Genomic DNA, 81,313 nt, shown 5'->3' with positions numbered 1-81,313 from the left:
TTAAGTAATTTACTATTTTTTAATTGTTTATTTTGAAATTAAAGAAAAATTAGAACGAATTTTCATCGAAGTGAAATTTCAAGTGTAAAAAAATAAAATTTGAAAGAAGCCTATGAAATTTTACAGACTCAAAAAAAAGAAGATGTAAAATTGAAATTTAAACGTCAATTTTACTGTTGATCAATGAGTCATCACCGGCTGAAATGATTTCGCCATCCAAAACTTCGATAACTCTATCTGCAAGTTTAGCTACATCCATATCATGAGTTACAATAATCAATGTTACATTTTTATCTTCGTGCAAATCGATTAGTTGCTTAAGGATTTTACTACTTGTCTTGGAATCTAGTGATCCTGTTGGTTCATCTGCCAATATTATTGATGGATCATTTGCAAGGGCTCGGGCAATTGCAACCCTTTGACGTTCACCACCTGACAGCTTGTTCGGCAATATGTCCGCCTTGTCCTTGAGACCAACATCATCAAGCAGCTTCAATGCCTTTGCCCTCATATCCTTTGATGACATCTTTTGAGTGTACATCGGAATCTCTATGTTTTCGGCAACGGAAATATTTGGAATCAGGTTGTGAAGCTGAAAAATGAAGCCAATCTTTTGAGCCCTGAACTCATTCAGCCTTTTTGAGGAAGCCAAGTCCTCATCTGCAACACTAATTCTTCCTGAATCCGGAACATCCAATGCACCAAGCATGTTCAACAATGTTGACTTACCGGACCCTGACGGTCCGATGATGGATACGAATTCCCCATCTGCAATTGTGAGGTTCACGCCGTTCAGCGCCTTGATTTTCCCGTCCTCATAGCTCTTATACAAATCTTTAATTTCTACAATATTCATAGTAAAACCTCACTCGTACCTCAATGCCTCTGTTGGAGGAAGCCTGACCGCCTTAAGAGCAGGATATATTCCACCCACAATACCTACAACTATTGCAATTAGGAATGCCTGGATGAATATCTTAGGAGTGAACAGTGGAGTGAAACCTATTTGAGGGCCAAGAACCATACAAAGCGCAACACCGACAATTGCCCCAATAATTGCTGAAACTATAGTGATAACTAATGATTCGCCCACTATCATTGTAATGATTTTCCTATTTGACCATCCAACAGCCTTCAAGACTCCAATTTCACGGGTTCTTTCAAACACGCTCATCAGCATGGTATTGATAATGCCCAATCCACCAACCACAATGGCCAGAAGTGAAATCGCCCATGTTGATGCCTGAAGCATGTTGAGCATGTCCGCCATCTGCTCCATCTCCATGACAGAAGTGATTGTTGTGATGTTGTCTCCGTATTTTGCATCAATCCTGTCGGCAACTTCCTGAGCGTCGACACCCTTCTCGACCTTGACGTAGATGTTTGAAATGGAATCCTCATCATCCATAAGCTCCCCAACTCTGGAAATGGATGTGAACACTCCTCCGGCCATGCTTGAGTCTCCTGTTTCGTATATTCCGACTATCTCAAAGTCTTCACGGTTGACCTCGATGGTGTCGCCAACTGAATAGTTGTTGTCGTCTGCGTAAATCTCTCCCATGATGACCTCATCGGCATTGTCCTCGAATATCCTTCCTTCCTTGATGGAAATGTCTGCCATGGTTGTTCCTGCAGGATCAATTCCTATCAGCGTATTCATGTAGTCGTCGCCAACCGATGTCAGAACGACATAAATCGGATAGGCCTCCTGGACCCCTGTGACATTAGCTATCTTATCCGTCCATGATGCGTCGATTGTATTTGTTCCATATGCAGAATCCCCGGTTTCCTTTCCTGAAATCTGGAAATCGGCACCTCCCGCATGGATTGTATCTTCGAAGGTATCGACCAGACCCTCTGTGATTCCACCAAGAGCCACGATTACAACAATGCCGATTGCAATCCCTACAATGGACAGTATTGCACTGGTCTTTCTCCTGAATGGATTTTTAATAATGAACTTTAAAAATGACATATTAATTAATAGGGTACTAACATATAAATAACTGATTATTGCATTGATTGAGATGCAAAAAAGAGGCATTAAGATGCATAAAAAAACACTTTTAGAAAACATTGACAAGATCCACACAACTGAAATGGGCATTGGAAGGATACAAAAAAATCTTGGAATTACTGAAGAACCGGTCAGTTACTGCATTTCCAAATTACAAAAGAAAGATTCAACAGTTTCAAAAGAAGGTAAAAATTACTATGTTGAAGTTGACAACTGCAGAATAACAATCAATTCAAGCAGTTTTACAATAATAACTGCTCATAAAATCTAATTTTAAAAAAAAAGTAAAAAAAAAAAGAAGAGATTGATTAATCTCTTTAAATTTAATCATCCATATCTTCGAATCTGGATTCTAATTTTTCCATTACACCAGGTAATGAAGTGTATTCCATTTCTTCAGCAGGTAATCTGTGAGGTTCGAATGGACCGTGTCTTCTGATGTAAGTTGCGATTTTAGCAGCTTGTTCACGGGTAGGGTCGAATGCAGGGTCGTCAAATAAGTCGACTGGTCCGATTAATTCACCGTTAGCTACTTGGAAACCTAATCCTACTACTCTAGGTGGTCCGTCGAATCTGATTGGGTTTGCTTCCATTTCAGATACTGGCATCATTGGACCGTTGTGGGATCCTCTCATCCATCCACTTACCATGTGTGGGAATGCAAATGGATCTACACATTCACCGTTAGCAGGGAAACCAGATTGTGCTCTTACGATACATACTGGGTCGTCTTTACCAACGTATTCTCCAGCCATTAAGTTTAATCTTTCGGTACTTATTGCAGCTGCGATTTCACCGTTTTTCTTCCATACTCTTTTGATTACGTATCTTCCGGTGGAACCGATTAATGCGAGTAAGTCGTACATTTCTTCAGGACAGTTTAAGATAACTTTTCTGTGTTCGATTACATCGAATACTTCAAATTTGAATCCATCGTGTAATGATGGGTCGATAACTAATCCTGCAGTGTTGAATGGGTCTGCAAACATTCTGAATACTGGTAAGTTGAATGCACCAGGTTCAGTTTTGTCACAGCAGAATACGAGCACTGGGTCGGATGGTCTTTCTTCGAATTCCATTTCTGCTACACCAGGACCCATACCTTTGATGTTTCCTGAGAAAGTGTCAGACAATAAGTCTTGACCTGCACCGTATAATTTTAATTCACGTGCTCTTTCGGTAGCTTTCATGAATGCATCGTATGCAGTTTTGTGTACTTCTTCGTTTTCTACCCCTTTGTCGTGGGTCATGATTAAATCTATGTCGTCTCCACAACGGGAAACATAGTAATCTTTGATGATGCCTGCTTCTAAAGCGTCAGCTAAAACTTCATCACAAATTTCCATTAAATCTGGGTGTGCGACACAGTGTCCAGACACACTTCCGATATCAGCTTTAATTACACTAACTGTAGTTTTCATTTTAAATACCTCGATTAGTAAATTAATTATTTACTAGACATTTATTATTTTTGACAAGAATAGTATTTAATTATTGTTATCATGGAGCCCGTAAGAAGTTAAGTTTCCATTTCCAATCAAATAATTAGTTTGAAAAATAAGTTAATTTAGTAGTCCCGAGCGGAGTCGAACCGCTGTCTTTGGGTCCAGGGCCCAAAAGGATTGCCGCTACCCTACGGGACTAAAAGATTATTTTTATCGAACATAATATATAAAATTAAATTCTAAAAAAAAGTTAAATAGAAAACTTATTCAAGTTTTCTAATATTTTCAAATGCCTTTTCGATTTCGGCATCCTGATCCATTTCCTCACAAGCCTCTTTCACGCGTTGCAAGTCCGCATGTGTTTCAGGATATCTTGGAACTGCACTGCATCCGCCATCATCGATTTTAGATATGTCAAAAGTTCCAATGTCCTTTGCAATGGCAGTGATTTCCTCCTTGTCAAGACCAATCAATGGAGACAAAATCGGCATGTCCACACCGTAACGGGTCGCCAGGATGTTTGACAATGTCTGTGAAGCCACCTGACCGACACTGCTTCCGTCAACGATTGCATCAGCACCCAATTTGACAGCCAACTTTTCAGCTATGCGATACATTCCAGATTTACACAATACACAAGTCATCCTTTCTGGAGCCTTGGTTTTTGCAGTCTGCAGGTATTCACCATAGTCAATCACGCGCCTTTGGATAGGATTTCCACTTGCATAGATATTAAGCTGGTCAACCAACTTATTGAAGTTTTCAGTGACTTTAGGACCTGAAAACGGATCGTTATTACAGTGAAGCGCAACAACTTCACATCCCCTTTTCATCATCAGGTATGCTGCAACAGGGGAGTCTATACCACTTGATAAAAGAACAATGACTTTTCCTTGTGTTCCTAAAGGCAATCCTCCAGGACCTTTTATCTTTTCATGGAAAATGAATGTCTTTTCCTCACGGACCTCAACGAAAATTGTCAGGTCAGGGTTTGTCAAGTCAACAGGCGCCAACACCACATTCCTTACGACACCACCACAATGTGCTGCCATTTCCTGTGAAGTGAAATCATGTTTTCCAACACGACGGCACTTGATTGCAAACTTAGTGTTCTCATCAATCAAACCTTCCTTAATCAATTCTTCAACATACTCAGTCAAGGTACTGTCAATGTCCTCATAGCTTGTATCTGTTGAGGTTGCAGGAGAGTATGACACTACACCAAACACCCTGTTCAATTTCTCTATTCCTTCGTCGAAATCCTTAGGATGAATGTATATTCTTCCCTGATTTCTGTCCACATCGCATTCAAAAGTAGCCTTAATATTTTTAACTAGCTTTCTTTCAAAACGTGCCCTTATCTTAGGGCTTTTAACCCCTATTTCGCCATATCTGGCAATAATTAAATCATAATTCATTTAAACAACTCTCTAAATTTTAGTACACGCTGAAAAAAATAGCAATCCCTTCTATACTAGTTTTTTAAAATATAACAGCAACTATAATCTTTAAAATTCATCACTAATAAAATTAATCAATTTTAAAATATACAAAATAACACCGCAAAAATCACATAATCTTTCTAGATTATTCAAAACCATAAAATAACACTAACTACAAAACTCTTAATATGACTAAATTCTGTCCCGAATGTGGAAAAAAACTTAACGACGATGTAGCATTCTGCCCAAATTGTGGCGAAAAAGTAGATGTCCCATCTGTAAAATCCAATGATAATTTAAAAAGGACCAAACTTATAACAATAGCAGTAATAGCAATAATAGTCATTATTGGTGCTCTATTTATAAGTGGACATATTGATCCTAAAGGAACACCTCATATTACCATCAGCGGAGACTCAGGATTGACTACAGAAGATAGCATTAAAATATCCTTAAAATCCACAACAGATGAAGGCTTATCAGATAAAACAATACATGTCACATTTAAAAACGATGACGGCAAATATGAATTTGAAGAAAAAACCAATTCAAACGGGAACATAAAAATTAACACGGATTTCTTACCGGGAACATACGAAGTCACTTGTGAATTTGATGGAGATTTAGAATATCATGAAACAAGCCTTACAAAAGAAGTTACAATTTCAGAACCTGAACCGGATTACGAGTCCTATCAATATTCCAATAGTTTTGAATACACTGACAAGAATGGGGATGGTTATGTGTATTTAAGTGATATGAATATAGCTCATACTCCTCAAGATATACAAAATAGGATGTTTGCGGATTCCGACGATAACCATGACGGCAAATTGAACAGCCACGAATACTATAAATTCATGTATAAATTGAATTATGACAGATCAAGCTATGGCATTGCCTAAAATCAAGTTGAGGATGTGACGCAAAATTTTTAATTGAATTTTGTGTTTTTGATTTTTTTATAGTTTTTCTTATTTTTAGTTGTTTTTTCTGTTTATTTCGTTGTATATTCTTTTTAGATTGTGTCCGATTGTGTATAGTTTGAATTCTGTGTTTGTGTTTTTTATTCCTGTTGTGGTGAATTCATGGAGTTTCATATTTTGTTTTATGTGTGCAAATGGTAGTTCTGCTGTTTTTGATCGTTTTTTGTAGATTTTTTGTGCCCAGTCTGTTTCCATTTTCCGTTGCATTCTAATCTTTGAAGATTTTCCACAGTCTTGAATTGTTCTGTAGTTCTTTTTCTTGCAGCAGATTTCTTTCATAATGCAGTTTTTACATTCATTAGTCCAATAACTTATTCTTTGTTTGTTTTTGTATTCGTATGTTTTTCTTCGATATAAAATTTCGCCCAAAGGGCAGATATAGATTTCAATTTCAGCATCGTAAGTGAAATTGTCTTTTTTAAATGGTTTATCCCATAGATTATACTTTTTTTCTTTTCTTGAGAGTTTTCTTGTGGATATGTATCCATCGAGTCCTTTTTCTTCGAGATAGGTTGTGTTTTCATCTGTGGAATATCCATTATCAGCACTGAATTGGAAATTAGAAGGCATTTCATCGTAAATTCCTTCTAAATTGCTTTCTAATTGTTCTATTGATGGAATTAGTTCGAAATGGTCCGTTGGATTTTGTGTTACGTATGATGAAAGTATTATTCCTTTGTATTCGTCTACAATGATTTGTGCATTGTAATCCCATTCCGATTTGCCTTTTTTATTCATCATCAAGCGAGCATCAGGGTCATTAATACCAATTACATCTTTTGGTGACTTTTTTACTTTTTCTTCGAGTTCATTGAGTTTTTTTAAAACTTTTTCAGGATTTTTTCAGCCTGTTTTAAAAGATTTAAACTTGAAGAACGAAGTTTATCTTTGTTTCTATCATTTTTAGAAGATTTTTCTATTTCTTTTACTATTTCTTTGAATTTTTCTTTGTCAGTTAAGGATTCTGGAACACTATTTTCAGATACATCTCCAAGTTCTTCATCTTCTTGTTGATCTCTTTCAATACTTTTTTTGGAGGTGTTCTTTCATGATTTTGATTTGATTTTCATCTGTTAATTTGTTAATAGATGTTTTTGCTTTGATTTTAGTTCCGTCCAAGCTCAAATGATGGATTTTTATTAAATCATTATCTTTTGCAATTTTAATGGTTGTTTTGAATGCTTCGTCGATTAAATCGGAATATTCGACTTTAAATCTTGCTATTGTCCTATATGACGGTTTTTCCATTGCTGCAAGATACATATATGCAATGTCCGTACGTGTTTTTCTCTCAATTTCCCTTGAAGATAATCCCCCATCGAAAACACTCATTAAAATGAGTCTAAGCAATAATTCGCGAGGATAAGCAAATTCACCAGGAGTTCCACGAAACTCCTGGTTCGCTTTCGAACAATCAATTAAATCAACCACATTTTTAATAAAATAACACGGATGATCTTTAGGAATCAAATTCCGCAAGTCCAACGGACTAACATACTCTGATTAATATTATCATCTTTCAAAACCATGAATAAAACAACCATAAATATTAATATCTATAATAAAAGATTGTACTTCATAGTATATAAAATTAAAGAAAAAATAAGCAAAATAAAATTAAAAAAATAGTGACTTCGTGTCACATCCTCAAGTTTTAAAAAAAAGAATAGTTTAAGGATAACGATTATTATCCTTAAATTAAATCGACTGCAGTTTGGATGGCTTCATCCATTTTGTCTGTGTTTTTACCTGCACCTTGTGCTAAAGTTAGACGGCCGCCACCGCCACCACCAAGCACTCCAGCAGCGGTTTTGATAATCTCATTAATTTTAATTCCATTATCAATTGCATCTTGTGAAGCTGCACCGACAATCTTACCATCATTGTTTCCCATGATGACAACATCAGCCTTGCCGTTGTCTGTAAAGTCTGTAGCCATCTTTTGAAGCTCCTTGAAGTCAGCCTCAATCAGTTGGTGAACGACTTTCAAGCCGTTGATTTCATCGTATTCATCAGCCAATGAGTTCATTTTAAGGCTTGCGATTTCTGATTTCAAGCGGTCAATCTCATTTTTCTGAGCTTTCCATTCAGAGAAGAACCTGTCACAGGTTTTAGGCAATTGGTCGTTTTCAACCTTGAATATTGATGAACTTTCCCTTAGGATTTCACCGTCATGCTGCATTGAGTCGATTGCAGCAAGACCTGCTGAAAAGTCAATCCTTTCAACACCATCTTGAACCCTTTCGGTCTTGTTGATCTTGATTGGTCCGACTACACCAGTCCTCAATACATGTGTACCTGCACAAGCCTGCACGTCAACTCCAGGGATTTTTACGACACGAATCATTTTACCCGGAACGATACCCCCTTGGTAAAGCACGAATCCGTACAGTTCCTGTGCCTCGTCACGGGTGTGGAACTTTATGTCGAGCTCAATGTTTTGCATCACGTATTCGTTTGCAAGTTTCTCGATTTCATTGAGTTCCTCTTGGGTGATACGTTTGTAGTGTGAAACGTCTATACGTGCACGGGTGAGCTCGTTTTGTGATCCTGCCTGCCAGATGTGCTGACCGAGCACTTTCCTTGCAGCCGCAATGACCAGGTGTGTTCCTGTGTGGTGGCGCGCAAGGGTTATCCTTCTGTCCCAATCGATTTTACCAGTGACTTTTTTGCCAACAACATCTCCTGGGATGTCTCCATCCACATGATGCAATACAACATTGTTGACCTTTTCGGCATATGGTATTTTAAAGACATTTCCGTCAATGGAAACCTCACCTATATCGGAAGGTTGACCTCCTCCTTCAGGGTAGAATGTGGTTTTGTCAAAGATTAAAGATTGCTTGCCGTCCTTTTCGACTAATCCTAAAACTTCAGCTTCAAATTCTTGTTGGTAGAAATCTTTATAGAACAGTAAGTCTGTTTCAGGGAAGTCTACTTTAAATGAGGACTTCTTGTTTGATGTGTCCTTTTCGTGTGCTCCTGCAACCTGTGTGAAGAAGTTATCCGGAACATTAACGGTAAAGTCATCTCCGGCCATTTCAACAACAGTTTCAGGAGGCATACCGTGAGCGTCATACAGGTCAATCAGCATGTCAAGAGGCATTTCTGATTTTCCTTCTTTTTTAAGTCTTTTGATTGCTCTTTTAACAATGCTTTTACCTTTCTTGACTGTTGCAGCGTACCTTTCCTCTTCAAGAGTGATGATGTTCATGATGTGCTCTTCTGAGTCACGGATTTCAGGATAGAATTTTGATAGGAAATCCAATTGTATCGCCATAACGTCCGCAAGGGATTCCTTCATGTCCAATTCCTTCATGAACCTTATTGTTCTTCTTAAAACCAGTCTTGCAAGATATCCTTCCTTAACGTTGGATGGAATGATTCCATCTGCAATCATGAAAGCGAGACATCTGGTATGGTCTGCGATAATGTAGATTGCTTCCATCGGTTCAGCAGCCTTCAGGTACTCTTCCAGTGATAAACCTAAACTGTCTGCCACCTGTTGCCTGAGTTCTTTCAAGTCACCAATGTCCTCAATATCCATCATTCCGGCGATTTGAGCATTTCTTCCCTGGATGTCCTCATTGATTTCAACACCTGTCAATTCTTTTAGCTTGTCAACCACAGGTGCGAAACATGCATCATATGCTGTTGGAGTTCCCTGTGAAATCCATGCTATTCTTTCAAGTCCGTAACCAGTGTCCACTACCTTGATTGGAATTTCCTTCTTGTCCCCGTTTTCAAGGGTTTCATATTGGATGAAAACAAGTGTTGCAAGTTCCACTCCACGGCAGCACACCTCGTAACATGGTCCTTCGTTACCTCCACCGCTCCACCATGACTTGATGAAGGTAATCTCTTCAGTGTTGATTCCAATGTGGTCAAAGAATTTGTGACAAAGCTCAATGGTTCTGTCTTCCCAGTAGATGAAGTCATCTTCCTTGTTGATAACAGTGTGAGTACCCATAGTGAAACAAGTCATGTGACGACCTGTTCTTCCTACATTGTCAACGTCGTTGAGTCTGATTGAAGGCTGTGCCATTTCAATAGGGTTTGCAGGTGGCTTCACAAGCCCTGAAGTGATCCATGGCTGGAAACAGAAAATGGATGCACCTACTAAAAATACGTCATCTCTCCATCTTTTTGCAAGCACTGGATATCTGTGGACATGTGTGTGTCCTTCACTTTCTAAAAATTCTCTAAAAACCTGTTGGATCTCATATAAGTTGTATGGCTTGTCAGTTGCAGGATTTGCAATGAACTCATACTCATCACATGGAGCGTCCCCACAAGTGTCTCTGTCGACCTGTGAGTAGAACTCTTGTCCGCAAGTTTTACATGTTTGCTTTTTATAACCAAGTTCATCAAAAATTTCTACCATAATAATCATTTAAATTATTTATTAGTTTATAATATGTTTTTAATTTAATAAATAATTAGTGAAAAATGTGATGAAAATAACAGTTTGAAAAATAGTTCTTAAAAAAATAGTCTAAAAATCGGATCAAAAAAAGAAATAAAAAAAGAAAGTGATAGATTTAAAAAATCTATCCGAAGAGAGCACCTAATCCAGCTGCTGCTTCTTCTTCAACAGCTTCAGCTGCTGCAGGAGCTGCTGCAGGTGCTGCTGCTGCCATAGCAGTAGTTTCCATAGCTTCGTCGATGTCAACATCTTCTAAAGCTGCGATTAAAGCTTTGATTCTTGCGTCATCAGCTTCAATTCCTGCTGCTTCAATAATACTTTTAACATTTTCTTCGTTAATATCTTTTTCTGCACTGTGCAAAATCATTGCCGCATATATATATTCCATGTTATCACCATTAATTTATTTCAAAGTGTTAGTTTTTTATAATAATAAAAATTTTAAATTAATTTAACCGAAGAGAGCTCCTAACCCAGCTGCTGCTTCTTCTTCACTACTTTCTTCTTCTTCCTCTTCTTCTGGTTCTTCTTCAACAACTTCTTCTACTACTGGAGCAGCTGCTACAGCAACGCTGGAAAGTTTTTCAGCTAATTCGTCGTCAATAGCACCTGGTGCGTCAGCAACTTCGGATGCTAATGCTAACATTTTAGCTTGTGCTAAACCAATGATTGGTTCTGAAGTTTCAGAAGTCATTATTGCTGCTTCTACACCGACATTGATTGCTCTGGTGTAAGCAAGAGTAATGATAGTGGAAATAGTTTCATCAGTAGGGATAGCTGCGTTTACAGATAAGTTGAATGCATTTCTGAATGCATTTTGTACGTCAGCTAATGTTTGTTCTTCATCGATTGCAAGTACATCGGAAGTGTAAATTGCACCTTCTTCATATACTGCTTTTAAATCAATTCCTACTTCCATTGGATTAATATCCATTCTTGATAAGGTTGCTGCAACTTGTTTAGATACTTCTTCACCAGCTGCTACTACGACAGTTTCTTTTTGTACGCAGATTTTTCCTTTATCAATTTTTGCAGGAATACCTACTTGTTGTAATTCTCCTAAGAATGGACCTGGTTCAAATCCTGTGTCCCCTTCAGGTACAATAATATCATCAACTGCAATAGATCCTGGTTTTGCAGGAGCTGAAGTTTTGCTGTCTTCCAATATTTTGTATAATTTGAAAGGGTTCATTTCAGTTGCGATAAGTGCAACTTGACCATCCATATGTTCGGATAAATCAACAACGTTGGTTTTATCAGCATTACAATCTTCGAGAGCTAAATCGATAAGATTTTTCTTAGCCATTCTGATAACAGCTTTTCCTTTGAGAGATTTTCTCATTTCTTGGAGCTGTTTTGCAGGAATGTTCATTAAATCGACAATACCGACAACGTCGTATTCGTCAATAATACCTTTTAGCTCGTTAACTTCTTCCTTTTTCCATTCAGCAACATGAGCCATTAGATCACCCTCACTACTGGTCCCATAGTTGTTTTAATAAACATGGACTTAATTTGACTTCTTCCTTTTTCTAAATTGCGGTCTAAGACTGTAAGAACAGTTTCCACATTTTCAGCTATATCCTCGTCTGACATGTCTTGGCTTCCAACAACAATTTGAATAGAAGGTTGTTGTTTTACACCAACTTTGACAGTACTTTGTAATCTTTCTAAAAGAGGATCTAATTTGATACTTGCAGGCACTGGTTTAGGCATTTTTCCACGTGGACCTAAAACTGGACCAAGGAATCTACCTACGAGTGGCATCATATCAGCTTGAGCTACTAAGAAATCAACAGAGTTAGCCATTTTTTTAGCGGATTTTCTGTCTTTTCCGAACTCTTCTAAATCCTGTTTGTTGATTACAGTGTCAAGACCAGCATCTTTAGCTTGAACAATGAGTTCCCCATCAGCAATGACTCCGATTTTAACATCTTTGCCACGGCCGTTAGGAAGAGTAACTTCCTCATTAAACCTATTTTCTGGCTTTTTGACATCTAAGTCTCTGATATTAATGATAATATCAATAGACTCAGTGAAGTTTCTCGGCTTAGATTGTTCTTTTGCCTCCTTCACCGCGTTAATTACATCTTGTGTCATTATTCATCCCCCATGAACATTCTCTGTTCATTGGATATTTTTTTTTGGTTTCATGAGTATCGATTACAAGAAAAAAATTCTTCAACGATTGCATGAATTAAAAACAGTATATCAATTATAATCTTAAATTATAACATCATATACACTGTATTATTAACTTAATTTAAATTTAAACTGGACAATATCTATTCTAATAAGATATCGTCATATACTCCAGCATCAACATCTTTTTGTGCTTCTCTTGGGTCTTTACCGTCAACGGATAATCCCATACTTACACAGGTTCCCATAACTTCTTTGACACCTGCTTTGTAATCATTAGCTAATAATGAATCGAATTTCATTCTAGCGATTTTTAAAGCGGTTTCAATAGGTAAGTCATTTACAATGTCTAAACCTGGTTCATGAGAAGCTTTGTCAATGCCTAATTCTTCCATGATTAATGCAGTTGTTGGTGGAGTACCGATTTCGATTTCGAATTCTTTGGTATCTCTATCAATAGATACTTTTACAGGCACTTTCATTCCTGCAAAGTCAGCACTTTTTTTATTGATTTCTTCAACTACTTGCATCATGTTAATACCGAAAGGTCCTAAAGCTGGGCCTAATGGTGGTCCTGGAGTTGCAGTTCCACCTTCGATAAGAACTTCGACTGTATCTTTAGCCATCAGTCAGCCTCCTTTTGAATTATTCTAATTTGATCAGCTTTAACAGTAACCGGAATTGGTACTGCAGCTTCTATTAACTCAAGAACGACTTCTTCACGTGATTCGTCAATACGAACCACTTTTGCTCTTTCTCCTTTGAAAGGACCAGAAATAAGCTCCACAATACTTCCTTTTTGAATAGAGGAAATAATAGGTTCTGGTTTTAAGAATCTTTTCACTTCTTCAAAGGTAATACCAACACTACCCTCTACAACACCTCTTAAATGTTGTACTTTTAAATCAGGATTCCTAAGATCTATTTTTGTTGATGATTCAACTAAAATATAACCTTTTAAAGACTCTGGGACAAGGATTGATGAAATGCCTATGCCATCAATGGTTCTAGCCTTACGAGCTAAAAGCCTAGCCACATTTCTTTCTTGACCTGCAGATGTTTTAAGAGCATATATGGAACTGTTAGTATCTTCCATGAAAAATTCACCTATTTTTTAAGTTTTTAGTTGTTAATAAAATCATACATTAAGTTAAAAATATTATAAAAGCCTTTAGTTTTAAGAAAAATTTTCCTAAAAAATAAGATTTCTATAATAATAATATTTATGATAAATAATAGTATTTAAAAGTTTTCAAAAATATGAAAATTTTTGAGAAAAAACATTACGGAAATATTTTATTATAATTACAAAAGATCAAAAAAAGTAAGAATTGGATTTAGATACCAATTAAGGAACCTAAACATACGAGGATATAACCAATACCACCAATGACTAAAACACCAATAGCTGAAATCTTAGCCAATTCACGGTATTCTTTACCATCAGGTTTTCTTGATACTTTTAATACTCTTTTAGCGTCTTTAATAAATTTATTGAAATCTTCTTGTACATTCATTTGAATAACCCAAAATAAAAAATTTATAATTATAATAAAATAATAGTAATAAAATAATTTATAACTTAAACATTAATAAATGTTTGCATTTTTCAAAAAAAATAAAAAATGAAATTAGAAGATTCCGTCAATGAAATCATCTAATTGGTCACCAGCTGCATCAGAATCAGATTTTTCTTCAGCATATTCAATATCTGGAGAAGAACCAGATTCATAATTAGCTTCAATACCTGAAACAACAACAGTGGTCCTAACAATATTTTGGAGACTTTCGTCAATTTGAGTACCCCAAATAATATTAGCTTCAGGATCCAATTTGTCAGCTACAACTTGAACGATTTTTTCTGCTTCGTGTAATGTCAAGTCTGAACTACCAGATATGTTGACCAATGCACCTTTAGCATTTGAAATATCGATGTCTAATAATGGGCTGCTTAATGCTTCATGTACAGATTCTAAAGCTCTGTCGCCAGTATCAGATTCACCCATACCAATCATAGCCATTCCTGAACCACTCATGATACTTCTAATATCTGCAAAGTCTAAACTTACAAGACCTTTCTTAGTAATTAATTCAGTGATTCCTTTAACAGCTCTTCCTAAGATTTCATCGGAAACCATGAAAGCCTTGTTTAAAGGTAAGTTTGGTGCAACTTCTAATAATTTATCATTAGGTATAATAATAACAGTGTCAGCAGCATTTTGGAGTTTTTCTAAACCTTGTTCAGCATTTTCTCTTCTTTTAATTCCTTCTGCTGAAAATGGCATAGTAGCAACAGCAACGGTTAATGCTCCTAATTTCTTAGCGATTTTAGCAATGATTGGAGCTGAACCAGTACCAGTTCCTCCACCAAGACCGCAAGTGACAAATACCATGTCAGAGCCTTCTAATTCTTCTCTGATTTGATCTTCACTTTCTTCAGCACATTCCTCACCAACGGATGGTTCTCCACCTGCTCCTAATCCTTTTGAGGTTTGTCTACCTAATAGGATTTTTTTAGCGGATTGGCTGTAAAATAAATCTTGAGCATCAGTATTTACTGCAATGGTTGTTGCGCCTTCGATACCCATTTCATTTAATCTTGAAATAGTATTGTTTCCTGCCCCACCTGCTCCAACAACAAAAATATGAGTTTGAGCTCCTTTAATCATCTCAATAAGATCATCATCTATGTCTGAAGAGAGGTTTGACGGTGTTTTCTCTTCCATTCTTTCTTCGGATTCTTTGATTGCATCATCTATAAATTTCACAAATTAACCCCACATACTCTGCTAATTAAAATAATTGTTAAATATTTCTATTGTAACTAATATTTAAATGCAACTAATTATATTGTAAATTTGAATATTCTACCGAGAAAATTAAATTTGACATTAATCTCTTGGCATCGCTAGAATCTCATGGAATTTTAAATCAAATAGATTTTTAGCATTGACTGGAGTCAAAATAACCGCAGTGTCTACACCATGACCTCTACCACCAATAGCAATGATTTCTTCACCAACAGGAATTAAACCTGCATCAGCAGCCATGATTGAGATTTCTCCAGCAACTTTTATTCCATGTGAAAACATTCTTAAAGTGTCTGCCACAACATCCAATGGAGAGTATCCTCCATATTTATTGGTCACTCCCCTTGCAGCACCGCTGAAGGCATGGCTTCCAAAATATGTTTTGATTCCAACGGCTTCCAGCTTTTTAACCATGTCCTCTGAGATGTCGGATTCATTCGGGCCGCTGAATCCCATGTGATGAGTTACATTGATGATTTCAACATCATCTCCAATGGCATCATGCAATTTTAATGCGGATTTCCCAGAAGAGGAAGCGATTAAAACTCTTTTAATGTTTTCAGAGAGATCCAATTTATCTTTAACGGCCATAATCAATTCATCGGTGTAATCTTCACCTTCTTTATCAAAATATGTAATAAATTTTCTTGCCATGTAAAACATCCCTAATAGATAAATATATTAAAATTCTATTATGTTATATAATATATTGAATTATTTTAATAAAGATTTTTATGAAAAGCGATGAACTTGAAAATATTAAACATGTAATTAATGGAGATTACATTGTAATTCCAATTGAAACAGGTTATATTAAACCAAACGAAAATTTAAACTCCATAATTGAACCTGCAAAAGAGCTAATGGAAAATGGAGATTATTTGGTTATTGCAGAAACTCCCATTTCTGTTTCACAGGGAAGACTAGTTGATGAAGCGGAATACACTCCCTCCCTAACTGCAAAGTTTTTAACAACCGTGTGGAGCAAATATTTATGGGGATACATACTGGGACCTGCCTTAAAGATTAAAAAAAGAACCATCAAAAACCTGAGAAAATTGCCTGAAGAAACAAAAGCTCACAAGGAAGTGGTTCTTCAACTGTATGGACTTAAACATGCTTTGAAACCTGCTTCAGAAGCGGGAATTGATTTGAGTAATGCTCCAGGAACTTGTGTTTCACTATTGCCCGAAAATCCCGAAAAAGTTGCAAAGGATCTCAAAAAAGAAATTGGAAAAGACGTTTGCGTGATGATTATTGACACCGATGCAACATACATGAAAAATGGAAAATACTTTACAGGATTGCCTATTGCCATTGAGGGAATTGACGCCGATAACGGATTTTTCGGATATTTAAAAGGCCAACTGTCTGAAAACATGGGGTCAACACCACTTGGATGCAGTGAAAAGATGGATGTTGAAACTGCATTAAAAATAGCAAACATTGCAGAAGATTACCAAAAATCACTTGCAACTGAAATGAAAACAATACACAGCGTTAAAGCCGTTTTAGGTTCAGAAATTGATGAAGTGACCATTGAAGACCTTGATTCCATCATCCATACACCTGCGGTAATTATTAGGAAGATTTAATCAAAAATTTTCAAATAATAACCATTAATAAATTAAATATCAAGAAATAAGGCAATGATATTTCACAAATACTTAAAATAAGCATTTTTAGCATGAAAAAATTTAAAGAAAGAAAGTTTTATATTAAAGATTTTACATAAAAAATAAGTGCTTATAAGTTAAAAGTTTTAATTAAATTAAACATAACGGATTTGATTTTGTGAACATCGATAACATTGCGAAATATAGAAACTATTTATTGCCTTTAATGGACATAATATCCATAATTTTAGGATATTATTTTGTATCAGTTCTAATCACTGATTCATTTTTAATGAAACCTACAAGCATTATAACAGTGCATGAGATTTTAACAGGAATTATACTATCCATTATTATCTATCAAATCATGTTCAGAGTGACAAAAAGATATTCAAACATCATCCGTTATGAAAACAATCAAGATTATCTTTTATACATCATTCTTTCAGTGTTTTCAATATTGATTGTGTCATTTATTGAAGAGTTGTTTTTAGGCATGAAAAATCCAACAATCAAACACAATCTGGTTATTGCAATAGTCATCGGTATACTGATGGTTGTTTACAGGCTACTAATCAAATATGTGTTATTAAATGATGTTGTGAGCAACAACAACAATTCAGAGTCTGAAAACAAAAAGAGATTATTAATCATTGGAGGAGGATACTCCGCAAATGACATTATCAAAACTTTAAATTCATCTCTTAAAGGACAATACGAAATCATTGGAATCATTGATGACAATAAAAAACGTATCGGTTATTCAGTGGCAGGAGTCAGAATCCTCGGCGACAGGACCAAAATCATACCAATCTGTGAAAGTCAAAAGATTGACGAAATATTTTTCACAATTGTAAATATCGACAACAAGAATAAAAGAGAGATTCTTGAATTGTGCAGCAAAACCAACGTAAAGGTAAAAGTCCTATCAAGTTTAAAAGAGATGATTACTCAAGAAAACCTCTTCCATAGCTTAAGAGATGTTGAAATAGAGGATTTGCTTGGAAGAGACCCAATTGAACTTGACAATCACAATATTAAAAATTTAATTAATGAGAAAGTTGTTTTAGTTACCGGAGCAGGAGGGTCAATAGGATCCGAACTATGCAGACAGATAATGCTCCACAATCCAAAACAAATGATATTGCTAGACAACTATGAAAACAGTTTATATGATATTGAGCTTGAGCTTAAAACAAACAATCCTAATCACGACATTCGTGCAGTCGTTGCAAATATCCGTGAAAAAGACAGGCTAGAGTCAATATTTGAAAAGTATTCCCCAGAAATCGTTTTCCATGCAGCAGCACACAAGCATGTTCCATTGATGGAAAACAACCCAACTGAAGCTATAAAAAATAATGTATTCGGAACATACAACCTGGTAAACTGTTCAGACAAATTTAATGTTAAAAGATTTATTTTAATTTCAACTGACAAGGCGGTTAACCCAACAAACATCATGGGAGCCAGTAAAAGATTATGTGAAATGATAATCCAGGCAAAAGATAAGGAAAGCTCCACAGAGTTTGTTGCAGTCAGGTTCGGTAATGTGCTTGGCAGTAATGGATCTGTCGTTCCATTATTCAAAAAGCAGATTGCCCATGGAGGACCTGTAACCGTAACCCATAAAGAGATAACAAGATTCTTCATGACAATTCCTGAAGCTGTTGCTTTAGTGCTTCAGGCAATAACCTATGCCGAAGGTGGAGAGATTTTCGTGCTGGACATGGGAGAGCCGGTTAAAATTTATGACCTTGCAAAAAGCCTTATCGAGTTGTCAGGATACACATTAGGTAAGGACATGGAAATTGAAATCACTGGCATGAGACCTGGAGAAAAACTCTACGAAGAGTTACTGATGAGCGAAGAAAATCTTGAAAGCACCAAACATGACAAGATATTCATCACAGAATCCATGAATTTTGCGATGGAGGATATCGAAAAGAAATTAGACATGTTTAGAGAACTCTTGAAAGATGAGAATGTAGGCAAGGATGAAATTAAGGATACAATGAAAAAATGTGTTCCTACATATAAAGAACCTGAAGAAGTTAACGGAGAATAAATAATGATGAAGATTCCATTTTCACCACCAGACATTAGTGAAGAAGAGATTAATGAAGTAATTGCAGCATTAAAGTCAGGCTGGATTACTACTGGCCCTAAAACAAAAGAATTTGAAAGTAAAATAACTGAATATTGCGGCAGCGACAGAACTGTTTGTTTAAGTGCTGCTACAACTGCCCTAGAAATGACATTGAGAGTTTTAGGCATTGGTGAAGGAGATGAGGTAATCGTGCCTGCATACACCTATACCGCATCATGTAGCGTAATCTGCCATGTCGGGGCAACACCGGTCATGATAGACAGCCAAGTTGACACCCAACTAATGGACTATGACAAGTTAAGTGATGCAATTAGTGAAAAAACCAAAGCGATCATTCCAGTAGACATTGCAGGAATATTGTGCGATTACGATAAGATTTATGAAATAATCGAATCCAAAAAGGATTTGTTCACACCATCCACCGAGTTACAAGAGGCTTTCAATAGAATCATCATTGTAGCTGATTCCGCTCATGGTTTCGGTGCCGTAAATGATGGCAAAAAATCAGGAAACCTAGCTGATTTTACTTGTTTCTCATTCCATGCTGTTAAAAACCTCACAACAGCCGAGGGAGGCGCAGTAACCTGGAAGAAAAATGAAAATATTGACAGTGAGAAACTATACAAGAAATATCAAATTTATTCATTGCATGGACAAACCAAGGACGCATTGGAAAAGACTCAAAAGGGATCATGGGAATATGACATTCTACTTCCTGCATACAAATGCAACATGACAGATATCCAAGCGGGAATAGGCCTTGGACAATTGAAACGCTATGATGAAATGCTTTCAAGAAGACATGAAATCATCAGACAATATGATGAGGGATTTAAGGACAGCAAAGTTATCACACCACGCCACTTTAGCGAAAATTCCGCATCTTCAGGACACCTATACCTGGCAAGACTTGAAGGCATAAGTTTAGAGCAAAGAAATGAAATCATAGTAAAAATGGAAGAAGCAGGAATAAGCACAAATGTCCACTACAAACCACTCCCATTATTAACAGCTTATAAAAATTTAGGATTTGACATTGCCGATTATCCTAATGCATATCATTTATTTGAAAATGAGATAAGCCTGCCGATATACTCCACATTAACCACTGAAGAAGTTGACTATATCATCAAAAATCTATTAGATATCTTAAAAAATTATTAAATATCGTTAGTTATTTATAATACAAAATAAATAACTAATATCAATTTTATTGTTTTATTTTTATTTATAAAATATAAGTTTTAGGGGAAAATATGATAGACGATCCATTAGTAAAGACCTTATTAACCAATGTTGTTGAAGACGAAAGCAATTTACCGATTGTTAAAGCATTACTCGATGGTGTAGAAACCGATGAAGAAATTGCAAATAAAACTGGAATTAAATTGAATATTGTTAGAAAAATACTTTACAGACTTTATGATATGGGATTAGCTAGTTATAAAAGAAGTAAAGACCCTGAAACACAATGGTTCACTTATTCTTGGAAATTTGAAAAAGAAGAAGTTATAAATCGTATAATTAAAGATTCTGAAAACTATCTGAAAATGCTTAATGAAGAATTAGAACGTGAAGAAAACAACATGTTCTTCCTATGCCCACAAGGACATGTCAGACTTGATTTTGATGAAGCATCTGACTATGAATTTTTATGTCCAGCTTGTGGAGACGAATTAGAATTCCAAGACAATAAAGCAACAATCAAACAAATTAAAGAAGACATTAAAATGGTTGAAAGTAATTTTAAGTCATTTAGTGAAAAAAATAGATAAAATGGAAATTGAATTACTTAAACAAGAAAACACACCAGAAAATGTCATAGAACATTGTGAAGCAGTTTATAAAAAAGCTATGAAAATAGCTGCTAATTTTGATAATGTGGATGAAGACCTTATAAGAAAAGGCGCTTTACTGCATGATATTGGAAGATCCAGAACCCATGGAATAACCCATGCCGTGGAAGGAGTGAAGATTGCCCAAGAACACGGGTACAACGAGGATGTGCTAAATATCATCGAAAGACACATCGGTGCGGGAATCACTGAAAGCGAATCAGTTAAACTTGGACTTCCAAAAAAATCTTATGTGCCCCAAACCCTTGAGGAGAAAATCGTTGCCCATGCAGACAATCTAGTAAGCGGGAGCAAAGAAGTTGACATTGATTTTGTAATAAACAAATGGAAAAGAACTATCGAAGATAGTGATGACAATATTGAAAGATTAATTAAGCTTGATAACGAGTTAATAAAAGCTTTTGAGGAATGATTATGAAAGTAATATGTTCAAGTGAAGAGTCTCTCTATCGTCCGGAAGCGGTCAGGTGGAGACAGAGAATGGAAATTATGAAACCTCTTGGAGATACTGTCGTATTATTGCCCTGCAGTATGAAAAAACCTTATTCCAATTCAAAATCCCATCAAAAATTTAGAAAATTAACAAGATCATATCAAGAGCTTATTGTCACTTCCCCTTTTGGAATTTGTCCAAGGGAACTTGAAAACACTTTTCCGATTCAATCTTATGATGTGAGTACCACAGGTTCATGGTCTGCTGATGAAATCGAAGAAAGCGGCAGATTGATAGCCAAGTACTGTGAAGGAAAAAAAGTCGTTGCAAACCTTGCTGGAGGTTATCTGGAATCCTGTGAAGCATACCTGGACGATTTTGTTAATGTTTGTGTGGATGGGCGTCCGACTTCCCCAGATTCACTTTATAATCTAAGGATGGAATTGAAAAATCATCAAAGAGTCAATAGACGTGAAAAGACCTTGCACGAACTTAAGTCAATTGCAAAATACCAGTTTGGTGAAGGAGGAGAAGGATTTATTCCTGACAATGTTAAAACCAAAGGAATGTATCACAAAAGGATATTGTCCAATGGAACCCAATTGGCATTATTAAATAAAGATTACGGATTGTATAGATTAAACTTACCGGGTGGAGAAATCTTAAAGGAATTGGGAATCCATATCATCAACATTGATTTTGACTTGGAAACAAACACCGTTTTTGCACCTGGAGTTGAAAAAGCAGACCCTAAAATCGTTCCAAATGACGAGGTCGTCGTTGTTCGTGACGATACCGTTGTTGGAGTGGGCAAGGCAGTTATGACCGGTCGTGAGATGGAAGAGTGCCGTAACGGTATTGCAGTTAAATTAAAACATCGTTTGAAAAAATAACAACATATATAAATATCATTATTAATACTTATAAATACATAAATTATAGGAGACTGAAAATGTCAGAAGAATTAGTAAATACTATTAAAGACGCAATTTCTCCAATTAATGACCCTCACATGGGAATCAGTATTGTAGAAATGGGAATTGTAAAAAATATCGCTGTTGATGGTGATCAAGCTGAAATTACCCTCCAACCAACCAACCCCGGTTGTATGAGTATTACTCGTATCGCTGCTGATACTAAAATCAGAGCTGAAAACGTTGAAGGTATTGAAAACGTGAAAATCATCGTTGAAGGACATGCTATGGCAGACTCCATTAACGAAATGATTAACAGATAAAATTTTAATTTTTTATTGTTTTTCCATGTATAACCGAAACAGTTATATATGGCAATAAACATATGTATAAGTGTTGACAGTTAACTGTCACACAATATGTATAGGCTAGTGGCACAGCTTGGTTAGCGCGCTCGGCTGATAACCGGGAGGTCATGGGTTCGAATCCCATCTAGCCTACTTCTAAGCTTTTTTTAAAATATTTTTCTTTTTACATGACAACTTTTTCTAAGAATTTCCACAAATAATATATACCGTATTCTACAAATATTAACTTGAATGTACAAAAAGTTGGAATGATGATAGAAATGTGGGAAAAGATTAATGAAAAATTCAAAAAATACCCTGCAAGAATCAGAGTTGCAGAAAAGATGATTGAACTTGGACTGTCCATAAACGATGATGGAAAAGTATATTGTGGAAACTTAAAAATCAGCGACAAGGCATTGGCAACAGCTGCAAATGTGGACAGACGTGCAATCAAATCAACAATTGAAGTCATATGTGAAGACGATGAACTATACAACCTATTCAGCAACATCATCCCAGCAGGAACACTATTAAAAAATATCGCTAAAAACATAGACCTTGGAGTTATTGAAATTGAAGTCGGATCCCAAAGTGAAGGAATTCTAGCAAAAACTACAAACTTAATAACAGAAAAAGGAATAGGAATAAGGCAAGCTTATGCCGAAGACACTGAACTTCAGCAAAGCCCAATACTAACCATAATAACTGAGGAACCAGTTAAAGGCGATTTAATAAATGAATTTTTAAAAATAGATGGAGTAACAAGAGTTTCAATCTATTGATTGAAATGTTCATTTCTTGCTTTTTCCATTTCAATATCTTCTTCTTCGAGAATATCTAAAAGTTCTTCCCAAGCTTCTAAAGACTCTTTAGCAGCTTCTTCAGTTAATTTTTCAATTGCATAACCAGCATGGATTAAAACATAATCACCAATCTCTACTTCAGGTAAGAGATCTATTTTTGCTTGTTGTCTTGCTCCACCGAAGTCAGCAACTAACCAATTATCTTCTCTGTTTATCTCAACAACATGAGCGGGTGCTGCAATACACATAAATATCAATCTCCAAAATTTAATATATATTAATAATTAAATGTTAGTATTATATAAAACTATCTAATGGGAGGTTAATGATGAAAAATATTGTAATTGGATCAGGGCCTGCAGGAAGATTAGGGTCATTAGAACTTGGAAAATTGGGAGAGGACGTCACATTAATTGAAAAAAATCATATAGCGGGAACCTGTTTAAATGAAGGGTGCATGGTTGTTTGTGCACTTACAGACATTACAAAATTTATTGATGAAAATAACAGATTCAACAAACACGGTTTCATTAAAAGTCAACTAGAAATTTCTTACGATAAAATCGTTGAAAAGATTACCGAAACACAAGTCAAGCTCAGGCAACTAAACCAAATGGAAAATGAAAGTGTTGGAAACAATGTGATTTACGGCGAGGCCAAAATTGAGGATAATCAGGTGATTGTAAACAACGAAACTTTCGATTGGGACAACTTACTAATAGCTACCGGTGCAAGACCATTCATTCCACCGGTAAAAGGATCTGAATTTGGGTTAACCAATAAGGACATATTGAAACTTGATGACGTTCCTGAAAAGCTAAACATAATAGGCGGAGGAATAATCGCCTGTGAAATAGCCAACATCTATGCCACACTCGGAAGCGAAGTCAATGTTATTGTGAGAAGCACATTTTTAAAGGAACTCAGTGAAAACACTAAAAGGTACGTGTTGGAAAAGATTATTCCAAATGTCAACATCATGGAAAATACCGATGTTATTGAAGTGTTCAAGGATAAAGTTTTGACAAATGACGGCCAAGAGCTGGAAGGTGTGCCGTTTTTTGCAACAGGAAGAACCCCAAACAGTGAGATTGCAGAAGGATTTGTTGAATTAAATCCTGACAAAAGCATCAAAGTTAATGAAATGATGCAAACTAATGTAAGTAATGTATATGCTGCAGGAGATGTTACTGGAGGATATCAACTAACCCCAGTAGCAAGAATGGAAGGCATCACAGCTGCAAGAAACATGGCAAAGTATGGAAATAAAGTGAGCTACAATTGCATTCCTCAAACCTTAAGTTTGAACACCGAAGTGAGTTTTGTCAAAAACGAAAAAACAAACCTTGGCGAAGATGAAAAGGCAACAATTGCAATACCTGGAATAGCCGGACCGGGAGCTTTCTGGAAAATACTCGAAGGAAATACCGGATATACCGAAATTGAATTCGATAAGAACAAAAATAAGATAAATAAAATAAATTCAATATCCCCCTCCTCAACCAGTGATGTGGCATACCTATCTTACTTGATGAGAATGGATTATGATTTGGATGATTACAGTGAGTTTCTAGAAATTCACCCTTCAACCGATACAAACTACAAAATTATAAAAAATCTGTGGCTATAATGCCACTATTCTACTTTTTTTAGGATGCTGTCAGCCAAATTATCTGCGGCATTCATACACACATCCCCATAATACAGCGCATTTTCCTGCAGGGAATCATAATTTTCAAAAGCTTCCTGAATGCTTTCGTAAACATCACCAACGTCTGATTCTATCATAGCGCCTTTGAATACTCCCGCCATGTTCTGGTATCTTCCCCATTTGACACGAGCAAGAGCAACAATAGGTTTTCCATTAGTGAATGCTTCCTCCAGTGAAACCCCGTCATCAGTGAGAACAGTCAAGTCAGCAAACTTGAACAGATGATTAATCCAGTCAATATAACCAGCATAGATTATTTTATTTTCATCGATCAAGTCATAATACTCATCCTTAAGAGGCAAACCCACCAAAACAAGGTTATACTCATCAGTCTTGTCTGCAACAATATTGATACCATCAATTATTCCTTTAAAGATTGAAGATCCTGAAGAAAATACAATAGTCTTTTTATTTTCATCAAAATTCGGATATTGCTTTAACTTTTGAAGAGCAATGTCGGATTCACCCTTTCCCATATCATCGGATAACGGATAAAAGGATTTTTCCATATTCTTAGGCAATTTATCCCATCTGAATTTATTCAATTCTGGTAAAATATAACAATGATTGAATTTTGGACACACTCTTGAATCGAGAGGAGTTGAAATTAAAGAAAAAGTAGGTTTACGTGCAAATTTACCTCCAAGAGAAGCAACAATAGCTCCTCCACCCAATATGCCCAATACAAAATCAGCTTTTGATTTTTTAATAGCCTTTCTTGCTTTAAAAGTAGCAGAAATCAATTTCAAAGCTCCCTTAAGAGCAGACAATTTAGTGGCAGAGTGACCTCCCGCTTGAGGAACAGATATCTTATGCCAAGAATATCCGTTTTTTTCAAATAAAAGACCCGGAGCAGATTCATCTAAAGCAACATCACATTCAACACCCCTTTTCTCAAGTGCAGACATGGTGTTTAGAGCAATCATGGCATCTCCCCCCAAACCTCTACCAGTGACAATAAGTAAACATTTCAAAAGAATCACTCTCCTTTTCCTAAACGAGGAATATAATTTTTTGGAACATATTTTTCGTGATGTCTTGCATGAGGATTGTATACTAATCTTCTGAAACCTAATGAAATCAATAATGGGTTTGTTATCCTATATTGATTATCTCTTAAAATCCATTTTCTGAGTAAGTCTCCTAATCCCCCTCCAGTTAAAACGTCCATGAAATAATCTCCGAAGGTAGGGTCAAGCAATCTTAATTGCTGTCTGAAGAACACTCTCAAATTGTTTCTTCTAACAAATGCAATCAATGCGGTTGTGATAAATCCGAATACAAGCACACCCACCAGTCCGCCCATAACATAATAAGCTAGACCAAGTGCAATTCCAAATGTGTGATTTCCAACTTCGCCCAACATGATTTTTCCTGAAAAGTCAAGCGGAGAATAAGCCATGCATACAACCAATATTAATAATGGAGTGTAAATAGCAGGAAGTTCAGCATATGGCTGAGATCCGACAATCAACATTGCAAAAATTGTCAAAACAGACATTATGATTGTTACAATGCATGTAGAACCCGGTTGCATGTCTGAAATGTTTAACGGCTGCACCATTAACGCAATAAAAATTGAAGATACGCCCAATCCTTCAAGCAAACCAACAACCATTACAATGATTATTCCGATACCCCTAGACAACTGTCCCCATTCCATACCGAACGGAGATTTCTTTCTTCCCAAAATGTCGTCAATTAATGCAAAAATACCTATTATTAAAATCAGATTATTAAAACCAGGCAACATATAAAAAGACAATATTAAAAATGGAATTATACCCACAGCACGTGGAGTTCCACCCCTAACGTTTGGAAACAGGTTTCCCAAATATCCTCTTTCGCCCAAAAATCTAAATATTATATTTATTACAGCAGTACCTATTGCAGATATGACAAAAACAAATATTAATGCAAAAAGTATCGATGTATACATCATGAAAATCACAGTTGATAATAATTTATATATATGATTTTAATTTTTCTTAATATATAAATATTAATTAATTTTATACCTTAGGATAGCCGCCATGCCTCCAAGACTTTCCAATTGTTTTCCGCCTTCATGCTCGCTACTGACAACCATTACATCACCTTTCATATTCTCGACCATATCCATGGAATCACCCATGTCCTCTTCGGCAACCTGAGTATCCAAAATCAACAGTTGCGATACTGCACCCAAGTTGATTGCATTCTGTGTTTCTTTTACACCATAAGCAATTTTTGAGGAATTTTTACCGATTTCTGAAAGCAGATTATTGATTGCACCCATTTCCTGAGCCACACGATTCTCTGAAGTTAACTTTTCAACAGTACCTTTCTTTAAAACCTCAGAAATCCCATTTCTACCTCCGGCACCTGTGGCTTCAATGATTGATATTTTGGCAAGGTCTTGGTGCTTATCCTTTAAGTAATCGTAAAAGTCGTTTTTAACAAAACCGGGCCCTGCAATAACAATATTTTGAATTGAATCGAATTTTGTGATGGACTCTATTACCTTCTCATAGAATTGGACAATGTTCTTTTGACGGTTCTTATCGATTATGCGCTTGCCTGAAACATGTCCCTTAATCGGACCGTAGTACTCTATTCCGAATTGTCTCATAAGTCCCAATGTTGCAGTGTCATCCTCAAGAACCACAATTATCGCAGATAATTTTTTGGATGCTTCAATAGCCTGATTCAATCTCTTGATGGCCCACTTTGGCCACCTGTTTTTTGTGATTGACAATGGAGTGTTGAGCTTGACTTCCAATGTATGGTGTGATCCGAGAGGCACCAAGTCTTCAGGACCCCTTGTAATTACGCCGGTTAGTCTTAACTTTCCTGTGAAGAGTTGAAATGAAATGTTTTCGATGTCCAGTCCTAAAGTAAATGTTTTCTTAACTCCCCTATCACTTCTAACTTTATCCCCGGAAGTGTCTTGTATACGCCTGGTTGTTTTTGATGAAGCGTTGTCGCCAACCTCAATAATGTGGGACAGATGCCACAAATCGTCCAAGGTTTCAGGAACAACCTTAACAAAACCTTCCTTCTCATCTTCGTTTATAACTTTCATAATAACATTAATTAGTTATAATGTAATACTATTAAAAATTTTTGAAGAAATGGAACAATCTATTTAAATAATTATAATCATTAAATATTAACTGATTAATATGAATGTTGGAATAATTGGAGGTAGTGATGGTTTAGGAAAAACACTAATCTACTACTTCAGGGAAGAATTTGAAGTATACATTACAGGAACCGACCACAATAAAGGTAGAAACGTTGCAAAGGAATTGGGCGTCAATTATATCGAGTCCAATGCAGGCCTTGCAAACATCAGCGACATACTCATCATATCCGTTCCAATCCAGTACACATCAGACGTCATTCAGGAAGTTGCACCTTTCATGAAAAGCGGATCCCTGATGGTTGACGTTACAAGTGTCAAGGAGGAACCCTCAAAGACCATGGCGGAATGCCTGCCTGAAACCGTTGAATACATTCCAACACACCCTGTTTTTGGTCCCCGCACAACCGAGCTTGACAATCAGGTCATAGTTCTGACCGCAGACAAGAAGGGTGAATGGTACAGCAAGGTTTATGATTACCTTTCAAGCAAGAACATGAGAATAATTGAAACCACTGCCGAAAAGCATGATTTCATGATGAGCATCGTCCAAGTTCTGACACACTTCTCCTTTATATCAACTGCCTCTGCAATTGAAAAGCTGAAAGTCGATTTGAGTGAAAGCGAAGACTATGAAAGTCCAATATACAATCTGATGATTGATATGATTGCCCGTATTGTAGCTCAAAATCCATATTTGACATACAATATCCAATCCATGAACAATAACGGGCCAAAAATCAGAAACACCTTTGCCGAAGCGGTCATCGAATTGAGGGACGTCATAAATAACGGAGATGAGGACTCATTTGTCGACATAGCAATCAAGGCAACCAAACATATGGGCGACATTAAGAATGCATTGGGTAGAAGTGACAAGGCAATCAACGCATTGAGCCATGAGTTCACATTATTGAACAAGTCAATAGGCAAAGAGGTTGGCCTCAAACATATCTATTCAGGAAAGATTCATGTTGGAATACTGGATGGAATAGAGGACAAGACCGCCATCTTAAAGCGTGGCAATCAAGTCAAGAGATTGCGCATAGCAAACATTGAAGTTTTAAGTGATGAGGAATTGTATGACTGGAAAATCAATAATTTGAACAGTAAAACCGAATCCATAAGCTGCATCTTCTCCAAGAGCGTCCATGTCGAAACAATCCAAAACACAGTCATGAATCTGGACAACATCATCGACATCAAACTGACAGACGCATATAACGGACCTCAGATTGCAGATGATTCAATCAGCCTGACATTTGAAGTCACAGCGTTGTCCAAAAGTGACATTGAAAATGTGAAAAACTTATTCACAGGTTTTGGTGGAACCATAAGATAATGTTTCGAACAATACGAACAAAAGTTAAAGTGTCTAAAAGTAATTAAATTTTTAAATTTAATATAGCACTTTAATATTTATTATTTTTTATAAATTTTTATTTTAAATTATTTTTATAGTGTCAACACAACAATAGTTTATATTTTAAATAAATAACCTTGTTTTATACCTATTTGAAAAAATGTCAAAACCGAAACATTTATATAGTAAGACATACACAGATTACTTTGTCAATAAAGTTACAAAAAGTAACAAAAAGATTTTGACATTACAATTACAATACATTACAGCCAAAAAATGGAGATGATATCATGGCAGAAAATGAAATCACACTAAAAGTTGCAGAAGCAATTTCACAAAAGGATGTCGGCCAAGGATTGGCAAGACTCGATCCAAATGTCATGGACGAGTTAGGAATCCATGAAAGAGACCTGATTGAAATTGTTGGAGAAAGAAAAACTGCAGCTATCGCTCTTCCTTCACAAACTGATATCGGACTTGGAGTAATAAGAATAGATGGACTCGTTCGTAAAAACTCCGGTGCAACCATCGGTGGTGAAGTCACTGTTAAAAAAGCAAAAGCAACAGAAGCAAAAAAAGTTGTTTTAGCTCCAACTGAAGATAACATTCGTGTACAAGGAGATGTTCGTGGACTATTCGCAGGAAAAGTAATGGTCCAAGGGGACATAATAGGATCACAAATCCGTGCACCAAGACCAAGCATGGGAATGGGATTCAACAGCCTCTTCGATGAATTGATGGATTTCACCCCAGCAATGCGCGAAATAAAATTCGCAGTAGTGTCCACAAGTCCTAAAGACATCGTGATTGTGGGACCAAATACAGAAGTGCAATTACATGAATCTCCTGTGGACGTTTCAAAAATCGAGGGAGTAAGCAACCTCGTTGATGTAAGCTACGAAGACATCGGAGGTCTTAAGGAAGAAGTCAAAAAAGTCAGAGAAATGATTGAGATTCCTCTTAAAAGACCAGAACTCTTCGAAAAATTAGGAATTGCACCTCCAAAAGGTGTATTGATGCACGGACCACCTGGAACAGGTAAAACCTTACTGGCAAAAGCAGTAGCCAGTGAAAGTGACGCCCATTTCATTTTAATAAATGGGCCAGAAATCATGAGCAAATATGTGGGCGGATCTGAAGAGAACCTAAGAGAATACTTCGAAGAAGCAGAAGAAAACTCCCCTTCAATCATATTCATAGATGAACTCGATGCAATTGCTCCAAAAAGAGAAGAAACCAATGGAGAAGTTGAAAGAAGAACCGTTGCACAACTTCTAACATTGATGGATGGACTCAAATCCCGTGGCCAAGTCGTGGTAATCGGTGCTACCAACCGTCCTGATTCCCTTGACCCAGCACTCAGAAGACCTGGAAGATTCGACAGGGAAATTGAAATTGGAGTACCTGACACAGAAGAAAGAAAAGAAGTGCTTGAAATTCACACCAGAAACATGCCTCTTGCAGATGATGTGGACCTGGACAAAATCGCAAATACCACCCACGGATTTGTGGGAGCAGATCTCGAATCATTATGTAAAGAAGCTGCAATGAGAGTAGTAAGAAGAATATTGCCAGAAATTCAAAACGACGAAGAGATTCCAAAAGAAGTTATGGAAAAAATCGTGGTGAACGGAGATGACTTCAAGAACGCACAAAAAGAAATCCAACCTTCCGCACTAAGGGAAGTCCTTGTGCAAATCCCAGACATCAAATGGGACGATGTTGGAGGACTTGAAGACGTAAAACAAGAACTTAAAGAAGCTGTAGAATGGCCTTTAAAACATCCTGAAACCTTCCAACGCCTAGGAATCAGACCTCCAAAAGGAACATTGCTTTACGGAATTCCGGGAACCGGTAAAACTTTGCTTGCAAAAGCGGTTGCAAGTGAAAGTGAAGCGAACTTCATTTCCGTTAAAGGACCTGAACTCCTGTCCAAATGGGTCGGAGAATCCGAAAAAGGTGTTCGTGAAGTATTCAGAAAAGCAAAACAGGCTTCCCCAACTGTGATCTTTTTCGATGAAATCGATGCAATAGCCAGCGCACGTAGCGGAAACGACACTGACAGCGGAGTGACAAAAAGAGTGGTAAACCAATTGTTAACTGAAATGGACGGTCTTGAAGAGCTTGAAGACGTTGCAATCATTGCGGCAACAAACAGGCCAGACATTCTGGACACAGGACTCATGAGGCCTGGAAGATTCGACAGACACATTGAAGTCGGAGAACCTGACGAGGACGCAAGAGTGTCCATCTTCAAAGTGCATACAAAAGACATGCCACTTGCAAAAGACGTTGATCTTAAAAAATTAGCCAAAAACACAGACGGTTATGTCGGAGCAGACATTGAAGCTGTTTGCAGAGAAGCTGCAATGCTTGCATTAAGAGATGACCTTGAAGCTAGTGAAATCCCATACAAATACTTCAAAGAAGCAATAGACAAGGTGAAGCCAGGAAACAATCAAATCCAAGAAGAACAGTTAGTTCAATACATGTAGGGACAAACACTCCCTACACCATCCTATTTAACTTCTAACCATATTTTAACCTCGGGAAAGATAAGGACAATCTTTCCCACAACCTCCATTATATTTATCGCATTCTCTATTAAATCTGGGGAGGATATGGAATCCTCCCCCAACCTCCATTTAAAAAAAAAGACTTATTTTCTAGGCAATATATAATCTGAAGGAACAATACCCTTATTGAAATATTGCCTTTTATATTCAATGAAATCAAATCTAGGACCACTGACACCCCATTTAGGATTATAACCAAAAATGTTAATATATTCCTCCAAATCAGATCGCTCATCCATCATTGCCTGAGTGACATTATACAACGCTTTTGTATCATCGATTGCCCTGTGGAAATTGACTTCATCAATACCATAATGCTTAACGGCATCGATTAGCTTGTGAGGAAATTCCTTACGGTCTTTCAGGACTGTTACAGTATCAATCCAGTCAAGGCCAGATACGATGTCATCAGCCTCATCAGGAAAATGCCTTTTTAAAAGATAGTATACAAATGCCAAGTCAAACTGGCAATTGTGAGCAATCATCAATGTTCCCGGAGTCAGGTTATCCTTCAAATCGCAAGCAACTTCCCTTTCACTTATCCCCTTAGTTATAAGCATCTCATCTGTGATACCGGTTATTTCAGTGATTTTTGGAGGCAAATCCTCATCAATGTTTATGAATTCATCATATTCGGTGATGTTTCCATCATCATCAATCAGCATCGCCAGTTCTATAATCCTGCAGCTTAAAAAATCGAGACCTGATGTCTCGGTATCAAAATATATCACTTTCATTTTTTACATCCTAAATTAACTTATTTGGAGTATCATCCTTGTTTCTCGGATAATTATTGGTTGTTAGAGGCTTGCCGATTTTTTCAAGCCTAATGTCCAAGAACCTGCGGCCATCATCACTGGCACAGAAAATCGGAACCTTAACCCCATAGTAATAAGGCTCATGCTCGTCAGCATACTCATCAATTGCCTTTGAAGCGCAAGCTGTTACAATGTCTGCATTTTCAAAAAGCATTTTAACCTCATCAGCACTGGCGCCTGTTGTGTGGGCCACGAAAATATAAACGTTAACGCCATCATCAACAGGATAATTCCTTATCTCCTCAACCATAGGTGAAGGAAGTATTGTTATTGCAATGTTCTTATATCCCCTATCCAAAGCCAGTTTCAATCCTTCCAATTGATTCAATTCAGCGGTTTCGGGGTTCAGAATTACGCAATCCTTTTCCTCTAATTTTTCAATGACTTCAGGAATGGGGGTTGTGCTTACAAGGCCTGACACCCTTCCGCCGACTCCCTGAACGACGCGAGGATTGGTCATGAGCAATGTTCCGGCACCATCACATGCTCCGACAACACAGTCGATGTTTCCTTTTTCCATATTGGTCTTGAGAATTTCAGATATTCCAACAGTGACCAAATCATCCATCTCAACAACCCTTTCTGGAGTGCACATTCCGAAATCATTGATTCTGAAATTAATGTTCTTGCGTATGAATTCCTCATTTAACTCTTCCACTCCATGCATTGCATGAAACATAGGACAATATTTCATGTCTGATGAGCCAACTTCAGTGATTTCACCGTTTTCGATTACCACACGCACTTTTCCCAATGTTTCAATAACATGTCTATCTTTAACCATATAACCACCAATGTTTAATAATATTAAAACGACAATATAAAAAATTAATTCTATATATTAAGAAAATCTAATATTATTAATGATTAGTCAACATGAGGGATAAATTTGACTCAAAAAAGTGAAGCACAAAAAGGCAACATCACACCAGAAATGGAGTTTGTTGCTCAAAAAGAAAATATAGATGTAAACAAGCTAGCTAAATTAATTGATATGGGAAAAGTAGTAATTCCCAAAAATGTAAATGGCCATTCAAAACCATGCGGTATTGGAGAATGCCTGACAACCAAGGTCAATGCGAATATCGGTTCTTCATCAAAGATTGATGACTTGGACTTGGAAATCAACAAGGCAAAACTTGCACAGGAATACGGTGCGGACGCATTGATGGACTTGTCAACAGGTTCAGATTTGAAGCTGTTCAGGAAAAAGATTATGGATGCAGTTGATTTGTGCATTGGAACCGTTCCAATCTATGAGGCAGGAGTAGTCACCTTAAACAAGGGCAATGAAATCATTGACATGGATCCTGACGACATCTTCAAGGCAATAGAAAATCAGGCAAAAGAGGGAGTGGACTTCATGACACTCCACTGTGGAATCACAAAGGACCTTGTCCAAAAGCTTAAGGCAGCAAACCGTATGATGGGAATTGTAAGCCGTGGAGGAACATTCATGGCATCATGGATCAACCACAACGATATGGAAAACCCATTATATGAAAATTATGATTATCTATTGGAATTATCCTATGAATACGACATCACATTATCCCTAGGCGACGGATTGAGACCGGGATGCCTATCAGATGCAAGCGATATCCCTCAAATTCAAGAGCTTGTAAACCTGGGAGGATTGGTCAAAAGGGCACAGGACGCAAATGTTCAAGTGATGGTTGAAGGGCCTGGACACATGCCTTTAAACCAAATCAAGGCAAACATGGAAATACAAAAGACAATCTGTCACGGAGCGCCATTTTACGTTTTAGGACCTCTTGTGACTGACCTCGCTCCGGGTTATGACCACATCACAGGAGCAATAGGGGGAGCAATAGCTGCAACCGCAGGAGCAAGCTTCCTATGCTATGTGACACCTGCAGAACACTTGTCCCTTCCAAGTCTTGAAGACGTTAAAGAAGGAGTTGTCGCATCCAAGATTGCTGCTGAAGCAGCAGATGTTGCAAAAGGACTTCCGCAAGCTTGGGAAAGGGAACGCGCAATGGCAAAGGCAAGAAAGGAATTCGATTGGGAAGCACAGTTTGACCTTGCATTGGACAAGTCAAAACCTAGAAAATACCGTGACAAGTGCGAGCTTGACGATGATGAAATGTGCGCAATGTGCGGAGAGTATTGTGCAGTAAAAATAGCTAAAGGCGATTTCTAATGAAATATCAAGAATTGGTAGACGTGTACTCAGCCCTTGAGGCAACTACAAAAAGACTGGAAAAAACCGAAATCATAGCGGAATACCTGAAGACCCTAGACTCCGAAACCATTGAGAAAGTTGGGCTTTTGATTTTGGGAGTAGTATTTCCCGCATGGAGTTCAGAGGAAATAGGCATTGGTGGAAAATTAGTTGAAAGGGCAGTTGCTGAAGCGGTCGGCACAACCCAGGCCGCCGTTGAGGATGCCGTTCGTGACGAGGGAGACATTGGTCTTGCTTGCGTCAAGCTATATGCAAAAAAATCCCAGATGACCTTCTTCTCACAGCCCCTTACAATCGACTTTGTCTTCAACAGCCTGAGAAAGTTATCCCAGATAAGCGGTTCAAGGTCAACCAATCGTAAAATTTCAGTCATCCTGGAGCTCTTGTCACAGGCAAGCGCAACTGAAGCGAAATACCTGACAAGGACCATCACAGAAGAGTTGAGAATTGGAGTGGGTGACGGAGTGGTCCGTGACGCAATAGCCCAAGCTTTCAATATCGACAAGGCAATCGTTGAAAGGGCGCAAATGCTTACCAATGACTTTTCAGTCGTAGCAAGAACCGCCAAGGAGGAAGGTGAAGCGGGACTTGCCAAACTTAACCTTACACCAGGAACTCCTGTAAAACCTATGCTGGCACAATTGGCACCTCCCTTAGAGGAAATATTGCCTGAAATGGGCGAAGCCCTTTGTGATACAAAATACGATGGAATAAGACTTCAGGTTCACAGAAACGGCGATGAAATCAATATTTTCACACGCAGACTCGAAAACATCACCCATGCACTTCCGGAAATCGTTGAACTGTTCAATGAGCACATGCCCCATGAGGATTATATTGTAGAGGGAGAGGTCATAGCCACACGCGATGGAAAACCTTTACCTTTCCAAAACGTCCTTCATCGTGTTAGAAGGAAACACAATGTTGAGGAAGCTATGGAAAACGTTCCACTGAAAGTTTACCTGTTTGATGTGATGTATTATAAGGTTCCAATGATTGATGAAGCCTTGAAAACCAGAAGGGAAACACTTGAAAGCATTGTAGATACCTCAGTTGATGAGATGAACTTGAGTACCATGAAATATGGAAATGCAGACAACATCGATGAAATCCAAGCGCTCTTCGAATGGTCCATCAACGAGGGACATGAAGGAATCATGATCAAGGACACCACCTCCCCATACATTCCAGGATTAAGGGGCAAAAAGATGCTCAAGTACAAGGCAGAGCCTGAAACATTGGATATGGTGGTAATCGGAGGAATATACGGTATCGGTAAAAGAGGGGATTTTGTCGGATCATACCTGTTGGCCTTAAGAGATGAAAACAACGAGTTCAAAAGCGTTGCATTGGTCGGAACCGGCCTTGACGATGCCACTCTTGAATACCTTACAGGAAGAATGAAAGAGCTTGAAATATCAACAAAAGGCCGTGAAATCAAAGTAGAACCAAAAATCGTTCTGGAAATTGCATTTTCAGAAATTGTCGAATCCCCAGAATATGAAACCGGTTACTCATTAAGGTTCCCTGTCGTTAAAAACATCCGTAAGGACAAAAGTCCGATGGATGCAGACACTGTTGAAAGGCTCCTTTCAATGTACCGCACAGGAAACTAGTTAGGTAGAGCTTTGACTCTACCGATTACCTCACTTTTCAAAAAATAAACAGCAAAAAAGCACCCTGATAATCTATATACAAACTTATTTTTGTCAAATCCTCTAAAAGGAGTATGCAATAATTTTAACCTAAAATAAACCTTGCAATCATCTCGTCACAAGTATTTAAATCATGAAAATCCATTATCTTGTATGGAAATCACTGACGACAAACTACTGAAAATTGCACTGGTAACTTCACTGATTGGAATAATCGGCCTGATAGCATTCACTCCAACAATTGAAGTTAAGGAAATTGACATTAAAGACATAAACAGAGGAATGATTGATGAGGAGGTGAAAATAACCGGAGTCATTACCGAAGTCAGCCAATCAAGTTCAAAGACAAGCTATTTTTTGACAATCAACGATGGGGAATCTCAAACTCCACTGATTATTTTTGAAAGCCAAGTGGCTGAAATTCAATCCAGAAATTTGGATATTGAGGACTTTAAGAATAGAAAGGTCCAGGTTGTCGGGACAATAACCGAGTACAATTCAAATTTGGAATTGATTTTATCGAATGGGGACAGTCTGAGAATAATCAATTAACAATATATTTATTAATCAAAATCCAAAAATAAGACATGTAAATTTTATAGGAATTAAGAACATGTCTAATAAAAAAAGATTATTTGGAACTTTTGGAGTTAGAAGAACCGCTAATGACGTTTTAACACCAGAATTTGCAACAAGACTCGCAGCCAGTTACGGTACAGTTGTTCAAGGAGTCGTGGCTGTTGGAGGAGATACACGTACTTCAACTCCAATGCTGATGGAAGCCGTTAAAGCAGGACTGTTATCATCAGGCTGTGATGTTGTGGATTTAGGAATATTGCCGACTCCAGGTGTCCAGTATGCAGTTCGCAAGTATTATGACGGAGGAGTCATGATTACTGCTTCACACAATCCGCCAAAATACAATGGTATTAAATTCTTAGATGCAGACGGTATTGGAATACCTGACGATATGGAACTTGAGATTGAAAAATTATACTTTGATGAAGAGCCAAAAAGAGCAGAATTCTCTGAAATCGGCCAGATATATCACAATGATACGATAATTGATGAATATGTTGATGAAGCAATCTCCAAAGTAGATGCTGAAGCCATTAAAAACGCTAATTTAAAAGTTGTCGTAGACTGCGGGTCAGGTGCAGGATGCTACACCGCGCCATATTTGATTCGCAAGTTAGGTTGCGACGTAACCACCCTCAACTCACAGGCAGACGGATTTTTCCCAGGACGTGACCCTGAACCTATTGAAGAAAACTTGCAGGAATTGATTAGTGTTGTAAAAGAACTTAATGCAGACATTGGTCTTGCTCACGATGGAGATGCAGACAGAACCATCTGCATTGACGAAAAGGGCAATTTTGTTTTAGGAGACAAGACATTCACCCTTGTTGAAAAACAAATGCTTAAGGAAAACAATGGAGGAACCATTGTCACCACCGTTGCAACTTCACAGGCAATTTATGACGTTGCAGAAGAGTACAATGGCGAAGTGATTGCCACTGCTGTTGGAGACTTGCTCGTTGCTCGTAAGCTTAAAGATGAAAATGGTTTATTCGGAGGAGAGGAAAACGGAGGACTGATCTTCCCAGACTTCGTATACGGAAGAGATGCAGTAATGACCGTTGCAAAAATCCTTGAAATCGTTGCAAAAGAAGGCAAACCATTATCTGAATTGGTGGCAGAGCTTCCTGTTTACTATGCAAGCAAAATGAAAATTGAATGTCCTGATGACGAAAAGGAATTTGTAATGAACAGCATTGCAGATGAAATCAAAACCACAACCGATTTCGAATTGGACTTGACCGATGGAGTCAAAATCCTAAAAGACGACGGCTGGGTAATCATCAGACCTTCAGGTACCGAACCGATTTTCAGATGCTTTGCGGAATCCGACTCACAGGCAAAAGCTGACGAAATGACCGATTGGGGAATTGGCTTAATTGAAAAATACAAAAAATAATTAAAACAACTCCCATCACCATTTTTTCTTTTAATTTTATTGAAATTTTGATTAAATAAAAAGCAGATTATATCAAAATATTGATTTTAATCAAGGATTATTTCAAAATTATAATATCTTTAGTAAAAAAATAAGAGTTTGAATGTAGTAATCTACATTAAAAGTTTTCTAAACATTCTTCTTTTAAGAAAAACGCATCTTCATTATCAGGATTTCTAAGTAAAACCTTATTGAAACTGTCAACTGCCTCTTCAAATTTACCCAGTTCCATCAGCACAACACCCTTATTCAATAAAAAGTCTATGTTGTGTTTTTCCAAATCTATTGCCTTATTGAAACATTCGAGAGCCTCATCAAGCATTCCCAAATCAATATAAGCATTACCCATACGGTTTATCGCAGAAGCATCCATTTCAGAATCATCCAAACATACCTCAACAGCCTTGTCAAATGATTCAATAGCTTCCTCCAACATTCCCATGTCAGTCAATAGGTTTCCACGGGAGTTCCAAACTTCAGGATTTTCACCGTCAATCACAATAAGCTTATCATAAACCTTCAGCGCATCGTCATACCTTCCGAGCATTTCTAAAATGAAGCCTCTCCAGTACAGGACAATTGGGCTGCTTGGCCTATAATTATATGCGATGTTACTCACCTTCAAAGCCTCATTGATGTTTCCTGAGTTCAGAAGTGCAATAGCCTTATTATTCAAAATGTAAATATTGGCCGGCTCATATTCGAGTGCCTTGTCATAGCAATCAATCGCATCGATGAACCTGCCCAACCTTGACAAATTGTCTCCCTGCTTGTTCAATAGATAAACATCGTTAGGATCCAATTTCAAAGCAGCATCATAACACATTGTTGACTTATCGAACTTACCACTGTCAAAAAGAATGTCTGCTCTCTTTGTTATCATTGCCTTTTCGTCGATTTTGTCTCCTTTCCAATCGTCAATGTGTATCTTTTCAAAATAGATTATTTGAAATTCCTCATCAGGATCAATTTGGCCACCGTACATCTTTTTAAATTCTCTCAACATATCTTTAGAGTCTTTAAAACCTTCTTCACGAGCCAATTCATCATTATCCTTAATTAAAGAAAAAGGAATAGTTTCAATACCAGTTACAAAAGCCTCAAAAATCTTCATCTTTTCTTTTGAAACAAGATTCCAGTAACAATATAATCTGTCACCCACCTTAAGCGGTGTTTTCCACGCCTTACGAATGGTTCTGGTTTTCTTACCAGTGATAACATCAATATCATTACTTGAAAATGACAAAATAGGTATTGTAAACACTCTCCCTAGATAATTTGTTCCCCAAACTCACCTGACTTAACCTTGACAACCCCATCAAAGTAAGGTTTGATTTCCTCTGCCAACTTAGCTAAGTCATGAGGATTTGGCACTTCAACTTTTTCTAAAGCCGGATCTAGAACATTTTTATTTCTGAATTGTTGAATAGTGTAAACTTCTGATTTGATTTCGTCAACCAAATTGATAATGTCTTTTTTAGTGTGTAATGTTGGAACATATGTTGTCCTTATTTCCAAATGAACTCCAGCATCATTTATATATTCCATTGACTTTTTGACTTCAAAACCTACATTTGCACCGGTGATCTTACGATACTTTGAAAATGTGGTTTTAACGTCAAGTGAAACATAGTCCAGCAGATTCAAATCCAAAATCTCTTTAAGTTTTTCCGGATAGATGCCACTTGTATCCAATTTGGTTTTCAAACCAATTTGACGAACATATTCTAATATTTCAATAACGGCATCGGTTTGAACTAACGGTTCTCCTCCAGAAATCACAATAGCATCCAAAAAGTCAGCTGAAGAATCAATTTCATCCTTGATTTCTTCAAAAGATTTTTCAGTATTGTCTTCAAGCAATTCCACATTATGACAATATCTGCATGCTAAAGGACATTTGGACATGAAAATGACCAGAGACATGTTTCCATGAAACTCAACAGAAGATATTACTGTTCCTCCCACATACATTAGTTTAAAACCTCTTTTAAAATTTCAATAAATTTCTTATCTTCTTCTAAAGTACAGATACTTATTCTAATCCAATACTCATCCAAACCTTTAAATGATGTGCAATCCCTAACAATGATTCCTCTTTTCATAAGCTCCAAAGCAAGTTCTGACGCTGTAAAACCAGTGTCTTTTATGCCGATTAGCATGAAATTTGACTTGGATGGAAATACATTCAACCCATCGATTTTTGAAATTTCGTCGTATAAGTATTGCCTTGATTCAATACCCTTTTCAATGGACTGTTCAATATACTCAGTGTCCCTGAATGTGTTGAGTGCAGCAACAAATGACAATCTTGTAAGGGAGAATACCGGCTTGATTCTGTGCATGTACTCAATGATTTCATCGCATGCAAGACCGTAACCTATTCTCATGCCCGCAAGTCCCAATACCTTAGACATTGTACGGATAATGAAAATATTGTCAAATTCGTTAATCAAATCTTTATTTGTGACTTCTGAGTATTCAAAATAAGCCTCATCGATGACAATTAAAATATCAGGATTTTTACCTGCAATGTCCATTAGAATCTCCTTATCTATCAGAGTTCCTGTAGGATTGTTCGGACTGCATAGGAAAATCATTTTGGTTTTTGGAGTTATGGCGTCAAATATTGAATCAACATCCAACTTGTTTTCATCCAAATCCCATTTTGCATAAACCGGTTTGGCACCATATTGCTTTAATAAGTATTCATAGTACATATAAGATGGTAAAGGGACTATGAACTCGTCCCCATTATCAATAAATGTTTTTGCAAGAACATCAATTATTTCATCAGCACCATCCCCACCAATAATGACCTGAGAAGATTTAACTCCAGAATATTTTGCGATTTCATCCACAAGTTCATGCAATTGTGATTCCGGATATCTGTTAATGGACTTAATCTCATTTTCAATAGCTTTCATTGCTTTTGGAGATGGACCCCACGGATTTTCATTTGAACCCAATTTGATGATATCCTCTTTTTTTAAGTTAAAATCACTTGCAATCTCATCTTGAGATTTTCCAGGCACATATGAATCCATTTCTTCTACAATTTGTCTTGCTTTCATAATTTAATCTTCCTTATATTGTTTGGAAAGTTTAACATAATTTTCTGCATTTTTTCGAATCATTTCGATTTGTTCAGGTGAGACCTCTTTTATTGCTTTTGCAGGAACTCCCAATATCAAACTGTTTTCAGGAAATTCCTTTCCTTCACTTACAACTGCTCCAGCACCGACAATGGAGTTTTTAGAGATATGGGCACCATTCAAAACGGTGGCATTCATTCCAATCAGCACATCGTCGTCAATCTTACAACCGTGAACAACAGCACCATGACCAACAGATACGTTTTCTCCTATTTCAACAGGATATCCCTTGGTACAGTGCACAACACAATTATCTTGGACATTGGAATTGTTTCCAATGGTTATGGAATCTGTATCTCCCCTCAAGACTGCACCATGCCAGATTGATACATCTTCACCTAATTCAACATCGCCAATTACTTGTGCTTGTGGGCATATTACAACAGAGTCTTTAATATTTTCCATAATATCGCCTATTTCTTCTTATTCTTATCTTGTATAATATGATTCTGTTTTACCAACACTCTTGTATCGGAGGGTACATCATCATACAATAAAACCCCTGAACCGATAGTGGCATTGTGACCTACCTTAACACCCGGTGAAAAACTTGAGTTGATACCTGTTTTCACTGAATCCCCAATGATGGAACCGAGTTTACGTCTTCCACTATCAATCATCTGATTTTTGATTTTGGTTTTTACAGATCTATTATCAAAACGTAAGTTAGCAATGTTAGTTCCGGCAGCTATATTACAATTGGACCCTATGACTGAATCCCCAACATAACTTAAGTGGCTAACATTGGTATTTTCCATAATGATAGAATTTTTAATTTCAACGGCATTTCCAATATGGACATTGTCTCCAAAGTAGGAATTGCCTCTGATATAACAATTAGGACCCACATCACAGTTCTTACCGATGTACACGTTTCCTTCAATGTACACACCGGCCCTTATGATACTTCCTTCATCCAAAAAGACCTCACCATGAATGTGTGCGCCGTCTTCAACATGACCCTTGATTTCTGTCTTGAGTTGGCCGATTAACTCTTCGTTTACCTCAATCAGTTCCCAAGGTCTTCCGACATCGATCCAATCTTTATCTGTTTTATGGCCGATGACTTTTTTGCCTTCGTTAATTTGCAAGGTTACTGAGTCGGTAATCTCGTATTCTCCTCTCTCAGAAATCTCAGTTTTATCAATCTTATCGAATATGTCCTTATTAAAGACATAAATCCCTGCATTAACCAAATTACTTGGCGCCTCTTCTTTTTTAGGTTTTTCAACTATGCTTTTAATGTTTCCGTTCTCAATTTCAACTACACCAAATGCAGAAGGGTCTTCCACCTCTGTCAAAAGCATCAAGGTATCTGGCTTTAAATAATTGAATTTTTTAATGATTTCATTAATAATTTCATCATCTAAAATGATATCCCCATTCAAAACAATCAAACTATCTTCTATAAAATCTTTACCATAACTTATGGCATTCGCAGTACCTAAAAAGTCTTTTTGTGTTTGATATGTAATGTTAACACCAAAATCACTACCGTCGCCAAAGTAATCCCGAACCATTTCTTCTTTATATCTTACAATCAACAGAATATCCTTAATTCCATTATCTCTTAATGATTCTATATTATATTGGATGATTGGCTTTCCAGCAACTGGCAACATGGTCTTAGGCTTTGTAAGTGTTAATGGCCTCATTCTAGAACCTTCACCAGCACTTAAAATAATCGCTTTCACTTTTATTATCCCCTATAAAATATCTAATAATATTATATGTTTAACTTCTTACTTATTAATTAACTTATCTAATCAAATAACTAATTTTAAATAATAGTATCAATAAACTCAAATTATATTAGCTATGCTAATCGCAAAAATATAAAGGAGATAATAAAATGACAATATATGTTTGTTTACACTGTGAATACAGATTCGATTCAGAAAAAGGTGACCCTGCTTACAACATTCCTGCTGGAGCAACTCCTGCAGACATGCCAGATGATTGGGTTTGCCCAGAATGTGCAGCATTAGGTATTGATGCATTCATCGCAGAAGAAGAATAAGAAATCTTCTTCATTTTTTATTTTTTAAATCGACTTTTTTTCAAACCAACTAGACAACTGTTAAAAATATTTATATAATTTAATTTTAAAAACTAATATTGTAATTTTATTTACTTAACATATTTTTAAAAATATAAGCGTGGGAAATAAAATGAACAGAAGAAAAAAACTGATAATAGCTATTCTCTTAGTTATTCTCGTGGGACTATTAGCTTCAATTTATGGTGCTTTAAACGGAGGTCCTGACCTTTCACAAGAAAATAAGGACATCTTATTATTAACAGCAGATAAATACGAGCAATCAAACGGAGGAGTGGACATGGCTTTCATGATCCATTTGGAAAACGGAAGTTTCTCTAACTACACTCCAATTTATCCAGGGGGCATGACTCACCCGTCCCAACCTGCATCCAGTGCAATTGGTGGAGGGAAAATGTTCATGCACGACTGTCTCTATGACGGAATAGACGATGGTATGCAATATGCAAAAGAAATTGTGGAAGCAAACACAAACATGACCCCAGATGCAGTAGTTCTCGTTTATGACGAAGGAGTAGACAATATTATTGATTCAATACGTCCATTAAAAGTAGACGGTGAAGTGACAAACCTTAGTGCAACAGACATCATTCGTGAAAACGATGCATATAACGGATATGCAGGTAATGATGCTGTTTCAGGAAACATGTCCAGATCCGATGCTGTAATGGTATTAGTTAAAGCATTGGCACAAGCTGCAGCTCAACCAGATAAAAAAGCAACAATGGTTCAAGCAGCATTAAAAGAATATTCCAATGGTAACATTGTAATGAAACCTGAAGGTTCATTTACAAAATTATTAGCTACAAAAGGAATTGAATCGTTGAGTTAATTTAAATCTCTTTAAAGAATTCTAATATTCTTTAAAGAACTTTTTTTATTTATTTTTTGTATTAAAAAAAAGATTAGAAGATAGGTAATCTTCTATAAGTTTTCATTGATTATTTTTACACAAGTCTCTTTGATAGATTCGGCTCTTGCCTCATCGCGAGACTCCAAGGTTATTCTGATGTAGTCTTCAGTTCCGGACGGCCTTACCAACACCCAGCTATCATCAGCAAATGTCAATCTTACACCATCAAGAGAGTTTACCTCAACAATATCATCAAAAGCGTCTTTCAGCAACTCTTCCATATTTTCCATCACTTTAACCTTAGCCTCTTTTGAGCAGGTTATTTTTTCACGGATGTTTGGATAAGATGGAATCTCCGCAAGCAGTTCAGACAGTTTGCCCTTATTGGACACCAGTTCCGCCATTCTCAAACCGGACAATATTCCGTCAGGACACATGCAGAAATCAGGGTGCAACCATGTTCCTGAAGGTTCTCCTCCGAAACTTGCATTCTTCTCAATTATGACTTCAGCGACATTCACATCCCCTACAGGAGTTCTGAATACGTTACCTTTGACTGACTCGTCCATGCATAATCCTGCATCAACAGTGGTCACCACATCTCCATCGAACTCTTTTGATATCAATGCGAGTAATGAGTCGAATGGGGAGATTTCGCCGTTTTCATCAACAGTAATCATCCTGTCGGCATCACCATCATGGGCAATACCCAAGTCTGCCCCAATAGCTACAACGGTCTTCATCAAGGTCTGTAAGTTTTCGGCATTCGGTTCTGGGTTACGGCCTGGGAAAAATCCGTCAGGTTGGGAATTCAATGTTGTTACCTCACAGCAGGCCTTTCTGAATACTAATGGTGATATTTCACTTCCTGCTCCGGATGCACAATCAATTACAACCTTCAAACCTTCCTTAATGTCAACCATGTCAACAAGGTCATCGACATATTGACCCTTGATTTCATCGTTAACACTTAATTTACCTACTTTGTCCCAAGTTACTGAAATGTATGACTTTTCAGCGTATATATCTTCAATTTCCGCTTCCTGAACGGAAGTGTATGCCATACCGTTTTTATTCCATAACTTTATTCCGTTATATTGGGACGGATTGTGTGATGCGGTCAACATTATTCCCGCATCGGCATCGAGTTTTTCAGTAGCATAACCAACTAAAGGTGTTGGAACCATTCCAATTTTAACTACATTAACACCGCTTTCAAGCAAACCTGCGGTGATTGCTTGGTCAAGCATCTTATTTGTAGTTCTTGTGTCATATCCTAAAACAACAGTACCTTCATTGCCGAGATAGTATGCCAATGATTTACCTACATTTAATGCTAATTCACAAGTCACTTCAGAACCTATCTTTCCCCTAATTCCTGATGTTCCAAATAGTTTTTTTGCTACCATAAAACCACCTATGCACCGAATTTGTGAGCATAATTCATTAAGTCCATCATGATGTTCATTACATCTGAACCTCTGATTCTGTTGAGACCTCCTTTTGCGCAGGCACGTTCAGAGAATTCGCAAACATCATCCACTCTTACTTCAGGACCTCTGATAAGCACTGGAACTGGGTCACCTGAGTGATTCATCACTGAAATTGGAGTTGAATGGTCAGCAGTCAAGTAGATGTAGACATCTTCAAGCTTTATCAATTCGCTCATTACCACTTCATCAACCTTTTCAATGAATTCCTTTTTCTCCATTGTCTGGCCGTCATGTCCCGCCTCGTCGGCACCGTCAATGTTTATCAAGAAGAAGTCATGGTCGGAGTTTTTGACTTGGTCGATTATTGTGTCACGAATGTTGTCAAGGTTGGTGTCGATTCCACCGGTTACGTCTTCCATTTCAATAATGTCCATTCCTGCAAATCTTCCGATACCCATTATCAATCCTGTTTCTGCAATGCATGCTGAATTGACTTCATATTTTTCATTTAAGGATTCCACAACAGGAACCTCACCTGCTCCACGAGGGATTACTATGTTTGCAGGAGGTTGGCCTTCCTCAATTCTTTTTAGGTTTACAGGATGGTCTTTGACCATTTCATAGGTTTTTACAACCAATTTGTTTAGGATGTCCGCTGTTTTTGCAGCTTCCGGAGTGTCATCAAGAGCTTTCACTTCTTTAGGCTTGTTTCCTTCCACCTTAGGGTCTGCGTCACTTACTTTATCAGACAATCCTTCACCTCTAAGCACTAGAACTGCCCTGTGTCCGGTTGATTCCTTGAATATGATCTTGATGTCAGGATAGTCTTCAAGAACCATTTTATTTAATTCCGCAACAATTTCATCAGTTCCTTCCTTGATTCTTCCTGCACGCCTGTCTGTAACGATTAGGTTTTCGTCAGCTGTTGAGAAGTTGCATCTGAATGCGATGTCACCCGGAAGGACTTCAACACCCACACCGTTTGCCTCAAACGGTCCTCTTCCGGTGTATACCACATATGGGTCGTATCCTAAAATTGACAAGTGTGCGGTGTCACTTCCAGGAATTATTCCTGGTGCGATTGAATCCATTATTCCAGTTATTCCTTCTTCAGCCATCTTGTCCATATTAGGAGTGTGGGCAGCTTCCAGGGGAGTTTTGTTTCCCAGTTCCTTAATCGGACGGTCGCCCATACCATCCATGATTAAAATAAGACCTTTCATAAAATATCACCTTTAATAAATTATACTATTATAAGTTTTATTTTTAATAGTTAAAATAATTTATTTAAAAATGCATTTCAAATTGGTGATCGGATAATATCAAAAAATAGAATAAAATTTTGATTGCATTTAATTGAAAAATACCTTGATTAAATTGATAGTTATCAATTAATTATATAAAATAATGAGTTGTATTTTTAATTATATTGAAAATAATTGTAGAAAAAAAGAACTTTCATCTAGGACATATAGATGAATCAATAAAAAAATAAAAATTTAGGGAAAATTTGATTTCCCTATTTAACTTTCACTTTTCCTTTCACATAGTTTGTGTAGTAACGAGCAGAGTATTTGTACTTTTTGCCCTTCTTAAGTTTCTTGGTAACGCTCTTCTTGATAGTCACTTTAGCGACACCTTTGGAATTGGTCTTAGCGGAGTATTTTTTACCTTTGAACTTGAAGACAATCTTTTTGCCTTTGATGGCTTTTCCGTTGGACCATTTGAGTGTAGCTTTAAGCACAAGTTTTTTGCCTTTTTTGACTTTAACAGTCTTTTTGACTAATTTAAGAGTTTGTTTAACCACAAGTTTATTGGAAACTTTGTAGGTCTTATATTCAGGTGAAACTGTGTATGTCTTAGGGTTCAAGTTGATCAAGAGTCTTGCGTAACCATCCTTGTCTGTCTTACATACGTAGTGGATAGTGTTTACGTAGATATCAATGATCTCGCCTTCACCTACAGGTTTACCGTCGTCACCGATGACTTTTACAGTATACCATGTTCCGTCACGGAAGTCCATTGTAATATCCTTGTTTTCAATCAGACGTTTTACAATGGTTGCATTTCTTTTTGTAACCTCACCAGTCACCTTGTTGATTAATGTGACTCCATATTTTCCAACATCAAGTTTAGTGTTTAAATATGCAATACCTTTTGCATCTGTTACCACATCATATGTTTTACCATTTATGACGAATGAAACTTCCTTGTTGACAAGCACGTGTCCGTCTCCGTCAAGGAATACTGCATAGTAGTCGTATGGACTGTTCCAACCTCTGGTCATGTCAGAAGCCCTGATTGAAGTGGACATTGTGATTGTATTTGTTGCGTTAATGACCTTGCCTTTCGGATCTGTGTAACTTGACTCGATTGTGTATTTTCCTAACGGTAATTCGAATGTCACATTAGCGTTACCGTATTCGTCAGTTACTGCAGTGTAGGTTTGGCCATTGACTTTAAATACAATTGTTTCGCCAGCAATTGGGTTGTTGTCAGTGTCAGCTAGTCTTGCTGTGAATGTGGTTTCATTATAGTATGCGACAACGTCGTTAGTGAGTATTACCGCATCCTTGATTCCCACTTCAAATGTTGTGGAGTTTTCACTTGGCAAGTACTTGTCGTCACCGTTGTATGTGACTTCAACTGTCTTGTCTCCAGCAGTTAATCCTGGAACGTTTACAGTGATTTTTCCACTTGTTACACCAACTGTGTCTTGATACTCGTCACCAATCTTAATGGTTACGTTTCCTGTTGCACCATCTGTTACTGTAATTTCCAATACAGCAGTTTCGCCAGCATAGATATTGTCAACTTTAACTGTCACTTCTGAAGCGAGCTTTTTGAGACCGTATGTTGTGCTGTTTGTGCTGTTGAAGTATTGGTCATCACCGAGATAGGTCACTTTAACTGTGTGAGTTGTGTTTCCAACACCAGTTATTGCAAGGGATCCTTTACCATTGACTGTTTGTACTGTGTAGTTTGTTCCGTCAACATTTACAATGACAATTCCTGTTGCGTTTTCAGGGATTTCCACACTGATTGTTACTGGGCTTCCTACGTTGGTTGCTTCAACATCCACGTTCACGTATGATTCACGTTTGGATACTGTGAATTGTGCGGAAGTGAAGTTAGCACCGTACTTGGTGTCTCCAAGGTAGTTAACTGCAACTGTCTTGTTTCCGGCAGTCAAGTCGGAAATTGTGAATGTTGCATTGCCGTTCACAATAGCTGCTGTGTATGGTTTACCGTCAATTGAAATTGTTATGTTTCCTGTTGCATCGCTTGGCACGCTTACAATGATTGTTTCAACATCTCCAACCTTGATGTTGGTTACGTTGACGCTTATTGGAGTTTCTTTAGGTTTGATTTCAATGCTTGCGTTAACTGTAGCATTGTTGTACCTGTCATCTCCAGGGTAGCTTACGGTCACATTGTATTTGCCGGATGGAACATCATCCATGTTCACAATAGCGGTTCCGTTCACAATAGTTGCGTTGTATGTCTTATCACCGAGTTTGACTGTCACATTACCTGTTGCATTGTCAGGAACAATAACCATTACGGTTCCATTACCGTTGTCAATTACCCTCATGTTTGTATCGAGTTTGGATACTTTGAAGTTGACATCCATGGTTGTTTCATTGAAGTTGTCGTCACCGTAGAACCTTACGGTAGCGGTCTTATCACCAGCAGTGAGTTTGTCCATTTCAATTAAGGATTTTACTGATCCGTCATAAGTTACGCCATCGACAGTGATTGAAACGTTTCCTTTGAAGTTTGGATCAACATTTACGATGAATGTTGAGTTTTCATCTACTGTAATGTTTTTACCTTCAACGGTTGCAGTCAATTCAGCTTTTGTCACATTGAAGCTTGTAGTATTTGTTGAGGAGTTGTATGTGTTGTCTCCTAAGTATGTTACATTCACAGTGTATGTTCCAACGTTAAGGTTTGGAATTGTGAATTTAGCTTCGCCGTTAGTAATCACTTCAGTGTAGTTCTTGTTGTTGACAGTTATTGTCACGTATCCTGTTTGTTGGACTGGAACTTTAACTGTGATTTCGGATTCGTTACCGTATACGATGTTTTCAGCAGTCACATTGACTTTGGATGCCACTTTAACAATGTTGAATGTTTTTGTTGTAGTGTTTCCATAGTACTTGTCGTTTTCAGTGACTGTTGCGGTCACGATGTATTCTCCTGCATCAAGAGCGGTAGTGTTAATAATCACTTTACCGTCAGCATCAATAGTGCATGATTTACCGTTGATAGCAACTGTAACTGTAGTGTTGCTTGTCACAATGATTGTGAAGTCATCTCCAACATAGTGTGTTGGGTCAACAGCAATGTCAACAGTAGAGTTGTGCTTGATTACAGTGAATGTTGTTGAATTGAATCCATTTGAGTAGAACTCGTTTTCATCTGCTTTTGCAACAATAGTGTATGTTCCAGCTACGGAAGTGTCAGCAGTGAACTTGTTGTCCACGAGAGTTACTGGTTTGCCGTTTACAGTCACGTTCAATGGAGCTGTAGTGTTGGTATTGAGTGTTACAATCAATTCATCGTCAACCACAACAACGCTTTCTACATCGATTGTGATAAATGTAATGTTCTTGTCGGTAACTTCAAATGCATTTCCGGTCTTGTTGGTTGCATTGTACTTGTAATCTCCTAGGAAGTAAGCAGATACATTATCGTACTTGCCGAGAGGCATTGTTACATTCAATGTAGCCACACCGTCAACGATTGGTACAGTGTAGTTAACACCATTTACTTCGATTTTAACAGTTCCAGTGGTTACGTTGCCCATTGTCACTGTGAAAGTAGTGTTTTGACCTACAGGACCGATTGTTGGAGCTGCAACAACTGAGATGATTTCAGCATTGTATTTTACAATGTTGAATGTTGCAGTTGAGGAGTTACCATAATACTTGTCGCTTTCAGTCACAACAGCATTTACAATGTATTCGCCAGCAGGTAAAGTTGCTGTATCAATGTCAACCTTACCGTCAGCACCAACAGTGTAGACTTTACCGTTAATTGTTACATTAACAGTGGTATTGCTGGTTACAGTGATTGTGAAAGTGTCGTTCACATAATGCACTGGATCCACAGCAATGTCAACAGTAGAGTTGTGCTTGATTACAGTGTATGTTGTTGAGTTGACTGCACCATAGTAGAATTCACTTTCCTCTGTTTTTGCTGTGATTGTGTATGTTCCGGCAGCACTTGTGTCTGCTACAAATTGTCCTGTGCTGTTTAAGGTTACTTGTTTGCCGTTTACAGTCACGTTCAATGGAGCAGTAGTGTTTGTGGTTACTGTTACAATCACTTCATCATCAACCACAACAACGCTTTCAACATCAATTGTGATTACGGTAGTGTATTTACCGGTTACATTGAAGGTGTTTCCAGCTTTGCTGGTTGCATTGTACTTGTTATCACCTAAGAAGTATGCAGTTACAGGGAAGTTGTCACCAATGACTGTTGCTGTAACATTGAGTTTAGCTACACCTGAGGTTATTGGGACTGTGTAATTGTGTCCGTATACTTCTACCAGCACTGTTCCGTCAGTCACATTGCCCATTGTTACGGTAATTGTAATGTTTTGACCGATTTCAGTGGTAGGGGTTGCAACAACTGATTCGATTGTAGCATTGTACTTGACAATGTTGAATGTTGCAGTTGAAGTGTTTCCATAATACTTATCGTTTTCTGCAATAGTTGCGATTACAATGTATTCTCCTGCGTCTAATGCGGTTGTGTCAATGTCAACTGTACCGTCAGCTTTGACTGCATAGGTCTTACCGTTGATAGTTACGGTTACATTTGTATTGTTGCTGATTGTGATTGTGAAGTCATCTTCAACGTAATGCACTGAATCAACAGTGATGTTGACTGTTGAATTATTTTTGATTACAGTGAATGTTGTTGAATTGAATCCGTTTGAGTAGAACTCGTTTTCATCAGCTCTGGCAACAATGTTGTAATTTCCGGCAACACTGGTGTCTGCTACAAATTGTCCAGTGCTGTTTAAGGTTACTTGTTTGCCGTTTACAGTCACGTTCAATGGAGCAGTAGTGTTTGTGGTAATTGTAACGATAACTTCATCGTCAACCACAACAACGCTTTCAACATCAATAGTTATTATTGTAACGTTCTTGTCGGTTACTTCAAATGTGTTTCCTGCTTTGCTGGTTGCATTGTACTTGTAATCACCTAGGAAGTATGCAGTTACAGGATAGTCTTTGCCCACAGGCAAGGTTACATTCAACACAGCAATCTTGTTATTGATTGTTGCTGTGTAGTTTACGCCGTTTACTTCAATTGTGATTGTTCCGCTTGTCACATTAGCCATAGTCACAGTTATTGTAGTGTTTTGGCCTACAGCAACAACAGGGGTTGCAACCACAGATGCGATTTCAGCATTGTATTTCACTATAGTGAATGTTGCATTTGAAGAGTTTCCATAGTATTTATCATTTTCAGCCACGACAGCATTGATTACATAATCACCAGCTGCTAAAGCTGCAGTGTCAATGTTAACTTTACCGTCAGCACCAACAGTGTATGATTTACCGTTAATGGTTACATTAACAGTGGTATTGCTGGTTACAATAATTGTGAAAGTGTCGTTCACATAATGCACTGGGTCAACAGCAATGTCAACAGTAGAGTTGTACTTGATTACAGTGAATGTTGTTGAATTGAATCCACTTGTGTAGAACTCATTTTCATCAGCTCTGGCAACAATAGTGTATGTTCCAGCAGCGGAAGTGTCAGCAGTGAACTTATTGTCCACTAAAGTTACTGGCTTACCGTTAACAGTCACATTCAATGGAGCTGTAGTGTTTGTATTTAATGTTACAATCACTTCATCGTCAACCACAACAACGCTTTCAACATCAATTGTGATTACAGTAATGTTCTTGTCGGTAACTTCAAATGCGTTTCCAGTCTTGTTTGTTGCATTGTACTTGTAGTCTCCAAGGAAGTATGCAGTTACGTTAGCGTATTTGCCGATTGGCAAGCTTATGTTCAAGGTAGCTACACCTGAGACTATTGGAGCGGTGTAATTTGTACCGTTCACTTCAATAGTGATCATTCCATCAGTCACATTACCCATTGTTACTGTTAAGGTAGTGTTTTGACCGTGAGGAGCAATTGAAGGACTTGCAACGACTGAGATAATTTCAGCATTGTATTTTACAACATTGAATTTTGCAGTTGAACTGTTACCATAATATTTATCATTTTCAGCGATTGTTGCTGTTACAATGTATTCTCCAGCAGCCAATTTGGTTGTATCAATGTTAACTGTTCCATCAGCTTTGACATCGTAGACATTACCGTTGATTGTTACGACAACAGCAGTGTTGTTGGTTACGTTGATTGTGAATACGTCTTCAACAAAGTGCACTGGGTCAACAGTCACATTGACAGTTGAGTTGTGCTTGATTACGTTGAATGTTGTGGAGTTGAATCCACCGTAGTATAAATCACCTTCATCGGTTCTTGCTGTTATAGTGTATGTTCCTGCAACGCTTGTGTCTGCAATGAATTGACCTGTGCTGTTCACTGTTACTGGGTTTCCGTTCACTTCAACGATCAATGGAGCAGTAGTGTTTGTTGTGATGTTGACTATTAACAAGTCATCAACTTCAACTACGCTAGTAACATTGATTATAATAACAGTTGGGTATTTACCGGTTACGTTGAATGTGTTTCCAGCCTTGCTGGTAGCGTTGTATTTGTCGTCTCCAAGGAAGTATGCAGTCACACCGAAGTCGTTACCGATTTTAGTAGCGGTTACATTAATAGTAGCGACACTGTTTACAATCGGTACAGTGTAGTTGTTACCGTATAATTCCATTAAAACATTTCCGGAAGTCACATTGCCCATTGTTACAGTAACTGTGAGGTTTTGTCCGACTTCAACAGTAGGAGTAACAACCACAGAGTCGATTGTAGCATTGTATTTGATAATGTCGAATGTGGCTTCAGTGCTGTTACCATAGTATTTATCATTTTCAGCGATTACTGCACTTACAATGTAGTCTCCAGCTGCCAATTTGGTAGTGTCGATGACCACTTTACCGTCAGCGCCAACAGCATAAGGTCTACCGTTGATTGTTACGGTAACATTGGTGTTGTTGCCAATGATTATTGTGAATGCATCTCCAACGTAATGCACTGGATCGACAGTTATGTTTACAGTTGAGTTGTGCTTGATTACTGTGTACATTGTGGAATTGTAACCTGAAGAGTAATATGCGTTTTCAGGAGATGTTACCACAAGCATGTAAGTTCCAACAGCACTTGTGTCTGCAACAACTGAATTATCAACGACAGTCACTGGTTTTCCATTGATTGTTACATTCAATGGGGCAGTTGTGTTGGTTGTGAAGTTGATTACCAATCTGCCGTCGACTTCAATCACATTGATTGAGCTGATGTTGATTACAGTAACGTTTTTGTCAGTCACTTCGAATGTTCCACCGGTCTTGTTGGTTGCGTTGAAGTAATTGTCACCTAGGAAGTATGCGTTTACTGCATAATCTTTGCCTACAGGCAAGGTCACATTCAATTTGGCAACCTTATTCACGATTGGGGCAGTGTAGTTGACTCCATTCACTTCAATTGTAATGGTTCCGCTTGTCACATTGCCCATGGTCACAGTGATTGTGTTTTCAGTACCTACAGGAACAACCCTTGCAAATTCGATTGAATCGATTACAGCATTGTTCTTGTACACTTCAAAGCTTGTTTCATTATAGTTCATTTTGAAATAGTCGTTTCCAGGGTATATTACAGTAGCTGAATATTTACCTGGAGCAAGGCCAGTGATATTCAATGTAGCAGTTCCGTTTATGATTTCAACTACCCTGTTACCGTTGATCAATATTCTTACGGTTCCGTTTGCGTTTGTGGTTACAACCGCAGTTGCGTTTTGACCATATAATATATTATTAACTGTAATGTTGATTAGGGTCTCACGCAAGTTCACAATGAAGTATGTAGTATTTGTTGCATTGTTGTGGAACTCGTCACCTACATATGCTGCAGTTACCTTGTAGGTTCCTGCGGAGAGGTTGGTCAATGTTAATGTACCTGTTCCGTTTATGATTTCAACATTGTACGGTTTGCCGTCAACAGTCAATGAGATGTTTCCTTGGTATGGGAAGTTGTTGTCAGGTGGCAATAATTCTACCTTGATTGTTACGTTTTCCCCTTCATTGATTTTAGTAATGTTGAACTCAATATTGTTAGATGCCTTAACGACTAATGTACCAGTGAGGATTGTGTTGTTTGTCAATCCTACATCCTCTGAGGAAATAATATATTTTCCTTGTTCCTCAGCCACATATGTTCCATAGTTTGCCCTGCCAGTGTATGTTGAAGGTATAGTTGCACCGGTTGTAAGATCATGGAAGTAGAATGACTCGACTACAACGATGTCGTTGTTCTTAGTGTCATCCACGATTGTTGCATTCAAGGTTACAACATCACCTTTAGTCACATTTACAGTTTTATTTCCTAAAACGACAGTGTAGGTTTGGGTCTTGATTACACCTGCATTGATGATTACATCATCGAAATCGTTTTTCTCAAGGTATAATGTACCTCCGTTCAAGACTGCGTATCCATCAGCCGGGTTGTCGTTGATTGTGTTTTTAATCACATGAACTGTAGTGTCCTCATTGATAACAATTGCATTGTTTCCTGTCAATGTGGAGTTTGCAATAGTTGAGTTTCCTCCATCAAAGAGTATTGCTGATGCGACATCATTCAATGACTTGAAGTTGGTCAATGTAGCATTGTTTATTGTAATGTTACCGTTTGCATAAATCGCTCCTGCTGAAGCATAGCTTGCAGTGGACTGATCAATTTTAATGTCTTCCAAGGTAGCTTCCATATCGGTAAGGTAGATTGCTCCTCCTTCATCGTGAGCGGTACTCTTATTGATGGATATGTCATGGATTGTATCATTGCTTGATGAAGTCCAGTAGATTGTTCCTCCAACCTTGTTTGCACTGTTGTCGTTGAATGTCAATCCGTATAACTCTGAATCGTCAGTGTTGTTAACATAGATTGCACCACCGCTCAATGCAGCAGCGTTCTTGTCGAATTTCAAGTCGTTCAATTCCATGTTGTCGGAATCGGTAATGTATAATGCACCACCGTCACCGTATTCAATTCCTTCTGGGTTGAAGTATCCGGTAGCCCTGTTTGATGTGAATGTTGCATTTGTCAAAGCGTTTCCTGAAAGGCCATTGATGTAAACTGCTCCACCTTCCTCGAACGCTACGTTGGATTTGAATGTTGCATTATATATTGTACCGTTTCCGGAATCCCAGTATACTGCACCACCTTTAAATGCCTGGTTTTCGGTGAATGTCACATTGTATATGTTATCATCAGTCACATTTACCCAGTAGACTGCACCACCTTTTCCGCCAGCAGTGTTTTTGGAGAATGTCACATTATAGATGTCACTTTCAACACCTTTCCATCCGATTGCACCAGCATCTTGGGTAGCGGAGTTTTCTGTGAATGTTGAGTCTCTTAATGTTCCGTTTTTACCTTGCCAGTGGATTGCACCGTCATTGTTAGCGGAGTTGGCTGTGAAGTCCGAAGTCTCTATCACTGCACTGTTACATTCATCAATGTAGATTGCTCCTGCATGGTCAGCTGTGTTGTCTGTGAAGTTGGACATGCCAACGTAGACTTGGTCCACGGTGTGGAAGAGTATTGCTCCACCTTTACCTTTCTTGTCATCAGCTCTGTTTGAGATGAATGTTGAGTTGTATACGTGTCCGTTTGAAGCGCCTGAACCTACATAGATTGCACCACCGTCAACAGCTTGGTTTCCTACAAATATTGAATCGTTCACATGTCCGTTTGAAGCGTTCCAGTCGATAGCTCCACCACGAGTCTTTGCAACGTTGTATGTGAAGTTGGATCCTTTCACATATCCATCGTTGGTACTTGCTCCTACAAACACAGCACCACCATAGTCAGCAGTGTTCTGCTCGAAATTGGAGTCTGTAATTTTACCTGATGAAGCGTTCCAGTCAACAGCACCACCGTTGTATGTTGCAGTGTTGCTTATGAATGTTGAATTGGTTATTTCACTCACTTCAGCGTTGTGTCCTGCAAATACAGCACCACCGTAGTCTGCTTTGTTGGTTGTGAAGTTTGAATTGATTATGTGTGTGTTTGATGCGTAGATATCAATAGCTCCACCACGGTTTCCTGCCTTGTTGCTTTCAAATTGAGCATCTGTAATGTAAGCGGTAGCTCCGTGAGTTCCTACGAACAATGCTCCACCGTTTTCACCAGCAGTGTTGTTGTAGAAGTAGGAATGTGTAATGTTTCCACCAGTTGCATTCCAGTCAATAGCACCACCGTTGATTTCAGCGTAGTTTGAAATGTATCTGTTGTTGTATCCGTAACCACCGGTTGCGTTAGCACCTCTGAATGTTGCACCACCGTATTTTGCGGAGTTGAATGTGAAGTTTGAACCGATTAATTTACCAATAGTTGAGTTCCAGTCAATAGCTCCACCGTTTTCTCCAGCATGGTTGTAGTTGAATGTGGAGTTGATGATTGTACCGTTTCCTGAAGAACCACCAATGAATACAGCACCACCGTTGTTTACAGCTTCATTGTAGTTGAACTCTGATGTCAATATGTGTCCGTTGGATGCAGCCCAGTCAACAGCACCACCGTTTAAGTCAGCTTTGTTTCTTTCGAATTTTGCATCGGTAATGTATGTGGTTGCACCTTCTGCACCTACGTATACTGCACCACCGTTTCCAGCAGTGTTTTCTGTGAATTGTGAATTGGTTATGTTTCCACCAGCGGCATTCCAGTCGATTGCACCACCGTTCTCTTCAGCATGGTTGTAATTGAATGTTGAGTTAATTACACTTCCACTGTCAGCTGAACCTCCGACGTATACAGCACCACCATTGTTAGCATTGTTGTACTCGAATGTTGATCTTAATATGTGTCCGTTGGATGCAGCCCAGTCAACAGCACCACCGTTTTCACCGGCTGTGTTGTTGTCAAATAATGCATCGGTAATGTAAGCGGTTGCACCGACAGCACCAACATAAACACCACCACCGTTTCTACCAGCAATGTTGTCGTGGAACTCGGAGTCGGTAATGTTACCACCAGCACCGTTCCAGTAGATAGCACCACCGTCTAACTCAGCCTTGTTGGAAATATAAACGTTGTCGTATCCGAATCCACCGGTTGAGTTTGCACCTCTGTAGGTTGCACCACCTAATTGAGCAGAGTTGTTGAAGAATGTTGAACCTGACAATCTACCAATTGTAGAGTTCCAGTCAATAGCTCCACCTTTTTCTTTTGCAGTGTTGTGATTGAAAGTTGAGTTGATTACACTTCCACCTTCTGCTGAACCACCGATGAATACTGCACCACCGTTTACAGCGTCGTTGTACTCAAAAGTGGATCTTAATATGTGTCCGTTGGATGCAGCCCAGTCAACAGCACCACCGTTGCCTCCTGCATCGTTGTTAACAAATAATGCATCGGTAATGTATGCGGTTGCTCCGACAGCACCTACATATACTGCACCACCGTTTCTGCCTGCAGTGTTGTTGTGGAACTCGGAGTAGGTAATGTTACCACCGGCACCGTTCCAGTAGATTGCACCACCGTCCAATTCAGCATGGTTTGAAATATAATCGTTGTCGTATCCAAATCCACCGGTTGAGTTTGCACCCCTATAGGTTGCACCACCTAATTGAGCAGAGTTGTTGAAGAATGTTGAACCTGTTAATCTACCGATTGTTGCGTTCCAGCAAACAGCACCACCTTTTTCATCTGCTGAGTTGTGGTTGAATGTTGAGTTGATTACGCTTCCCTCTTCAGCCAAACCACCTACGAATACTGCACCACCGTTTTTAGCGTGGTTGTACTCGAATGTGGATTCTAAAACATTACCGTTGGATGCAGCCCAGTCGATTGCACCACCGTTTTCGGTTGCGTTGTTTCCGATGAAAAGACAATATCCTACGGAGTTGTGTTCACCTGCACCTCCAACATATAATGCTCCACCGTATTCTGCAGTGTTGTTGTAGAACTCTGAGTGTTCCATTATTACAGAGGATGCGTTTGCGTCAATTGCCCCACCATGAGTCAATGCGGTGTTGTTTGTAAATACAGAGTTTGTGATGTTGATGTCACCAGCAACCTGACCTACAAATACTGCACCACCTTTATATGCCTTGTTGTTTACGAATTCGGAGTTGTCGATTGTACCCTCTTTTGAATACCATTCGATAGCTCCACCGTGACCAGGTTCTCCGGTAACCTCATTTGCCTCGAAGTATGAGTTTTTCACTACACAGTTTCCACTGCCTTCACCTACGTAGATTGCTCCACCGCTGTATCCTGCAGTGTTGTTGATGAAGTCGTAATTGTTGATTGTGATACTTTCGGATTTCATCCAAGCGATTGCACCACCGACCTCACCAGCAGTGTTGTTGATGAACACGTTGTTGTTACCATATCCTCCATCAGCGTTGACTTCACGGCATAATGCTCCACCGTAACTGCCAGCAGCATTGTTTATAAATTCGGAATCGTTGAGAACACCTCTTGTTGCGTTCCAGTCGATAGCTCCACCGTCTTCGCCTGCTGTGTTGTCCTCGAATGTACAGTTGAGCACTTGTGAATCCGCAGCTGTTGGTGCGAAGTAGATTGCACCACCGTCATGGGTTGCAGTGTTGTTTGTAAATTCAGTGTGTCTGACAGTACCGTTGCTTCCAGCCCAGTAGATTGCACCACCGTCGGTTGCGTTAGCACCGTTTATTATCTTGAGATCATTTAATACCACATTAGCGCCGTTAACGGCAAAGATTCTGCAGTATCCTAATGCGTTGATTGTCCATCCATGACCGTTGATTATTAACGGAGCGTTAATTTCAATGTCATATACGTTGAAATCCAAAGGATTTGTTTCATTACCTGGAGTGAAAGTGTAACTTCTAGTTAAATCTAATTCAGCGAAATGGTTGGCGATTGCGTCATTAATTAAACCTTGTAAGATTTCAAAGTCCCCTCTTGGGTCAGTTACGTTATAGGATACATTGAACTGTTTCATTAAGTAAGTCTGTTCTGAGAATTGTACAATAACATCATAGTGACCAACCTCTGAACTTGGAAGGTTCAAAGTGATTGTTCCAGGATTGTCATCGAAGTTGTCCAATACGTATTGGGTCTTGTAGGAACCGGTCTGGTTGGTGTATGTGATGTCAAATACAACTTTACCACCTTTTGACTTGTTTGCGTCAACAGGTACAGTTACAGTGATAACTGCAGTAAGACCTGATACGACAGCTGACACGTTCATGTAGTAGTCGATGTTGTTGTTCTCAAATAGTGAGGAGTAGATTACGTTTCTGCTTCCTACGTTCCAGTTGATTCTTTCGGTTGATTCCTCATAGATACCAGTGTGTTTGAATAAGTCATAGTCAACATAAGGGATTGAGTCAACCATTACATATGCTCCACCACCGTTGTGTGAAGCGATGTTGTCAATGAATGTACCATTGTATATTTGAGTAACCCTTCCGTCAGTAATATATACTCCAGCACCATCGTAAGCCTCGTTTTCTGTGAATGTTGAGTCACGAATGAAAATACTGTTGTCCGCACCGGAACCGGTGTCATATACTGCACCACCTTTTCCTCCGGCAACGTTCTTGTCGAATTTACAGTCCCTGATTGTTTGACTGGTTGAATCCAATATGATTGCTCCAGCGTTTGAGCCTGCCTTGTTGTTTGTGAAGTCACATGAGTAGATGCTTCCGCCTTCACTGTTGAACCATACAGCACCTGCCTGATTTGTAGCTGTGTTGTTTACGAACACTGAATTGTGAATGTTTGTGTTCTTGGTTCCGTAGATGTCAACAGCACCTGCGCTGTTAGCACTGTTTGCTATGAATTCGTTCTTGTCAATGTTTACATTAGCTCCACCGTTCCAGTAGATTGCACCACCATACCAAGCGGAGTTGTTTTTGAATTTGTCATTTGTAATGTCCACGTTTGAAGCTGCACCAGACAATGCTCCACCATTGCTGTAAGCAGTGTTGTTTTCAAATAATACATTATTTATTACAGTATGTGCACCTGCAGTGCCTGTTCCTACACCAATGTATAATGCACCACAGTCACCTTCTTTAGCATCATTGTTTGTGAAGTTGACATCATGAATGTTCAATGAGTCACCACTCCAGTACATTGCACCGTATGAACCTGCAGTGTTATTGTCAAATGGAATGTTGTTGATTACAAGACCTGTTGTCCATGGGAGGTATAATGCACCAGCGGATAAAACACCTTTGTTGTTTGTGAAGTCACAGTCAGTGATTTGCCAATTTTTGTACACGTTTCCTAAGTTCTCATAGTTTACACTGAAAAGTGTTGTTGAAATAGCACCACCTGATCTTGCAGCAGTGTTGTTGTCAAAAGTACATTTTGTAAATGTTACATCAGCATCACCAACAGCATGGTAAGCATAGAATGCTCCACCAAACCTTCCAGCATAGTTGTTTATAAAGTCACAGTTGTCCACATTTACATCATAACAGTAATCCACCATGACCGCACCGTTGGAACTTGCATGGTTCAAGTCAAAAGTACATTGGCTAATTGTTACATCATTAGCCCAGTTAAGACCTATTGCACTACCACCATAACGAGCGTCAGGGGAAGTACAGTTGTTGTCATGGAAAGTACATTTAATAACATTAACATCCTTATAAGAGTCATCCATGAGTGATGAGAACAAGTGAATTGCACCCCCTGATGAAGCGAAGTTATCATCAAAGTGAGAGTTAGTGATGTCTATATGTTCACCATCACTTTCAAAGTAAACACAACCACCATATCCTGATGCATGGTTACCGTTGAATTGACAGTTGTCTAAAGTGAAATCATTTGAGTTTTGACCAAGGGCGATTGCACCACCATTGATTGCAACATTTCTATTGAAATAGGAATCAGTTACTTGAACATTGTTCTCATTATAGATTCCCATGATTGCTCCACCTTCATTCATTGCTTGATTGTCATTGAATGTACAATCATCAATTACAGTATTGTGAACAGCATAAGCTAAAAATAAACCTGCACCGTTATCAGCTTTGTTTCCATTGAATTTGTTATTATAGAAAGTAGTTCCATTTGCATTCCAATATATAGCTCCACCATTTGAAGATCCTACATTATTATTAAAATTACAATTGGTAATCCTGGATGATTCGCTTGCTACATATGGAGCATATAATGCTCCACCATACATTGCACTATTTCCATTAAATGTACAATCATCTAAGTTAAGAGTGGAAACTGAACTAATCCTAAGGGCTCCACCTCTACCTTCACTATCTTCAGCGGTACTTGTTGCCTGGTTGTTAGTAAAAGTACATCCAGTAACATATAATGGATTATTAGCTGCTTGAACATGAATAGCTCCACCATCACTGTATCCGGTATTGTTTTCAAAATCTGTATCAATAATTCTGACTGTATTTGCAACTAAGTAGAGTGCTGCTTGAGAGCTAGCGGCATTATTATAAACTTTACAGTCATTCATTGTAAATGAATTAGTATAATATGATGAACTTGAATCAAAAGCGGACCCTCTTGATGCTACATTTCCATCAAAAGTACATCGTGTAAATGTATATGAACCAGTATAATCCTCATGTATTGCTCCACCATTACCGGTTGCAGAGTTGCCAATGAAAGTACAATCTGTGAAAGAAAAAGTACCTCCATAATCAGAATACAATACTCCACCATTACCATTACGCCTGTTGTTAATAAATTGACAGTTAGTAAATGTCATGGTACATGTACCTGTACAGTATATTGCTCCACCATCATTCTGACCAGTACCAGCATTAGCAATTATCAAATTATTAAATATAATCTGCCTATTTCCAGTAATGTAGAAAATAGCTCCACGACCATTTGCATCAATGCGATGCCCATTACCGTTAATTTGTAAATTTTTGTTTATTGTTACCCTTTGATAATCTGCAGTGTTAGTACCCACAACATAATCTTGAGTTAATGTTTTAGTGTTACCATTTCCATTAATTAAAGTTTGTAAATCCTTAAGTGTAGCACCTAAAACTTCCTGATCTGCAGGAACACCTAACACATCATCATCTTTTGAACTTGCAGCCAAAACAGAACCCTTATCATTTTCCGTTTCAGCTATCGTTTCTTCTTCAATTACAGAATCCTCTTCTTCTATCGAAGATTCATCTTTCACTGTCGTAACGCCGACAGTATCGTTTGTCTTGGTATCAACTGTTGGACTATCATCCGCAACGCTTACAACGTCACTGGTTTGATTGTCGTCAGCAGCTGACACACCTCCAATCATTGCCACGAATATTATGGCAATTATTAGTAAAATTTCAGTTTTTATTCGCATATAAATCGCCAAATCGATTTTTATTAAGTTATAAACTTTACTCATTTTTCCATTACTTATGGAATTATTTAGAGCATTTTTATTTATTTTTATGAAAGTATATAAATATTGTTAGTAATGTAAATATTTTATTCAAAATTTTTTCAAAAATGTGTACAGTTTAATAGAAAAATAAGGCGATTTTAAAGAAAAAAAATAGAATATGTCAAATTTTAGAATAAGAAAATTAAAAAAATGTTCAATTTTATCTTAATTATCAATAAAGTTGTTAACTAAATTAATAATATTCCGACAACTGCCCCAACTATTGTCGCTATTAGGTTAACATGTTCATTTGTGATGATATGACGGTTTTCAAAGAGTGCCCCAAGGATACTGTCGGCAAAGCAACCCACTGTACCTGACACCACTGAAACGATTATTGCAGACAATGGATTTTCAACAATCCCCAAAAGATATGCGGCAATACCAATAATGGCTGCCCCAAGCATTCCCACTCCAGTTCCCAACGGTGAAACAGCACCGTTTGTACCCGGATCGACTTTCTGCAGGGTTGTGATGAGTCTTGGATGTGGATCCAGCACTCCAATCTCGGAAGCGAGTGTGTCAGTCATTGCTGTTGCAATCGCACCGATGAATCCTCCGACGAACGGCAGGTAATACCCTCCAAATGCTGCCATGAAACATGCGACAACACCGTTTGAGATAACGTTTTTGGATGTTCTTCTTCCCTCAAACTCACCAAGAGACATCTTGTACTTCTTGGAGTATTTTGTAGCAAGAAGAGACAATACGAGAAACAGTATAATCAGCAATAGCCAGTGCGGACCGGCTGAGAATATTATGACGACACCCATGACAATCATGACCGCTGAGCCGAAAAAGTCGAGTGATTTTCTCCTGTAGGTTATGAAACCTAGAATAAATAAGATTATTACATAAGCCCAGTTTATCATCAGTGCCTTCATCTAAATCACTACAACTCCTTATATATATTATACTTTGGTCAAGATGATATAAAAAGATTTACTTAAACGAAATATCGAACAGAATTTTCATGCAATATCCTTGAAAAAGTGAACGATAATTATTACAGTTGTACATAAAGTGTGTCAAATAATATTGTGAAAAATAAAGCAAAATTTAATTAATGTGATAAAAATACTAAAATGAGGCACTGCATCTACATGTGCCCATAAAAAAAGAAAATTTTAATGTTGTCTGGGGGACAACATCAATTATTATTTAACTTTAACCTTACCCTTAACGATGTTTGAAACATATGTTGCAGAGTACTTGTATTTTTTACCCTTCTTAAGTTTCTTGGTAACTTTTTTCTTAATAGTCACTTTGGCAATACCTTTGCTGTTGGTTTTGGCAGTGTATTTTTTGCCCTTGAACTTGAAGACGATCTTCTTGCCCTTGATGGCTTTGCCGTTGGACCATTTGAGTTTAGCCTTAAGCACTAGTTTTTTGCCTTTTTTGACTTTAACAGTCTTTTTGACAAGTTTGAGGGTTTGTTTTACCACAAGCTTGTTTGAAACCTTGGTCAACTTGTATTCTGCTGTTACAGTGTATGTCTTAGGATTCAAGTTGATTTGGAGTCTTGCGTATCCGTCCTTGTCAGTTCTGCAGGAGTAGTGGATAGTGTTGACATATATGTCCACGAATTCACCTTCGCCTACAGGTTTGCCGTCATCTCCAATTGCAAGCACAGTGTAATAAGTTCCGTCACGGAAGTCCATTGTAATGTCCTTGTTTTCAAGCAAGCGTTTCACGATAGTTGTTGTTCTAGTAGTTTGCTCGCCGGTTACAGGGTTTATAATGGTTACATCATATTTGCCAACATCTAATTTAGAGGTATCAAGGTAAGCGATTCCCTGACTGTCTGTCTTGACAGTGTATGTCTTGCCGTTTACAATGAATTGAACTTCAGTGTTTTCAAGCACGTGTCCTGTCTTGTCTAGGAACTCTGCCTTGTAGTCGTATGGACTGTTCCATCCTCTTGTGATGTTTTCAGCATTGATTGACCTGAATACTGTCACGGACTTGGTAATGTCTTGAGGTTCGTACTGATCATTACCGCTGTATGAGATGTTCACGTCATGGGTTCCTTCGCTCACTCCAGGGATTGTGATTATGTTTTCTCCTCCGGTTACAGAAACGGTTTTTGTAATGTTTCCGATAGTTACAGTCACGTTACCGTCTCCGCCTTCAGGAATGGTTACTTTAACTTGCACATCTTCACCGACAGGCACGTTTTCAACTTCGGCCGCAATGTTCGGAGGCACTTTGCTGCTTGAAGCGTGGAAGTCTTTTTGTGTGGAGTTTCCTAGGTATTTTTCATCACCAAGGTAATTCACAATAGCTGTGTAGTCTCCGCTGCTCTTGATTGGGATTGTGACTGACTTGTCGCCTGCAGTCAGGTTGATTCCGTAATCAACACCGTCAACATTGACTATCACATATCCTGTTGCATCATCCGGCAAGGTTACTGTTATTGTAGCCTGGCCTGAAGTGGAGTTGTCCACTTCTACGGAGATTGGAGCAGGGTTCTTGTCTACTGTGAAGTTTGCGGTTGTTGAGTTCAATACGTAATTGTCGTCTCCGGCATAGGTTGCGGCAACTGTCTTGTTGCCTGAAAGCAGCCCGTCAACTTCAAATACTGCCTTACCGTCAGTTATTTCCTTGGAGTATGTCTTACCGTTGATTTCAATAGTTACCTCACCGGTAGCGTTTTCAGGAACATTCACGGTTACGGTGGTTGTTTCATCAACTTTGCCTGGAACCACTTCAATGCTCATTGGAGTTTCGTATTTCGGAATTGTCACATTGGCTTTAGTAGATGCGCCGGTGTGGTTTTCATCACCGGAGTAGGCAACATCAATCTCATGCACGCCAGGTGTTGCATTTGTGAGTGTCACAACGGCTGTGCCGTTGACGACAGTTGCATTGTAGGTTTCATCACCAATCTTGACTGTCACATTGCCCTCTTTACCTGGAACAGTAATCACCACAGTACCATTGCCTTGGTCAACCACTTTAATGTCATCAGGACTGGTTTCAGCAGGTTTGACTGTCAATGAAGTAGTTGTATTTGCAGGCATGTACTTGTCATCGCCGTTATAGGTCACTTGAACCTCATGTTCACCTACATGAACATCCGGAACGATTATTTCGTTTTCACCGCCGGTAATAGGTACGGTTCTGGTAATGTTTCCGATAGTTACGGTCACATTGCCTGTTGCATCTTCAGGAACGGTCACCTTAATCACAGCAGGATCGCCAACTGTAATGTTGTCTGCGCTAGCAGTGATTTCAGCATCGGCCACCTTGTTGACAAGGACTTTAGCAGTGCCGTTTGAACTGGACAGGTACTTGTCATTTTCAAGCAAGGTCACTTTAACGTCATATGTGCCGTTAGCAAGGCCATCCACTTTGAGTTGACCTGCGCCGTTGGTTACATTTACGCTGTAGTCCTTACCGTCAATGGTTACAACAGCAGTTCCATTGTAGTCACTTGGACCTTCAATGACTATTGTTGCGGTTTCATCAACCTTAATCACATCACCAGTGACGTTTACGCTTGATGCCACTTTATCCACTTTAAATTGAGCAGTGGTTGAGTTTGCAAGGTATGAGTCATCACCGGCGTAGCTTGCAACAACTGTCTTGTTGCCTGCTGTTAATCCTTCAATTTCAAAGACTGCTTTACCGTCAACAGGTTTTACAGAGTAAGTTTTACCGTCAATTTCAACTGTCACATTACCAGTGACGTTTTCAGGAACGGATACAATTACTTTAGTGACGTTTCCAACAACTGTTGCATTTACTTCAATGCTCATTGGAGTTGGGTGTTTTGGAATTGTCACTGTACCGTTTGTAGCCGCACTGGTGTAGTTTTCATCACCAGAGTATGTTGCAGTTATGTCATAGGTTCCAGGAGTCTCATTGGTCAAGTCGAATGTAGCTGTTCCGTTAACAACAGGAGCAGTGTAGTTGGTACCGTTGATTGTAATGGTTACATTACCGGTTGCATCCTTAGGAACAACAACCACAACAGTGCCGTTACCTTGATCTACAACTTTGATGTCAGCAGGGTCGGTTTCAGCCGGTTTGACTGACAGTGGAGTAGTTGTATTAGCAGGCAGGTACTTGTCATCACCATTGTAGGTCACTTTAACATCATAGTCACCAACTGGAACGCCAGGAACGATTATTTCATTTTCTCCACCAGCAATAGGTACAGTTCTTGTGATATTACCAATGGTTACTGTCACATTACCGGTTGCGTCTTCAGGAACAGTCACCTTAATCACTGCAGGATCACCGACAGTGATGTTATCTGCACTTGCTGAGATTTCAGCATCAACAACCTTATTTACAAGCAGTTTGACTGTATCGTTGACGCTTTGGAGATAATTGTCATTTTCTAAGTAAGTTACGTTAATGTCATATGTGCCGTTAGCAAGTCCGTTGATTCTGAGTTGGCCCACACCGTTTGTCAATGCAACGCTGTAGTTCATGCCATCCACATTAACGATAGCAGTACCGTTAAAGTCACTTGGACCTGTAATGTCTATTACTGCAGTTTCATTTACATTGATTGGGTCTGCAGTCACATTTACGCTTGAGGCACGTTTTGTGATATTGAATGAAACAGTTGAGCTGTTTCCATAATACTTATCATTTTCATATACTGTAGCTGTAACAGTGTATTCACCAGCAGGAAGAGCTGTTGTATCAATAACAACCTTGCCGTTTTTAACTGCGTATTCTTTGCCGTTGATTGTCACAACAGCTGCAGTGTTGTTTGTCAAGGTTATTTCGAAGTCGTCACCGACATAGTGGCCAGGAACTTCATCCACTTTGACTGTGGAGTTGTGTTTGATTACAGTAAACATTGTTGAATTTGAAGCAGCAGTGTAGTAATCGTTTTCGCCAACCTCAGCAGTTATAGTGTAGTTACCAGCAACAGTGCCGTTGAAGCTGTAAACACCATCAACAGGAGTGATTTCAACGCCATTCACTTTGACGACCAAAGTAGCATTGCTGTTTGTAGTGACTGTGAATGTCAGGTTATTGTCGATTTCAATAATGTTGTCCGCTGTGATAATCACTGTAGCGGTTGTTTTATTGACCACATTGAATTCAGCGCTTGTTGCATTCACTGGGTTGTACTTGTCATCGCCAGTGAAGTAAGCTTTAGCTGTGTATGTGCCGACAGGTAATGTCACATTCAATTGAGCAACCTTATCAACAATAGGGACAGTGTAGTTGTGTCCGCCAACCTCGATGATGACAGATCCACTGGTTACATTGCCCATTGTAACTGTAATTGTAGCGTTCTTGCCAACAACAACATCAACATCAGGAACAGCAATGCTTTCAATTGTAGCATTGTGTTTGATGATGTCAAACTCTTTAGTAGTGCTGTTAGCATAATACTTATCGTTTTCAGCGATTGTAGCAGTTACAATGTAGTGTCCTGCAGGCAATTCTGCAGTGTTTACATTGACTTTGCCGTCAACAACAGCATACTCTTTACCGTTGATTGTTACAACAGCAGCAGTATTATTTGTAATAATTATATCAAAGTTAGATTCAATCTCATATACTGAACCAACATCAATAGCTACAGTGGAGTTATGCTTGATCACTGTGAATGCTGTGAAGTTAACTGCAGCAGTGTAGTAATCGTTTTCAGCAACTTCAGCGGTTATAGTGTAGTTGCCTGCAACAGTGCCGTTGAATCTGTATTTGTCATCTGCACCTTTAACAACTTCAACACCATTCACTTTAACGACCAGTGTAGCGTTACTGTTAGTTGTGACAGTGAATGTCAAGTTATTGTCGATTTCAATGATGTTATCAGCTGTAATGACCACAGTAGCAACTGTCTTGTTGATTACGTGGAATGCATCGCTTTGAGCATTGGTATCATTGTACTTGTCATCACCTGGGTAGTATACTTTAGCAGTGTAGTCACCGACAGGTAATGTAACTGTTAAAGTTGCCACACCTTCTTTGATAGGTACAGTGTAGTTAAGTCCATTTACTTCAATTAGGACACTGCCGGTTTCAGCATTAGCCATTGTAACTGTTATTGTGGTATTATGACCGTCCACTGCAGTTACAGGAGTTACAACAACGCTTTCGATTTCACTTGCATGTTTGTAAACTGTGAATGCTGTGGAGTTTTCAGCAGCAGTGTAGTAATCGTTTTCAGCAACCTCAGCAGTTATAGTGTAGTTTCCTGCAACAGTGCCGTTGAAGCTGTAAACGCCTCCAACAGGAGTGATTTCAACACCATTCACTTTAACAACTAATGTAGCATTGCTGTTTGTTGTGACTGTGAATGTAATGTTATTGTCAATCTCAACACTGGTTGGAGCAGTGATATTTACCCAAGCGACGGTCTTGTCAACAACATGGAAAGTGTTGCTTGCATTATTGGATGCATTGTAGTAATCGTCACCTGAGTAGTATGCCTTAGCTGTGTAGTCGCCGGCAGGCAGGGCCACATTCAATTGAGCGACATGATCTGTGATTGCAACAGTGTAGTTGACTCCATTCACTTCTATGATTACACTACCGGTTTCATTGTTTGCCATAGTGACTGTTATTGTAGTGTTCTTGCCTACAACAACGCTTTCAGGAGCTGCAACAATTGTTAAGTCTGATGCCTTTTTGACAATGTTGAATGTTTTTGAAGTTGCATTTGCAAAGTACTTGTCATTTTCAGCCACGCTAGCGGATACTATGTATTCACCAGCAGGCAATTTGCTTGTATCAATTATGATATTTCCATTTGTATCAATTAAGTATGATTTACCGTTAATGGTTACATTAACAGCAGTATTGTTTTCAATTGTAATATTGAATATGTCTCCAACGTAATATTGTGAGTCTACAGTGATATTTACGCTTGAGGCACGTTTTGTGATATTGAATGAAACAGTTGAGCTGTTTCCATAATATTTGTCATTCTCATATACTGTGGCTGTGACTGTGTATTCTCCGGCAGGCAATTTGGTAGTGTCAACAACCACTTTGCCGTCAGCAACTGGATATTCCTTACCGTTGATTGTCGCAACAACAGATGTATTATTTGTAATAGTTATATTGAATTCATCACCTGCAAAGTGATTTGGAACCTCATCAATGCTTACGGTTGAGTTATGCTTGATTACAGTTACGGCAGTTGAGTTGAATCCTTCATAGTAATCATCGGTTTCAGCAGATCTTACAATGATTGTGGCAGTTCCTGCAACAGTTGCATTGTAAGTGTACTTGCCGTCTTTAAGCTCAACAGTCACTCCGTTTACGGTTACGTTTACAGGAGTTGAGTTTGTGACTGTGAATGTGATATTATTGTCAACCTCAACAACTTCAGGAGCGTTGATGATAATTATTGGCATCTCTTTGTCTTTGACTGTGAATTCGTCACTTGTAGCATTTACTGGGTTGTACTTGTCATCTCCAAGATAGTATGCTTTGGCAGTGTATTCTCCAATAGGCAGGGTCACATTCAATACTGCAACATTATCAGTGATTGCAACAGTGTAGTTGTGTCCGCCAACCTCAATAATGAGAGATCCGCTGGTTACATTACCCATAGTCACTGTAATAGTAGCGTTTTTACCTAATCCCACATCAACAGTAGGCACAACAACGCTTTCAATAGTAGCATTGTGCTTGATGATATTGAATTCCTTGGTAGTGCTGTTAGCATAATATTTATCGTTTTCTGCAATAGTAGCAGTCACAATGTAGTGACCAGCAGCCAATTCAGTAGTGTCAATAACAACCTTACCGTCAGCAACTGGATATTCTTTACCATTGATTATCACAACAACAGCAGTGTTGTTAGTAATAGTTATATTAAAGTCAGATTCAATCTCATAGACCTCACCAACAGTTATTGAAACAGTTGAATTATGTTTAATTACTGTAAAGACTGTTGAATTTGAAGCCTGAGTGTAGTAGTCATTTTCTGCAACTTCAGCAGTAATAGTGTAGTTACCGGCAACAGTGCCGTTAAAGCTGTAAACACCATCAACAGGAGTGATTTCAACACCATTCACCTTAACAACCAAAGTAGCATTACTGTTGGTAGTCACAGTGAAAGTCAGGTTATTGTCAATTTCAATAATTGAATCAACAGTGATATTTACCCAAGCGACAGTCTTATCAACGACATGGAACTCATTGCTTGTATTGGTTGACGCATTGTACTTGTCATTTTCCAGGTAGTACGCTTTAGCTGTGTAATCGCCAACCGGCAAGGTCACATTCAATACTGCAACACCGTCTTTAATTGCAGCGGTGTAGTTGACTCCGTTCACCTCAATTATGACATTGCCTGTTTCATTTCCAGCCATTGTGACTGTGATTGTAGTGTTTTTGCCTGCAACAACGCTTTCAGGGCTTGCAACAATTGTCATTCCGGAACTGTTCTTAATAACTCTTAAGGAAGTTGAGTTAATGTTTGAAGTGTAGTTCTGATCTCCTTTGTAGAACACCACAACATTATGGTTTCCGCTAGCCAATCCTGTTACATTTAATGAAACGGAACCGTTAGTGAGTGTTCTTTCAAATATTTGACCGTCCACATATATTGTTACGTTTCCGGTTGCATTGCCTGATACTGTTACGTTTATTGTAGCATTGTCACCAACTAAAACTGGTGAATTTACTTCAATGTTAATTGTTGGAGTTGCCTGATCGATTCTGAAATCATCTGTAGTTGATTTGTTGGTGTAGTTCTCATCACCAGGATAGTATGCGGTTACTGTGTGTGGTCCTGCTGAGAGGTTGCTTAATTTCAATTCTCCTTCACCGTTTGTTAAAACTACAGTATAGTTAACTCCATCAATTTCCAAGGTCACATTTTCTGTTACGCCTTCCGGCAATTTTACGGTGAATGTTGTGTTTTCACCATATTTGCCCGGTTCAACAGTTAATTCGATTTCCCAGTCATCAATCGGCAATACATGGAATATTGTTCCATTGTTATCTTTAGAAGTGTATATTGCATTGCCGTTGTATGTTACATTTACTTCATGAGGTCCGACTTTCAATCCGAATATGTTGTTTAGGACAGCCACACCGTTTGTGATGTTTACTGTTCCCTTGTTTATGCCATCGACATAGATGGTCACATTTCCGGTAACATCAGAAGGTAATGTAACGGTCACTGTGGCATTTTCGCCGACAGTGATGTTTGCAGCTGTCACATTCAATGTTGGGGTTGCCTTAGTTACATTGAACAGTGTTGAGTTAGCTGCACCATAATACTTCTTATCTTCACTGAAGACTGCAGTTACGTTGTATACTCCAACATTCAATCCTGATAACGGCAGGGTTGCAGTTCCATTTATAATTTCAACATAGTATGAAGTGCCGTTAACTGTTATGTTTAATATTCCTTCTGCATCTTCAGGAAGAGTGATGTTTATAACTTCAGTGTCTACGGAAGTGATGTTTGCAGTGCTTATCACTACGGTAGCATTGTATTTGATTACATTAAATGTATCTTCAGCCCAGGACGGAGCGAATATTGAAGTACCGTCATATGTGGCAAACACATAGTTTGTTCCATCTTTCAGCTCAGTTGCATTGAATTCGACGAAAGTTGAATTGCCTACGGTTTGCAAGGTCAATACATGAGGCACACCGTTAATGTAAAGTGTGACATTTCCTTCTCCTGCAGGAAGGATAGTTACCTTGATCGGAACTGTTTCATTAATGTAGTAGATTGTTTCGGAATCCACGTCAAGTACAAGAACGGTCTGTGTTTTTTCAGACACGTTAGCCAATGTTGAATTAGTGGCATTATAATAATTATTATCCCCATTATATGTTGTATTGACGGTATAGTTTCCAATTGGAAGACCGTAAATGATAGTCATTCCCTGACCATTGCCTAAGAATATGGTTGCAGTTCTGTCTTCAACCTGAATGGTTACATTTCCGGTCGCATCCGCAATTTCGTATTCTCCATCCATTACGATTGCTGAAACAACTAGATTATATCCTATGCCGGTTACATTAAGTAAAATAACAGGGGTGATTTTAGTTATTTCCAATATTGCAGTTGTATTTGATTTATCATATTTGGCATTGCCGTTGTAAACAACTGACAAGGTGTAATTGCCTGCCGGCAGATATCTATCTCCAATCAAAGTGGAGATATCCATGGACCCCCTGGAATTATCTAAAGTAATGTTTCCAAGGAAAACATCCTCAAGATAAACTGACACATTACCTGTGGCTCCCTGAGTCACATTTGCATAAATAGTTGAATTTGAGTGATATGTGGTTTTATTTGCAGACGCAGTGACCTCGGAGGCGGATCTTGTAGTGGATTTTATTATAGTGTAATATGTATCATCATTCAATTCAGCCTCGACATAAACTTCATGATAGTCAACACCAGGCAGAACTTCTGCTAAATTCAAGTAGACTTTACCGTCATTATCAGTTAAAATATACTGTTCGGTCAAGATGCCGCTATCTCCATATACTCTAACTGTAATGTTTTGGCCTCCTTCCGGAATATCCTGAATAGTTAAAGAATTTATCTGGGTTCTGGTTGCTCCGGAATTAACTTCACCGCTTTCGTCCCAGTAAGTTACATTGGTACAATATAATTTGCATCCTCCATTAAGGTATACGGCATTTAAGTATTTGTCCTTACCCTTGAATAGGATTTCAATTTCTCCACTGTCCTCATCGAAACCAATGTCGAGTGAACTTGAATTAGCCTGATTTTCCATCAGGTAAACATCAATTAAATCGATGTCCTTATCAGCCCAGATTGCTGAACCTACAAATGCCTTGTTGCCGGTCATGGAGACATTTTGAATGTTTACACCATTGGTGGTGATATAAATAGCACCTGCTCTTTCAAGTCCAGTGTTATTTATAAATTTCATGTTCTGAATCTTAATGTTTGCCTTATTCCAATACAACCCTCCACCATATGTAGCAGTGTTATTAATGAATGTTATATTATTATAAGTCATATCAGCGATAGTGTATAATCCACCACCATTGTCAGATGCAGTGCTGTTGGCAATTGTTGTGTTGTATATGTAGAATAGCTTATTAGCCCAGATACTTCCACCGTTACCGTTGGTAGCCTTATTGTTATCAAAAGTACAATTAATGAATTGTATATTTGTTCTAGTCTCTAAAACAGTGACTGCACCACCTTGATTTGCAGTGTTATTCCTGAAAGTTACGTTTTGGAATACTGCAAAGTCGCATTCTTTAACTTGAACCGCTCCACCACCGTTGGAATTCTGACCGATAGCTTGAGCGACATTATTCTCAAATGTGGTATTTACAATAAAAATTTCGCGTACATTATTATTAGACTGAATATATAATGCGCCGGCTTCTTTTTCAGAATAACAATTTATGAATTTGGAATTACTGATAGTGTATGGATCATAGGCTCTCATATAGATTGCTCCACCTTGAATCCAAACATTACCAGTATTAGTTGTGGTAATATAGTCTCCATCAAAAATACAATTATCAATTAATGCATAATGACATTTATCCCATAGAATAGCCCCACCATCTGCTTTAGTTGATGATTGAACGGAGTTATTGATAAATTGAGAATCTTTAATAGTGCCGTAATATCCTCCTTCAGACCAATAGATAGCACCTCCACCTCTGGTGTTTGAATTGGAGTTTGCATAAGCAACATTTTCTAAGAATATACAACCGATTATGGTGTTGTTTACTGAATTTTTTCCACCAAACCAGTACATAGCTCCTCCGTCACCTCTAGCTTCATTGCTTGTGAAATTGGAGTAGTATATATTTGAATATGAACCTGTGGAATACAGCGCACCACCATCAATATAAGCGTAAGCTCCTTTTACAGAAGATCCGGTAACATTAGCATAGTTACCATCCAAGTAAAGCGCACCACCTTGATAAGCACCTGCGTCCTCAAATTCAGAACCTATAATATTAGCATAATTACCTTTAATATATATAGCCCCACCTAAATTATCACTGCCATAAGTTCCAGATGTTGCATAGGTATTGTTGAAAGTTGAATTTATGACGGATGCATTTACACCATTAATATAAATTGCTCCTCCTTTCTGAGTAACGGAAGATGAACTGATATTTGAATTGGAAATTGTAGCGTTTACACCATTGATATAAAACGCTCCACCATTTAAGGCATAACTGTTACTGGTTGTTGCATTATCTATAACCGCATTTCTACCATCCACATAAACTGCTCCACCTTCTTTACCGTGGGCATCATCAAAGGTACAATTCATGATATGGGTGTCGTTACCTAAAATATAGATTGTTCCACCACCAGTAGTATAGTCTTTTCCGGTAATGACCTTATCCATTGAAACACTACAATCCTCAAAGGAGGATCCTGTAATGTTTACGTTATTACCTGTTACGAAAATTGCTCCACCTGCAATTTCTGCAGAAGTTTTCTTGAAGCTTGAATCTTCAATTGAGATATTTGAACCGATGATTGCCATGGTACCACCATTTGATGATGAATCACCTGAACTGATACCTTTATTGTCGTAGAATGTGAGGTTTCTTGCAATACCGTCATTACCTAACCAGTATATTGCACCACCGTCGTCACCTGCTTCATTATCATTGAATGATGAATTTTCTATTTCAAAACGTTCCCCAACGATTCTCAATGCAGCACCATCTTCAGTTGCGCGATTGTTATTTACATGGATGTTGCAGGCATAACCGTCGTTACCTGCCCAGTCAATTGCACCACCATACATTGCATCTGAACCTTCAATGGTTGCGTTTATGAGGCGGGTGTTGTTTCCGATAATGTCCAATGCTCCACCAATATTATCTGAAGAAACATCATTAACAGTACAATCATAGAATTGAACATTGGTAATGTTTACATTGTTACCTGTGAGGAACAGTCCTCCACCTTCAACTTCGGCGTAACCGTTTCTAACCTCAACCAAGTCAATTGTCATGTTTGAACCTGTTACAATTATGGTTCCTCCTTTGGAGTGGGATGTGCCTGCACTGATACCCTGGTTGCGGTTAGCGGTTAAATTGTATATCTTACCATAGTTACCGGTCCAATATACAGCTCCACCATCGTCACCTGCAAGGTTATCGTCGAATACAGTGTTGAGAAGTTTACATGAGTCACCTTCGATATATGCAGCACCTGCATCAGCTGCGTATGCTGTGTTGTCATCAAATGTTGCGCCGTCGATAGTTCCGTTGTATCCTCTCCAAACTACCGCACCACCTATACCTGTGATTGCCTCATTTGACTGGAATGTTGAGTTTAATATTCTTCCATTGACAGCTCCTCTGAAGAAGTTGACAGCTCCACCATTGGTTTCTGCCTTGTTTTGCTCGAAATTGGAATTGCTGACTGTTACGTTTGTACAGTTTCCTTCAACACTTCCCTGCAGGAATATTGCTCCACCACGGGCTGCAGCATAGTTGTTTGTGAAATTACATCCGTCAACAATACCGTTGGATCCTGTCCACATGACCGCACCACCGTCACCTCCGGTAGTGTTGAAACCGTATGAGCTTGATGCATTCACAAGACCTAATGCCTGGTTGTTTGTGAATGACGCATTCTTAATGGTACCATGTTCACCGTACCAGAATACAGCACCACCTGAACGGTTAGCAATGTTATTGTTGAAAGTAGCATTCTCTAAAACACAGTCATGAGCACCTTTATACCAGTCAACAGCACCACCGTTAACACCAGCAAAGTTATCATTAAAGATACCATTTGAAACTATCAAATTACTACAGTTACCTTCGGTACTTCCTTGCATGAATATAGCCCCACCGTTAACTTTAGCCCTGTTTTCATCAAAAGTACAATTATCAATGACACCATTAGCACCAGTCCACATGATTGCACCACCATGACCCCCGGTAGTGTTAATTCCAAATGAGTTTTCATACATCACATTACCTAAAGCCTTGTTTCCTGTGAAGTTGGAGTTTGATATCTCACCAACAGTACCGAACCAGAATACTGCACCACCTGATCTGTTAGCGGTGTTGTTTACAAATACTCCATATTTAACGTGCCCATTTTGAGCACCTTTGTGCCAGTCAATAGCACCACCGTTGACTCCGGCATAGTTATTTTCAAAGTAAACATGTGAAAATGTTGTGTTGGTACAGTTGCCGTGAGTACAGTTTTGCAGGAATACTCCACCACCACGTTGTGATGCGTTATTGTCAATGAATCTACAGTCATCAACAGTACCGTTGATACCAGACCATATTATTGCACCACCATCACCAAAGTTACCATGAGTATCAGTAATCAGTCCGTTAGCTGAGTTGTTAGTAAAGTTGGAATGTAATATTCTACCATTGTGACCATCCCAGAATATTGCACCACCATTTGATGCAGCAATATTATCCCTAAAGTTGGACATGGTGACCAGACCATCGTGAGCACATTCGTGCCAGTCAATCGCACCACCATTCAAACCTGCCTCATTACTGATGAAGTCACATGAGCTGAAAGTAGTGTTGATACAATCACCATCTACACTACCTTGCAGGAATACTGCTCCACCACGTTGAGATGCATAGTTATCAGTGAAAGTACAATTGTCCACAATACCATTTTGACCAGTCCACATAATAGCACCACCATCACCTCCAGTGGTATTATCACCATATGAACTAGGTGCCATCACATTACCTAAAGCCTTATTTCCAGTGAAGCTAACGTTAATAATTTCACCAGTGTCACCATACCAATATACAGCACCACCAGATCTATTAGCTATATTATCATTAAAAGTGGAGTTTACTATAATACCATTAAGAGCATACTTATAGAACTCAACTGCACCACCATTAATATTAGCAAAGTTATCATTAAATCTACTGTTGGCAATAGTTACATTATCACAGTTTTGTATAAATACTGCACCACCACGATTGGTAGCATTATTGCTTGTAAATGTAACATTATCAATGATACCATTATGTCCATCCCACATAATTGCACCACCATTACCAGTAGTATCCTCATCAGTACCTGCAGTATTATCAGTAAAGGTACTATTATAAACTCCCCAGTAAGTACCTTGTACTCTTAATGCACCAGCATCACCACTAGCACTATTATTAATGAAAGTTACATTAATCAGATTACCATTACTACCTGCTAAATATAGTGCACCTCCATCAATATTCGCAGTATTATTGATGAAAGTAGAGTCACTTAATGCATTACCACCAAGACTGCCTCTAGCATATAAATATAGTGCACCACCATAACTAGTAGCAGTATTATTAACAGCAGTAATATGATTCATAGGAGTTCCACTAGCTAAGTATATTGCACCACCATTCATAGCAGTATTATTATATAAGTATATATTTTCCAAAGTAACATCAGAAGTCATTGACCTGACCATGATAGCACCACCATTCCTATTAACTTTAGAATTGGTAATGTTCACATTGGTAAGTCTTGAGTTAGAACAACTAGCACTAACAAATATAGCACCACCTTCAGCATAAGCATAAGCATTATTAATATTAACTGTATCAATTACAGTATTAGGTGCAGACACATATATTGAACCTGCATCACCAATCTTCTCACCCATCATGGAGTCAACACCCTCTGCCACATCATCATTGAAATTACAATTAGTAATTGATGTGCTTCCTGTTCTGGCAGTAGTATATATTGATCCACCTGCAGCGGCAGCACTGTTATTGGTGAAATTGGAATTATTAATAATTAAAGAATTATAATTCATGGCATAGATTGCCCCTCCATAAGCATTACCTGAATTATTAATAAAATTACAATCATTAATTTCCAATGCATTAACATTATTAAAACTGTAAATAGCACCAGAAGTAACAATACCTGTATAATGTGCATTGACAAATGTAATATTATTCAATGTTACATCAATAGGAGTTCTAAGACCAGCCAAATAAAATACATTTTTAGCATTATCCCCGTCAATTATATGGCCGTTACCGTTAATAATCAAGTTTCTATTAATTTGGATTCCATAAGGTAACCCTGAATCTGAAGTAGCATTGTATTTATAATCTTTTGTTAATGTGACCTCTGTTAATGTTGGGTCACCGTTAATTGCTTCGTTAAGCTCTGTGAATGATCCTGCGCCATCATCCCCCAGCACCGTTTCGTTAGTATTGGAGAGTGGATATGATGAAAGATCATTACTTTGAGCGACAACATCAGTATCTTCCTGTGCTGTCAATATTGTATCATCTGTGTCGTTTACATCGACATCCACAGCAGATACTGCAGATATTGAGAAAATAACACATATGAGTAAACTTATTATTAATATCTCTTTCATGTTCATAATACACCTCCTCCACATTTATTACATGGAGAGTTTACCGTGATATTTATTTTAGATTATCATAATATAAATGTTTTACTTTAATCAATAATAAGGAAAAATTTAAAAAAATACAAATAATTAAAATCAAATATGAACATATGTTCATAAAATTGCCCATAAAATTTAGTTAATTTAGTTTATGCTTAATTGTTTAGGTGACTATGCAATTAGGCATGCCTAAATCTTTAAAGAATAATGCTTTTCACACTACATATTATACAGCAAATATCAAAAATTGAAATATTATATAAAATTACTATCAAAAATGAAAATTACTAAATAATATTTAACTTAATTGATGAAAATCCAGTGTTTACCCAGTGAAATCCAGAAATAATATACAAAAATTTTTTAAAAAACCTCAATAATGGGCATGAAAACTATATCAAAATTTAGAATAGTTGTTAGACAAATATTATTAAAATAAGAACAGGATTTAGAAAAAAAGAGCACATATAAAATTATTGTTCAAAGAAAAAAAAGAAAATTAGAAAAGTAATCCTATTTGATTACTTTACTTTTGATGATTTCCACTCTTTTGAGAGGGTAGATTTTTTTAGCGTTGTGGTAAATTTCAGATGCCAATTTACCGTTGACACATACATTTACTAATTCATCAAATGATTTTTCAGCAGCTGCTTCGATGAGTAAATCTTCAATGGTTTTTCTCATGTATCTTTGTTGGGAAGATTTAGCTCTTCTGATGGTTACTGCTAAAACTTGAAGTTTTAATTTGCGGTCATCTTTTGTTTTTACTACTGCGGAAGCGTCGATTCTGGAAGTTCCTCTTCTGATCATGCTTCTTACGTAATCAGTAGTGGTTTTGTGACCTGTGAATTTGGTGTTTGCGACAGTTCCTGCCACATTGTCAATTTCAAACCTGAGTTTGATGTATTGTTTTGAGAAGTCTCCGGTTAATTCCCTCATGGTAACTTCTACGCCTCTTCCAATGAGAAGTTCTGGATCTTTTGCTGGAGTTTCTCCAATTTCTTTATCTTCAAAGTTCACTGGTGTTTTAATAGTATACCAGGATTTTTCTTTCCATGTATCACGTACTCTACGT

Annotated in this window: 51 protein-coding genes and 2 tRNA genes; 20 read left to right on the top strand and 33 right to left on the bottom strand. The window is 38.2% G+C overall.

The window, feature by feature from the left end; translation table 11 throughout:
• Window positions 1–157 precede the first annotated feature (157 nt).
• Both ILA26_RS04150 and ILA26_RS04145 read right to left on the bottom strand, forming a co-directional pair.
• Entirely contained in the window at window positions 158–856 is a 699-nt protein-coding gene (locus tag ILA26_RS04150) for an ABC transporter ATP-binding protein (RefSeq protein ID WP_292894327.1), read from the bottom strand.
• A 9-nt stretch (window positions 857–865) separates the two neighbouring features.
• Window positions 866–1,975 carry an ABC transporter permease gene (locus ILA26_RS04145; protein WP_292894326.1) on the bottom strand — a complete coding sequence of 370 codons (1,110 nt, stop codon included), beginning with the start codon at window positions 1,973–1,975 and terminating at the stop codon, window positions 866–868.
• A gap of 73 nt (window positions 1,976–2,048) precedes the next feature.
• Between ILA26_RS04145 and ILA26_RS04140 the strand changes: the two genes are divergently transcribed.
• Window positions 2,049–2,288 carry a DUF3781 domain-containing protein gene (locus tag ILA26_RS04140; RefSeq protein ID WP_292894325.1) on the top strand — a complete coding sequence of 80 codons (240 nt, stop codon included), beginning with the start codon at window positions 2,049–2,051 and terminating at the stop codon, window positions 2,286–2,288.
• 52 nt (window positions 2,289–2,340) lie between these two features.
• Here the strand turns inward: ILA26_RS04140 and fbp are convergent, their stop codons facing one another.
• From fbp to thiI, 3 genes are all read right to left on the bottom strand, one after another.
• Complete coding sequence (gene fbp / locus ILA26_RS04135; protein WP_292740748.1) at window positions 2,341–3,438, bottom strand: fructose-1,6-bisphosphate aldolase/phosphatase; 1,098 nt, start codon at window positions 3,436–3,438, stop codon at window positions 2,341–2,343.
• Between the two features lie 150 nt (window positions 3,439–3,588).
• Window positions 3,589–3,660: transfer RNA gene (locus ILA26_RS04130), tRNA-Gln, on the bottom strand.
• Between the two features lie 65 nt (window positions 3,661–3,725).
• The gene (gene thiI / locus ILA26_RS04125) at window positions 3,726–4,880 is read right to left on the bottom strand and encodes a tRNA uracil 4-sulfurtransferase ThiI (protein ID WP_292894324.1); all 1,155 of its coding nucleotides are present in this window, start codon (window positions 4,878–4,880) and stop codon (window positions 3,726–3,728) included.
• Between the two features lie 212 nt (window positions 4,881–5,092).
• Between thiI and ILA26_RS04120 the strand changes: the two genes are divergently transcribed.
• Entirely contained in the window at window positions 5,093–5,809 is a 717-nt protein-coding gene (locus ILA26_RS04120) for a zinc-ribbon domain-containing protein (RefSeq protein ID WP_292894323.1), read from the top strand.
• A gap of 75 nt (window positions 5,810–5,884) precedes the next feature.
• Here ILA26_RS04120 and ILA26_RS04115 read toward each other — a convergent pair whose 3' ends face one another.
• The 11 genes from ILA26_RS04115 to ILA26_RS04065 all read right to left on the bottom strand — a co-directional run bounded on the left by ILA26_RS04115 (window position 5,885) and on the right by ILA26_RS04065 (window position 15,922).
• Complete coding sequence (locus ILA26_RS04115) at window positions 5,885–6,628, bottom strand: transposase (protein ID WP_292894322.1); 744 nt, start codon at window positions 6,626–6,628, stop codon at window positions 5,885–5,887.
• 282 nt (window positions 6,629–6,910) lie between these two features.
• Complete coding sequence (locus ILA26_RS04110; RefSeq protein WP_292894321.1) at window positions 6,911–7,321, bottom strand: transposase; 411 nt, start codon at window positions 7,319–7,321, stop codon at window positions 6,911–6,913.
• Window positions 7,322–7,583: 262 nt separating this feature from the next.
• Window positions 7,584–10,283, bottom strand: coding sequence for an alanine--tRNA ligase (alaS, locus tag ILA26_RS04105; protein ID WP_292894320.1), 2,700 nt, complete (start codon window positions 10,281–10,283; stop codon window positions 7,584–7,586).
• 157 nt (window positions 10,284–10,440) lie between these two features.
• Entirely contained in the window at window positions 10,441–10,704 is a 264-nt protein-coding gene (gene rpl12p / locus ILA26_RS04100; RefSeq protein ID WP_292894319.1) for a 50S ribosomal protein P1, read from the bottom strand.
• Window positions 10,705–10,767: 63 nt separating this feature from the next.
• A complete protein-coding gene (locus ILA26_RS04095; protein ID WP_292894318.1) occupies window positions 10,768–11,778 on the bottom strand; it encodes a 50S ribosomal protein L10 in 1,011 nt (336 codons plus the stop codon).
• Window positions 11,778–12,416: a 50S ribosomal protein L1 gene (locus ILA26_RS04090; protein ID WP_292894317.1), complete on the bottom strand. Its 639-nt coding sequence runs from the start codon at window positions 12,414–12,416 to the stop codon at window positions 11,778–11,780. The genes ILA26_RS04095 and ILA26_RS04090 overlap by 1 nt, the downstream gene beginning before the upstream one ends.
• A 185-nt stretch (window positions 12,417–12,601) precedes the next feature.
• The gene (locus ILA26_RS04085) at window positions 12,602–13,084 is read right to left on the bottom strand and encodes a 50S ribosomal protein L11 (protein ID WP_292894316.1); all 483 of its coding nucleotides are present in this window, start codon (window positions 13,082–13,084) and stop codon (window positions 12,602–12,604) included.
• Window positions 13,084–13,554: a transcription elongation factor Spt5 gene (locus tag ILA26_RS04080; protein ID WP_292605964.1), complete on the bottom strand. Its 471-nt coding sequence runs from the start codon at window positions 13,552–13,554 to the stop codon at window positions 13,084–13,086. The genes ILA26_RS04085 and ILA26_RS04080 overlap by 1 nt, the downstream gene beginning before the upstream one ends.
• A 241-nt stretch (window positions 13,555–13,795) precedes the next feature.
• Window positions 13,796–13,975, bottom strand: coding sequence for a protein translocase SEC61 complex subunit gamma (locus ILA26_RS04075; RefSeq protein WP_292894315.1), 180 nt, complete (start codon window positions 13,973–13,975; stop codon window positions 13,796–13,798).
• A 114-nt stretch (window positions 13,976–14,089) separates the two neighbouring features.
• Window positions 14,090–15,226: a cell division protein FtsZ gene (gene ftsZ, locus ILA26_RS04070; RefSeq protein WP_292894314.1), complete on the bottom strand. Its 1,137-nt coding sequence runs from the start codon at window positions 15,224–15,226 to the stop codon at window positions 14,090–14,092.
• Window positions 15,227–15,349: 123 nt separating this feature from the next.
• Window positions 15,350–15,922, bottom strand: a complete 573-nt coding sequence (locus tag ILA26_RS04065) for a pyruvate kinase alpha/beta domain-containing protein (RefSeq protein WP_292894313.1) — start codon at window positions 15,920–15,922, stop codon at window positions 15,350–15,352.
• A gap of 80 nt (window positions 15,923–16,002) precedes the next feature.
• On the opposite strand from ILA26_RS04065, the gene ILA26_RS04060 reads away from it, so the two are divergent.
• The 9 genes from ILA26_RS04060 (at window position 16,003) to ILA26_RS04020 (ending at window position 23,329) form a co-directional block, all read left to right on the top strand.
• Window positions 16,003–16,863, top strand: a complete 861-nt coding sequence (locus ILA26_RS04060) for a coenzyme F420-0:L-glutamate ligase (protein WP_292894312.1) — start codon at window positions 16,003–16,005, stop codon at window positions 16,861–16,863.
• A gap of 199 nt (window positions 16,864–17,062) precedes the next feature.
• Window positions 17,063–18,952 (top strand): nucleoside-diphosphate sugar epimerase/dehydratase, encoded by a 1,890-nt coding sequence (locus ILA26_RS04055; protein WP_292894311.1) that lies wholly within the window; start codon window positions 17,063–17,065, stop codon window positions 18,950–18,952.
• Window positions 18,953–18,955: 3 nt separating this feature from the next.
• Entirely contained in the window at window positions 18,956–20,158 is a 1,203-nt protein-coding gene (locus ILA26_RS04050; protein WP_292894310.1) for a DegT/DnrJ/EryC1/StrS aminotransferase family protein, read from the top strand.
• A gap of 92 nt (window positions 20,159–20,250) precedes the next feature.
• The gene (gene tfe / locus ILA26_RS04045) at window positions 20,251–20,769 is read left to right on the top strand and encodes a transcription factor E (RefSeq protein ID WP_292894309.1); all 519 of its coding nucleotides are present in this window, start codon (window positions 20,251–20,253) and stop codon (window positions 20,767–20,769) included.
• Between the two features lies 1 nt (window position 20,770).
• Entirely contained in the window at window positions 20,771–21,262 is a 492-nt protein-coding gene (locus ILA26_RS04040) for a TIGR00295 family protein (protein WP_292894308.1), read from the top strand.
• A gap of 2 nt (window positions 21,263–21,264) precedes the next feature.
• On the top strand, window positions 21,265–22,176 hold the full coding sequence (locus tag ILA26_RS04035; protein WP_292894306.1) for a DUF5591 domain-containing protein: 912 nt from the start codon (window positions 21,265–21,267) through the stop codon (window positions 22,174–22,176).
• A 59-nt stretch (window positions 22,177–22,235) separates the two neighbouring features.
• Window positions 22,236–22,520: an iron-sulfur cluster assembly protein gene (locus ILA26_RS04030; RefSeq protein ID WP_292894304.1), complete on the top strand. Its 285-nt coding sequence runs from the start codon at window positions 22,236–22,238 to the stop codon at window positions 22,518–22,520.
• 102 nt (window positions 22,521–22,622) lie between these two features.
• A tRNA-Ile gene (locus ILA26_RS04025) sits at window positions 22,623–22,697 on the top strand.
• Window positions 22,698–22,813: 116 nt separating this feature from the next.
• Window positions 22,814–23,329: an amino acid-binding protein gene (locus ILA26_RS04020; RefSeq protein WP_292894332.1), complete on the top strand. Its 516-nt coding sequence runs from the start codon at window positions 22,814–22,816 to the stop codon at window positions 23,327–23,329.
• Here the strand turns inward: ILA26_RS04020 and ILA26_RS04015 are convergent.
• A complete protein-coding gene (locus ILA26_RS04015) occupies window positions 23,323–23,598 on the bottom strand; it encodes a HypC/HybG/HupF family hydrogenase formation chaperone (RefSeq protein WP_292894302.1) in 276 nt (91 codons plus the stop codon). The genes ILA26_RS04020 and ILA26_RS04015 overlap by 7 nt on opposite strands.
• A gap of 80 nt (window positions 23,599–23,678) precedes the next feature.
• Here ILA26_RS04015 and ILA26_RS04010 point away from each other — a divergent pair, with 80 nt between their 5' ends.
• The gene (locus ILA26_RS04010) at window positions 23,679–24,980 is read left to right on the top strand and encodes an NAD(P)/FAD-dependent oxidoreductase (protein WP_292894300.1); all 1,302 of its coding nucleotides are present in this window, start codon (window positions 23,679–23,681) and stop codon (window positions 24,978–24,980) included.
• A gap of 5 nt (window positions 24,981–24,985) precedes the next feature.
• Here the strand turns inward: ILA26_RS04010 and ILA26_RS04005 are convergent, their stop codons facing one another.
• The 3 genes from ILA26_RS04005 to ILA26_RS03995 are packed head-to-tail and all read right to left on the bottom strand — an operon-like array spanning window position 24,986 to window position 28,125.
• Window positions 24,986–26,035, bottom strand: a complete 1,050-nt coding sequence (locus tag ILA26_RS04005) for a glycosyltransferase (protein ID WP_292894298.1) — start codon at window positions 26,033–26,035, stop codon at window positions 24,986–24,988.
• 5 nt (window positions 26,036–26,040) lie between these two features.
• A complete protein-coding gene (locus ILA26_RS04000) occupies window positions 26,041–27,003 on the bottom strand; it encodes a cell wall biosynthesis protein (RefSeq protein ID WP_292894296.1) in 963 nt (320 codons plus the stop codon).
• A gap of 60 nt (window positions 27,004–27,063) precedes the next feature.
• Complete coding sequence (locus ILA26_RS03995; RefSeq protein WP_292894294.1) at window positions 27,064–28,125, bottom strand: mRNA surveillance protein pelota; 1,062 nt, start codon at window positions 28,123–28,125, stop codon at window positions 27,064–27,066.
• Window positions 28,126–28,216: 91 nt separating this feature from the next.
• Between ILA26_RS03995 and ILA26_RS03990 the strand changes: the two genes are divergently transcribed.
• Window positions 28,217–29,527 (top strand): prephenate dehydrogenase, encoded by a 1,311-nt coding sequence (locus ILA26_RS03990; protein WP_366514878.1) that lies wholly within the window; start codon window positions 28,217–28,219, stop codon window positions 29,525–29,527.
• A gap of 311 nt (window positions 29,528–29,838) precedes the next feature.
• On the top strand, window positions 29,839–32,043 hold the full coding sequence (locus ILA26_RS03985) for a CDC48 family AAA ATPase (protein ID WP_292894291.1): 2,205 nt from the start codon (window positions 29,839–29,841) through the stop codon (window positions 32,041–32,043).
• A gap of 164 nt (window positions 32,044–32,207) precedes the next feature.
• Here ILA26_RS03985 and ILA26_RS03980 read toward each other — a convergent pair whose 3' ends face one another.
• Entirely contained in the window at window positions 32,208–32,861 is a 654-nt protein-coding gene (locus tag ILA26_RS03980; RefSeq protein ID WP_292894289.1) for a 3'-5' exonuclease, read from the bottom strand.
• Between the two features lie 10 nt (window positions 32,862–32,871).
• Window positions 32,872–33,726: a methanogenesis marker 8 protein gene (locus ILA26_RS03975; protein WP_292894287.1), complete on the bottom strand. Its 855-nt coding sequence runs from the start codon at window positions 33,724–33,726 to the stop codon at window positions 32,872–32,874.
• 105 nt (window positions 33,727–33,831) lie between these two features.
• Here ILA26_RS03975 and thiC point away from each other — a divergent pair, with 105 nt between their 5' ends.
• The 4 genes from thiC (at window position 33,832) to glmM (ILA26_RS03955) (ending at window position 38,781) form a co-directional block, all read left to right on the top strand.
• Window positions 33,832–35,106 carry a phosphomethylpyrimidine synthase gene (thiC, locus tag ILA26_RS03970; RefSeq protein ID WP_292894285.1) on the top strand — a complete coding sequence of 425 codons (1,275 nt, stop codon included), beginning with the start codon at window positions 33,832–33,834 and terminating at the stop codon, window positions 35,104–35,106.
• Window positions 35,106–36,764 (top strand): ATP-dependent DNA ligase, encoded by a 1,659-nt coding sequence (locus ILA26_RS03965; protein WP_292894283.1) that lies wholly within the window; start codon window positions 35,106–35,108, stop codon window positions 36,762–36,764. The genes thiC and ILA26_RS03965 overlap by 1 nt, the downstream gene beginning before the upstream one ends.
• 192 nt (window positions 36,765–36,956) lie before the next feature.
• Window positions 36,957–37,355, top strand: coding sequence for an OB-fold nucleic acid binding domain-containing protein (locus ILA26_RS03960; protein ID WP_292894281.1), 399 nt, complete (start codon window positions 36,957–36,959; stop codon window positions 37,353–37,355).
• Between the two features lie 61 nt (window positions 37,356–37,416).
• Window positions 37,417–38,781, top strand: a complete 1,365-nt coding sequence (gene glmM, locus ILA26_RS03955) for a phosphoglucosamine mutase (protein ID WP_292894279.1) — start codon at window positions 37,417–37,419, stop codon at window positions 38,779–38,781.
• Between the two features lie 157 nt (window positions 38,782–38,938).
• Here glmM (ILA26_RS03955) and ILA26_RS03950 read toward each other — a convergent pair whose 3' ends face one another.
• From ILA26_RS03950 to glmU, 5 genes are read right to left on the bottom strand one after another with little or no spacing between them, the layout of a single operon-like run.
• A complete protein-coding gene (locus ILA26_RS03950) occupies window positions 38,939–40,075 on the bottom strand; it encodes a tetratricopeptide repeat protein (RefSeq protein ID WP_292894329.1) in 1,137 nt (378 codons plus the stop codon).
• Window positions 40,076–40,089: 14 nt separating this feature from the next.
• Window positions 40,090–40,794 (bottom strand): anaerobic ribonucleoside-triphosphate reductase activating protein, encoded by a 705-nt coding sequence (locus ILA26_RS03945; protein ID WP_292894277.1) that lies wholly within the window; start codon window positions 40,792–40,794, stop codon window positions 40,090–40,092.
• Complete coding sequence (hisC, locus tag ILA26_RS03940) at window positions 40,794–41,894, bottom strand: histidinol-phosphate transaminase (RefSeq protein ID WP_292894275.1); 1,101 nt, start codon at window positions 41,892–41,894, stop codon at window positions 40,794–40,796. The genes ILA26_RS03945 and hisC overlap by 1 nt, the downstream gene beginning before the upstream one ends.
• A gap of 3 nt (window positions 41,895–41,897) precedes the next feature.
• Window positions 41,898–42,380, bottom strand: a complete 483-nt coding sequence (locus ILA26_RS03935) for a gamma carbonic anhydrase family protein (protein WP_292894273.1) — start codon at window positions 42,378–42,380, stop codon at window positions 41,898–41,900.
• 8 nt (window positions 42,381–42,388) lie between these two features.
• Entirely contained in the window at window positions 42,389–43,675 is a 1,287-nt protein-coding gene (gene glmU / locus ILA26_RS03930) for a bifunctional sugar-1-phosphate nucleotidylyltransferase/acetyltransferase (RefSeq protein WP_292894328.1), read from the bottom strand.
• Between the two features lie 152 nt (window positions 43,676–43,827).
• Between glmU and ILA26_RS03925 the strand changes: the two genes are divergently transcribed.
• Both ILA26_RS03925 and ILA26_RS03920 read left to right on the top strand, forming a co-directional pair.
• Window positions 43,828–43,995, top strand: a complete 168-nt coding sequence (locus tag ILA26_RS03925) for a rubredoxin (RefSeq protein ID WP_292894271.1) — start codon at window positions 43,828–43,830, stop codon at window positions 43,993–43,995.
• Between the two features lie 151 nt (window positions 43,996–44,146).
• Window positions 44,147–44,866: a DUF4012 domain-containing protein gene (locus ILA26_RS03920; RefSeq protein WP_292894269.1), complete on the top strand. Its 720-nt coding sequence runs from the start codon at window positions 44,147–44,149 to the stop codon at window positions 44,864–44,866.
• 92 nt (window positions 44,867–44,958) lie between these two features.
• Here the strand turns inward: ILA26_RS03920 and glmM (ILA26_RS03915) are convergent, their stop codons facing one another.
• The 6 genes from glmM (ILA26_RS03915) to ILA26_RS03890 form a co-directional block, all read right to left on the bottom strand.
• Window positions 44,959–46,296: a phosphoglucosamine mutase gene (glmM, locus tag ILA26_RS03915; protein ID WP_292894267.1), complete on the bottom strand. Its 1,338-nt coding sequence runs from the start codon at window positions 46,294–46,296 to the stop codon at window positions 44,959–44,961.
• A gap of 8 nt (window positions 46,297–46,304) precedes the next feature.
• Window positions 46,305–47,543, bottom strand: a complete 1,239-nt coding sequence (locus ILA26_RS03910) for a 2,3-bisphosphoglycerate-independent phosphoglycerate mutase (RefSeq protein ID WP_292894265.1) — start codon at window positions 47,541–47,543, stop codon at window positions 46,305–46,307.
• A gap of 296 nt (window positions 47,544–47,839) precedes the next feature.
• Window positions 47,840–63,811, bottom strand: coding sequence for an Ig-like domain repeat protein (locus tag ILA26_RS03905; protein ID WP_292894263.1), 15,972 nt, complete (start codon window positions 63,809–63,811; stop codon window positions 47,840–47,842).
• 272 nt (window positions 63,812–64,083) lie between these two features.
• A complete protein-coding gene (locus tag ILA26_RS03900) occupies window positions 64,084–64,779 on the bottom strand; it encodes a TIGR00297 family protein (protein ID WP_292894261.1) in 696 nt (231 codons plus the stop codon).
• A gap of 273 nt (window positions 64,780–65,052) precedes the next feature.
• On the bottom strand, window positions 65,053–80,208 hold the full coding sequence (locus ILA26_RS03895; protein WP_292894259.1) for an Ig-like domain repeat protein: 15,156 nt from the start codon (window positions 80,206–80,208) through the stop codon (window positions 65,053–65,055).
• A gap of 543 nt (window positions 80,209–80,751) precedes the next feature.
• A partial coding sequence (locus ILA26_RS03890) for a 30S ribosomal protein S3ae (RefSeq protein WP_292894257.1) occupies window positions 80,752–81,313 on the bottom strand: 562 nt, incomplete at its 5' end.

Origin of the sequence: Methanobrevibacter sp. (assembly GCF_017940815.1) — an archaeon.
In the GTDB taxonomy this organism is placed as follows: Archaea; Methanobacteriota; Methanobacteria; order Methanobacteriales; family Methanobacteriaceae; genus Methanocatella.
The sequence above is the reverse complement of the archived record's forward strand: the minus strand, read 5'-3'. Positions and strand labels throughout refer to the sequence as shown.

Excerpts from the sequence above, each read along its gene's own strand:
- ILA26_RS03900 (WP_292894261.1), bottom strand. The coding sequence starts at position 64,779 with ATGAAGGCACTGATGATAAACTGGGCTTATGTAATAATCTTATTTATT.
- ILA26_RS03920 (WP_292894269.1), top strand. The coding sequence starts at position 44,147 with ATGAACAGAAGAAAAAAACTGATAATAGCTATTCTCTTAGTTATTCTC.
- ILA26_RS03945 (WP_292894277.1), bottom strand. The coding sequence starts at position 40,794 with ATGTATGTGGGAGGAACAGTAATATCTTCTGTTGAGTTTCATGGAAAC.
- rpl12p (WP_292894319.1), bottom strand. The coding sequence starts at position 10,704 with ATGGAATATATATATGCGGCAATGATTTTGCACAGTGCAGAAAAAGAT.
- ILA26_RS04060 (WP_292894312.1), top strand. The coding sequence starts at position 16,003 with ATGAAAAGCGATGAACTTGAAAATATTAAACATGTAATTAATGGAGAT.
- ILA26_RS04080 (WP_292605964.1), bottom strand. The coding sequence starts at position 13,554 with ATGGAAGATACTAACAGTTCCATATATGCTCTTAAAACATCTGCAGGT.
- ILA26_RS04150 (WP_292894327.1), bottom strand. The coding sequence starts at position 856 with ATGAATATTGTAGAAATTAAAGATTTGTATAAGAGCTATGAGGACGGG.
- ILA26_RS03965 (WP_292894283.1), top strand. The coding sequence starts at position 35,106 with ATGAAATATCAAGAATTGGTAGACGTGTACTCAGCCCTTGAGGCAACT.
- hisC (WP_292894275.1), bottom strand. The coding sequence starts at position 41,894 with ATGAAAGCAAGACAAATTGTAGAAGAAATGGATTCATATGTGCCTGGA.
- ILA26_RS04090 (WP_292894317.1), bottom strand. The coding sequence starts at position 12,416 with ATGACACAAGATGTAATTAACGCGGTGAAGGAGGCAAAAGAACAATCT.
- alaS (WP_292894320.1), bottom strand. The coding sequence starts at position 10,283 with ATGATTATTATGGTAGAAATTTTTGATGAACTTGGTTATAAAAAGCAA.
- ILA26_RS04140 (WP_292894325.1), top strand. The coding sequence starts at position 2,049 with ATGCATAAAAAAACACTTTTAGAAAACATTGACAAGATCCACACAACT.
- ILA26_RS04030 (WP_292894304.1), top strand. The coding sequence starts at position 22,236 with ATGTCAGAAGAATTAGTAAATACTATTAAAGACGCAATTTCTCCAATT.
- ILA26_RS04010 (WP_292894300.1), top strand. The coding sequence starts at position 23,679 with ATGAAAAATATTGTAATTGGATCAGGGCCTGCAGGAAGATTAGGGTCA.
- ILA26_RS04065 (WP_292894313.1), bottom strand. The coding sequence starts at position 15,922 with ATGGCAAGAAAATTTATTACATATTTTGATAAAGAAGGTGAAGATTAC.
- fbp (WP_292740748.1), bottom strand. The coding sequence starts at position 3,438 with ATGAAAACTACAGTTAGTGTAATTAAAGCTGATATCGGAAGTGTGTCT.
- ILA26_RS04095 (WP_292894318.1), bottom strand. The coding sequence starts at position 11,778 with ATGGCTCATGTTGCTGAATGGAAAAAGGAAGAAGTTAACGAGCTAAAA.
- glmM (WP_292894279.1), top strand. The coding sequence starts at position 37,417 with ATGTCTAATAAAAAAAGATTATTTGGAACTTTTGGAGTTAGAAGAACC.
- tfe (WP_292894309.1), top strand. The coding sequence starts at position 20,251 with ATGATAGACGATCCATTAGTAAAGACCTTATTAACCAATGTTGTTGAA.
- ILA26_RS04115 (WP_292894322.1), bottom strand. The coding sequence starts at position 6,628 with ATGAATAAAAAAGGCAAATCGGAATGGGATTACAATGCACAAATCATT.
- ILA26_RS04075 (WP_292894315.1), bottom strand. The coding sequence starts at position 13,975 with ATGAATGTACAAGAAGATTTCAATAAATTTATTAAAGACGCTAAAAGA.
- thiI (WP_292894324.1), bottom strand. The coding sequence starts at position 4,880 with ATGAATTATGATTTAATTATTGCCAGATATGGCGAAATAGGGGTTAAA.
- ILA26_RS03935 (WP_292894273.1), bottom strand. The coding sequence starts at position 42,380 with ATGGAAAATATTAAAGACTCTGTTGTAATATGCCCACAAGCACAAGTA.
- ILA26_RS04120 (WP_292894323.1), top strand. The coding sequence starts at position 5,093 with ATGACTAAATTCTGTCCCGAATGTGGAAAAAAACTTAACGACGATGTA.
- ILA26_RS04085 (WP_292894316.1), bottom strand. The coding sequence starts at position 13,084 with ATGGCTAAAGATACAGTCGAAGTTCTTATCGAAGGTGGAACTGCAACT.
- ILA26_RS04050 (WP_292894310.1), top strand. The coding sequence starts at position 18,956 with ATGATGAAGATTCCATTTTCACCACCAGACATTAGTGAAGAAGAGATT.
- ILA26_RS04040 (WP_292894308.1), top strand. The coding sequence starts at position 20,771 with ATGGAAATTGAATTACTTAAACAAGAAAACACACCAGAAAATGTCATA.
- ILA26_RS03995 (WP_292894294.1), bottom strand. The coding sequence starts at position 28,125 with ATGAAAGTTATAAACGAAGATGAGAAGGAAGGTTTTGTTAAGGTTGTT.
- ILA26_RS04020 (WP_292894332.1), top strand. The coding sequence starts at position 22,814 with ATGATGATAGAAATGTGGGAAAAGATTAATGAAAAATTCAAAAAATAC.
- ILA26_RS03910 (WP_292894265.1), bottom strand. The coding sequence starts at position 47,543 with ATGAAAGGTCTTATTTTAATCATGGATGGTATGGGCGACCGTCCGATT.
- ILA26_RS03925 (WP_292894271.1), top strand. The coding sequence starts at position 43,828 with ATGACAATATATGTTTGTTTACACTGTGAATACAGATTCGATTCAGAA.
- ILA26_RS03895 (WP_292894259.1), bottom strand. The coding sequence starts at position 80,208 with ATGAACATGAAAGAGATATTAATAATAAGTTTACTCATATGTGTTATT.
- ILA26_RS03985 (WP_292894291.1), top strand. The coding sequence starts at position 29,839 with ATGGCAGAAAATGAAATCACACTAAAAGTTGCAGAAGCAATTTCACAA.
- ILA26_RS04015 (WP_292894302.1), bottom strand. The coding sequence starts at position 23,598 with ATGTGTATTGCAGCACCCGCTCATGTTGTTGAGATAAACAGAGAAGAT.
- ILA26_RS03905 (WP_292894263.1), bottom strand. The coding sequence starts at position 63,811 with ATGCGAATAAAAACTGAAATTTTACTAATAATTGCCATAATATTCGTG.
- ILA26_RS04035 (WP_292894306.1), top strand. The coding sequence starts at position 21,265 with ATGAAAGTAATATGTTCAAGTGAAGAGTCTCTCTATCGTCCGGAAGCG.
- glmM (WP_292894267.1), bottom strand. The coding sequence starts at position 46,296 with ATGGTAGCAAAAAAACTATTTGGAACATCAGGAATTAGGGGAAAGATA.
- ILA26_RS03960 (WP_292894281.1), top strand. The coding sequence starts at position 36,957 with ATGGAAATCACTGACGACAAACTACTGAAAATTGCACTGGTAACTTCA.
- ILA26_RS04000 (WP_292894296.1), bottom strand. The coding sequence starts at position 27,003 with ATGATGTATACATCGATACTTTTTGCATTAATATTTGTTTTTGTCATA.
- ILA26_RS03975 (WP_292894287.1), bottom strand. The coding sequence starts at position 33,726 with ATGGTTAAAGATAGACATGTTATTGAAACATTGGGAAAAGTGCGTGTG.
- ILA26_RS04145 (WP_292894326.1), bottom strand. The coding sequence starts at position 1,975 with ATGTCATTTTTAAAGTTCATTATTAAAAATCCATTCAGGAGAAAGACC.
- ILA26_RS03980 (WP_292894289.1), bottom strand. The coding sequence starts at position 32,861 with ATGAAAGTGATATATTTTGATACCGAGACATCAGGTCTCGATTTTTTA.